The following is a 115343-nucleotide window of genomic DNA, read 5'->3' as shown; positions in this document are numbered from 1 at the left end:
CACGTACTGCACGATGCGCCTCGACCCGGACTCGCTGGCCGCGCTGATCGACCACATCTCCGACATCGCCGAACCGCTGCCGCGCACGCTGTGCTGGTCGGCCGCGTGGGAGATGACGCGTGAGGCCGAGCTGAAGGCCCGCGACTTCGTGAACCTGGTGCTCGGCGGTCTGGGCTCCGAGTCCGAGGTCGGTGTGGTGCAACGGCTTCTGCTGCAGGCGCAGACCTCGCTGTCCTCCTACGCGGACAGCTCGTGGCGTGCCGAGGGCTGGCGCCGGTTCGTGGCGAAGGCGCTGGAACTGGCGCAGGCGGCCGAGCCGGGCTCCGACCACCAGCTGGCGTTCGTGAACGCGCTGACCTCGTCGGTGCTCGACGACTCCACTGTGGACGTTCTGCGCGGCTGGTACGACGGCACCGCGGTACTGGAAGGCCTCGACGTCGACACGGACCTGCGCTGGCGGCTGCTGCAGGCGCTCGTCGCGCACGGCAAGGCCGACCTGCCGGAGATCAACGCCGAGGAGGAGCGCGACCCGACCTCCACCGGTCACCGCCGCGCCCAGTCCACGCGTGCGCTGCGTCCGACGGTCGCGGCCAAGGACGAGGCCTGGGACCGGGCGGTGAACGACGACGACCTGCCCAACGCGGTCAGCGAGGCGATCATCGCGGGCATCTCGCACCCCGGCCAGAAGGAACTGCTCGCACCGTACGTCGAGCGCTACTTCGCCGACGTCAAGGGCGTGTGGGACCGCCGCTCCTCCGAGCGCGCGCAGTCCATGGTGGTCGGCATGTTCCCGGCGTGGTCGATCGCGAAGTCCACTGTGGAGGCCGCCGACGCGTGGCTGGCCGACGAGCACCCGCCGGCACTGCGCCGCCTGGTGTCCGAGGGCCGCGCGGGCATCGTGCGGGCACTGGCCGCGCAGGAGTTCGACCGCTCCTGACGAGCTGAAGTGGAAGCCCCGCAACACGTTCGCGTGTCGCGGGGCTTTCGCATAACGTCCGGAAGCATGATCGGTGAACTGGTGGAGCGCTGGCACTGCGGCTGGATCGCGGCCGACGGGCTGACGTCCGAGTACCGCGACGGCTACCTGGTCGTGCACGTGGACCGGCCGCAGCGGCGGTTCGAGTGGATCGCGACGGACGACGCCGAGACCACCGCGATGGCCAGGATCGTGGCGGCCACGAGCGAACCGAACTGGCTGAGCGTCCCCACGCACGCGCCGCAGAGGGTCAGCGCGGAACTCGAAGCGGCCGGAATGGTCGTGGCACGGCCGGACGAGACGTTCATGAGGCGCGCGCTGGCGGGCCACCCGGCACCGGAACCACCCGCGGGCTACGCGGTGGAGGTGACCAGGAGCCCGGTGATCGGCGTGCGGGTGCTGGCGGACGGCGAGGTGGCGGCCAGCGGGTTGATGGCCGTCGTGGGCGAGGACGCCGTCGCCCACCGCATCGAGACCGCGGAAGCACACCGGCGGCGGGGCCTCGGCAGCGTCGTGATGGGCACGCTCGTCCGCGAGGCGATGAAGGACGGGGCGAGGACCGGGTTGCTGTTCTCGTCGACCGACGGCGTGCACCTCTACCGCAGGCTCGGCTGGGAGAGGATCTCCGACCTCGTGGTCGCGCGTAACGACGTCAGCCCGTAGAAACGCGAACGCCCCCGGTGCGACACCGGGGGCGTTCGGAGAAGCGGGAATCAGGAACGGGGCAAGTTGCCCGCCTGGTCGGTCAGCATGCGCAGGCCCGACACGAGGCCGCCCGCGAGGTCGCCCTCCTTGAAGGACGCCACCATGCTCATCACCGCGAGCTTGGCACCGCGGTCGGCGAGACGGCGGTGCGACTCCTCGCCCGTGACGATCTCAACGACGCGCTCACCCGGCGACACGGCCACGAGGACGTGGTGCGACGGACTCTCGGTAGAGCCGTGCAGCTCCTGCGCGCGCTCGCGGGCGTTCGAGCCGAGCTCGCCCAGGTACACGCTGAAGTCGAGGCCCGTGGTGCGGCTGGAGAGCGTCAGCGCCTCGTCCAACTGCGCGAGCTGGGCGGGCGTGAACGGCAGCTCCGGCGCCTGCGGCTCGTACATCTTCGCCGCGGACACCCGGCCGCTGTTCGTCACGACGGTACCGACGGGCAGCGTCGACGGGTCGACGGCCTCGATCGCCTTACCAGTTGCCACGTGCGCCTCCCTTGGCGGTCGAGTCCGAGGCACCGGACTCGGCGGCGCTGTGGTGCTCAGCGCTCAACCCGGCCGGGTTCGCGCTCCACCACACCGGGGCATAGCCCCACTCCTGGCCGGGCCTGTACCGGGGAATCCGGGTGGCCTTTGGCCTCACCGTCAGCAGCGTGATCACGCCGTAGATCGCCAGCGGGATCAGCGCGAAGACGAGAACGGTCTCCACGATGGTCACGGCGGGTACGGTAGCCGAACTCAGCCGCGCATGAGCGGCCGGGCCAGCAAGATCGCGGTCAATCCCACGATCGAGCCCGCCACGACGTAGACGGTGCCCAGCGACGTCGCGTCGGCCAGCGGACCGGCGAGGCCCGCGCCCAGCGGCGAGAGACCCCAGGCGAGCATTCGATAAGCGCTGGTCACGCGGCCCATCATCGGACCTGGCGTGAGCCGTTGCCGCCGGGTCGCGGACAACACGTTCCAGCCGGCGGACGCCACGCCGAACACCACGCACGCGAGCACCGCCACGACCAGCCACGGCGTGAGGCCGAACAACGCGAACCCGGCGCCGAGCAACGCCAGGAACCCGACCATGACCCGTCCGGCACCCCACCGCGCCGCGAGCGGAGGAGACAGCCGGGCGCCTAGCAGAGCACCGGCCGCCATGCACACGACGAGGAACGGAACCACCGGTTCGGCGAGGCCGAGTACCTGGATGGAGTAGAGCGCCAGCATGGCGTTGATCGCGGCCGCGCAGAAAGCTGTGATTGCAACGGCAACTACCAGTGACCGCAGGCCAGGAGTCCGCACGAGGAAACGGGCGCCCTCGGCCAGCTGTCCGCGAAGATCGCTCCCGGAGCGTTCGGGAGCGACGTCCGGCACGCGGGACGCGAGCACCCCGGCGACGACGAACGAGAGCGCGTCGAGGGCGAAACAGGCCGCCGGCGCCCACCAGAAGAGCACCGCGGCGGCCAGTGGGCCGACGAGGTCCATGCCGATCGTCTCGACCGTCACGAACCGGCCGTTGGCCGCCTCCAGCTCGTCCGGTCCCGCGAGCTCGACCAGCAGCACCTGCGACGCCGAGTCCGCGAACGTCTCCGCGGAGGTCAGCACGAAAGCCGTGGCGCACAAGACGACGACCGTCGCGTGTCCGGTGTGGACCGCCAGCGCGAGCAGTCCGGTCACCCCGGCGCGCAGCCAATGTGCCGCGACGACAACGGTTCTCGGTCTCCAACGGTCCACAAGGGCGCCCGCGGGCAGCGCGACGAGCAACCAGGGCAGGGTGAGTGCGACGGCCACGGCGGACACCGCGAGCGGGCTGCGGGTGCTGGCAGCGGTGAACAAAGGCAGCGCGACGACGCGCACGCCGTCGCCCACGAGCGACACCGCCCAGGCCCCGGTGAGCGCCCGAAAACCCCGTCCGTGCACGCCTTTTGCCGTATGACGCACATCACGTTCCACCAAATTGAACGCTACAGAGCGTGTCCATACCGGCCAGTAAGGGCAGCGTGTGCTCTCGTGCGGCGCAGCGGTTACACCCGGTCAGTCCTCACCCGGTCGGAGGCGAACGGGTGCCGGTTTGGGGTCTTGTTCCTGGAACACTCAGCTCTTAGCTTTTCACCTATACGGGTCTTGCGCACCCGCCCCGAACGAGCTGGAGGACACAAAATGTTCACGATGACCCGCCCCCAGGCCGTGACCTTCACTCTTCCGAGCTACAAGGACGATTCAGTGCGTATCACCGCCAGTGACTCCGTCCGGATCACGATGGACGACTCCGTTCGGATCACCGCGACTGATTCGGTGCGCATCACGGCCCGCGACTCCGTCCGCATCACCATGGCAGACTCGGTGCGCATCACGGCGAGCGATTCGGTCAGGATCACGTGTGCCGATTCCGTCCGGATCACGGCGCGTGAAGACTCCGTCCGGATCACCATGGACGACTCCGTGCGCATCACGGCCCACGATGACAGCGTCCGCATCACCGCCCAGCAGGACAGCGTCCGCATCACCATGGACGACTCGGTCCGGATCACGGCGCACGACGACAGCGTCCGCATCACGGCACGTCAGAACGACTTCTCCCTCGCGGCCTGACCCAGCTCGAACGGCGGATCAGGCCGCCGGTTCACCCAGGTACGGCAACCACTGCGGATCAGCCTCGGCCACCCCGGCGAGCAGCCGCCAGTGCGGGCCACGCGGCGCCGCGGGAACGACGCGCAGCCGCCAGCCCAGCTCGGACAGCAGTTTGTCCGCCTTGCGGTGGTTGCACTTCGCGCAGCAGGCGACGCAGTTGGTCCAGGTGTGAGGTCCGCCACGCGAGCGCGGCACGACGTGGTCGATCGTCTCGGCCCGCCCGCCGCAGTAGGCGCAGCGATAACGGTCGCGGTGCATGAGCCCGGCACGGGTCATCGGCACGCGACCGCGATAAGGCACGCGAACGTAGGAGCTCAGCCGGATCACGGACGGTACGAGCACCTCGGACTTCGACGAGTGCAGCACCAGCCCGGAGGCGTCTCCGTGCACGACTTCGGCTTTCCCGCACACCACGAGGACGACCGCGCGGCGCAGTGACAACGCCGTGAGCGGCTCGAACGTGGCGTTCAGCAGCAGGACCTTGCGTCTTCCCCAGGGGAAGACCGCCGGCATCGGACCGGTACCTCCCCCGTCTCGATCCCCAGCCGGCACTGCCCGCAGGTCGGGCTGATTTCGGCATGCGAGGACCGTCGGCGCCGTCTCGCCTGGTGGCGAGCCGCCGATAGGGGTCGGTTGTCGGTCTGGCACGCGACCACCTCCACCGGTTCAGCCCTAGGAGACCACACTTACCAGGAAAAAATCACGTGTGATAAGTGACGCGTCATGGATGTGTGATCGAACCTGGGGTGAACCAGCTCCCTATCGGAGATGGTTTTCAAGAACCCGCTACCCTTGCCAAGGTGACAGAGGCACCTTCCACTCCACTGCCTGCGACGATCACCTACCCGATCGCCGAGCGGCTAAACCTCGCCGAGCAGATCCACGGGCGCGAAGTCGCGGATCCGTACCGCTGGCTCGAGGACACGGCAGACCCCCGCACCGCGGAGTGGTCGCAGGCGCAGGACGTGCTCGCGCGTTCCTGGCTGGACGCGATGCCGGGCCGCCGACGCCTGGGCGAGCGCCTCAAGGAGCTGATGCGCACGGGTTCGGTGTCCACGCCGACCTGGCGCGCGGGCAGAGCGTTCTTCACCCGCCGCGGCCCCGAGCAGGACCACCCCGTCGTCATGGTGCGCGAGAGCGACGGCACCGAGCGCGTGCTTCTCGACGTGAGCACGCTCGACCCGTCCGGCCGGACCACGCTCGACAGCTGGTGCCCCAGCCTCGAAGGCACCCGCCTGGCCTACCAGGTGTCCATCGGCGGCAACGAGCACTCGCTGCTGCACGTCATCGACGTCGAGACGGGCCGGCTCATCGAGGGCCCGATCGACCGGTGCCGCTACTCCTCCATCGGCTGGCTGCCGGGCGGCGACGAGTTCTACTACGTGCGCCAGCTCGACCCGGACCTGCTTCCCGAGGACGAGAAGCTGTTCCACCGCCGCGTGTGGCGTCACCGCGTCGGCACGGACCCGGACACGGACCTCAACGTGCACGGCGACGGCCAGGCGCACACCTTCTACTACTCGCTGAACCTCTCGCACGACGGCCGCTGGCTGGTCGTGAGCGGCGCACCCAGCACGCTGAAGCACGACTCCGTGTGGATCGCGGACCTGCACGGCGACGGCGCGCTCGTGCCCGTGGTCCTGACCGAGGCCGGCGTGCAGTGCTCGGCGTCCGTCGCCCGCGACGGCAGGCTCTACCTGCACACCAATCACGGCGCGCCCCGGCAGCGGCTGTGCGTGGCCGACCCGGCGAACCCCACCGAGTGGACCGAGCTCATCGCCGAGGAACCGGACTCGGTCCTCGACGGGGTGCGCTGGCTGAACGGCGACCTGGTCGTCCTGCGCACCAGGCACGCGGTGTCCGAACTGCACCTGCACGACGCCGCGACCGGTGCGCACCAGCAGGAGATCCCGCTGCCCGGCACGGGTTCGCTGCACGGTATGTCCGTTGTGGACGCCCAGACGCCCCACGACCAGGACACGCTGTGGTTCGGGTGGACGGACTTCGTGACGCCGCAGTCGGTGTTCCGGTTCTCCAAGACCGCGGGTGAGACGGTGCTGCACGAGGCCGCGCCGGGTCGCGTCGAGCTGCCCACCGTGACGACGCAGCAGATCGCGTACACGTCCAAGGACGGCACGACGGTCCACATGTTCGTCGTCAGCGGCGAGCAGAAGCCCGACCTGCCCCGGCCCGCGCTGCTCACCGGCTACGGCGGCTTCGCGATCGGCCGCGGTCCCGGCTACAGCGCGACGACGCTCGCGTGGGTCGAGGCGGGCGGCGTGTGGGTGCACGTGTCGTTGCGCGGCGGCGACGAGGAAGGCGAGGACTGGCACGTCGCCGGCATGCGCGCCAACAAGCAGAACGTGTTCGACGACTTCCATGCCGCCGCGGAACGCCTGATCCGCGACGGGTGGACCACGCCGCAGCAGCTGTCGATCATGGGAGGCTCCAATGGCGGCCTGCTCGTGGGTGCCGCGCTGACCCAGCGCCCCGAGCTCTACGCCGCCGTGGTGTGCTCAGCGCCACTGCTCGACATGGTGCGCTACGAGAAGTTCCTGCTCGGACGGCTGTGGGCCGACGAGTACGGCAGCGCAGGCGTTGCCGAGGAACTGGGCTGGCTGCTCTCCTACTCGCCTTATCACCGGGTGGTAACGGACGTTGAGTACCCTTCGGTCTTGTTCACGGTGTTCGAGTCGGATTCTCGTGTGGACCCCAACCACGCCAGGAAGATGTGCGCGGCACTGCAGCACGCTTCGTCAAGTGATCCGACCAAGCACCCCGTGCTGATCCGCCGCGAGACCGAGGTCGGTCACGCGGGCCGGTCGGTCAGCCGGACGGTGGCTCTCGCCGTGGACCAGCTGACGTTCTTGGCCAATGCCACCGGCATGGAGTTGTAGGAGGGCACGACCAGGTGACCAGTCCCGTGGATGACGTCACGAACAAGGCCGCCGAGGCGGTCACCTTCGTGGACAAGTACGGCCCGATGATCCTCACGGGCACGATCAAGATCGTCGTGATCCTGATCGCCGCCTTCGTGATCAGGGCTCTGCTGCGCAAGGTCATCGACCGGATCACCACGCCCGGCAAGGAAGGCAGGAAGCCGGGGCTGCTCAAGCCGTTGCGCGAGCGGGCCCCCCAGGCGCTCGGAAACCTGATCTCCGAGCGCCGGGAGCAGCGTGCGAAGACCATCGGCTCGGTGCTCAAGTCCATCGTCACGATCATGATCTTCGGCATCGCCTTCCTCGAGATCCTGATCGTGGTGGGCATCAACATCACGCCGATCCTGACATCGGCGGGCATCCTGGGCGTCGCCATCGGTTTCGGCGCCCAGAACCTGGTGAAGGACTTCCTGGCCGGCATGTTCATGCTGCTGGAGGACCAGTACGGCGTCGGCGACGTCGTCGACCTGGGCCCGGCCACCGGCACCGTCGAGGCGGTCGCGTTGCGCACCACCACGATCCGGGACACCGGCGGCACGGTCTGGTACGTCCGCAACGGCGAGATCCTGCGCGTCGGCAACTCGTCGCAGGGCTTCGCGGTCGCCGTCGTCGACCTGCCGCTGAGCTACGGCGCGAACCTCGCCGAAGCCACCAGCGTGCTGGAGCGCAAGGTCGCCGAGGTGGCCGACAAGGACCCGCTGAAGGCGGACATCACGGCCAAGCCCGAGGTGCTCGGCGTCGAGAAGTTCACGTCGGACGGCATCACCCTGCGGGTCACCGCGAAGACGCGCCCCGGCCGTCAGTGGGCGGTCCAGCGCAACCTGCGCGCGCAACTGATGCCCGCCCTCGAGGAAGCCGGCTTCACCGCCAAGTGAGTTAGAACACCCATTCGAGACGATGATCATTCGGCGTCCTGCCAGTTCACCACCCTATGGCGGAGCCAACAGCCGGGGCGGCCTGCGGGCGGTGGCCCTCGTGAGTCAGGATGGGTACGTGGGAAACCCCGTGAGCTTCTTCGAACAGGTCGGTGGCGAGGAGACGTTCCACCGCATCGTCGCGCGCTTCTACCAAGAGGTGAAGGCCGACGAGATCCTCCTGCCCCTCTACCCCGAAGAGGACCTCGGACCTGCGGAGGAACGGCTGCGGCTGTTCCTCATGCAGTACTGGGGCGGACCCCACACCTACTCGGACAACCGGGGCCATCCGAGGCTGCGGATGCGTCACGTCCCGTTCAAGATCGGACCGATCGAGCGGGACGCGTGGCTGCGCTGCATGAGGATCGCCGTCGACGAGGCCGGCTTGGACGAGGCTCACCGCAAGCAGCTCTGGGACTACATGGAGATGGCGGCGAACAGCTTGGTGAACAGCCTGTCCTGACCGCCCATCACCCGTTCGGGTCCTTTAGCAGCGAGACGAATGGCAGGATGACCCCCCGTGCGCCGATCCTCCGACCTCACCCCCGAGATCGCCGAAGAGTCCGCCTGGTGGCGTGACGCCGTCTTCTACCAGGTCTACGTGCGTTCGTTCGCCGACTCCAACGGCGACGGCGTCGGCGACCTCGACGGCATCCGTTCCCGCCTCGGCTATCTGGAGCTGCTCGGGGTCGACGCCCTGTGGCTCACCCCGTTCTACCGCTCACCGATGGCCGACCACGGCTACGACGTGGCCGACCCGCGTGACGTCGACCCGCTGTTCGGCGACCTGGCCGCGTTCGACCGGCTGGTGGCGGACGCGCACGAGCACAACATCCGCGTGACGGTCGACCTGGTCCCGAACCACTCGAGCGACCTGCACGAGTGGTTCCAGGAGGCCCTGCAGGCCGGTCCGGGCAGCATGGAGCGCGCCCGCTACATCTTCCGCGAGGGCCGTGGCTTCGACGGCTCGCAGCCGCCGAACAACTGGGTCTCCGTCTTCGGCGGCCCCGCCTGGACCCGAGTGCCGGACGGCCAGTGGTACCTGCACCTGTTCGCGCCGGAACAGCCCGACCTCAACTGGGAGCACCCGGAGGTCCGTGCCGACCTGGAGCGCACGCTGCGGTTCTGGCTGGACCGCGGGGTCGACGGCTTCCGCATCGACGTGGCCCACGGCATGGCCAAGCCGGAAGGCCTGCCGGACATGGAGATCCGCACCCAGGTTCCCGGCGTGCTGTCCGACGACGTGCACGACCCGCGCTTCGACAACGACGGCGTGCACGAGATCCACCGCATGATCCGCAAGGTCATGGACGGCTACCCCGGCACCATGGCCGTGGGCGAGATCTGGGTGAAGGACGACGAGCGCTTCGCCGCCTACGTCCGTCCCGACGAGCTGCACCTGGGCTTCAACTTCCGGCTGGTCGAGGCCGGCTTCGACGCCGACGCCGTCCGCACGGCGATCGAGCACTCGCTGGGGGCGGTCGCCCTGACCGGCACGCCCGCGACGTGGACGTTGTCGAACCACGACGTCGTGCGCCACGTGACCCGCTACGGCGGCGGCGCGCCGGGCGAGCAGCGTGCCCGCGCGATGGCGCTGGTCGAACTGGCGCTGCCGGGCGTGATCTACCTCTACAACGGCGAAGAGCTCGGCCTGCCCAACGTGGAGCTGCCGGACTGGGCCCTGCAGGACCCGACCTGGGAGCGTTCCGGCCACACCGAGCGCGGCCGCGACGGCTGCCGCGTTCCGATCCCGTGGGAGGGCACCAGCCCGCCGTTCGGGTTCTCCACGGCCGTGAACACCTGGCTGCCGCAGCCGAACGAATGGGACCACCTCACGGCCGAGGCGCAGTTGGAGGACCCAGGCTCGATGCTCTCGCTCTACCGCGAGGCGTTGGAGCACCGGAAGTCCAACGCGGGCTTCGCCGGTGAGGAGCTCGAGTGGTACGGCGCTCCGGCCGGCTGCTTCGCGTTCCGGCGCAAGGGTGGCGGGCTGATCTGCGCTCTGAACACCTCGGGCGCGTCCGTGCCGCTGCCTCCCGGCCAGGTGCTGCTGTCGTCCGGTCCGATGGACGGCGACCAGCTGCCGCCGGACACGGCCGTCTGGCTCGTCTGAGTTCTTGCAACGCGAAACAGCGCCCTGGCCGTGGCCCAGGGCGCTGTTTCGCGTTCAAGAGCGTCAGATCAGCAGCGGCAGCATGGAGTGACGGCGCCGCACGACCGCGCCGTACCGGGCGTCGATCCGCAGCCACGAGTCGGTCGCGGTCACCCGCACGTCGCCGTCCTCGCCGAGGAAACCCATGCCCGACAACGCGAACAGGACCCGCAGCGCGATCTTGACGTCCAGGCCGGACCCGCTGACGGTCAGCACCGTCTGGTCCAGCAACGAGGCCGGCGGCGTGCCCTGCGGTCCGGTATTCTCCCGCGCCACCTCGACACCCTCGTCCGCGAGTTTGGCGATGACCTCGACCGGCAGCCGGTCGACCATCAGCCAGCCCTCGGCGGGCGGCAGGGCCGAGCGCCACATCAGGTCCTTGGCGGGGCCCGGATCGATGCGTTCGTCGCGCATCACCGCGAGGCCCGTCAGCAGCTCCGAGCCGGACACCGTGACGTCCGCCGGAGTCGCTTGTCCCGTAACGGTTCGCGTCGCGAGCGCGTCGAACGGCGTGGCCACCCACGCGTCGAGCAGTTCCTCATTGCGGTTGCGCAGCCGTACGACGGTCTGCGCGTCGAGGCGCACGGCCCGCGCGGCGAACGCCCCGAGGTCGTCTCTCTCGGCCGCGTCGGCCAACACCAGCTCAGGCACCATTTCCCCCTGCCCGCCACCCGGCGAGAAAGTCGCGCTCGGCCTCGGTCAGCCTGCGCGGTCGTGCTGTCGTCACGTTGTAGGGCGCCATCAGCGTCTCCGCCCTGACCACCACCGGGCTGTTCGCGTCACGGCTGCCGCGCACCACGTAGTCGAGCGTCAGCGACGCGGACTTCAACTCCCGCACCGACAACTCCACCACGACGCTTTCGCCGGTGAACACGATCGGCGCGAGGTACTCGACCACGAGCTTCGCCACGACCATGCCCTCGGCCAGTTCCTTGACCCCGTGGCGGGCGGCTTCGGTGAACAGCAGCTCGATGCGGGCTTCTTCCAGCAATGTCACCGTGTTCGCGTGGTTGACGTGGCCGAACGCATCCATGTCCGACCATCGAGGCCGCACACCAGTGACGAAGACACCCATGCAGGGACCCTACCGTTGACCGACCTGCACAGGACCTCCACACCGGCCGATTGAAAATCGATAAGCAGCTCTCGATACTCGATCTATGTCCCGCGTAGTGGTGGTCTGAGAACGGCCGGGGCGCCGCGGAGGGGATTCCGCGGCGCCCCGGTTCTCGCTCGGTACTACCTGACCATGCTCCGCACCTGACGGGCGGCGACGGACAGGGTCGCGAGGTCCAGCTGGTGGACCCGGTTGATCTCCTCCAGCGCGCCGCGCGCGCGAGCCAGGCGGGAAGCGTTGGCCTGCTCCCACTTGGAGATCTTCTCGGTCGGCGTGTCGCCCTCGTCGCTCGCCCTCAGCACGTCGACGGAGATGGCCCGCAGCGACGAGTAGAAGTCGTCGCGGAGAGCCAGCCGGGCCAGGGCGTGCCAGCGGTTGCCGCGCTCCAGGCTCGTCACCGAGTCCAGCATGTGGTCGATGTCGAGGTGGTCGGACAGCGCGAAGTACAGCTCGGCCGTCTCCCGGTGCGTGCGCTCCGGGCCCGCGCCGCCGGTCGGGCCGAACTCGCGTTCGGCCAGTTCGGCGATCTCGGTGACGTCGAGCAGGCCGTACATGTAGAGCAGCGCGGCCACCTTGCGGGCCAGCTCGGCCGGGACGCCCTGTTCGACGTACCGGTCCGCCTTGCCGGCGACGACGTCCAGTTCCTTGCCCTGCAACAGTTCGAAGGCGAAGGGGCTGAGCTCCTCGACCACGCCGCGGAAGCGGTTGATCGTCGAGCCGACCTGGAGCGGCTGGGGACGGTTGGAGAGCAGCCAGCGGGACGCGCGGTCCAGCAGGCGGCGGGTCTCCAGCACCATGCTGTCCTGGACGTCCGTCGGCACCACGGTGTCGAGCGCCTGGATCTCGCGCCAGATCCGCGGCAGGTCGAAGACCTGGGTGACGACGGCGTAGGAGCGGACCGCGTCCGTCACCGGCGCGCTCATCTCCTCGGCCAGGCGGAAGGCGTAGGACACGCCACCGCCGTCGACGACCTCGTTGACGACGACCGTCGTGATGATCTGCCGGGCCAGCGGGTGGTTCGGGATCTCGGCGCCGAAGCGTTCGCGCAGCAGGCTCGGGAAGTAGTCCGGGAGCTTGCGGGTGAACGTGTCGATCGTCGGGATGTCGCTCGCGAGCAGCTCTTCCTTCAGCGTGAGCTTGGTGAACGCGAGCAGCGTGGAGAGTTCCGGTGAGGTGAGGCCCGAACCCTGCTTCTCCAGCGCCTTGAACTCCGCCGCGCTCGGCAGTGCCTCCAGCTTGCGGTTGAGCGCGCCGCGCTGCTCCAGGTCCGCCGTGAGACGCGCGTGCACCGACAGCATCGGGGCGGCGTGCGCCCGGCTGACGCCGAGGACGTTGTTCTGCGAGTAGTTGTCCGCCAGCACGAGGTCGCTGACCTCGTCGGTCATCTCGGCGAGGACCTCGTTGCGCTGCAACTGGTCCAGCGATCCCTCCCGGACCAGGTGGTCCAGCAGGATCTTGATGTTGACCTCGTGGTCGGAGCAGTCGACGCCGGCCGAGTTGTCGAGCGCGTCCGTGTTGACCTTGCCGCCCTTGCGGGCGAACTCGATGCGGCCGCGCTGGGTCAGGCCCAGGTTGCCGCCCTCACCGACGACCTTGACGCGCAGCTCGTCGCCGTTGACGCGGATCGAGTCGTTCGCCTTGTCGCCGACATCCCCGTGCGACTCGGTCGACGCCTTGACGTACGTGCCGATGCCGCCGTTCCAGAGCAGGTCGACCGGCGCGAGGAGGATCGCCTTCTTGAGCTCCGGCGGCGAGAGCTTCACGACGCCCTCGTCGAGCCCGAGCGCGACGCGGGCCGGCTCGGAGATCGGGATCGACTTGGCGGTGAGCGGGAAGATGCCGCCGCCCTCGCTGATGAGCGAGCGGTCGTAGTCGTCCCACGACGAGCGCGGCACGTTGAACAGGCGCACGCGCTCGGCGAACGACGTGTCCGCGACCGGGTTCGGGTCGATGAAGATGTGCCGGTGGTCGAACGCGGCCACGAGCCGGATGTGCTCCGAGAGCATCATGCCGTTGCCGAACACGTCACCGGACATGTCGCCGATGCCGACGACCGTGAACTCCTCGGTCTGCGTGTCCACGCCGAGCTCGCGGAACGAGCGCTTCACGCTCTCCCACGCGCCCTTGGCCGTGATGCCCATGGCCTTGTGGTCGTAGCCGATCGAGCCGCCGGAGGCGAACGCGTCACCAAGCCAGAAACCGTAGCTCTGGCTGACGCCGTTCGCGATGTCGGAGAACGTCGCGGTGCCCTTGTCCGCGGCCACGACCAGGTACGTGTCGTCGGCGTCGTAGCGCACGACCTGCGACGCGGGCACGACCTCGTTGTTGATCAGATTGTCGGTGAGGTCGAGCAGGCCCGAGATGAACATCTTGTAGCAGGCGATGCCCTCGGACATGAAGTTCTCGCGGTCGATGCCGGGGTCGCCGGTGGGGGCGATCGGCTTCTTGACGACGAAGCCGCCCTTCGCGCCGACCGGCACGATCACCGCGTTCTTCACGGCCTGCGCCTTGACCAGGCCGAGCACCTCCGTGCGGAAGTCCTCGCGACGGTCGGACCAGCGCAGACCACCGCGCGCGACGCTGCCGAAGCGCAGGTGCACGCCCTCGACGCGTGGCGAGTACACGAAGATCTCGAACTTCGGGCGCGGCTGCGGCAGCTCCGGGATGGCCTGCGGGTCGAGCTTGACCGACAGGTACGGCCGCGCGGTGCCCTCCGCGTCGCGGAAGAAGTAGTTCGTCCGCAGCGTGGCGTTGATCAGCGTGAGCAGGTTGCGCAGGATCCGGTCCGCGTCGAGGCTCGTGACGTCGTCGATCAGCTTGCCGGTCTCGACGACCATCGTCTCGGTGCGGTCGGCGCGCGTGGCGTCGTCGAGCCGCGGGTCGAACCGGGCCTCGAACAACGCGACCAGCGCGATGGCCACGCTGGTGTGGCCGAGCACGGCGTCCTCGATGTAGTCCTGCGAGTACGGCGTGCCGGCCTGCCGCAGGTACTTCGCGTACGCGCGCAGCATCGCGGCCTGCTGCCAGGTGAGCCCGGCCTGCAGCACCAGCGAGTTGAACCTGTCGACCTCGGCCTCACCGCGCCAGACGGCGGCGAACGCGTCCTGGAAGCGCACCCGCACGTGGTCGAGGTCGGCCTCGGACAGCTGGGCGAGCGCGGCCTTGTCGATGCGCAGGCCGAAGTCGTAGATCCAGCACTGCACGCCGTCTTCGCGCGCGATCTCGTACGGCCGCTCGTCGACCACGATGACGCCCATGCGCTGCAACATCGGCAGCACGTCCGACAGGGTGATGCCCTCGCCGGTCACGAAGAGCTTGAAGCGCCGCTCCCCCGCCTCGGCGTTCTCGGGCACGTAGAAGACCATGTCGAGGTCGCCCTCGGCGAGCGCCTCGATGCGCCGGTAGTCCTCGAGCCCCGTGGCGGCGGAGAAGTCCTCCTTGTAGGCCTCGGGGAAGACCGTGGCGAACCGCTGGCCCTGCTCCGTGGCCGACTCGGCGCCGAGCTCGCCGTTGTCACCGACGACGGCCTCGACCATGCGGTCGTCCCAGCTGCGCACGGCCTCGGCGAGCTTGCCCTGGATCGCGTGGACGTCCGGCTCCAGCGTGCGAGCGGGATCCGTGTGCACCATGAAGTGCACGCGGGCCAGCGCGGACTCGCCGATGCGCGCGCTGTACTCGAGGTTCAGGCCGCCGAGCTCGGCGAGCAGCACCTCCTGCATCGCGAGGCGGCTCGTCGTCGTGTAGCGGTCGCGCGGCAGGTAGACCAGGCACGAGAAGAAGCGGCCGAACGGGTCGCGGCGCAGGAACAGCCGCAGCCGGCGGCGTTCCGCGAGCGCGATGACACCCGTCGTCACCTGGTAGAGCGTCTCGGCGTCCACCGAGAACAGCTCGGTGCGGGGGTAGTTCTGGATGACCTCGAGCATCCGCTGCCCGGAGTACGACTGCAGCGGGAAGCCCGCGCGGTGGATCACGTCGCGCACGCGGCGCTCGATCACCGGGATGTCGAGCACGTTCTCGTGCAGCGCGGTGGTGCTGAAGATGCCCAGGAAGCGGTGCTCGCCGGAGACGTTGCCCTCGGCGTCGAACGTCTTCACGCCCACGTAGTAGGGGTAGACGCTGCGGTGCACGCTGCTCTGCGCACTCGCCTGCGTCAGCACCAGCAGGTCCGGGCTGAGCGCCTGCGCGCCGTTGTCCGGCCCGGCGGTGAGGCTGCGCGCGGCGAGGCTGTCCTGGCGCAGCACGCCGAGACCGCTCGCGAGCACGGCCCGCAGCGCCGGTTCACCGTCCTCGCGCACCAGCTCGTACTGCCGGTAGCCCATGAACGTGAAGTGCCCGTCCGCGAGCCACCTGAGCAGCTTCGAGCCGTCCTCGGTGGCCTCGGACGAGTCCTTCTCCAGCTGCTCGGCCAGCTGCAGCGCCGTCGCGGCCATGCGATCGGTGTCCTCGACGACCTCACGGACGTCGGTCAGCACCGACAGCAGCCGCGTCTCGAGCTCGCGGGCACGATCGGGGTCGGTGATGAGGTCGACCTCGATGTTCATCCACGACTCGGCCAGCGCGTCGGCGGGCGGATCGGCCGGATCGGCGGTCGGCAGCACCTCGGTGCGCTCGCCGGTGACCGGATCACGCCGCACGACGACGATCGGGTGCACAACGCGCTGCACCTGCACGCCACCCCGCGTGAGCTCGGACGCGACCGAGTCGACGAGGTAGGGCATGTCGTCGGTGACGACCTGGACCACGGTGACGGGACACTGCCACCCGTCGGTCCCGCGGGTCGGGTTCAGGATGCGCACAGCGGCGCGTCCGGGAACACGGCTCTCGGCGAGCTGGTAGTTCGACCGCACCGCTCCGACCAGGTCCACCGGGTCGTCGTCGTTGACTTCCTCGGCGGGCACGTGCCGGTAGAAGAGGCGGATCAGATCAGCGAGTTCGGGGGCATTGGCGGCGGCCCGTTCGATCAGCTCGTCACGGACCTGCTCAGGACTGGCCGTTGGACTGCCATCACCCGCGGCGGTGGCCGCGGAGACGTCGTCGGTTCGGGTCGGGGCTCCAGTCGAGGTCATCTTCAGGCGACTCCACGCTATCCGGCACCTCTGTGTGCCGGGTCCGACCCCACCCTAGATGGGGTGGCGGCCGTCACCGGCAACGGGAGGGGCACTGACGGACCACTGAATCGTGGGCTGAATCGAGTCACGTCATCAGTGGCGACAAGGCTTTCCGCACAACGGACCCGACCGGGCACCGGCGAACTCCGCCGGCCCCGACACCCGGCCGGTCCACCGCTTTCATCCGATCATGGGCCCAGCGGCATCGTGACCACCGCCGAACCGCAGAACATCACCGACCGGCCCACCACCGGTCGCCGCGCAGCCGCTCCCCCGCCTCCTCGCCCGGCACCGGGCCAGCGGGGTTGGGCAAGGCTTGAGGTGTGGTGCTGGCCACCTCACGCCCCCGGCAGCGTCCAGCCTGCAGGCCCGTCCGCCCGGAAAGGGCGAATCGGACCGGTGGTCTCGCTGTCCGACGCCGCCGGCACCGCGGCGATCGGCCCGGTCTTCTCCTGCGCGGACTCCGGCTCCGGCTCCGCGAGGAAGTAGGACGCCTGGCTCGACGGCTGGTCGGGTGACTCCGCTGGGGGGTGCTGAGAACCGAAGGTCTGGCCGGAGCCGAACAGCGCATCCGACGAGGCTGGCGAGTGCTGAGCGCCGAAGGACGGACCCGGCCGAAACAACCCCTCCGAACCGGGTGGGGTTTCCGCCACCGAGTCCTGCTGGGCACCGAACCGCTGGCCGGAACCGAACTGCGAGTCCGCTGCCTCGGAATCCTGCTGGGCGCCGAAAGACAGGCCCGACCGAAACAATCCCTCCGAACTCGGCGGAGTGTCCCCCGCCGAATCCTGCTGGGCGCCGAACCGCCGACCCGAACCGGACAACTCGTCCGACGAAGCCGCAGCATCCGCTGCCGAGTCCTGCTGCGCACCGAACCGCCGACCCGCGCCGAACAGCGCGTCCGACGAAGACACAGCCTCCCCTGTCGAGTCCTGCTGGGAACCGAAGGAGCTGCCCAAACCGAACACCGCGTCCGGCGAGTCTTGCTGGGCGCCGACACGCTGGAAGTAGGCGTCCGAGTTGGGCGTGGCTTCCGTGGCCGGCTGCGAGGCGGCCTGGAGATCGGTGGCCGCGCCGAACGACTCCCCCGGCCGTAGCGCCGGGTCCGCGTCGGCGGGCTGCTCGGCTTCGGCGGGGCGGGCGGGCTGGTCTGCCGACGTGGTGTCCGGGCCGGGTGGTGTGGCCGACCAGTCCGAGGAGCTCAGATCCGTGACCTCGAGCAGTTCCTCGTCGGAGCGACGGCCCGTCTCGTAGGCGACCAGCGCTTCGGCCAGGAGGTCGGCGAGGCTCAGGTCGCTCGGCCTGCGGCGGCTGCTGGGGCGGCCCGACCGGTCGGGCGGCTCGTTCGCCGGAGTAATGCGCGTTGCTTCGCCTGCCGGGTCAGGCTCGCCGACCGCGCGGAAGCGCTTCTCGGTCGGCGCGTCGGAGTCAGGCGAAACCGGCTCGGCCGGTTGGCCGGCGGGGGACGCCGCATCGGTGCCGTAGCCCGGCTCGGTGCTGTGACCCGTCTGGGTGCCGAAGCCCGACTGAGTGCCGAAGGCCGGCTGGGAGCCGAAGGACTGGGTGCCGAAGGTGGTCTGCGTGCCGAAGGTGGTCTGGGCACCGGACGCCTGGTCCGGCTGCGACTGCACGCGCACCGGGGTCGTGGGGACGTCCGAGGGGTCGTCGTCCATGTCCGCCGAGCTCAGGAACGTCGCCGACAGCAGGTCCCGTTCCGGGGCCGGCGGGGTCTCGGCCGGGATCGGAACGGACGGGATCGGGTCCGGGATGGCCGGGAGCGGCTTGTGCTCCGGCTCCGGGTCCGGGGCTTCCGCTGGAGCGGGTGGGACGGGGATGGAGGCGCCGGGCTTCGGTTTCGGGGTGCCGAAGTCGAGGCCGCTGAAGTCCAGGTCCGGGAGCTTGCGCTCGTCCGGGTCGGCGGCGGCCGGGAAGCCTGCCGCCGGGGTCTGCAGCGGGTATGCCGGTTCGTCGACGTGCGGGCCGAAGTCCGGGGCCGCCGGCGGATGGGAGAACGCCGCGGCGAGGCCCGAGCGACCCGGGCTGTCCGGGTCGCCGTAGTAGCCGGGGCGCGCCGAGATGCCGGAGTCGTCGAAGTAGTTCTGCGACGGTTCCGCGGCGGGGCTGTCCTGGCGCAGGCCCGACGGGGGTTGCACGCGCCACGACGGGGTTTTGGCCTCGGGCTCGGCGTCTCGGGCGCGGCGGCGGCCGCCCGCTCGCAGGCCCTGGGCCTTGAGCATGTCCAGCACGCTCTCCGACTGGGATCCGGACGCCTCGTCGCGCGCGGCGGCCTGCGCACGAGCCGCTTCGTCGCGGGCAGCAGCCTCTTTGGCGGCCTTCTCGCGTTCGACGGCCTGGCGGGTGACCTCCTGGTGCGCCGCTTCCTGACGGGCGACGTCGCGGCGGACCGCTTCCTGGCGCGCTGCCTCGCGCCGGGCTTCCTCCTGGCGCACGGCTTCCTGGCGCGCGGCTTCCTGCCTGGCCAGTTCCTGACGCGCGGTCTCCTGGCGTGCGGCTTCCTGTCTGGCGGCTTCCTGACGCGCTGCCTCTTCGCGGGCCGCTTCCTGGCGGGCGGCCTCCTGGCGGGCCGCTTCCTGACGCGCAGTTTCCTGGCGGGCGGCTTCCTCGGCGGCCTGGGCTTCGCGTTCGGCCTGGGCGCGTTGTTCGGCGCGGGCGGCGCGTTCCGCCTCGATCTGGCGGCGGGCCTCGCGCTGCAGCTCCATGAGCTGCTGCTCGACCTTGCGCTTGCGTTCCTGCTCGATGCTGAGCGGCGGCTGTTCCTGCTGCGGCTCTGGCTCGGTAAGCGCTGGTGTGACGGGAATTTCGGCGATGGTGGTCGGCCGGTCGTCGTCGATCTCGCCGGCGGCCACGCGGGCGGCACGGCGGCGGCCGCTCACCATCGCGCCCGCGGACGCGATCAGGCCGGAGGCGGGGACGGTGCGGTCGGAGGAGGATGACGAAGAGGATGACGGCAGGGGTGCGGGTGGCGGTTCCACGGCTTCCGGGGTCTTGTCATCGGGCTCGCCGAACGGCTGGACCATGCGCCACCGGTCGGCGGCGTGTTGTCGGGCCGCGGACAAACCTTCCACGGTCATGTCTTCGGCAGCGCGCCGTACGCGCTTGACCTTCAGCCCGTCGCCCTTGCGGACCTGGACCGGGCGCCACTGCCGGAGTTGTTGCTTCAGAGCGGCGGACAGCACGCCGTCGGTGACCACCTGCACGCCCTCGGCGGGACGGAGCACGCTCGCCAGCTGCTGGTGCAGATCGGCGGGCTGGCGGTGGACGCCGGAGAACTCGGCGGCGAGCCGGGCGCGCACCGCGTAGACGGCGCGCGCACGGCGGCGTTCGGCGGCGTGCGCGGAGCGCAGGTTCGTGAGCGCGTCGGCCAGTTCACCGGACACCTCGTGCACGTGGGCCAGTGCGAGCAGGCTTTCGGCCAGCACCGTGTCGAGCTGGTGGCGTTCGGCACTCACCGCTGCCTCGCGCAGCATCTCCCTGGCCAGCGCGACCCTGCCGGCGGGCAGGTGCACGCGCGTGGCCAGCGCCAGGCGCAACCACCCCGCCGCGGACGCCGACGGCGCACGCACCGGGCGGTCGAGCAGCGGCGCGCCGACGTCGCTCGCGTCGAGCAGGCGGTTCGCGTCCATCAGCGAGAGCACCAGCTCCAGCGTGAGCCGGCCGGCGGCCTGGCCGCTGTCCGCGCACGGATCGGAGAACCTGCTCAGCAGGTCGAGGCCTTCACGTGCGGCACCGATGGCGGCGGCGAGATCGCCCCACCGCCGGTGCTGCGCGGCCTGCACCGCGCGGATCAGGCCGCGCAGCAGCAGCCGTGTGTCGCCGTCGAGTGTCGCGTCGGCGACGTAGAGCTGGTCCGCCTCGGCGAGAGCCCGCGTGGGCTCGTCGCCGCGGCCGACCGTGACGAGGCACTCGCTGGCCTGCACCAGCGCGGACGCCCGCAGTTCCGCGGGCACGTCCGGCGCTTCGAGCACCGGCGTGACCGCCGCGAACCCCGTCAGCGGGGCACCGACGGACCGCGCGCACGCCGCTAGTTCGACGCGCAGCAGCCAGGCGGTCTCGTACTCACCGGCGGCCTCCGCCGCCTTCAGGGCGTCGATCGCCCTGTCGGTGACGCGGACGCCGCGGCCCATGCGGTTGCCCGCGAAGACCACGAGCGACTCCGCACGCAGGCGGTCGGCTTCGTCGCGGCGGGTGGAGGCGAGCGCGACCGCACGCTCGCCGAGCACCAGAGCAAGCTCGGGTGCTCGCCAACGCAGCATCCAGGCGGGCACGACCAGCGTGCTCACCTCGACGTTCGCCTGCGTCTCGCCCCTCGCCGCCACGACGTCGCCGTTGCCCTCTCAGTCCCGTGTCAGCTTGCGGTACGTGACACGGTGCGGCCTTGCGGCGTCCGCACCCAGGCGCTCGAGCTTGTTCTTCTCGTAGCCCTCGAAGTTGCCCTCGAACCAGTACCACTTCGACGGGTCCTCGTCCGTGCCCTCCCACGCGAGGATGTGCGTGGCGACGCGGTCGAGGAACCACCGGTCGTGGGAGATGACCACGGCGCAGCCGGGGAACTGCTCGAGAGCGTTCTCCAGTGAGCCGAGGGTCTCGACGTCCAGGTCGTTGGTCGGCTCGTCCAGCAGGATCAGGTTGCCGCCGAGCTTGAGCGTGAGCGCGAGGTTGAGGCGGTTGCGCTCACCACCGGACAGCACGCCCGCGGGCTTCTGCTGGTCCGGGCCCTTGAAGCCGAACGCGCTGACGTACGCGCGAGACGGCATCTCGACGTTGCCGACGTGGATGTAGTCGAGTCCGCCGGACACGACCTCCCACACGTTCTTCTTCGGGTCGATGCCGCCGCGGTTCTGGTCGACGTAGGACAGCAGCACCGTCTCGCCGACCTTGACCACGCCCGCGTCCGGCTTCTCGAGACCGACGATCGTCTTGAACAGCGTCGTCTTGCCGACGCCGTTCGGACCGATGACGCCGACGATGCCGTTGCGCGGCAACGTGAACGACAGCCCGTCGATCAGGACCCGGTCGCCGAAGCCCTTCTTGAGCTTCTCGGTCTCGACCACGACGTTGCCCAGACGCGGGCCCGGCGGGATCTGGATCTCCTCGAAGTCGAGCTTGCGGGTCTTCTCCGCCTCGGCCGCCATCTCCTCGTAGCGGTCCAGACGCGCCTTCGACTTGGCCTGGCGGGCCTTCGCGCCGGAGCGCACCCACTCCAGCTCGTCCTTGAGGCGCTTCTGCAGCTTCTGGTCCTTCTTGCCCGAGATCGCGAGACGCTCGGCCTTCTTCTCCAGGTACGTGGAGTAGTTGCCCTCGTAGGGATGGGTCTTGCCGCGGTCGATCTCGAGGATCCACTCGGCCAGGTTGTCCAGGAAGTACCTGTCGTGGGTCACGGCGAGCACGGCGCCGGTGTACTGCGCGAGGTGCTGCTCCAGCCACAGGACGCTCTCCGCGTCCAAGTGGTTGGTGGGCTCGTCGAGCAGCAGCAGGTCGGGCTTGCTCAGCAGCAGCTTGCACAGCGCGACACGGCGGCGCTCACCACCGGAGAGCTTGGTGACGTCGGCGTCCGGCGGCGGGCAGCGCAGGGCGTCCATCGCCTGGTCGAGCTGCGAGTCGATGTCCCACGCGTTGGCGTGGTCGAGCTCCTCCTGGAGCTTGCCCATCTCCTCCATCAGCTCGTCGGAGTAGTCGGTCGCCATCAGCTCGGCGATCTCGTTGAAGCGGTCCAGCTTCACCTTGATCTCGCCCAGGCCCTCCTGGACGTTGCCGAGGACGGTCTTCTCCTCGTTGAGCGGCGGCTCCTGCTGCAGGATTCCCACCGTGTAGCCGGGGGCCAGGTAGGCCTCACCGTTGCCAGGTGTGTCCAGCCCCGCCATGATCTTGAGCACGCTCGACTTGCCGGCGCCGTTGGGACCGACCACACCGATTTTCGCGCCGGGGTAGAACATGATCGTGACGTCATCGAGGATGACCTTGTCACCGTGCGCCTTGCGCACCTTTTTCATGGTGTAGATGAACTCGGCCATGGCGGCGATCGTAGAGCGGTGCTCAGAGGCTCCTGACCTCGGTCGCCGACAAGCAGGCGCGCACGTCCGGATCGAGCGTCACGCGACTCGGTGACCAGCCCGTTCCGTTCGAACGTGAACGACTCTCGGCGATCGGCCCTCGGCGGCCCCGATCTACGAGCTTCCCTCCTTCGTGGATCTCGGTACGTGCATTCTTCTCCGGCGGCGACGCCGGTACGGGTGGGTTCCCGAACTCCGGAACCGGGTTGCCCCGAACGGCTCAGAACGGAACGGGTTCCTCGGCCAGATCGTCGGCGGCTCGCGGTTCAACGAGCGGGGCGGAGCCCAGTGACTGCACTCGGCTCAAGTCCAGCCCGACGTGCAACGCGTCCAGGCTGAACGCCTGCCGCTTCACGTCGTCCTTCTCGTAGTGACGGATCCGCAGCTTGCCCTGGACGATCACGGGGTCACCCTTGGACAGCGTCGTCTTCACGCTGTCGGCGAGCTTGCGCCAGCACGACACACCGAGCCACAACGACTCGCCGTCCTCCCAGTCGCCGTTCGCCGTGTTGTACCGGCGCTCGGTCGAGTTGATCCGGAAGAACGCGTTCGTCTTGCCGTCCTCGGCGTGCTTGTACGTGATGTCGCTGACGACAGTGCCAACAACGGTGATCACGGTGGAATTCCAGGACATCGGGCTTGCCTCCAGGTCGCGGGGTTCTGGTTCAGGTTGCTCCGGAGGCGGGTGGCCGGGGTGGGGCGGCAGCGGATCTGTGGACAACTCGCGGGTTGTGGACAGGTCGAGATCTTGAACGGCCTCGAAGCGCAGGATTGTCGGGGTTCCGTGCTAGTGCGGCGCTGGAGCGAGACGAGTGAGTGAGCGCCCACTCATTGACATGAGTGAGTACTCACTCATACAGTTGCGGACGTGTCAGAGGAACCACGCCGCCGCCGCGCCCCCGCGATGAGCCCGGAAGACCGCCGCGAAGCGATCGTCCAGGCCACACTGCCGCTCGTCGTGAAGGCCGGCGCAAACGTCACCACCAGCCAGATCGCCGCCGCCGCCGGCATCGCGGAAGGCACGGTGTTCCGCGTCTTCAAGGACAAGGCGGAGCTGCTCGACGCGTGCATCCAACGCGCGCTGCACTCCGACGAAGAGGTCGCACGGCTCGAAGCGATCCCGGCGGACGTGCCACTCGAAGAGCGGCTCACGGCGGGAGTGGCGACGTTCAGCGGCTACCTCGACCGCATGTGGGGTGTCATCGGCGCGCTGCGCGAGTCCGGCTACCAGCCGCGCGACGAGGACCACAAGAAGCACAAGGGACCGCCGATCGGCATGCAGCAGCTGTCCGACGCCGTCGCCGGCCTGTTCGGCGACGCGGAACTGCGCGTCAGCCCCGATCTCGCCGGGCGGATGCTGCTCGGCGCCGTCTTCACGAACCGGATGGGCTCCGGCTTCGGCCAGATCGCCGCCGAACCCGCCGCCATCGTGGAGCTGTTCCTGCACGGAGCACTCAAAACAGGGGGAACAGATGTCTGAGCTCATGATCGAAGCCCACGAGGTGAGCAAGAAATTCGGTGAGGTGAACGCGCTCGACGGCGTGAGCGTCACTGCGAAGAAGGGCTCCGTCCTCGGCCTCCTCGGCCACAACGGCGCCGGCAAGACCACGCTGGTCAACCTCCTCACCACGATGCTGCCCCCGTCCAGCGGCAGCGCGCGGGTCGCGGGGTTCGACGTCGTGAAGCAGAGCCACGAGGTCCGCAGCCGCATCGGCCTGACCGGCCAGTTCGCCGCCGTCGACGAGCAGCTCAGCGGCCACGACAACCTCGTCCTGATCGCCCGCCTGCTCGGCGCCGGCCGCAAGCAGGCCCACGCGCGTGCGGACGACCTGCTGGAGCAGTTCGACCTCACCGACGCCGCCAAGCGCAACGCCAAGACCTACTCCGGCGGCATGCGGCGCCGTCTCGACCTGGCCGCGTCGCTGGTCGGCAACCCCGACGTGCTGTTCCTGGACGAGCCGACCACCGGTCTCGACCCGGCCAGCCGCCTCGCGATGTGGGAGATCGTCGAGAAGCTCGTCGCGGACGGCACGACGGTGCTGCTCACGACCCAGTACCTGGACGAGGCCGACCGCCTGGCCGACTCGATCACCGTGCTGTCCCACGGGAAGGTCGTCGCGTCCGGCACCTCGGCCGAGTTGAAGGCCCAGGTCGGCCAGCGCACGGTCACCGTCACGCTCGACTCAGTGTCCGAAGTGGACACCGCGTTGAAGGCCATCACCTCCGTGGGGCTCCACCCCGTCGCGGAAGGCCTCACGCTCACGACCCCCGTCAGCGCGTCACGCGACCTTGCGACAGTCGTGCGCGCGTTGGACGACAACGGCTTGGAGGCGCACGAAATCGGCCTCAAGGAGCCAACGCTGGACGACGTCTACCTCACTCTCGCTGCGAACTAGGGGGAATCATGGCGACCTTGACCTGGCATGGCAGCAGCTACCCGACGCAAGTCCTCGTGCTGACTGGCCGTTCTCTGCGCGCACTGCTGCGCACGCCCGCTCTCGTCTTCTTCAGCATCCTGCAGCCGTTGATCATGCTGACGTTGTTCAGTCAGATCTTCAGCAGCATCACGTCCACGGCGAACTTCCCGCCGGGCATGACTTACATCAACTTCCTGTTACCCGCGATCCTCGTGAACACCGCGATGCAGTCCTCTCTCGCGTCCGGCATCGGGCTCGTGCAGGACATGTCGAACGGTGTGCTCGCGCGGTTCCGTTCGCTGCCCATCCGCCCGAGCACGGTTCTGTTGGCCCGCAACCTGTCCGATGCCGTCCGCACGGCGTTCCAACTGGTGCTGATGATCGCGTTCGGCGTCCTGGTGTTCGGGTTCCGCCCGGACGGCGGCATGCTCGGCACCCTCGCCGCGCTGGGCCTGGCGCTGGTCGTCGGCTGGGCGCTGAGCTGGGTGTTCATCGCGATCGCCGCGTGGGTGCGCAAGGCCGAGCTCATGCAGACCGTCGGCTTCCTGGCGATGTTCCCGCTGATGTTCGCGTCCAGCGCGTTCGTACCGGTCAGCGGACTGCCGGGCTGGCTGCAGGCGGTCGCGAAGGTCAACCCGCTGACGTACGCCGTCGACGCCGCCCGCAGCCTGGCGCTCGCCCACCCCGTCACGGGCGTGGCCGGCGCGCTGGTCACGAGCGGCGTGATCGCGGCGATCGGTGCGTTCTTCGCGGTCCGCGGCTTCCGCCGCCCGCTGTCCGTCTAGTCCTTACCGGCCATCTTCCGCAGCATCGCGTTGTAGGCCTCGAGGTCGGCGCCACCATCGGTGTCGGCCTTGCGGTCGTACCGCTTCGCGTCACGGCCGTCCTGCCGCGCCCACTGCGTGAGCAGGGCGACCATGACCACCAGCAACGGAATCTCGCCCGCCGCCCACGCGATGCCGCCACCGAGCCGCTGGTCCTCCAGCAGGTTCTGCACCCACGGCAACGCCAGGCCTCGGTAGAACTGCTCGCCGATGACGTTCGCGGAGCTCATCAGCACGACGCCGAAGAACGCGTGGAACGGGATCGACGCGAACAGCAGCCCCAACCGGCCGAGTGGCGGCAGCTTGTTCGGGGACGGGTCCACACCGATCACGGGCCAGTAGAAGACGTAGCCCGCGAGGATGAAGTGCGCGTTCATCGCGAGGTGCGCCCAGTGGAACGGCAGCGCGGCCTCGAAGAGCCCCGAGAAGTACAGGGCGTAGAAGGAGCCGACGAACAACGCCAGCGCCACCAAGGGGTTCGTCAGCAGGCGTGCGACCGGTGACTGCACGAACGCCAGCACCCACTCGCGCGGCCCCGGCACCTCCTTGCTGACCGGCAACGCGCGCAACGCCAGCGTGACCGGTCCACCCAGGACGAACAGGATCGGCGTCAGCATGGACAGCACCATGTGCGCTTCCATGTGCACGCTGAACATCGCCGGCGAGTACCGGCCCATGCCCGACGACGTCGCGAACAACAGCGAGAAACACCCGCACAGCCACGCGATCGTGCGGCCCACCGGCCACTTGTCACCGCGCTTGGCCAGCCTGCGCACGCCCAGGACGTAAATCAGGGCCATCGCCAGCGCCGCGGTGCCGAAGACCAGGTCGAAGCGCCAGTCGAACAGGATGGCCGCGAGCGTCGGCGGGCCGTCGAGGTCGTAGCCGATCGCGATCTCCGTACGGCTGGGCAGTTCGGTGCTGCCGCCGGGAGGAGGCGTGCGGGCCAGCGCCACGGCCAGGCCGATGGTGAACATCATCAGCAGGACTTCGAGGCCGGCGAGCTTGAGCAACGCGTGCGGCTTGCCGTCGACCACGCCCTTCACACCGCGTTCGCGCTGGAAGTAGCCGAACACGCCGAGCAGCAGCAGACACGCCAGCTTGCCGAGCGTCAGCCAGCCGTAGGTGGACGTCACGAGGTCGGCCGGTGTGATGCGCACCAGCGCGTTCACCACACCCGAGACGGCCATCACGATCCAGCAGACCAGCGCGATCTTCGAGAACCTCGTCGCGGCGAGAGGAAGGTGCGCGCCGCCACGCCTGCCGTGCGCGAGCAACGCGATCAAGCCGCCCACCCACAGCACTGCGGCGACGAGGTGGAACAACAGGCTGTTCGTCGCCATGTCGTGCGAGCCGCCGGACGACGAGTGTCCCGTGACCGCGACCGGAACCAACGCGAAGATGGCACCGAACAGCAGGACCGTCGTCCATCCCCACGACAGCACCAGACGGCAGCCCAGCGCGAGCAACGCCACGATGATCGCCGTCAGGAGCCATGCCTTCGACTGCTCCAGCAGCATCGCCGTCGCGACCATCTGACTGAAGCTGAACGAGCTCACCGGACGGTCGATCGCGGCCGCTGTGGTGAACGGCACTGACAGCAGGGCACCCACGAGCCATACGAGCGCGAACCACCCAGCGGTGCGCATCGCGGCGTAGCCGTCCGCTGCGAGAGTGCCGGACTTCTGCGGTGGCACGAGGAACGCCGCCAGCAACAACGAGCCGATGGTCACCACCGCACCCGTCTCGGTCAGCACTCGCACGATCTGCACCCCGACTGGAGGGTTGCTCTCGAACGAGCTCAGCGCGACGGCCGCGAGGGCCGCCACTGAGAAGCCGATGACGACGAGGGGCACCAAACCCGTTCTGGTGGAGCGTTCGATTGCCACGCCCTGGAGCCTACGACCCTCTGGTGTTGCGTCGTGTGAACAAGTCCGCCAAGGCCCTCGAGGAAGCGCTCAAACGGATGCCGCCTGCCTGGCCGCCCGCCGGGCCAGCAGGGTCGTCGGGATGATCAGTGCCGTGACGAGCGCCACGAACCCGAGCGAGACCACGAGAGAACTGACGTGCGCGAGCCCGCCCACGATCGGCGGCCCCGCGAGAAACCCGCTGTAGGCGATCGTCGTCACCAGCCCGAGTTCACGCTCGCCACCGCTGCCGTCGGCACGTTTGCCGATCTCGCTCGCGAGGTCCATGACCACGGGGAACGAGAACGCGAGCCCCAGCCCGGCCAGCCCGAACCCGACGTAGCCGGCCGCGGGGAACGGGACCACCACCGCGAGCGCCAGACCCGTCGCGGCCAGGCCTCCACCCACGGCGAGCAGGCGGTGCGAGCCCAAGCGGCGTTGGATCGGTTCGCCAAACCACCGTGCGAGCGCCATCGTGACGGAGAAGCCCGCATAGGCGTATGCGGCCGCCGCGTCGCCCATTCCGCGTTCACGCACCATGAACAACGCCGACCAGTCCGCCGCCGCCCCCTCCGCGATGGCACTGCACAGCGCGACGCTCGCCAACAGCCAGAGGACAGGGCTCTTGAGCACGTTCGCTCGTTCGGTGACTTCTTCCCTATGACGCTCCCCTACTCCTCCGGGGATCCTCTGCGCGATGAACGCGGTCACCAGTACGCCGACGACAGCCGCCAGGACGAAGTGCTTCATGGGCGTCCAGTGCGCCTGAGCGGCCGCGGCGCTGCCCAACGACCCGATGAGCCCGCCCACGCTGAAGCCCGCATGGAACTGCGGCATCAACGGCCGTTGCAAGGCGCGGACGACGACGACCGCAGCGACGTTCATCGACACGTCCATCGCCGCGACGCTCGCTCCCAGCGCGATGAGCGTCAGTCCGAACTGCAGCGGTGACTGCGATAGCGCGAGCACGGGCAGAAGCAGCGGACTGAGGAGGCTGCTCGCTATCAGGACCCCACGCGACCCGTGGACCGCGCAGATCCGTGCCGCCAACGGTGCCGTGAACGCCAGACCGACGCTCGCCCCGAGCAACGCCAGGCCGAGGCTGCCCACCTCCGCGCCGATCTGTTCGGCGAGCGCGGGCACGCGGGAGGCCCAGGTGCCGAAGACGGCGCCGTTCAAGAGGAAGACGACGAACGTGGCCAGGCGTGGGGACATGCGTGCCAGCATGACTGAAGCGCTTCAGCAGCGCCAGCGATGAGGGTGCGATCTCTCGCATACGATGCGTCCGTGGACTCCGACCGCCGACGCAGGCCGACGCTGGACACCGTCGCCGCAGCCGTCGGGGTCTCCAGGGCAACGGTGTCGAACGCGTACAACCGGCCTGATCAGCTGTCGTCGACACTGCGCGAACGCATCCTCGAAACAGCGCGTTCCCTCGGCTACGCGGGCCCAGACCCGGTAGCCCGCTCACTCGCGACCCGTTCGTCCGCCGCCGTGGGCTTCATGCTGCCGCAGGGCTTGTCCGGCGCGTTCTCGGACCCGGCGCTGTCGATCGTGCTCGACGGCCTGGCCCAGACCGTCGACGGCCACGACCACAGCCTCGTGCTGATGCCAGGCAACTCCACGGGCGGTCCGCGCCCATCGATCGTGTCGCGCGCACAGGCAGACGTGATGGTCGCCTACTCGCTACCCGACTCGGCCCCGGCCCTGGACGCCGTCGCCGCCCGCGGACTGCCGCTCGTGGTGATCGACCAGCCGGTGCTGCCGGACTCAGCGCGAGTAGAGGTGCAGGACTACACCGGCACGTGCGCGGCCGCGGCACACCTGCTCGCACTGGGACACCTGCGCTTCGGCATCCTGACCTTCGCACTGCGCCCGGACGGCCTATCCGGACCGGTCTCGCACGAGCGCCGTTCGGACGTGCCGTTCCGGGTGAGCCGAGACCGCCTGGGCGGCTACCTCGACACTTTGGAAAAAGGCGGGGTGAAACCGGACAATGTTCCGGTGTGGGAGGCGCGCGGCAGTGATCGCGAACTCGGACGTCTCGGCGCGCGGTGGCTACTCACCCGCACGCCGCGCCCGAGCGCTTTGCTGTGCACATCCGACCAACTGGCCTTCGGCGCCCTCCAAGCGGCCCGCGATCTGACGTTGACCGTCCCGGGAGACATTTCGGTCGTCGGCTTCGACGACGTCCCCGAAGCGGCCTACAGCGACCCGCCGTTGACTACGGTGCGTCAACCCCTGGCCGACAAGGGCCGCCGAGCCGGCGAACTGGCACTGAAATTACTGGCCGGCGGGAGACCGCCACGGCCAACGAGACTCGACGTTTCCCTCGTGGAGAGAGCCTCAACGGCCCCACGCACGTGATCCGCGTCACGTTTAGACTGTTTTCGTCACCCGTTTGGACGTAGGGCCGAAACAGTCGATCGACTCCGGACGATGTGTCCGGTGGGGGCACCGGTGGCCACGCTTCGTGGCCACTTTCGCACCCCTCCAGCCTCTGTAGCTCAGTGGAGAGAGCGAGGGACTTCTAATCCCGAGGTCGCAGGTTCGAATCCTGCCAGGGGCACCTCATCAAGTGGCCTCTGACCTGTGCGAACAGGTCAGAGGCCGTCTTCGTTTCCGATCACGGGCCCACTCTGTGGTGCCACGCGTGGAGCTGAATAATCGGGCGCGTGGACAAGACGCGGTTGGGCATTGGGCTGGTCGTCGGCGTGCTGGTGGCGCAGACGGCGGCAAGCCTGCTGTGGAACCCCGGCGCGACGCTGACCGGCATCGCGCTCGCCTTCAACGCCGTGGCCGCGGTGTCGACGTTCCTCTTCGTGCGGCGGGGCGGGCAGGCGGCCTGGGTGGTCGGCGGGTGGTGTGCCGGGTTCTTCGGGTGGCACGTGCTGGGGCTTGGTGAGCTGGCCGGCTGGTGGACGACCGGGCTGGACGCCGCGTTCCTCGTCGGGGGCGGGTATCAGGGCTCGGTCGTCTACCAGGCGGTGATGGCCACGGCTGCTGGGTTCGCCGTGCACCTGTTGTTGCCTCGTCAGCGCCAGGTTTCGGAGACGTAGGCGTCGAAGCTGGTGGCCGGGCGGTTCAGGACACGGGTGATGTCGTCGGTCGGGGTGGCCAGTTGGCCCCTGCGCATGCTTTCGAACATGCCGTTCAGTTCGGTGGCCACCTCTTCGGGGGCGCCTTGGGCCAGCAGGGCTTCGCGGTACTCGGCCGGGGTGAGCCTGACCAGTTCGATGGTGCGGCCGGCTGCGGCAGCGATCTTGGACACGGCGGTGGCGAAGGTGACTCCTTCCGGGCCGGTGAGGTCGTAGGTCTGGCCCTGGTGGTCGTCGGTGGTGAGGGCCAGGGCGGCTACCTCGGCGATGTCCCGGACGTCCACGAACGGTTCCGGGGTGTCGTCGACGGGCAGGGAGAGGCGGCCCGCGTCGATTTCGGGCTGCCAGACGTCCTCGGAGAAGTTCTGGTTGAAGTTGTTGGCTCGCAGGATGGTCCAGGCGGGGTCGCTCGACCTGACTGCCTTCTCGGCGGCGTGCATGCTTTGGAAGACGTCCGGTGGGGTCTGGTCGAGGCCGCGGCCTGAGAGCAGGACGAGGCGGCGGAGGCCTGAGGCTGCGGCCAGTTCCACGAACGGGGACGCGGCGGACGGGTCTTCCGGGGCGATCAGGTACGCGGCGGTGGCGCCGTGCAGGAACGGCTTCCAGGTCGACGGGTCGTTCCAGTCGAAGCCGGTCGCGCGGGAGGCCTTGCGGTAGGTGGCGCCGGTGGCTTCGAGGGTGCGGACGACGCGGCGGCCCGTCTTGCCGGTTGCGCCCAGGACGAGGATCTCTTCGGTCATGTGCTCAGCCAACCCGTGTGAGCGGGGAGAGGACATGGGTGAGAGTTCATCGATGATGTTCGATCGTGCGGGCCGTATCGTGGACGGCATGGAGCCGTTCGACGAACTGCTGCGCGGGGTGCGCGCGGATGGCGCTGGGGTGCGCCGGACCGAGATCGACGGAACGCGGGTGTTGCCGGGGCTCACGTTGTACGCGGTGGCGTCGGGTGAGATGACCGTGCGCGGGGAGACCGCCAGGGCCGGGGACATCCTGGTGGTGCAGGAGTCCGTTGCGGCGCAAGGGCGTGCGTCGGTGGTGAGCGGGACGTACGAGATCAAGGGCGCTGTGGCGCGGCGGCTCACCGCGGTGTTGCCGGACGCGCTGGTGGCTCAGGGCGAGGAGAGGTGCGCGGAGTTCTACGCCAACATCGGCATGGAAGGGCCGGGGGTGGTGGCGGATCGGTTGCTGGACTGGCTGATGGTGTGCGCGCTCAAGGAGTGGTTCGAGCGCGAGCACGGCGACGGGTGGCTGGGAGCCCGGGCCGACGCGGTGGTCGGGCCCGTCCTCGAGGCGATGCACGCGAATCCCGAACGGGCCTGGACGCTCGCCTTGCTGGCCAAGGAGGCCGGGGTGGCGCGGACGACGCTGGCGGGCAGGTTCGCGAAGCTGGTCGGGGTGCCGCCGCTGACGTACCTCACGGAGTGGCGGATGGCGCTGGCCGCGGATCTGCTGGCCGAGTCGTCGGCGACGGTGGCGTCGGTGGCGCGCAAGGTCGGGTACGCGGACGCGTTCGGGTTCAGCGCCGCGTTCAAGCGCGTGCACGGGTTCAGCCCGAGCGAGTGCCGCACCCGGTGCGCCGCGAGCGCGTGACGTCGAGGCAGCAGCGGACGAAGTCGACGGCTGCCTCACCGGGGTCCGGCAGCCACGCCACGGCCACCTCGCTGGGGCTCACGCCCCTCACGGGCACGTAGACGATGTCCGGCCGCGAGTAGAAGTGGGACGTGGACGCCGGAACCAGTGCGACGCCGTAGCCGCCGGCGATCGCGCCGAGGAACTCGTCGGGGTGTTCGGTCACGGCGCCGACGCGCACCTCGCAACCGTCCCTTTCGGACAGTGCAAGCCAGTGTTCGCGCCAGGTTCCCTTCAGGGCGGGGGCGACGACGACCGGGTCGTCCCACAGCTCGGGGAAGTCGATCGAGGAACGGCCGGCCAGCGGGTGCGTGGAAGACAGTGCCACACAACGGAATTCGCTGAACAACGTCTGCACGCCGAACGTCTCCTCGCCCGGGAAGGGTAATCGCAGCAACGCGACGGGCACCTCCGCACCGGCGAGGCCCGCGGACGGATCCGACCAGGGTGCCTGTTTCAGGTCGACGCGCCAGCCCGGCCGGAGCCTCCCGAACTCCCGGACGATGGCCGGCGTCGCGTCGTTCGCCGCGCTGGCCAGGAAACCGACGCGCAGCACGCGGGCGGCGCCCCTGGTCTCGCTCACCGCCACGTCCCAGCCGGCGAGCACCGGCGGGACGCGTGCGGCGAGGGCGTGGCCCGCCTCCGTCAGCCTCATCCCTGTGCTGGACCGCGTGAACAGCCGCACGCCCAGCTGCGACTCCAGGTGCTTGAGTTGTTTTGTCAGTGACGGTTGCGACACGAAGAGCCGGTGCGCGGCGCGCGTGAGGTTGCCCTCCTCGGCGATGGCGGCGAAATATCTCAGCAGCCTCGTGTCCACGTCCATGCCGTCAAGGCTATGGAGCCGGACATCAACCACGAGTGAGCCGACGACCGCGGACACACGGGAGCACCCTCGGCGAGGGTCGACGTTCCGGATCAGCCTGCCGGCATGAGGCCCAGCAGGTCGACGTTGATCATGCCAGCCGCCTGGGCTCCCTGCGCGGCGGCGACGATCACGATGGCCGCCGGGTCCGTGACGTTGCCCGCCGCGTAGACGCCGGGCACGCTCGTGCGGCCCTTCGCATCCGTGCGCACGAACCTGCCGACCGGCGTTTCCTCGGTCTCGGCGCCCAGCGCGAGCAGGAACTGGTCGCGCGGCTTCATCGGCGCGGAGTACACGAGCGCATCGGCCGGTACCCGCTTGCCGCCGGAGATCACGGCGACCAGCTTGTCGTCCTCGACCTCGATGCCGTCGACCGACGGCACGTGGGTGACGTCGTCCGACCACTGACGGACCAACGCGACCTTCATCTCCTCGCCGAACACCACGAGCTTCTGGTCGCGGACCTCGTAGCCGTGGCAGTACGGGCAGCCGAAGACGTCACGGCCCCAGCGTTCGCGCAGGTTGTCCGGCACCTCGTCGACCAGCCCGGTGGCGAACAGCAGGCGCTTGGCACGCACCGTGCGCTCGCTCAGGTCGACCGCGAACCCGTCGTCGAGCGCCGTGACACCGCGAACCTCGTCGTTGACGATCTCTCCGCCGTATCCCTCGACCTCGGCCCGTCCGTGCTTGAGCAGGTCCAACGGCGAGAGGCCGTCGCGAGAGAGGTAGTTGTGCATGTGCGCGGCCGGCGCGTTGCGCGGCTCGGCACCATCGACCACGAGCACGCTGCGGCGTGCCCTGGTCAGCATCAGAGCGGCGCTCAGTCCGGCCGCTCCCCCACCAATGATCACCACTTCGTAAGTCATGGTCCAAGAGTGCGGTCGACAGTCCAGTTTTGGCAAAGTAAGTTGCTGTTATGGCAACAACCGTGGGGCAACGGCTCGCCGCGTTGCGGGCCGAGCACGATCTGACGCTGGCGACGTTGTCCGAGATGACGGGCATCTCGAAGTCGACGCTGTCGCGCCTGGAGACCGACCAGCGCAAGCCGACGCTGGAGCTGCTGCTGCCGCTGTCGCGGACCTACCAGGTGTCGCTGGACGACCTGGTCGGCGCGCCCGAGGTGGGCGATCCGCGGGTCGCGATGAAGCCTCGCCAGCTCGATCACGGCCGCGTCGGCATCCCGCTGACCCGCTCGATCGGGCCGCTGCAGGCGTGGAAGATGATCATCACGGACCCCGATCTGCACGAACCGCGCGTGCACGAGGGCTACGAGTGGTTCTACGTGCTGAGCGGGCGGATCCGGATGCGGCTCGGCGACAAGGAGATCGTGCTGCGCGCGGGCGAGGTGGCCGAGTTCGACTGCCGGCAGCCGCACAGCTTCAGCAGCGCGGACGGCAGGCCCGCCGAGATCATCAGCCTCTTCGGCAAGCAGGGAGAACGCATCCACACCCGCGCGGCGCCGCCGAACAGGTCATAGTGGAGGCATGTGCCGAAACATCCGGGTGCTCCACAACTTCGAACCGCCCGCCACGTCCGACGAGGTGCAGGCCGCGGCGCTGCAGTACGTGCGGAAGGTCGGCGGGGCCACGAAACCGTCCGCGGTGAACCAGGCCGCGTTCGACAGGGCGGTCGCCGCCGTGGCGGCGGCGACGCAGGAACTGCTCGACGCGCTGGTGACCACGGCGCCGCCGAAGGACCGTGAGATCGAGGCGGCGAAGGCCAAGGCACGCGCGGCGGAGCGCTACGGCGGTTAGTTCCGGACGCGGGTGTCGAGGTACATGCAGATCAGCTTGGCCGCGATGCCCGCGGAGCCGACGACGAAGGCCTGGTCGGGACCGAGCGTGAGGGCGATGGCCCACAGCAGCAGCGCGATCAGCACGAGGATGATCGTCACCTGCATCGCGTGCGGCCAGTTGCCGGGGTGGACCAGCCACCTCTCCAGCTGCCGCGGCTGCGGAACCTCCACGTCACCCGCTCTATCGGGTGAACACTCCGCCTCGACCGCCATCGTGCTCCCTCGCCGTGATTCCTCCTGCCGAAATCCATTCTCCTGAGTTGATCTTCTACGGAGTGTTACTTCCGCTGGTCTTGCGGTAAGCGTTCGGCGAGCGTCGGCGAACGGCAGACGAACGGTCATCCGCATGATCGGTTGCCGGTCCGTCACCATCCGTTTACCGATTGCGATCTAGGTCGCAACCCTGCGTGTCACCCACTCAGGTGACCGTTGAACGCTACGTAACCGTTGCGCCGTTCGGAGCAGCACCGTTTCTGTCAGACCTCTCGGATAACGTCAGGTGAAGCTCGCGGTACGAGGGGAGAAAACGTTGCCGGACAACAACGTCAGCGTCACCGCACTGTCGTTCACCGAGTACGTCATGAGCGGTCAGCGTGGGCGCATCAACATCGTGTCGGAACAGCGGGGGATGTACCTGGCCTCCGATACGCGGGTGTGCGGGTTCTACAACCCGATCCGCGACGCCATGCGACGAGCGGTCAACTCGACCGAACCCGAGAACGAGCTCAAGAAGGCGATCATGAACGCCAACCGCACGGGGCAGCCGCGGGCGTTCGAGGAGATCGCCGACGGCTTCCTGCCCTGGCTGGCGTCGTTCAAGGCGACGGGGGTGCCGGTGGAGGGCGCCACCTACCGCGCCGGCGAGCTGGCCTTGAAGGTGCGGCCGCACCTGGGGCTGCGCAAGAAGGACGGCACGACGTACGCCGTGCTCGTGCACACCAAGGAGGTCCCGCTGACCAGGGAGGCGGCCAACGTCGGGCTGCGGATCCTGCAGCACACGGTCGCGGACACGTTGCCCGGCGCCATCCCGATGGTGCTCGACGCACGGCGCGGCAAGGCGTACCAGATGCCGGCGCGGACGAACCTCGGCAAGCTCGACGTGCTGATCGCCGCCGAGGCGATGGGGTACGTGACGCACTGGAAGCTGTCCGGCCTGTTCGAGTCCGTTCAGGTCGGGTAGGGCGACGAGACGACGCGGCCCGTCTGGGGGTCGGGCCGTGTCGTCAGCACCGTGCCCAGGAAATCAGCAGGTCTTGAGCAACGCGGCCAGCGCGTCGTGCTCCGGCTGGTCCACGGTCAGCTTGTAGCTGATCTTCACCGAGATCCAGTGCCGCGCGTACGTGCACCCGTACGCCGCGACCGGCGGCTTCCACTTCGCCGGGTCCTGATCACCCTTGGAGCGGTTGGACTTCGCGGTCACCGCGATCAGCTGGATGCCGCCGAGGTCGTTGGCGAACACCTTGCGTTCGTCGTCGGTCCACTTGTCGGCGCCCGACCGCCACGCTTCGGCGAGCGGCACGGTGTGGTCGATGTCGATCTCACCGGCCTCCTTGATCACCACGCCGTCGTAGACGCTGTTCCAGGTGCCCGAGGTCGCCTTGCAGTCCTTGTCCGCCTTCACGTCGGCGCCCTGGCGCTGCAGCACGATCTCCCTGGTGTCACAGGAGTTTCCCTGCGAGGCCCAGTGCGGGAAGCGGTCGCGGCTGTAGCCGGCCATCTTGCCCTCGGGCGCGATCTTCAGGGCGGCGAGGTCTGACGAACCGGTCGGCACGGGCGCGGGCGTGGTGGGCGGGTTCTCCTGGGACGACTGGAGATTCGTGAGGTACCAGCCGACCGCCACGAGCAGCACGAAGACCACCAGTGACGTCACCGCCGCGCGATTCATGCGCCCATGATCGACCATGCTGATCACGGACCGGTCACCCGGCCCGTGATCAGTGTGCCGGGGCTACGGACGCGAGGTCAGGTAGCCGCCCATGTGCTTGAAGTACTCGTGCGCCTTGAGCTCGGTGCCATCGGCGGTACGAACCTTCTTGACCAGCAACGCCTTGCTCCTGCCGCGACGGGCCTCGGCGCCGGCGACGATCGTCACACCGTCGCCCTCGCGGTAGAAGATCCGGCCGGGAGTACCGCCGTAGACCTCGGCCGAGACGTCCGCCTCGATGATCTCCAGGCGCTGGCCGCGGTGGAAGCAGAACGCGCTGGGGTACGGCGCGCACTGCGCGCGCACCAGGCGGTCCAGCTCCTCGGCGGTCCAGGTGAAGTCGATGCGCAGGTCCTCTTCGGCGCGCTTGTGGAAGAACGAGGCCTGCGAGCGGTCCTGCTTCTGGAAGTCCGTGCGGCCGGACGCGATCTCGGCGAGGCCGTCGACCGTGATCGGGCCGAAGAGCTCCAGCGTCTTCTCGAACAGCACGGCCGTGGTGTCGCGCGGGCCGACCGGGACCGAGCGCTGCAGCACGATGTCGCCGGCGTCGAGCGTGTCGTCCATCATGTGCGCCGTCACGCCGACTTCCTTCTCGTCGTTGAGAAGCGCCCAGATCAACGGCGAGAAGCCCGCGTACTTCGGCAGCAGCGAGTCGTGCACGTTCAGCGTGCCGTGCCTGGGCAGCGCGAAGACCTGCGGCGGGATCCACGTCCGCCAGTTGCAGGCGACGATCACGTCCGGCTCGGCGGCCTTGAGCGCGTCGAACAGCTCCTGGTCCTCCGGGCGTTCGCGGACGACGACCTCGACGCCGTTCTCGCGGGCCAGGTCCTCGACCGAATCGCTCCAGACCTTCTCGTACGCGCCCTCACCCTTGGGGTGGGTCACCACCAGGACGACCTCGTGCTCGGACGCCAAAAGTGCCTGCAGGGTGCGATGACCCCAGGTCTGGAACCCGAACATGACGACCCTCATGGGGGTGTCCTCCTTCACTTAGGTGCGATACGGTCAGGCTAACCTAACTGACGGCTTGCGCAGGTAGCTTAGGCTGCCCTAAGTTCGGTGCTCATGCATCCGATCTACGACATCGTCGGTATCGGGTTCGGTCCCTCGAACCTGGCGCTCGCCATCGCTCTGACTGAGCACAACGAGCAGGCCGAAACCCCTGTCACCGCGGTGTTCCTGGAACGCCAGCAGGCGTTCGGCTGGCATCGGGGCATGCTCCTTCCCGACGCCACCATGCAGGTGTCGTTCCTCAAGGACCTCGTCACCATGCGGAACCCGACCAGCCGCTTCTCGTTCCTCTGCTACCTGCGCGACCGCGGCCGGCTGATCGACTTCGTCAACCACAAGAACCTGTTCCCGCTGCGCGTCGAGTTCCACGACTACTTCGAGTGGGCCGCCGCCCAGGTCGACGACATGGTCACCTACGGCACCGAAGCCGTTGGCGTGGAAGCGATCCAGGACGACCTGTTCGAGGTGACAACGGCCACGGGTGACGTGTACCACGCCCGCAACCTCGTCTTCGCGACCGGACTGCGCCCGACCGTGCCCGAGGGCATCGCGCTGTCGGACCGCGTGTGGCACAACAGCGAGTTCCTGCACCGTGTCGGCACGCTGAAGGACCCGAAGCGCTGCGTCGTCGTCGGTGCCGGACAGAGCGCCGCGGAGACCGTGGCGTACCTGCACCGCGAGTTCCCCGGCGCCGAGGTGTGCTCGGTGTTCTCCCGCTACGGCTACTCCCCCGCGGACGACAGCTCGTTCGCGAACCGGATCTTCGACCCCGAGGCCGTCGACCACTACTTCGACGCCCCGGACGCCGTGAAGCAGCGGCTGATGGACTACCACCGCAACACCAACTACTCCGTGGTCGACGTCGACCTGATCGCGCAGCTCTACCGCACCGAGTACCAGGAGAAGGTGCTGGGCACCGAGCGCCTCAAGATGATGAAGATGACCCGGCTCGTCGCGGTCGAGGAGTCGGCGGACGGCGCGCGTGCGGTGATCCAGTCGCTCGTCACCGGTGAGCAGGAGTTCGTCGACACCGACCTCGTGCTCCTCGCGACCGGCTACGACGAGGCCGCGCCGGTGCTCGGCGCGCTTGACGAGACCTGCTCACGAGACGAGACGGGTCGTCTCGTCGTGGGCCGCGACTACCGCGTGCAGACGTCGCTCAAGGGCGGCATCTACCTGCAGGGCGGCACTGAGCACTCGCACGGCATCACGTCGTCGCTGCTGTCCAACGTCGCGGTGCGGTCGGGTGAGATCCTGACGTCCGTGCTGACGAACACTCCTGTGCCGGTCCTCGCGACCGCGTGAAACCGCGGGCCGACGGTGGCACCCTCATGACTCAGCGATCTTCTTGATGACGGCCAGCCGCTGGTCCCACTGGGAGGCGAGCGAGGCCATCCAGGAGGCGGTGGCGTCGAGCGCGCCCGACCGGACGGAGAAGTTGTTCTCCCGGCCGGCCCGCTCGGACGCCACCAGCTCCGCCTTCTCCAGCACGGCCAGGTGTTTCACGATCGCCTGCCGGCTCACCGGCAGTTCGGCGGCGAGCGCGGACGCCGACGCGGCCCCCTTCGCCGCGACCAGGTCGAGGATCCGCCGGCGCATCGGGTCGGCGAGCGCGGCCAAGACGTCATCGACCTGACTCACTCGCGCACCTCTTCTGCAACCCGACGGTTGCAGAACAGGCTACTGCAGGTGGAAGGTCGCGGCCAACGTCGTCAGGCGGTCGGTGATGTCGGTGTGGACGTTCGCGCGCCGGACCCAGTTCTGACTGCCCGACGCCGCGGACGGCGGGGTGCCCAGCGGCGTGACCGCGTCCGTGACGCCGTACTCCAGCCGGTACGCGAGCACCGCGATCGCCGACTCCAGCCAGAACGACGGGTCCGGCGTGGGGATCTCGCCCAGCCCGACCCGGAACCACACCGGCATGCGCGCGTACTGCGAGAGCGCCGCGGAGATGCGGCGCGCGGCCGCGTCCTTGATCTCACCGCGAGCCTTGTCCCCGGCCAGCACGGCCTCGGTGCGCCACTCCTCGCCCACGGCGTCCTCGTCGGCCTCCAGCCGCTGGGCGGCCCGCTGCGCACCGGCCTCGTTCGCGTTGATCAGCCACTCCATCTGCCGCACCTCGTGCGACAGCGCGTCCCGCTCGAACCGGGGCACCCGTCCACCGTCCAGTTTGGACCTGGCGTCGTCGCGGCGGGCCTTGAGCCCGTCGAACTCCAGCACCTCCTGCCTCAGGGCGACCCGAGCCGGATCAGCGAGGATCTCCTGCTCGGCGTCCCACCCCCTGCGCAGTGCCTCGACCAGCGGCTCGATCTCGCCGGTCACCGCGTCGAGGTCGGCCGGCGGCCCGTCCCCGGCACCGGACAACCGCCGCTCCAGCACCGTCAGCCGGGCCGTGACGCGCTCGAGTTCCGCCGTGACCTGACCGACGTGACTGATCAACGTGGCGACCTGCGGCTCGACCACGTCGAGCCGTTCCTTCTCCGTGGGCACGCGACCAGCGAACCGGACACTGTGGACCGGGAAAAGCGGGTACCCGACGAATGCACGCATTAGAGGCGTCATTCCGCCCGGCCGTGGCGCCCACCCTCACGCACCGTCACCGCACTGGGTGAACCCGGACAAAACGAGGTATTAATAGAAAATGGCGACCTCCGTTACTGAGACCGAGCGCAAGTACGAGGCACCATCGGACGCGAGTCTGCCGGACCTCACCGAGATCACCGGCGTGGCGACCGGCCCGGAGGAGTTCGACCTCGAAGCCACCTACTTCGACACCGACGACTACCGCCTGGCCCGCGCCGGCGTGACGCTGCGCAGGCGGGTGGGCGGCAACGACGAGGGCTGGCACCTCAAACTCCCGGCAGGTGAGGACTCCCGCCAGGAACTCCGCGTCCCTCTGGGCCGCGCCGTGAAGAAGCCCCCGAAGGACCTCTCCTCCCTGGTCCGCGCCCACACCAGGGGCGGCGACCTGAGCCCGGTGGCCGAGATCCGCACGAACCGCCGCCGCTGGCAGCTCAGCAACGGCAAAGGCGACCTGCTCGCCGAGGTGGTCGACGACGTGGTCACCGCCCAGACCATGGGCTCCTCCACCACGACCACCTCGTGGCGCGAGATCGAGGTGGAACTGGGCGAGAACGGCGACCGCGCCCTCCTCGACACCGTGGAACGCCACCTGGGCGACGCGGGCATCGTGCCGTCGTCCTCGAAGTCCAAGCTCTCCCAGGTGATCGGCGTGAAACGGGACTCCGGCCCCACGCTCGGCAAGAAGCCGACGGCAGGCGACGTGGTCCTCGCCTACCTCTACGAACAACGAGCCGCACTCCAGAACCAGGACCCCCGAGTCCGCCGCAACGAGGACGACGCCGTCCACCAGATGCGAGTGGCCACCCGCCGCATGCGCTCGGCCCTCCAGGCCTTCGGCAAGATCGTCGACCGCGAACAGACCCGAGCCCTGACCGACGAACTGAAGTGGCTGGCCACCGTTCTGGGCAGCTCGCGCGACCTGGAAGTACTCCGCATGCGCTTCGAGGAAGGTCTGCACGCCCTCCCGCCGGAACTGGTCCTCGGCGACGTGGCCGCCCGCATGACCCGCCACTTCGCCCCGCTGGAAGCCAAGGCGCACAAGGACTCCGTGGCCGCGCTGGACAGCGGGCGCTACTTCACCCTCCTCAACACCATCGACACGCTGCTGACCACGCCTCCACTCACGTCCTCGGCCTCAGGCAAGGCGAAGGACGTCCTCCCACGCCTGGTGGAAAAGGCCCGCCACCGCCTGGACGTCCGCGTCGAGGAGGCGCTGGCGACCAGCGACAGCGACGAACCCCTGCACGAGGCCCGCAAGGCGGCGAAACGGCTCCGCTACTCGGCCGAGGTCGCCGAGCCGGCTCTGGGCAAGCACGCCAAGGCGTTGCGCAAGCGGGCTAAGGACGTCCAGACCCTGCTGGGCGACCACCAGGACTCGGTGGTCGCCCGCCCGGTCCTGCTGGAACTGGGCAGGGGCGACGAGAACGGCTTCACGTTCGGCCTGCTTTACGGCAAAGAGGTGGAGCTGGCGCACAAAACGGAAGCAGCCCTGCCGGCCCTGTGGCACAAGCTGAGCAAGGAACACCTCTAGCCGGGTGGCGAAATTGGTCTGAACCTTGACACCGAAACCCCGCCCCTGAAACCGTGACGGAACGCCGCCAAGTCCCCCCGTGCCCTGTGGAGGATGGCGTGAAAGCAACACGACTGCAGGCCGCACTAGCGGCACTGGTGATCGCCGGATCAGGAGTGCTGGTGACCAACACGGCAGAAGCGGCAGCCCCGACCACCCTGCAAGAGCTGGTCCCCCAGCCGGTCCGGGTACAGCCCCGCCCGGACATCACCTACACGCTCACCCCGGCCGCCAGGATCCAGGTGGCCTCCCAGGACGCCCGCAAACCGGCCGAGCTGCTGGCGAGAATCCTCCGCCCGTCCACGGGCTACCCACTGCCGATCACGGACAGCGTCTCCGGCGAGGGCGTGGTCCTGACCGGCGGCGCAGACCTCAAGACCGGTCCAGAGGGCTACCAGCTGGACGTGACCCCGAAACAGGTGGTCATCCGCGCGAACTCCCCGGCCGGCCACTTCAACGGCATCGCGACCCTGCGCCAGCTCCTCCCGCCCAAGGCCGAGGCCAAAACGAGGCAACCAGGCCCGTGGACGGTTCCGGGCGCCAGCATCCTGGACCACCCCAGGTACCACCACCGGGGCGCGATGCTCGACGTCTCCCGCCACTTCTTCACCCCGGACCAGGTGAAGCGCTACCTCGACCAGATCGCCGCCTTCAAGATCAACTACTTCCACCTCCACCTGTCGGACGACCAGGGCTGGCGACTGGAGATCAAGAGCTGGCCCGAGCTGACCAGGATCGGTGGCAGCACGGAGGTGGGCGGCCGGACGGGCAAGCTCTTCTACACCCAGGACCAGTACCGGGACATCGTCGCCTTTGCGGCAAGCAGGGGCATCACGGTCATCCCCGAGTTCGACATGCCGGGCCACACCAACGCCGCCCAGGCGAGCTACGCCGAGCTGAACTGCGACGGCAGGAAACGCCCGCTCTACACCGGCATCGAGGTCGGATTCAGCTCCCTGTGCATCACCAAGGACATCACCTACAGGTTCGTCGAGGACGTGGTCCGGGAGGTCTCCGCGATCACGCCGGGCCCGTACTTCCACATCGGCGGCGACGAGGCCCTCAGTACCCCCGACGCGGACTACGTGACGTTCATGAGCCGGGTCCTGCCCATCGTGAAGAAGTACGGCAAGACCACCGTCGGCTGGCACGAGTTCATCAAGACCACCAAGGACACGGCGGTCGTGCCGCAGTTCTGGGGCACCAAGACGACCGACGCCAACGTGGCCGCGGCGGCCCAGCGCGGCAACAAGATCCTGATGTCGCCGGCGAACCGCATCTACCTCGACATGAAGTACGACAAGAACACCAAGCTCGGCCTGGACTGGGCGGGCCTCGTGGAGGTCAGGGACGCCTACAGCTGGAACCCCGGGGCGTACCTGGACGGCGTGACCGAGGCCAACGTACGCGGCGTCGAAGCTCCACTGTGGACGGAGACGATCCGGACCTCGGCCGACATCGAGTACATGGCGTTCCCGAGGCTTCCGGTCGCGGCCGAGCTCGGCTGGTCTCCGGCCGCCGTCCACAACTGGGACCGCTTCGCCCCGCGCCTGGGCGCGCAGGGACCACGCTGGAAGGTCCAGGGCGTCAACTTCTACGCGAGCACGCAGGTGCCGTGGAAGAAGTAACGGACTGCTACCCACGGTCGGAGTAGCTGACCAGCAGATGCTTCACGCGGCGGTACCCGGCGAGCACGGCGGTGTTCGCCGGGTACGGGGAGTAGTTGTTGACCCACACCCGTTCGGCGTGCAGGTCCTGGCCGACGTTGTGCGCGAGCGTGACGTCGCGGCACCAGATGCCGGCGCCGAGCTGGGCGACGGACTCGTTGGCGATCTTGAGGGCGTCGTCGCGGTCGTCGAACCTGGTCACCGACACGACGGGACCGAGCACGTCGTCGGCGAACACCCCCGAACGGTGGTCGCCCTCGAAGATCGTGGGCTGCACGAAGTGCCCGGAGGCCTCGCCGCCGGCCACCAGGCGGGCGCCCTCGGCCTTGCCACGCTCCACGTACGCAAGGACTCGATCGCGCTGCGCAAGGCTCACGACAGCGCCGACCATCGTGTCCGTGTCGAGCGGGTCGCCCGCACGCAACTCCTCCGTGCGGACTGTCGCGAGATGCAGGAACTCCTCGTAGACGGCGGTCTGGATCAACGCGCGCGACGGGGCCGTGGAGCTCTCGCCCTGGTTGGCCGCGAACATCGCGAAGCCCTCCAGCGCCCTGTCCAGGAAGCCGTCGCGCCGCGCCGTGACGTCGGAGAAGAAGATGTTCGGGCAGCGGCCGGCGACGACGGGGTGGTCGTCGGAGCCGGTGACGACGTTGACGACGCCGGGCGGCAGCAGGTCGGCGATCACGCCCAGCAGGACGTGGATCGACGCCGGGGTCTGCAGCGCGGGCTCCAGCACCACCGCGTTGCCGGCGGCCAGCGCGGGTGCGAGCACGCGGCAGGCGTTCATCAGCGGGAACGTCCAGGAGATGCGCTCGTGCACGACGCCGATCGGCTGGAACGAGCGGTAGTCGAAGGTGCTGCGGCCGAGTTGCTCGACCTCGCCCACCTCGGCGCGGACGACGGCGGCGTACTGGCGGAACAGCTCGGTCAGCATCGGCACGTCGGCGACCAGGGCCTCACGGACCGGCTTGCCGTTGTCCCACGTCTCGGCGACGGCGAGTTCGGTCGCGTGCTCCTCGATGCGGTCCGCGATCTCGCACAGCACGGTGGCGCGCTCTCGGGGCGTGGTGTTCCCCCACGCGCGGGCGGCGCCACTGGCCGCGTGCATCGCACGGGCGCGGTCGGCGTCGGTGCCACGGGCGACCTCGGTGAAGACGTCACCGGTCACCGGGGTGACGTTCTCGACGTACTCGCCGGTAACGGGCGACACGTAGTCGCCGCCGATGAAGTGGTCGTACCTCGCCCGGTACGCGACCACGCTGCCGGGCTGCCCCGGTGCCGCGTACTGCGTCATTCTCGACTCCCTGCCGGAGATGGCCCACTCGATGCCTGGGGTGGGGGAAGTGAGAAAGTAGGCAGCAGAACGTTGCATGCTCGTTGCAAGCCGTGGATGGATCAGTGAGCCACGAACCCGGGCAACACGCACTGTTGCTGAGTCGAGTCAGAGATGCCGTGCTGAGTGGTGCTCACACGGTTGATTTGCCACGCTCAGTGATTTCCGCGTCGTGGCAACGGTCACTCGCTGCCAACGTCGATCCCGACCTGCACACCGCGCCGACCGTCTTCGCCGCCGACGAGCTTTCCGACCTGCGCAAACGGCATCCGCTGTACCCGACGCTGCCGCTGCTGCGCGAGACGTTGCTGGGCTTCGCGGAAGAGGCGAAGCACATCATGATCGTCGCGGACGCCCAGGGCCACGTCCTGTGGTGCGAGGGCTCCAAGGACACCCGCGGCAGTGCCGAGGACGTCGGCCTGGCGGAGGGAACGCTCTGGTCGGAGGGTGCGGCGGGGACGAACGGGATGGGCACGGCGCTGGCGGTGAACTCCCCCGTCACGGTCCACTCGGCCGAGCACCTGGTGCGGACCTACCACCACTGGACCTGCGCGGCGAGCCCGATCCACGACCCCGACACGGGCACCACGATCGGGGTCGTCGACCTCAGCGGCCCGATCGAGACGGTCCATCCCTCGATGGTGGCGCTGGTCTCGGCGTCGTCCCGCCTCGCCGAGTCGGAGATGCTCGCCCGGATGCACGCGCAGGACGAGGAACTGCGGGCACGCAACATGCGCCACCTGATCGCGTTGCGCGGCGAGCCCGGCGCGTTGCTCAGCCCGACCGGCCGGGTCGTGGCCGTCGAGCCGTACGGACTGCTGCCCTCGCGCGTCGACGTCTCCACGGACCGCGTCGAGCTCCCGGACGGCCGCGAGGCGGTGCTGGAGCCCCTCGCCCACGGCTATCTGCTGCGCGTTCCCCGGCAACGGCACGTGCGGCGCAGCGTGCTGTCGCTGTCGTTCCTGCTGCCGGAGCCCAAGGTCGTACTGGACGGCCGCGAGGTGCCGATCTCGTTGCGGCACGCGGAGATCCTGGCTGCGCTGACGTTGCAGGGCAGGCTGACGGCCGACCAGCTCGCGTTGCGCCTCTACGGCGAGCGCGGCAACCCCACGACCGTGCGCGCCGAGCTGCACCGGCTGCGCGCCCAGCTGGGTCCGGACGTCCTCGCGACCAGGCCGTACCGGCTCACCGCCGACGTCGAGACCGACTTCCTGGCGGTGCGAGCCGCCCTCAGGGCCGCCGACGTGCCGCTGGCCGTGAGCCGGTACCGCGGCTCGCTGCTGCGCCGCTCCGAGGCACCCGTCGTGCTGGCCGAGCGGGACGACCTGGCGACCGGGGTGCGCAAGGCGGTCCTGCAGCGGGGTGACGCGAACGCGCTGTGGACGTTCACCCAGACCGACTCGGGCGAACACGACGTCGAGGCGCTGGAACAGCTGGTCAAGCTGTTGCCACCGGACGACGTCAGGCTCGCCATCGCTACCGCGCGCCTCCGGAGACTCAGTCAGGACGATTGACAAGACTCTCGCGAACTGAATATCTTCCTTGCTAAGAGACTTGGTGAGGGGGGTTGTCATGCGCGTACTCATCATCGGAGCGGGGACCGGTGGCCTGTGCCTGGCGCACGGGCTGAAGAACGCCGGCGTGGACGTCGCGCTGTTCGAACGCGACCGCACGCCGCGCAGCATGTTGATCGGTTACCGGGTCGGGATCAGCCCGGACGGCAGCAAGGCGCTGCACAGCTGCCTGCCGCCGGACGTGTTCGCCGAGTTCGTCCGCACCACCGCCCGGCCGCCGCGGCGGATCGTCATGCGGACGGAGAAGTACAAGCAGCTGCTGGTCGGCGACGTCGCGACGGACCGCGACGACAGCCGCAGCGAGAAGTCGGTCAGCCGGATCGCGATGCGCACGGCGTTGCTCGGCGGCCTGGACGACGTCGTCCGGTTCGACAGGACGTTCACGCACTTCACCCAGAACGACGACGGCACCGTCACCGCGTTCTTCGACGACGGCACGTCCGAGACCGGTGACGTGCTGGTGGGCGCGGACGGCGCGCAGTCCAGGGTGCGCAGGCAGTACCTGCCGGACGCCAGAGTGGTCGACACGGGCATCACGTCGATCGCGGGCAAGCTGCCGCTGACCGACGAGAACGCCAGGTTCCTGCCACCGCTGGCCGACGGCGGCATCACGTTGCTGTTCGGGCCGCACGGCGAGTTCGTGATCATCCACGTGATGCGCTTCGACGGCACGGGTGTCGAGGACGACTACATCATGTGGGGCTACGCGGCCTCGCACGACAGGTTCCCGGACATGAAGGACATGAGCCAGGCGGAGCTCAAGCAGGTCGTGCTGAACCTGACCCCGAAGTTCCACCCGCACCTGCGCAAGCTGTTCGCGCTGGCCACACCGGAGACCGTGTTCCAGATCAGGGTCCGCACGTCCGAACGGCCGCGGCCGTGGCAGCCGAGCAACGTCACGATGATCGGCGACTCGGTGCACCTCATGACGCCCGGCCGTGGCATCGGCGCGAACACGGCGCTGCGGGACGCGGAACTGTTGTGCCGCAAGCTCACCGAGGGCGGGAACGCCGTGCAGGCGATCGGCGAGTACGAGCAGGAGATGATCGAGTACGGGTTCCATGCCGTGGAGGCGTCGCGCGAGATGATGGACGGCAACAGCCTGATCCACAGGCCCGTGATCGGACGGGTCGCGGCGGCGTTCTCGCGGACGTTCCTGCGCGTGACCAACGCCGTGCCCGTGCTCAAGCGGAAGATGCTGGCCGAGGACGCGGCGGAGCGTGATCACGTAAGTTCTGACCATGAGGTTGTTCACGCCCGGTGAGGTCGTGGTGCGGCGTGAGGTGCTGCACGGCAAGGTCTGGTCGGAGATGCCGACGAGAGTGGTCGTCGACGAGCCGGGGCTGCTCGCGGTGTTCGTCGAGCCGGGCACCCGGCTGACCTACCCCGACCACCACCACCCGCACCCGTGGGACAAGCCCGAACGCGGCTTCTGGCGCGGTCACGGCAAGCTCATGCTGCACCGCCCGCAGGACGCCTACTCCGTCGACCTGTTCTGGAAGGGCGAGGGCAGGGTGTTCGGCAACTACTACCTGAACCTGCAGGCGCCCTACCGCCGCGTCGAGGACGGGTTCGAGACCCTCGACCACGCGCTGGACTACACGCTGGCGCCGGACGGCACCTGGGCGCAGCGCGACCTCGACGAGTTCGAGGAGCAGGTCGCCTCCGGCAAGTACTCCGCCGACGAGGCCGAAGCGATCAGGGCCGAGGGGCTCAAGATCGAGAAGATGCTGGCGTCCGGCGGGATCTGGTGGGACACGGCCTGGGCGGACTGGCACCCGTGAAGGTCCGGCCGCTCACGTTCGACGCGCTCGTCGCCGAGATCGTCCACCGGGTGTCCGATATCGAGGGCCGGGTGCGCGTCCTGATCGACGGCGCGCCCGCGGCCGAGCCGGGCAAGCTCGCGGACGCCGTCGTGGAACCGTTGCGCGCCTTGGGCCGCCCGGTGCAGCGGGTGTCCACTGAGGACTTCCTGCGACCGGCCTCGGTGCGGCTGGAGCACGGCCGCACCGACTCGTACTCGTACCGGCACGACTGGTTCGACTTCGGCGGCCTGCAGCGCGAGGTCCTCGACCCGGCGATGGACGGCAAGGTGCTGCCGTCGTTGTGGAACGCCGCCACGGACCGCGCCACCCGCGCCGAGTACGTCGACGTGCCGGAGAACGGGGTCGTGCTCGTCGACGGCACGCTGATGCTCGACCGGTGGCTGCCGGCCGAGCTCACCGTGCACCTGTGGCTCTCCCCCGGCGCTTTGAAACGCAGGACGGCCGAGGAGTGGACCCTGCCGGCGTTCGACGACTACGACCCGGTGGCCGATCTCTTCGTGCGCTACGACCACCCCGAACGGCCAGGTCTGGTCGAGTCGTGAACCGCTCCGCCCGCCGCGGACATACGTGGGGCAGAGAGGAGGGTCCGTGACCGACGAAGAACTCTGGGGGCAGGTCCGGGCCGGTGTGGGCGAGGCGTTCGGGCAGCTGTTCGAACGCCACGCCCAAGCCGTGTTCGCCTACTGCCTGCGCCGCACCGGTACGTGGGCGGTCGCCGAGGACCTGGTGTCCGTGGTGTTCATGGAGACCTGGCGCAAACGCACGTCCGTGACGGTCGAGGGGTCGCTGCTGCCGTGGCTTTACACCGTCGCCCTCGGCGTCACCCGCAACCACCAACGTGCCCGCACGCGGTACAAGGCCGCGCTGGGCAAGGTTCCGCCGCAGTACGCCGACGACGACCACGCCGATGACGTGGCACGGCGGGTGGACGCGGAGGCCAGGACTCGGGCGGTGATCGCCGAACTGGAGAAACTGCCCGCCGGGGATCGGGAGGTGCTGGAGATGTCCGCTTGGTCGGACCTGAGCCAGGCGCAGATCGCCCAGGTGCTCGGCATCCCGGTCGGCACGGTGAAGTCCCGACTCGCTCGCGCGCAACGCACCGTGCGTGGCGCACTGGTTGAGGAGGCACTGTGATCAAGCCCGACATCCCGCAGTTGGACCCCATGCGGCTCCAGGTCCGCAAGCACGCACTGCTGAACGAGATCAGGCCGAAGCCGTCCCGCCGGTGGTGGCGCTTCACGGTGCCCGCGACGGCTCTCGTGGCCGCCGTCGCCGTGACGCTGGTGTTGTGGACCCCGGCGAACCAGGACGCCTCCGCGTCGTGGACCGCGGAACCGCGGGCGCCCGGCGACCTGGCACCCGTGCTCGCGGACTGCGTGAAGACGCTCGACGACCACGACGCGCGAGGCGAGGGAGAGAGGCCGAACTGGCTGGCCCCCCGTGAGGTGTCGGTCGTCGACCAGCGCGGAGAGATGACGATGGTGCTGTTCACCGGTCCGCAGTCCGAGATGTTGTGCCTGCGGACGCCGAAGGGCGTCTCCATGGCCGGAAACGGGAACGCCGCGGGCCGCGAGCCGCTCGGCGACAGGCTGTTCGCCGACTTCGACCCGCAACTGGGCATTCAGGACGTGAACACCCGCAACAGCATGAACATCCTGACCGGACGGGTGAGCCCGAAGGTCGGCAAGGTGGTCATCGGCACCGAGGACGGGTTGGAGGTGACCGCGACCATCGGCAACGGCTGGGTCGTGGCGTGGTGGCCGAGCTCAGGCAAGCAGAAATACGTGAAGCTCTACGACGGAGCAGGCGGCGTTCTGCAGACTTCCCCGATTCCCGTCCGCGTTCGGTAGTCTGCGAGGCATGTGGCGGCCGGAGACCAGGCAGCGAGCGCTGTTGACGCTCGCGGTCTTCCTGCCTGCCCTCTACGCCTTCACGTTGTTCTCGTCGCCGATGGAGGTCGTCGCGGCCGTGACCGCGCTCGCCCTCACGTTGATCGTGGTCGTCGCGCTGGTGCCACTGTCGGTGGCGCCGGCGCGGTCGCTCTCGATCCGCGAACGAGCCCAGCGCACAGCACAACTGCGGCTGCGAAACCCTGACGCCGCAGGCAGGTCCCGTCCTCGAGCACCGGGATGCCGGACGTTCTGACACGTCCTGGCCCCTGACTCGATACGGAGAATTCCCCTTGTTCGCTGACCTGGGCGCTGCCCTGGCGAGCTTCGGCATGCCCGCGCTCGCCATCGTTCTGTTCACTGTCGTCGTGCGGCTCGCGCTGCACCCCTTCTACCGCGCGGCCGTGCGCGGGGAGAAGGCCAAGGCCAAGCTCGCACCCGAGATCCAGAAGCTGCAGAAGAAGTACGGCAAGGACCTGATGCGGTTCTCCGAGGAGTCGCAGAAGGTCTACAAGAAGAACGGTGTGTCGATGTTCGCGGGCATGCTGCCGATGCTCGCGACGATCCCGTTCTTCATGGTCATCTATCAGGTGGTGACGACGCCGAACCCGTTGCTGGACGGCACGTTGTTCGGCATCTCGCTCGGCACGCACTTCACGACCGGCTTCGCGTGGGTGTTCTTCGTGCTGTTCGGGCTGCTGGCCGTGGTCGCCTATGTGACCGTGAAGTGGCAGCAGTCGCGGATGACCACCACGCCCACGCCGGGGTTCATGACCGGGTTGATCAAGGTGCTGCCGTTCGGGACGATCCTGGTGGCCGCGTACCTGCCGCTGGCCGCCGGGCTGTACCTGCTCACCACGACGACGTGGACGATCGCGGAACGGGCGCTGCTCTACCGCATCCTGAGCTGAAGCTGGGCGACGAGCCGGACGAGCGGGTCGTCCAGATCGAGGCCGTCACCACTCTCTCTGGCACGCTTGAGCCGGTACCTCAAAGTGTTCGGGTGGACGTGCAGCCGGTCCGCCGCGGCGCGCACGTCACCCAGCGCGTCGAGGTAGGCCAGCAACGACTTCGCCAGTTCCGGGTCCAGTGCTTCGATCCTCGGGTCCCTGATGCGCGGATTGTCCTGGAGCAGAGCCAGGATCTCGCTCACCAGGACCTGGGAGCGGACGTCGGCGAGTGTCGCCACCTCGGCGTCGAGGTCGCGGGCCATCGCGTCCAGCACGCGTTCGGCCTCCTGGCGGGAGACCTGCGCGTCGTCCAGTGTGGACACCGTCGAGCCGACCGCCGCCTGGACCGCCGTGTGCAGGTGGCGGCGTGCGGTGGTGACGATCTCCCTGGTCAGGCTCAGGAGCTGGGCGTTCGGGGCGAGGTCCGGCAACAGCACGTAGGTGCGGCCGCCGGACTCGCTGACCAGCGCGCTGCGCCGGTATGCCGCCGCGTGCACGGAGATCAGGCCGGTCATCTCGGCGCGGCGGAGTTCGTGTTCGCTGCGGTCACCCTCGGCGCTGCGGACCGCGAACACCACTACGGCGGCGGGTTTCTTCGGGTCGGCGCCGATCTGGCCGGCGACGGTGGCGGCGTCCATGCGGCCGGTGAGCAGGGCGGCGAGGAGGTTCTCGCGGAACCTCGACGTCGGCTGGTTGCGCTGCTGGATCAGGTGCGGGGCCGTGACGCGGGCGGCGCCGAGCAGGGCTCGTTCGGCCTGCTCGGTCAGCGGCTGGTCGCCCTCCTGCACCCAGATCGCGCCGAGTGGCTGGCGGCCGGCGTGGATGCCGACGGCGATCCGCCTTCGGATGCCGAGTTCCGGGCGTTCGTCGATGCGGACGACCTCTTCGGACGACCTGAGCAGGTTGTAGACGCCCCACTCGCGCAGCATCTTCAGGTACGGCTCGGGACCCTGGCGTCCGAGGATCGACAGCCTGCGCAGCTCGTCGACCTCGTCGGACGAGCGGGAGTAGGCGAGCACGCGGCTCGCGGTGTCCTCGATGCTGACGATGCCGCCGGTCAGGGTGGCAATCGTTTGCGCGAGCGCGAACAGGTCGCCGAGGACCTCGCCGTCGTCGGTCGTGGTCGTGAGAACGCCCTTGGCGAGCGACTCCAGGTGGCCCCAGCGGACCTCCGGGCGGACTTCGAGCAACGCCACGCCCGCGTCCCTGGCCGCTTGGTCGAGCGCCTGCGACGACTCCTTGACCGCGACGGCCGCGGCCTTGGCCCGTCCAGCGGCCCTGATCAGCGGCAACGCGGCCCGGCCGCGGGCACCGATGAGCAGGGCGAGGTCTCCTGCCGCCACGTCCGGCGGGTCGTCCGGATCCATGATCACCACGTCGCGCACGTCCACCTCCAGGCCGTTGGGGGCGACCTGCAGTTCCACGAGCGGATCGCCCAGCGCGATAAGAATGTGGCGGAGGCTCGGCACTGTTCGATCGTACATCTGACCTGGTGAATCTTGGCGGTTCGCACAACCGAGGTCAGGTCGCCCGGACTTACGGTTTGCGTACCGACGCCGATTCAAAGAGGAGTCCGAGTGGACGCGGTCACCCAGGTTCCCGCCCCGGTCAACGAGCCGGTCCTGCAGTACGCCCCCGGCACCCCGGAGCGCGCTGAGCTGCAGGCCAAGCTGGTCGAGCTGCAGAAGGAGCCGCTCGATCTGACGCTGACCATCGGTGGCGAGCAGCGCATGGGTGGCGGTGAGCGTGTCGACGTCGTCCAGCCGCACAACCACCGCTCGGTCCTCGGCACCCTCGCCGGCGCGACCCAGCAGGACACCACCGACGCCCTGCGTGCGGCCCGTGAGGCTGCCCCGGCGTGGCGCGCGATGTCGTTCGACGACCGTGCGGCGATCATCCTGCGTGCCGCCGACCTGCTGGCCGGCCCGTGGCGTCAGACGCTGAACGCCGCGACGATGCTCGGCCAGTCGAAGACCGCGATCCAGGCGGAGATCGACGCGGCGTGCGAGCTGATCGACTTCTGGCGCTTCAACGTGCAGTTCGCCCGCACCCTGCTGGCCGAGCAGCCGATCTCCTCCCCCGGTGTGTGGAACCGCACGGACCACCGCCCGCTCGAAGGTTTCGTCTACGCGATCACGCCGTTCAACTTCACCGCGATCGCCGGCAACCTGCCGACCGCGCCCGCGCTGATGGGCAACGTGGTGCTGTGGAAGCCGTCGCCCACCCAGTCGTTCGCCGCGCACCTCACCATGCGGCTGCTGGAAGAGGCGGGCATGCCGCCCGGCGTCATCAACCTGCTGCCCGGTGACGGTCTCGCGGTGTCCGAGGTGGCGCTGAGCTCCCCCGACCTCGCGGGCATCCACTTCACCGGCTCCACCCCGACGTTCCAGAAGCTGTGGGCGCAGGTCGGTTCGAACATCGCGAACTACCGCTCGTATCCGCGCATCGTCGGCGAGACCGGCGGCAAGGACTTCATCCTGGCGCACCCGTCGGCCGACCCGGACGTGCTGCGCGTCGCCCTGATCCGCGGTGCTTTCGAGTACCAGGGCCAGAAGTGCTCCGCTGCGTCGCGTGCCTACGTGCCGCGCTCGGTGTGGAACAAGATCAAGGACCAGTTCCTGGCCGAGGTCGACGCGCTGACCTACGGCGACGTCACCGACTTCTCGAACTTCGGTGGCGCGGTGATCGACCGCCGTTCGTTCGACAAGCTGTCGGGCGTGCTGCAGGCCGCCCGCGCGGACTCCTCGCTGGAGATCGCCGCCGGTGGCACCGCGGACGACAGCGACGGTTTCTTCGTGCGGCCGACCGTGCTCGTCGGCTCCGACCCGACGAACTCCGTGTTCACCACCGAGTTCTTCGGCCCGGTGCTCGCGATCCACGTGTTCGAGGACGCGGACTACCTGACCGTGCTCAAGCAGATGGAGAGCGCGGCGCCCTACGGTCTGACCGGCTCGATCATCTCCCGTGACCGCGCCGCCGTGGCGCACGCGCAGGAAGAGCTGCGGTTCGCCGCCGGCAACTTCTACGTCAACGACAAGCCCACCGGTGCCGTCGTGGGCCAGCAGCCGTTCGGCGGCGGTCGCGCGTCCGGCACGAACGACAAGGCGGGGTCGGTCCACAACCTGCTCCGCTGGGTCAGCCCGCGCTCCATCAAGGAGACCTTCGCGGCGCCCACCAACCACCTCCACCCGCACCAGGGCTGATACCCAAGCCCTCCTGAAGTGAGGGGAACGTCGTTGAGCCACAAGCACATCGACGTTCCCCTCACCTCTCACACCCCGAGGACGTGAACCTATGTTGCGCTCCAGCCTTCTTCTGGCGTCCCGCAGCGCGGGTGCCCGCAAGCTCGTCGAGTCGACGCCGCTGACCCGGCCCGTCGTCGAGCGGTTCGTCGCCGGTGCCGACGTCTCCTCCGCGATCCGCGCGACCGCCGAGGTGCTCGGTGACGGTCGCCTGGTCACGCTCGACCACCTGGGTGAGGACACCTTCGAGGAGTCGCAGGCCAACGCGACCGTCGAGGCGTACCTGACGCTGCTGTCGAGGCTGGAGTCGCAGGGACTCACGCGGGGCGCCGAGGTGTCGGTCAAGCTGTCGGCCGTCGGCCAGTCGCTGGCGATCGACGGCGAGAAGATCGCACTGGAGAACGCGCGGCGCATCTGCACGGCTGCCGCCGTCGTCGGCACGACCGTGACGCTGGACATGGAGGACCACACCACCACGGACTCCACGCTGGGCATCCTGCGTGAGCTGCGGATCGACTTCCCGTGGGTCGGCGCGGTGTTGCAGGCCTACTTGAAGCGCACCGAGCAGGACTGCCGTGACCTGGCGTACGCCGGTTCGCGCGTGCGCCTGTGCAAGGGTGCGTACCAGGAGCCTGCTTCCGTTGCGTACCAGGACAAGCACGACGTCGACCTGTCGTACGTGCGGTGCCTGAAGATCCTCATGGAGGGCGAGGGCTACCCGATGGTGGCCTCGCACGACCCGCGCCTGATCGCGATCGCCGCCGACCTGGCGTCCGCGCGCTCGAAGGACACCTACGAGTTCCAGATGCTGTACGGCATCCGGCCCGAGGAGCAGCGCCGCATCGCCGCCGAGGGCAACCGCATGCGCGTGTACCTGCCGTACGGCGACGAGTGGTACGGCTACTTCATGCGCCGTCTCGCGGAGCGTCCGGCCAACGTGGCGTTCTTCGCCCGCTCGCTGCTCACCAAGAGCTGAGCTCCTCGACTGTTTCGAGGGCGAACTGCAACTTCACCGGCTCGCCTGCCCCGCGGAGGATCTCGACCGCGCGGCGGGTGAGCCGGAGTGCTTTCTCCGTCCCGTACCTCGTCTCGGCGCAGAGCCGGCCGTAGATCGTCAACGCGTCGGCGTAGTCGGCGTGCACGTCGAGCTCGAGGCCGGCCATGTGCCACAACACGACCGCGATGTGCGCGGTGTTGCGTGCCTCTTCTTTCCGTTCCGCGGCACGGAGTCTGCACACGTGGCGCTGCAGGGCCGAGAGGTAGACGGTGGGCGCCGTCCTCGGTCGCAGCGCCCGGCAGATCTCGACCGTGAACTCGGACATCCCCACCGCGCGGACGTGGTGGTCCGATTCGGACAGTGCGCGGGCCGTGTTCTGCAGCGGTGGCGCCAGTTTCGCGCCGAAGAACTCGATGAGCTGCGACGGCAGGCGGTGGCAGACGTCGAGGCACTCGTCGGCCGTGGTCATCGCCTCACCGTCCTGGCCGAGCAGGAGCTGCTGCTCGACCAGCGTCGCGAGGGCGATCACGAGGTCCGCCTGGTTCCGGACGAGGTCCTCGGCGACCAGTTCCCGGTACACCTCGACGGCCTCCTCAGCCGCGCCGACGTCACCCACGACCTTGGCGACGTTGAGCAGGGCGGCACCCAGGCCCTTGCGGTCGCCCGTCTCGCGCCAGAGCATGACCGCTTCCCGTGCGGTGAGCGCGGCGTCGATGTCGCCGGCCAGCTCCAGCAACGCCTGGCTGCGCCGCGTCAGCGCGTCGGCGAGTTCGGTGCGGAACGTCTCGGGGTGGGCGACGGCGAGACGGCGGAACAGGTCCACGGCCTCCTTCAACGTCTCGTTCGCCGCCTCGGCTCTGTCCAGGTCGACGAACATGGCGCCCGCCGTGACGAGGTTGCGGGCGAGCTCGGGTTCGAAGCGCGGGTCCTCCTGCGCGACCACCCTCCAGTTCGCGATGGAGAGCTGCATCGAGTCGGCCGCGTGCTGCCTGTTGCCCTCGACGTGGAAGCGGCGGGCCATCACGGCGGCGACCCTGGCGAAGTCGGCGCGGAAGAGCGCCGGGTGGTTCTGCGCGAGCTCCTGGAAGAGCAGGGTGGCGCGGCTGATCGCGGTCATCGCGTCCTCGTCGAGGCCGAGCGCCTGGTAGCGGTAGCTGATCTGCTCCAGGGCGGCCGCGAGGTGCGGAATGGTCTCCGGGTCGTCCTCCGCGATCTCGCGCCAGAGGTCGATCGCCTCCTCCGAGACGGCGAGCACCTCGTCGTTGCGCTGGGCGTTGATCAGCCTTAGTCCCAGGTCGCCCAGCGCGTCCGCGAGCAGCGGCCGGTTCTCCCGGTCCCGTGCCGCGAGCTCGCGGTAGCACCCGACCTCGGCCTGGGAGGCCTCGACGGACTCTTGACGCAGGCCGCACAACATCGTGCGGGCGCTCAGCATCCCGTACATCTCGGCGCGTTCGAGGAGGTCGTCGGCGCGCTCGAGCAGGCGGCGGGTGAGGATCGACGGGATCGCGTCGGTGGCGAACCGCTCGTCACGGAAGACCTGCCGGGCGATGGTCTCCACGGTGGCGGTGGACCCGATCTCCGCGGCGATGCGGAGGCTGTCGCGGGCCATGTCCCGCACGATCTTCGGGTTCCCCGTGACGAGCTCGTCGAGCCTGGGACTCAGCGCCGGCCACCTGTGCGCGGCGCGTGCCAGCAGGTCCGGGTCCGGGGTGTCCGGGGTGGCGACCGCCAGGTAGTCCTCGGCGATGCGGCCGGTCTTGCGTCCGCCGTCGCGCTTGAGGAGCTGGCGGACGAGCTGGGTGCGGTTCACGTCGCACGGATCACCGTGCACCGCGGTCAGCGCGGCCATGTGCAGGTCGAGGACGGTCTCCTGGGCGATGTTCGGCGGCGGCTCGTCCGGGGCCGTGACGTCGAGCTGCTTGGCGAAGTGCTGGCAGGCGAGCGTGAACGACTCCTCGCGGTCTTCGAGCGTCGCGGCGAGTTCGACGGCCATGACCTCGTGGTCGAAGTCCGCGATCCGCTGGCGGGTGGACGACCACCACCAGCCCGTGGTCCGCGCCGCCAGCAGCACCCGCGTGCGCGCCGGCCCGTGCCGCAGCGTGTCCTGCAGCAGCAGGAAGACGTCCTGCCAGCGGAGCCGGTCGGCGTCGTCGATCACCAGCAGCCTGCCGTGCGCGGCATCGTCCCAGCACTCCTCCTGGAACTGCTGGAGCAGCCTGGTCTTCCCCGCGCCCGCCTGGGCGTGCAGCAACAGGGACGCCTGTGGCGCGGGGCTGTCGCGCCAGAGCGTGAGGGTGTGCAGCTCGGATTCTCTGCCGTGAAAGGGGACCACCTGCTGGGTGGGATCCAGCAATGCGGCAACGCTGAGTGCTCGGTCCACCGTTTCATAGTCGGTCGCTGGTCAGCCCAGGGGTAGCAAGACCACACCATCGTGGCCTTTTCCCGTTTTTCCTTCACCCCAATGTCTACTGGCTTGGAGAAGGTCCAACAGCTACCTGGATGGCCCCGGTTTCACTCTGGACTGAAATTGTCAGACCTCCCCGGCACAATCCGGGATGTGCTGGTCGCCCTCGTCATCGACGCTGACGGCGCCGGCCGGTGGCAGAAGCTGCACGACGACGGGACTCCGGCGGGTCCCGCGATGACGGCTTCGTCGCCGGCCGCCGCCGTCGCGTCGCTGGAGCGCGCCCACAGACCGCGCTGGGTGTGGGCGGACACGTCCGAGGTCTACCCGGTGCTGCTCACCGCCGGGGTGCGCGTCGACCGGTGCTGGGACCTGCACCTGACCGAGGCGTTGCTGCTCGGCGCGGAGGGCCGCCACCGTGAGCCGAAGGAGCTCGCGGGGGCATTGGCGCGGGTGCTTGGGCTGCCCGCTCCGGCCGACGCCGGGCCGGCCAAGAAGGACGACGCGCTGACGTTGTTCGGGCCGGAGCCGGTGGTGCTGCCGGGCGACACCGACCCGCTCGTCGCGTTGTCACTGGTTTTCCGCGCACAGCAACGGAACCCGGCGCTGGGGCTGCTGATCGCGGCGGAGTCGGCCTCGGCGCTGGTGGCCGCGGAGATGACGCACCACGGGTTGCCGTGGCGGGAGGACGTGCACAACCGGCTGCTGGAGGAGGTCCTCGGGCCTCGACCGGCAGCCGGCCGGCGGCCGAAGTTGTTGCAGGACCTGGCAGACCAGATCCAGGAGGCGTTCGGCGGCCGGGAGATGAACCCGGACGCACCGGCCAGCATCGTCAAGGCGTTCGCGCGCGCCGGCATCGAGGTGCCGTCCGCGCGGCGGTGGGTGTTGAAGAAGGTCGACCACCCCGCGGTGAAACCGTTGCTGGACTACAAAGAGCGCGCCCGGCTATGGGTGGCACATGGCTGGTCGTGGCTCGACACGTGGGTCGAGGACGGGCGGTTCCGGCCGGACTACGTCGTGGGTGGCGTCGTCACCGGACGCTGGGCGTCGCGAGGCGGAGCCGCGTTGCAGATCCCGCGGCTGATGCGGCAGGCGGTGATCGCCGACGACGGCTGGTGCCTCGTCGCGGCGGACGCGTCGCAGCTCGAACCGCGGATTCTCGCTGCCCTGTCAGGGGATCCGCGGCTGACCGAGGTCTGCGGGGACGACGATCTCTATGCGGCACTGGCGGAGGACTCGTTCAAGGGCGAACGGCCGCGGGCGAAGATCGCGATGTTGTCGGCGATGTACGGCGGCACCTCTGGTGAAGCCGGGCCGCTGCTCGCCGTGCTGCGCAAGAGGTTCCCGGTCGCGGTCGGGTACGTGGAGGACGCCGCCAGGGCCGGCGAGCAGGGCCGGATGGTGCGCACGCGGCTGGGCCGCACGTCGCCGACGCCGTCCGCGGCCTGGCAGGAGCTGACCGGAGGCGCCGACGAGTCCGGGGAGTCGTCGAGCTCGTCGCGGCAGGCGGCACGCAACTGGGGGCGGTTCACCCGGAACTTCGTGGTGCAGGGCAGCGCGGCGGACTGGACGGCGGCGTTGCTGGGCGTGCTGCGCACCAGACTGCCCGCCGACGCGCACCTGGTGTTCTTCCAGCACGACGAGGTGCTGGTGCACTGCCCACGTGCCGACGCCGACGCCGTGGTCGAGGCGATCGCCGAGGCCGGGCGCGAGGCGACCCGGCTGCTGTTCGGCGAGACATCGGTGCGCTTCCCGATGAACGCGGTGCCGGTGACCTGCTACGCCGACGCGAAATAAGTCCGAACGAGACGGTTCGCCCCGGGCCGTTGGTCCGAACGGGCGATTGCTCTTACGCCGTGAGAGCGCTCTCATAAATGGACTGCACCCGTGACAAGGAGGTCACTCGCGCATGAGGCAACGCCGCCGCATCTTCGCGGCCACGACAGCTCTTATTGCCGCGGTACCCCTGGCGATCGTCGCCATGTCCGCCAACGCTGCTATCCCACCCCCTGCCCCGGGATGGACGCAGGTGTGGGGTGACGACTTCAACGGTTCGAACGGATCGCTGCCGTCGAGCGCCAACTGGATCATCGACACCGGCCACGGTTACCCCGGCGGACCTGCCAACTGGGGCACCGGCGAGATCCAGAACTACACGAACAGCACGAACAACCTCAAGCTCGACGGCAACGGCAACCTGCGCATCACCGCCCTGAAGGACGGCGGAGGCAACTGGACGTCGGCGCGCATCGAGACCCAGCGCTCGAACTTCAAGCCGGCGGCCGGCGGCAAGCTCGCCATCGAGGGCCGCATCCAGATGCCGAACGTCACGGGCCAGGCCGCCCTGGGCTACTGGCCCGCGTTCTGGACCCTCGGCGCGCCGTACCGCGGCAACTACTGGAACTGGCCGGGCATCGGCGAGTTCGACATCATGGAGAACGTCAACGGCATCAACTCCGTCTGGGGTGTGCTGCACTGCGACGTCGCTCCCGGCGGTGCCTGCGGCGAGTTCACCGGCATCGGCAACTCGCGGACGTGCCCCGGCGCGTCCTGCCAGTCCGCCTTCCACACCTACCGCTTCGAGTGGGACGACGCCGCGAAGACGTTCACGTGGTTCGTCGACGGCCAGGCCTACCACCAGGTGACGCAGGCCCGTGTCGGCGTCAACGTCTGGAACGCGATGACGTCACACGCGGGGCACTTCATCCTGCTCAACCTCGCGATGGGCGGCGCGTTCCCGAACGCGCTGAACAACAACCAGCCGACCCCTGTCGCGGCCACCCAGTCCGGGCACTCGATGGTCGTGGACTACGTGGCCGTCTACTCGGCTGGCGGCACCACCCCGACCACCACCACCACGACCACGACGTCGAACCCCGGCGGTGGGGGTTCCGCGTACAGCGAACTGCAGGCGGAGAACGCTTCCGAGCGGTCCGGCGGTTCGGTGGCGCCCGGTGATGGCGGTTCGGGCGTACACCAGATAGCGAACGGCGGCTTCCTGAAGTTCTCCGGCGTCAACTTCGGCACCGGACCCGCCCGGCAGTTCTACGCCCGCGTGGCCTCCGGAGCCGGAGGCGGCGTGAGCGGGCTGGTCGAGGTGCGGCTCGGGTCGCGCACGGCCGCGCCGGTCGGATCGTTCGCGGTAGGCAACACGGGTGGCTGGGACGCGTGGAGAACCATCCCCGCGAACATCTCGAACATCTCGGGCACGCACGACGTGTACGTGACGTTCACGAGCGGCCAGCCCGCGCCCTACGTGAGCGTGAACTGGGTGAAGTTCGGAACCTGACCCTGGGTTCGCTGCCCGCCGCGCTCGTCCGCTAGGATGGCATCCGCAAGACGCGGATGATTAGCTCAGCGGGAGAGCACTACCTTGACACGGTAGGGGTCACTGGTTCAATCCCAGTATCGTCCATCCGAGAACGGGCCCGGTCACTTGACCGGGCCCGTTCTTGCTGTCGCGAGGTACCGTCGGCCTGTGTATGCCGAACGTCCCGCTCCCGCGGGTCTGGCCTGCCTTTGGACGCGCACGGTGTCGTCGCCGACCGTGCAACGCGTGGTGCCGGACGGTTGCACGGACCTGATGTGGATGCCTGCGTCCGGCACGTTGTTCGTGGCCGGTCCGGACACTTCGGCTCAGCTCGCCACGGTCGCTCCCGGCACGTTGTACGGGGTGCGGCTGCCACCCGGAGCGTTCCCGTCGGTGTTCGGTGTGCCCGCGCACGCCGTCCGCGACCTGCGGGTGCCGCTGTCCGAGCTGGTTCCCTCGGCCCGCCTTGATTCCTTCTCCGACATGGTGTCGTTCTGCGCTTCGCGGGTCGTCGTCGATCCCGCCCTGGCCGCCACCGCGTCGTTGCTGCGGTCTGATGACGTCGGTGCGGTCGCGTGGGAGATCGGACTGAGCTCACGTCAGCTGCGGCGGCGGTGCCTGGACGCGTTCGGCTATCCGCCCAAGGTGCTGCAACGGGTGCTGCGGTTCGACACGGCGCTGCGGCTGGCATGGAACGGTGTGCCGTTCTCGGCCGTGGCATTCGAAGCGGGTTACGCGGACCAGGCGCACCTGGCGCGCGAAGTGCGTGCGCTGGCCGGCGTACCCCTGGGTCAGCTGATCCGGCCGTAACGGCGCAGCGTCAGCAGTGCGTCGACCGTGGCGATGGAACGCCACTCGAAGTCCACGATCGGCGTGAAGGCGGGGAAGTCGAAGTTCCAGCCGCCGTCCTCCTGCTGACCGTTCTGGAGCTCGTCGAGGTCCTTGCCGAACTCGTCATCGGTGAACCACGCGCGGGCGAGGCTGGTGGGCTTCTGCGCGTACATGTGCAGCTCCAGGCCTTCACCGTCGGCATACCCCTCGGTGCTCGGCTTGAGGTGCCTGAGCCTCTCGGCGGCCAGCTCGGCCCTGGCCCGATCCGGCACCTCGTCCAGGAACATCACCGCTGCCCGCAGCTCGTACGGGTGGGTGTTCTCCAGCTTCTCGATCTCCCGCCAGCAGTACTCCGTGGCCCTGTCGAGCCACGGGGCCGTTGCCCCGAGTGCGAGGAGGGCGGCGGCGATCTGGGCTGTCAGGAGGAGTCCGCCCTGGTCGTCGGCGGCGACCCACGGCGCCTTGGGGTGGTCCTTCGAGGTGGACATGCCGAACGGGACACTCCCGTCCGGGCAGGTGCCGCTCAGCCAGGCCAGGATCGATTCAGCGTGTTCGGGGGCATTGACCTCGCCGAACATCTGGAGTGCGCGCAGAGCGTGCAGCGGCTGGCTGGTGGGCCCACGGTGGTCAGGCTCAAGGCCGTGCCCATAACCACCGTCGTCGTTGCGGTAGGCCAGCACCGCCTGGACCACGTGTTCGGCGCTTCCGCCGTCGAAGGCGTGCTCGAACCAGCGTTGTTCCAGCGTGCGGGCGTTGTGCCAGAGGAAGGTCCTCGCTTGCTCGATCATGTCCTCGAACCTATGCCGGTCAGGGTGCGGGGTCTTGAACGAATCGGCCATGTGACCTGATCAGCTGATTCGATCCGCTCCAACGGGAACCGGTCCTATGCGAAAATCCTCTGACAGGGGTGTGGAGTTCTGAGGGGAGCTGGCCAGGATGCTGATGTTCGACGCACTCGTACCCGTGAAGGCCGCCGGAGCCGTCGGCAAGGGTGTCGGCGCAGCCGTGGGCGCCGCGGCAGGCGCAGGCGCTGGCGGAGTCGCGAAGTTCAGCGTCGACCCGGACCAGGCGCAGAAGATGATCGACGGCCTCAAAGAGGCCCTTCGGCAGCTGCTGAAGCTGCGGAATGACGGCGAGAGGCTCCAACTCGCCGGCGCCCCCGGCCCCGATCCCTACAGCGGCTACGCGACGCTCGCGATGCGCACGACCGCGGGTAGTGAGCCCGGCGGTTACCTGTGGGCGAACGAACAGGCCCAGAAGGCGCTGGAACAGACCATCAAGAACATCGAGAAGGCCCTCGCCGAGTACCGGGCCACCGACGAAGCGGCACAGACCGCGATGAAGGGCTGACACGATCTTGAAGCGCATGACTGCTCTGCTCACCGCCGTGCTCGCGTTCGGCGCACTGGCCGGGTGTACGGGAAACACCACCGGCGGCACCCCCACCACGCCCAGCGAGACCGGCGCTGGGAAGACGAGCAGCACGCCCACGTCCGCCGAGTCGCCGTCGGGCCTCAGCATCGCGAAGTACGTGAGTAAGCCGTGCGACATCCTCAAACCCGATCAGGTGGCGACGCTCGGATCCGTCAAAGCAGGCGTGGCAAGCACCAAGCAGCTCGGCCCGGTGTGCGTCTGGGACGGAACGGATCCGATCAAGAACTCGAGTTACGACATCAGCGTGACCGAAGGCAAAGACTTCGAAGCCATGAACGAGAACGCCAAAAAGAACGGGGTCTACGTCGAGAAGAAGATCGATGGCGTGCGAGTCATCTCCACCGATTCAACCGACGGAGCGATGTTCTGCCTGACCTCGGTCCAGGTCTCCAAGACCGACTCGGTCACTGTGCAGATCGCCAGCGCCACGGATGAGCGCGCAACCAAGAAGCCGTGCCCGGAGACCGAGCGGGTCGCGCAACTGATCATCACAAACCTGAAGGGGTAGCGAGATGGCTGGGGACGAGCCGAACATCACCGGTTTCGCCATTCTTCCCTTCGCGGGTGGTGAAACGATCTACAAGTGGTTCGAGAACGGCAGCGGTCCGAGCCAGAGCACCTCGATCACCTCGCAAGGCTGGCGTGATCTCTCGAGCGGCCACGGAGATGTCGCTCAGCTGATCGAGAAGGCCGTGCGCGATTCAGGTGCTGCCTGGGAGGGCTCAGCCGGCGACTCGGCGCGTGGCGGGACTTCACCGCTCGCGACGTGGGCCACGGTCACGGGCGATTCAGCTACTCAGGCGGGTACGACCGCCGACACCGTCGGCGACGCGTACGTCAACGCCAAGAACTCGATGTCGAAGCCGCCGACCGTGCCGGACAAGCCGTTCCTGAACGACTTTCGTCCGTGGGACACGGACTACGACAAGGCGCTGGAGCAGAACCAGCAGGTCAGCGAGCAGAACATCCGGGCGTTCAACCAGTACGCGGGCGCCGTCAACGCGAGCATGAGCAACCAGCCGACGTTCATCGCGCCGACCGCCACCGACGGGAGCGTCCAGGAGGGACCGCCCGACGGCAAGTACAAGATCGACGAGGTCGGCCCCAGCGGCAAGAACCCGCCGCCGATCGGCAGCAATCCCCCGCCCGGCACTGGCGACCGCAACGGTGGCCAGGACGGCACGGACCAGTCCGGCTGGAGGCCGCCGGGCACCGGCGGTGGAGACGACACCGGCAAGGCCGGCGTCGACGACGGCAGGTTCACTCCTCCGCCCACCGACATCGGCCGCCCGCGGCCCGACATCGGCGTCCCGACCGTGCCGCCGGACGGCGTGTACAACCCGAACGACCCGCGCAGGCCTGGCGGTCCGCTCGATCCGAACAACCCGCGCAGGCCCGGCGGTCCGCTCGACCCCAACAACCCGCGCAACCGTCCCGGCGGACTCAACGGTCCCGGTGGCGGCGGTGGTGGCGCCGGCGGCGGTCGTGGTGGCGGCGGGGGCGGTGGTGGTGGCCTCGGCGGCGCCGCGGCGGCCAAGGGCATGGGTGGACCTGGCGGTATGGGCGCCGGCTTCGGTGGCGCGGCCGGTGTCGCCGGTGACGGTCGTGGTGGAGCCGGTGGCTTCGGGCCGTCCGGTGCCGGCGCCGGCGCCGCGGGTGCTGCCGGTCGTGGTGGCGCTGCGGGCATGGGTGCCGGAGGTATGGGCGCCGGTGGCGGTCGTGGTGAAGGCGCGGAGGACGCGGAGCACAAGTCCGCTTCCTACTTGCAGGAGACCGAAGACATCTTCGGCGATGGAACGATGGTCGCTCCGCCGGTCATCGGCGGATAAGGGGGAAACGTGCTGCGGAGCAGGGTCGCCATCCCTGTCACGGCGCTCTACCAGGCGTGGCAGGCCGCGGGCCTGCCGACGATGCACCGTGCGCTGCTCGCTCAGGTCGACTTCGACGAGGAACTCCTCGAGTCGGGCGACGTGAGCGAGCTCGAACGGTTGCAGCGGTCGGCATGGGCGCAGCTCGAGCAGTACGGGCTCGCGCGCGGCGGCCAGATCCACCCGGATCTGACGAACGCGCTGCGGCTCGTGGTCGAGGCCGGCGTGGAGTACTGGGCGTTCTTCAGCCTGAAGGACGGCCCGCAGCAGAGCGTGCTGGTCGTGTCGAACGGCCAGGACGCGCTGCGGATCCTGCTCACGCCGGACCAGCAGTTCGTGCTCGAACCGGTGCGGGCGGAGGAGGCGCCGCAGGCGTTGGTCGGCGCACTGCCGCCCACGCCGGCGGGCAGGGGCAACCCGATCACGCTGTCCGAGGAGGCGCTGCGGCAGAAGCGGCAGCCGTCCTATGAGGACACCGGCTCGTTCATGCAGCAGAGCAGGCCGACGAGCACGCCGGACGACCAGCTCGTCGCGCAGCTCAACGAGATCATGAGCCAGCCGCGCACCGGCGGCGGTCAGGTCTTCTCGGCCAAGCGCGACCACCTGGGCCGCAAGCAGCGTTGCGTCAACCCGCTGACGTACATCGACACGCCCAGCGGGCGGTACCTCGCGGCCAAGAGCGACGGCTGGCTGCGGGTGCAGCCAGCCGACTTCGGCACGCTGACGCGGATGACCGCGACGATGCCGTAAAGACGGTCAGGAGAACCGCAGCGCGTCCGGCCCCAGGTCGGCCGGGCTGCGGTGACCCGACAGCCCGAGCGTCAGGTCGAAGTCCGCGAGCAGGCTGCGCAACACGTGCCGCACGCCGACCTGGCCACCGTGCGCCAGCCCGTACACGAAGGGCCGCCCGACCATCACGGCCTTCGCCCCCAGCGCCAGCGCCTTGACGATGTCGGCGCCCGTGCGGATGCCCGAGTCGAACAGCACGTCGACCTGCTCCCCCACCGCCTCGACGATGGACGGCAGCGCGTCCAGCGACCCGACGGCACCATCGACCTGACGCCCGCCGTGGTTCGAGACGACGACACCGTCCATTCCGTACTCGACGGCCTTGCGCGCGTCGTCGGCGTGCTGGATTCCTTTCAGGACGATCGGCCCGTCCCAGTGCTCGCGCAGGAACGCCAGCTGGTCCCACGACTTGTCGGTGCCGGTGAACAGCTGCACCCACCGCAGGATCGCCATCGGCAGGTCCTCCTCGGGCGACTTCTGCAGCCCGGCACGGAAAACCGGGTCGCTGAACGGAATCGCCGTGCCGACCGCCCGCAGGAACGGCAGGTAGGCCTGGTCCAGGTCGTGCGGCCGCCACGCCAACGTCCACGTGTCCAAGGTGACGACCAGCGCCGTGTAACCGGCCTTGCGCGCCCGGTCCAGCAACGACGCACACACGTCGAGGTCGTTCGGCCAGTAGAGCTGGTACCAGCGCGGGCCGTCGCCGGACGCTTCGGCGACCTCCTCGATGGTGTGCGAGGAGGCGGTCGACAACACCATCGGCACCCCGAGCTCGGCGGCGGCCCGCGCGGTCGCCAGCTCGCCGTCCGGGTGCAGGATCGACTGCACGCCAACGGGTGCGAGCATCACCGGCGCCGGCAGCTCCGTACCGAGGACCGAAACACCCAGATGCCGTTCGGTCGCGTTGGTCAGCATGCGCGGCACGATCCGCACCCGGTCGAACGCCTCACGGTTCGCCCGCACGGTGGCGCCCGAACCCGCGCCTCCCGCCACGTACCAGAACGGGCCCGGTCCCAGCCTGTCGCGCGCGGACTGCTCCAGCGCTTCCGGGTCGGTGGTGAACGGTGGCACGGCGCCGCCGAGCCCCTGCAGGTAGATCTCGTTCTGGTACGCGGCGAAGGAGGTCATGCCGCCTACTTTGCTACGAAGCGAGCTGCACTAGGAAGAACTCGTTGCCGAAAGGATCGCTGAACCAGGTGGCCCGATCACCCCACGGCATGGTCTCCGGTTCCCCCTTCACCGTCACCCCCTTCGCCACGAGACCGGCGACGTCGCCGTCGATGTCGTCCGTGATCAGCGAGATTCCGCAGCCCATCGCGAACGACACGTTGGGCGTGTCCGCCTGCGACAGCGCGAACGCCGTCTGGGCGCCGGGAGGAGCGACAGTCAGCCAGCGCATGCCCGCCTCGTTGCTGTCCTGCCGCTTCTCCCAGCCCAGCACGTCCACGTAGAAGCTCGCAGCCTCGTCGAGATCGCGGACGTTGATGGTGGTCGAGTGCACATGAGTGATCATGCGCAGAACGTTAGGCGCGCGCCCCCACCGGACGCTTCTTCAAAACCGCTCGCCTGGGCCAGCGCGACTCCAGCCAGATCGCGATCGGTGCGGCGGTGACCACTGTGGACGCCGTGCCGGCGATGAGACCGATCAGCAGTGCGATCGCGAAGTTGGCCAGGGAGCCGTCGCCGAGCACCAGCAACGCCGACAGGACGAAGAGCACGCCCAGGCCGGTGTTCACGGTGCGCGGCACGGTTTGGACGACCGCGTCCGAGACCACGTCCGGGTACGACGCCTTCAAGCGAGACCCACGTAGTTCGCGGAGACGGTCGAAGACGACGACCGAGTCGTTGACCGAGTAGCCGATCACGGTCAGCAGGGCCGCCAGGAACACGCCGTCGGCCGTCTTGCCCATCCACGCGAACACGCCGACGAGCACGAGGACGTCGCTGAGCAGCGCGGCGACCGTGGCGACGCCGAGACGCCAGTCGAAACGCACGGCCAGGTATCCCAGCTGGGCCGCTACGGCGATGGCGAGACCGATGATGGCGTTGCGGCGCAGTTCGGAGGACAGCGACGGGCCGATGAGCTCGTTGCTGGACTGGCTGGCGCCGCCGTCGACGGCCGAGGAGACGACCTCGCCCAGGCGGGCGGACGTGGCGTCGTCGATCGGGGCGGTGCGCAGGGAGACCTCGTTGCCCGACGACGAGACCACGACGTCGGCGAAGCCCGCGTCGGCCAGGGCGGTGCGCACTCGGCCGGGGTCCACGGTGCCGCCCGCGGTGAAGTCGAGCATGCGGCCGCCGGTGAACTCGACGCCCAGGTTCAGGCCCCGCGCGAAGAGACCTGCGATGGCCACGAGCACCACGGCACCGGCGCTGATCAACCACAGCGACGGGCGGCGGTACAGCACGACGGACAGGCGCCGGCGGACGAAACCGAGCGTGTGCAGACCGCTCAGCCGAGGCCGCTTGGTGACGAACCGGGTGCCGAGTGCCCACACCACAAGCACGCGCGAGAGCACCAGTGCGCTGAACATCGACGCCAGCACACCGATGGTCAGGGTGACGCCGAAGCCGCGGACCGGGCCGGTGGCCAGCCAGAACAACAGACCGGCTGCCAGCAGCGTCGTCACGTTCGAGTCGGCGATCGCGCTCAGGGCGCCACGGAAACCGTTCTCCGAGGCGCGCCGGAGATTGGGTTTCCTGGCGTACTCCTCGCGCGCCCGTTCGAAGATCAGGACGTTCGCGTCGACCGCCATGCCGATCGCCAGCACGAAGCCGGCCAGGCCCGGCAAGGTCAGCGTCGCCCCCACCGCCAGCAGCCCGGCGTACGCGACGCCCGCGTAACCGACCAGTGCCACCACGGCCAGGAATCCGGCCAGCCGGTAGGCGAACATCAGGAACAGCGAGGTCAGCGCGATGCCGATGATGGCGGCCTTGGCGCTGGCCTCGATGGCCTCGGCGCCCAGGGTCGCGCCGACGGTGCGCTGTTCGATCACCTCGACCGGCACCGGCAGCGCGCCGGAACGGATGACGAGGGCGAGCTCCTTGGCCTCCGCCTGGGAGAAACGGCCGGTGATCGTGGTCGAGCCGCCCGCCTGACCGGCGCCGCAGGGCGTGTCGAGGCTGACCTCGGGAGACGAGATCGTCTTGCCGTCCAGCACGAACGCGATCTGCCGGCCGGGGGTGCCGGACGGCTCGCAGGCCGCCTCGCCGGTCACCTTCTGCCACTTCGCCGGGGCGTCGCCCTGGAACTGGATGTTGACCACGAAACCCGCGCCCTGCGGGTTGCGCGTGGACTGCGCGTCGGAGATGCCCTCACCGGTCATGACGGTCTGGCCGCCCCGCTGCACCGTGAGCTGCGCGGTCTGGCCGAGGACCTTCACGGCCTCCTGCGGGTCCTGGACGCCGGGCAGTTCGACGACGATGCGGTTCTCGCCGGAGCGGGCGATCACGGGTTCGGCGACGCCCAAAGCGTCCACGCGGCGCCGCAACACCTCCATCGAACGGTCGGCGGCGTCGGCGTCGCCCTTGGCTTCCAGGACGATCTGGGTTCCGCCCCGGAGGTCGAGGCCGAGACGGGGATCCGTGGTGAGCAGCAGAAAAGCGGATGCGACGAGGACCCCGAGCGCTATGAGTGCACGCACGAGGAGCCCTCGTCGCGCGTTGTCGCGCGACATGGGTGGGAAGACCTTCCGGAGTAGGTTGCTGGAAAAGGGATTCAGCGACCGGAAGGCGGTGAACGAGCGGGCTGGGGCGTCCAGCGGAGACCCTCGGGCGTGCGGTGCACGCGCCGGGCGAAGGAGACGGCGAACCGCATCGGCATCGCGGGCTTCGCGACCGGCGGCACGTCGGAGGGCACCTGGGCCTGCGGGACCTGGGCGGCGTTGGGGTTGTGCGGCTTGGGCGCGGTGACCGGCAGGTTCGCGACGTCGTGGCCGTGCTGGACGACGGAACCGGACGTGACGGGCTCGGCGGGCGCGGCGACGATGAACAGCTGTCCGAGGAACAGCAGGAACGCGAGCGCGACCGCGTTGCGACGCATCACCGCTTCCTGCCTCCACCTACGTAGACGAGCGCTCCCCCCACGACAGCGCACAACCAGGAAAGCACAAGTGGCTGCATCGTCGTAGCCCCGAAGAACAAGGCGACGGTCCAGCCGAGCAGGACCAGGGCCGAAACGGCGAGCAGGGACACCGTCACGGCGAGCTTGCGCAGGCTGAAGAGCAGCGTGAACGGCCGCAGCCGCAGCGCCACGACCAGGCAGCACAGCACCAGCGCGCCGGTGAAGAAGCCCAGGTAGGGCGTCGGCCGGGGCATGCCGGCGATCAACCCGAGTAAACCGCCGCCGATGAGCAGCAACGAGAGCGTGCGCAGCGAACGCCACACCTGCACCTTGTTCAACTGCAGCGGTGCGGGCTTGGCCGAACGCCGCCGTCGCACGGTCGTGAGGTTCGCCTTGGAGTCCGCGTCGGACGGATCGAGCTTGATCGCCGAGCGGTACGCGTGCTCGGCGGTGCCCCAGTCGCGCAACCGCAGGGCCGCGTCGCCGAGCACCTGGAACGCCCGCGCCTCGGTCGGCGCGAGCTGGGAGGCGTGCAGGGCCGAGTCGAACGCCTCGACGGCGCCGTCCGGGGCATCGGCCAGTACCTCGGCGAGCACGACGTAGCAACGCCAGTCGCCGGGCTTGCGCCGCACGGACTCGCGTGCCGCGACCGCCGCCTCCTGGTGCCGGCCGAGGTCGCTCAGCGCCAGGGCCGCCAGTCGCTGGGGCCAGGCGGGCTCGCCGTCGAGGACCATCGCGCGCTTGGCCGAGTCGAGGGCCTGGTCCGCCTCACCGAGGTCGAGGTGGGCGGCGGCGAGCCGGCACCACGCCTCGGCGTGCCGAGGGTTCGCCGCCACGAGGGGCCGCAACAGGTCGATCGCCTGCCGCGGCAACCCCTCGGCGGTGAGGTCGGCGGCTCGTAAGAGCACCGCTGTCATCGGCTCGGACACGCCGCACAGTGTGACAAAGCGCCTCCGGCCCCCGAACGGGTGACCTCAGCGAGCCGTCCCGAACCAGCGGGCCAGCGCCCCCTCCAGGCCTGCCTGGTCCTCGCCGACCCACGCCACGTGCCCGTCCGGCCGCAGCAACACCGCGGGCGCGTCCACGTCCTCGGTGACGTCGATGACGTGGTCGACCCGGTCCGCCCAGCCGCCGGCCGACAACGTCCCGGCCTGGTCGAGCAGGATGCCGCGACCGGCGTGCATCTGGTCGTAGAGCCCGCCACGCTTGAGCGCGAGGTCGCCGATCCGCCGTCCCACCAGGTCGTTGTCCGAGCCGAGGTCGTACCGGACCGAGACCGCGATGATCTTCTCGATCAGGTACCGGTTGACCTCCTCGAACTGCACGAGCTCGGTGAGCAGCCGCCGCACCGCCTGCGGCCCTGGCTCGACCTTCATCAGCTCGATCTGCGCGCGGGTGTTGTTGAGCACCTCCTCGGCCACCGGGTGCCGTTCGGCCTCGTAGGTGTCCAGCAACCCCTCGGGCGCCCACCCCTGCACCGCCGCGGCGAGCTTCCAGCCCAGGTTGAACGCGTCCTGCACGCCGAGGTTGAGCCCCTGGCCGCCGGTCGGCGGGTGGACGTGCGCCGCGTCGCCCGCGAGGAACACGCGGCCGGACCGGTAGCGCTCGGCCTGCCTGGTGGCGTCACCGAAGCGGGACATCCAGCGCGGCGAGTGCACACCGAAGTCGGTCCCGGCGATCTTGACGAGCTGCTCCTTGAAGTCGTCCAACGACGGCATGACCGTCCGGTCCTCGTTCACACGCTCCGCGGGCACGATGACGCGGTACGTCGCGGTGCCGCCGATCGGGCCGATGCCGAAGCGCTTCTGCGTCTTGCGGACCTCCAGCATCAGCGGCAGCGCCTCCTCCCACGGGATGCCGATCTCCATCTCGCCCAGCAGCGTCTCCACCCGCGACGGCTCGCCGGGGAAGTCGATGCCGGCCAGCTTCCGCACGGTGCTGCGCCCGCCGTCGCACCCGACCAGGTACCGGGCCCGCAACGACGTGCTGTCCGCCAGGTCGACGGTCACGCCGTCGTCGTCCTGCGCGAAGGCGGTCACCGTGCTGCCGCGCCGGATCTCGGCGCCTGCCTCGACGGCGTGTCCGGTGAGCAGGCGTTCGATGTGCGGCTGCGGCAGGCCGAGGACGACCGGGTACTTCGTGTCGAGCCGTTCCGGCGCGGGCTTGTCGATGCCCGCGAAGAATCCGGCGAGCGGGTGCGTCGTGCCCGCCTCCAGGAACCGATCGGCGATGCCGCGCTGGTCCAGGACCTCGATGCTGCGAGCGTGCAGGCCGAGCGCCCGGACGACCTTCGTCGGTTCCAGGTCGCGTTCCAGCACGACCACGCCCACGCCGTGCAGCCGCAGTTCCCCAGCCAGCATCATGCCGGTCGGTCCACCGCCGGCGATGATGACGTCGATCATGGAGTCTTCCCCATTTCCCCAGGTAGATGACGTTGGCTGGGAAATGATGAAGCACACCCGGGGTCTTGTGGCAAGGCCCTGGGTGCGCTATATGTTGGAGTGGGAGGAGAGCAGCGCTCTCCTCTTCTTGCGTTTTCGCGTCGGCTGAGGTCAGGCGCCGGCGAGTTCCTTGACCACGCGGTGCGCGTCGGCCAGCGACTCCACAGCGAGTTCGCGGAACTGGTGCATCTGCGGCACCACGTCCGCCAGCGTCAGCTCGGCGTGCACGAACTCCAGGTTCTGGTCGAGACCGACCATCGACAACACCGCACGCAGGTACGGCTCCTGGAAGTCGAAGCTCTCGCGCGGCGTGCCCGGCTTGTACGAACCACCGCGTGCCGTCACCACGACAACGCGCTTGCCGCCCCACGCGAACGTGCCGTCCTCACGGGCGAAGTGCTCGGAAGTCGCGACCTGGTCGATCCAGGCCTTCAGCGTCGACGGGATCGAGAAGTTGTACATCGGCGCGCCGATGAGGATCACGTCGGCGGCGTCGACCTCGGCGATCAGGTCGGCGGAGATGCCCTGGTCAGTGCCGTCCTTGTGCGGGATCGGCGACGCGTGCAGGTCGCGGTGGACGTAGCCGCCGCCGGGGTTCGCGGCACGCCAGTTCTCGGCGAACGCACCCGAGATCTCGCGGGTGACGGACCCCTCGTACCGAATGCTCGTGTCGAGGTGAAGCAGATTGGTCATACTCGGAACATACGAGTGAAGAACTTCCGAGTCAAGATGTTCTTAGTCAAGAACATCTCCTTCCGGAGGTAGGATGGAACACATGGAGGAGCAGCCAGAACTCATCGAAGCCTGCTTGCAGAAGTGGGACATCAACTGGTTGCTGCACCGTGCCGCCCAGCGCGTCGGGGCCGCGTTCGCCGAGGAGATCACGAAGTTCGGGGTGTCGCTGCGCGGTCAGCTCGTGCTCCAGGCGCTCGCCACCGAGGAGGCCCAGCGCACCCAGCTCAAGCTCGGCGCGATGCTCGGCCTCGACAAGACCACGCTGACCAGCGAGCTCGACAAGCTGGAGCGGGCGGGCCTCGTCATGCGCGTGCCCGATCCGAACGACCGGCGCGTGCGCACGCCGATGATCACCGACAAGGGCCTCGAGTTGCAGAAGAAGGCGGGTGACGCGCTCGCCGAGGTCGAACGCGCCCTCCGCTCCCGCTTCACGCCCGAGGAGATGGCCGTCCTCCGCAAAGCCCTGCAGGACCTCTCGCTCGGCGAGGGCCCAGTGCACGGCTCCTGCATCTAGGCAAGATCTCCCAGGTCGGCTTTCCGCAACTGCTCCGCCGTGACGGTCGCCTGCGCGTCCACCAGCGCCTTCAACGCCGTGCCGTGATCCCAGACGTTGACGTTCATCGCCGCCCGCAGCCGTCCGTCGCGCAGCCAGAACGCGACGAACTCCCGCGACGCGACGTCGCCGCGCACGACCAGTTCGTCGTCCGGGCCGGCGAGGCCGCGGTACTCCATGCCCAGGTCGTACTGGTCGGTGAAGAAGTACGGCGACTTCAGGTACGGCTCGTCCAGCCCGATCAGCGACCCCGCCACGTGCGTGCCCTGGTCCTTCGCGTTCGCCCAGTGCTCGACGCGGACGCGGTGGCCGTAGCGCGGGTGGTCCTGCGCCGCGACGTCGCCGGCCGCGAAGACGTCGGGGGCGGACGTGCGCAACGTGGCGTCGACCGCGATGCCACCGTCGGTCAGTTCCAGACCGGCGGCTTCGGCCAGCTCAAGTCGTGGCGTCGCTCCCACCGCCAGGACCGTGACGTCCGGGATCAGTTCGGTGCCGTCGTCCAGCCGCACACCGGACGGCGAGAAGCTCGCGACACCGGTGCCCAGCTTGAACTCCACGCCGTGCTCCTCGTGCAGGCCGCGGAACATCGCGCCCATCTCGGCGCCCAGCACGCGCACCAGCGGTTCGGCCAGCGGGTCGACCACCGTGACGCGGCAGCCGTGGGCGCGGGCGGCGGACGCCACCTCGCAGCCGATCCAGCCCGCGCCGACGATCACGACGTGCCTGCCCTCGCGCAACGCCGGCTTCAGCGCCAGCGAATCGTCCAGCGTGCGCAGCACATGTCCTTGGGCGCCAGGCAGAACGCGCGGCCGCGAGCCGGTCGCGAGCAGGAGCCGGTCGTAGGGGCGCACTGCTCCATCCGAGTCGACGATCGTGTGGTCGCCGGGCCGCAGCTCCAGGACGGACACTCCGAGCTGGAGGTCGATCTCGTTGTCGGAGTAGAAGCCCGGCTCGTGCACCCACGCGGGTTCCGCGGCCTTGCCGAGCAGCACGTCCTTGGACAGCGCGGGAAGTTCGTACGGGCGATGGAGCTCGGTGCCGAACATGGTGATCCTGCCGCCGTAGCCGCGGTCTCGGAGCGCTCCCGCCGCGGAGGCACCGGCGAGGCCGGTACCGACGATCACAATGCGTTGCGGTTCCGCCATTTTCACCCCTCCAGGTGACCTGGTCTCGTACCGCATGCGACGCTATCCGCAGCTCGGCGCGGTCGCCGGACGGACAACGCCGAACTCCGTCATGACCGGCGGTGACGCGCGTCTCTCTGACGCGAGCGCCGGAACACCGGGCCGGCGCGCCGAGTGAGCTGGAGGAAGAAACCCGTGGGAGCAAAAGAGGAGTGGCAGGTGAGCTGCCGCGACATCGCTTCGCGCCGACGGGACATGACGGTGTTCGTCAGCCAGGGGCACATAGTGATCACCGTGCCGCCGGGGGAGGCCGCCGTGCTGACGCCACTGGAGGTGGGCCGTCTGCGGGCGGCGTTGCGCGACGCCGTCGTGAGCGCGTCCAACACCGACATGTGACCGCCGTCACAGCATTACCTACTCGTCAGTAGACAGCTGGCAGAGTGGGTCGCATGGTGACCCGCGTGCTGCTGACCCTGGTCAAAGCCGGCGTGATCCGGCCGTTGGGCCCGCGAGGGCTCGCCGGCACTGTGCGCGGGTATCTGCATTGGAACATCACCCTCGCGTGGGGCTACCAAACCGGCGCGGGACGGCACCCGGACCGCGCGGCGATCATCGACGACGATGGCGTGCTCACGTACGCGGAAGTGAACGAGCGCACGAGCAGGCTCGCGCATGCTTTCCACCCAGGGGAACGCGTCGGCCTGCTGTGCCGCAACGGCCGCGCCTTCATCGAGACGATGACCGCGTGCACGAAGATCGGCGCGGACGCCGTGCTGCTCAACACCGGCCTGAGCAAGGGACAACTGGCCCAGGTCGCCCAGGACCAGAAGATCGGCAGGATCGTCGCCGACCGCGAGTTCGCCGAGGTCCTGCCGGACCTGCCGACGTTCTTCACCGACGAGCTCGAGTCGCTGATCGCCAACGGGCCCACGAGGTCACTCCCCCGCAGGCCCCCGCGCGGCCGGCTGATCATCCTCACGTCCGGCACCACCGGCACGCCGAAGGGCGCCCGCAGGCCGGAGCCCGCGAGCCTCGCGCCCGCCGCCGCGCTGCTGTCCCGGATCCCGCTGCGGCACGGCGACGTCATCTCCATCACCTCCCCGCTCTTCCACGCCTGGGGCCTCGCCGCGTTCCAGCTCGGGCTCGTGCTCGGCGCCACCCTCGTGCTGCGCCGCAGGTTCGACCCGGCGCAGGCGCTGAAGGACGCCGACAGGTGCACCGCGATGTTCGTGGTTCCCGTGATGCTGCAACGCATGCTGGATGTGGAGCACCGGCCGAAGCTGCGGATCATCGCGTCCAGCGGCTCCGCCCTGCCACCGAAGGTCGCCGCCCGCACGCTGTCGGAGTTCGGCCCGGTGCTCTACAACCTCTACGGCTCAACGGAAGTGAGCTGGGCGAGCATCGCCACGCCCGAGGAGATGCTGCGCGAGCCGGGCACGGCCGGAAAACCGCCACTCGGCACCAGACTGGCCATTGTGGATGATCAGGGCGAACCCGTGACACCGGGCGAGACCGGACGGATCTTCGTCGGCAACGAGATGCTGTTCGACGGCTACACCAACGGCACCAGCAAGGAGTCGTTGAACGGCCTGATGTCGACCGGTGATCTCGGCTATCTCAAGGACGGCTTGCTGTTCGTGGCCGGCCGCGACGACGAGATGATCGTCTCAGGTGGCGAGAACGTGTACCCGCACGACGTCGAGGACCTCCTCTCGACGCTGGACGGCGTCACGGAGGTGGCGGTGCTCGGCGTGCCGGACGACGAGTGGGGCCAGCGCCTCGCCGCGTTCGTCGTCGGCGCCGAAACCCTGACGGCCGAACAGATACGTGAACATGTGAAGGCGAACCTGGCGCGGTACTCCGTTCCCCGGGATGTTTTCTTCGTCAACGAGTTGCCGCGCAACGCAGCCGGAAAAGTGTTGAAACGTCAGTTGCGCGAGCACCACTAGAGTCGGCCTCCGAATGAGGGGGCTCGACCATGACGGTTCCCGGCAGGACCGCGGATCCGCGATCCAACGCCGTGCACAACCTGCGCGAGGCACGGATAGCGCTGGACGAGGGCAGACCAGGCGAGGCCCTGGAGTACGCGGAGAAGGCCGTGGCCGCGTACTCGTGGCTGGACGACGCGGAGGGCGTGGCCGAAGGCGTCCTGGCGCAGTCGGTGGCGCTCGGCAAGCGGGGACTGTGGCCCAGCGCCCTCGACACGATCGACAAGGTGCAGGCGATCGCGGCGGCGAACCGCCACATCGGACTCCAGGCGCGGTGCAGTTTCTCCCGTGCCGTGGTGGAACTTCGGCTCGACTCGCGCGAGCGGAGCTTCAACTCCTTCGCCCGCGCGCTGGGCCTCGCGGAGCTCACCGGCGACAACGAGCTGATCGGCTCGGTGCTGTTCGAACAGGCGCGGGTGATGCGCATGCAGTACCACGAGCACTGCATGATCCGCACCCAGGAGAACCGCTGCAGCCTCGACGGGGAGCCCTGCGTGCGCAAGCTCCGCCGCGCGGAAGCGTTGTGCGCTCAGGTGCGCGACCGGTGGAAGACCCTCGGCGACCCGGTGCGGATGGCGATGGTCAACGTGCTGCTGACACACGTGCGCATCGATCTGGGTGAACTTGACCGCGCGCACCGCAGCTGGCAGCGCGCTGACCAGTTGCTTGCCGGAAGGAACCGCCCGGTGGCACGGGCGGAGGCGCTGATGGCACGTGCGCGGCTCAGCGGCGCGCGGGCGCGCTACCCCGAGCAGATCGCCCAGCTCTCCCAGGCCGCGGAACTGGCGATGAGCTGTCTGGCACGGGAAGTGGCGGTGCACGCGCACCAGCAGCTGAGCGAGGCGCACGAACGGACCGGGGATCTCGAACGGGCGCTGCGCCACGCGCGGATGCAGTTGGAGCAGTACCGCCTGTGGGAGCTGCAGGAGGGCCGCGATCTGCTGCGGATGCGCGAGCACGACCTGTCGTCACGGCTCGTGGAACAGTTGGCGCACAGGCGTTTCGAGCCCAAGCGGGAGAACGCGGTGGTGCGCGTGCCGAAGGCGGGCGAACTGCACGAGACCGGCACCGCGGAACACACGAACGCCCGGATCGCGCGCGCATTGCGAGCAGGACTCACCAAACGCGGCATCGAGGTGCTGCGGCTCGTGGCCGCCGGGGCGAGCACCGCGATGATCGCGGAGTCGCTCGGCCTGTCCCCCAAGACCGTGCAGAACCACCTCCAGCGCATCTACACGACCCTTGACGTCAACGGCCGCGCTGGAGCCATCGTCTGGTGGATGAACCTGACCGCCGGCCAGTAATGCATAGTCAAGCTATTGACAATTAGCCCGAGCGGACAGGGTGTCCATCGCCCGTTCGGCCGCTTGTCGCGGACGGGGAACTGCCGGTTCCCGGGTGTTCTACCCACACACACGCGGTTGAATTGGGTGATGTGATCGGTAACTGGTCTGTGTCATGCTCCGTTAACAACGTGTCCGGTTGCTGAGCGAGGGGCGGTCATGGGGAGGCAACGCCGCCGAGTGGTCGCGTCAGTGCTTTCGGAGCGCGATACGTGCCACGTCCCGCCACAGCAACGGGTCGACGCCCTCGGGGTTGATGTGTTCCAACAACGCGGCCAGCGCCGTACGCGCGTCGCCGGCGCCGTCCGGATCGACCTCGTCCGCCGCCCGCACGAGCAGCAGGTGGCACCGCAGCTGCTGTTCGGCGTCGAGCTGTCCGGTGGCGAGCGCGACCTCCGCCAGTTCCCGGGCCCGGTCGACCTCTCCTTCGCGCAACGCCAGCTCCGCGCGCAACGCATGGGCGTGCGCGAGCAGCCCGTCCGGCCGGCGCATCGCGGCGACCGTCGTCTCCACCTCGTCCAGCAACGCGACCACCTCGTCGAGGTTCGCGCCCGGCGTGCGCAACGCGATGGACGCCCCGGCCAGACGGACCCGGCAGCGGTACTCGGGATCGCCGTCGAAGTCGTCCAGCAGCGCGACGGCCTCGCGGATGCAGTGCGCGGCCTCCATCCGGTCCCCCAGGCGATCCGCGACCTTGGCGCGCACCCACCAGGTGGAGATCGCGAGCCGGTCGCGGCCGAGTTCGGGCAGCCGCACGGAAAGCTGGTCCACGATCTGTTCGGCATCGGCCAGGCGTCCGGCCACGGTGAGCTCCGCACACAGCGCGATCAGAGCGCGCGTGTGCACGCGACGCACCCGTTCGCCGTCACCGCTCGCCAGCTCGACGGCCTCGGTCGCGGCCCGCACGGATTCGGCCGTCCGGGCGAGGCGCCGCAACGAGGATGCGCGCAGGATCTCCACCAGCGCGTCCACCGCCGGACCGGGAGACCACGACTTGCGCAGCTTCGCCGCCGCCAGCAGCAGACCCTCGTGGTCACGCTGCCGCGCGAGCATCACCAGGCGCGTCCAGCGCACGCACCAGCCGAACATCTCCTCGTCCGTCCGCTTTCCCAGCGTTTCCAGCAGATCGACGGCCAGCACCAGGTCGCCGTCGTGGTAGGCCAGCAGCGCCTCGCACCACGCCAGCGCCTCGTCCTGCATGGCGGTGCGGTCCTCGTCGACCACCAGCTCGGACGGGTCGACGCCGAGCACCTCGGCGAGCCGGCGGACGACGGTGGGCGACGGAACGCGTTCACCGGACTCGAGCCGGGACACGTAGCTCATGGAGACACCGGGGCACGCGAGGTCCTTTTGCGACAAACCGCGTTGCAGCCGGACCGCCCGCAACCGCGCACCGAACCTCGTCAACGACTTCCTGCCCTCATCCACGGCCGCCACCTAACGAAGGAGCCCCTCAATGAAGTTGAACACTATCGCTCGAAGCATCGCGGCCGTGATCCTCAGTTTGGGAGCGCTGCTGGCGATGACCGGTGCGGCATCGGGTGACAATTCCGACGTCTTCACGCCGCCGTACTGCGCCCAGCCCTGACCGGTTCGCGTGAGCCGGGGTGGTCCTGCCTCCCTCGCAAGCAGGACAACCCCGGCCACCGACACACCATTTGACGCACCTGGCCACACCACCAGGTACGGGTGAGGCACCCTTGTGGGGTGACTCTGCAACTGCGCACGCCTCGTCACCAGGTGAGCCCGAAGTCCGTCCTGCTGTGGACGATGCAGGCCGCCCTCTTCTGGCTCGTGCTCTTCGTGCCCCAGCTGGTCGTGTTCCTGCTGGTGGACGAGCCGCCGACGTGGGAGCTCGTGCTCCTGATCGCCACGCTGGTCGTCGGGATCGTGCACACCGCGGTCGAACCGAGCTGGCGCTACCGCGTCCACCGCTGGGAGACCACGCCGGACGCCGTCTACACCCTCTCCGGCTGGCTGAGCCAGGAGTGGAGAGTCGCACCGGTGTCGCGGATCCAGACGATCGACACGAAACGCGGGCCGTTCCAGCAGATGCTCGGCCTGTCCACGGTCACGGTGACGACGGCGTCGGCCGCCGGTCCGGTGGAGATCGAGGGCCTGGAGCACGAGGTCGCGCAGAGGCTCGTGGTGGAACTGACCAACACCACCCAGGCCACCCCCGGTGATGCCACGTGAGCACTCCTTCGGAGGTGCCGGCCGGGCTTCCTGCCGCACCGGAGTTCGTCGAGCCGCTGCAGGAGTGGCACCGCCTGCACGTGCGGATGCTGGTCGTGCGGCCGCTCAACGAGGGCCTCGCGATGCTGGTACCGATCCTCATCCTGCTGTTCACCGGCAACGGCGAGAAGTGGCGGCTCATCGCCAGCGGCGCGACGGCGGCGGCGATCCTCGGGTTCAGCTATCTCATCTGGCGCACCACGAGGTACCGCATCACCGACGACCAGGTCGAGCTGCACACGGGACTGCTGACCCGCAAGCAGCTCGCGGTGCCGCGTGATCGCATCAGGACGGTCGACCTCACCTCCAAGCCGGGCCACCGGATCTTCGGGCTCTCGGCGGTGCGGATCGGCACGGGCCAGCAGGACGTTCCCGGCACGGACGGCCTGACGCTCGACGCGGTGACGAAGCAGGAGGCCGAACGGCTGCGGTTGTTGTTGCTGCAGAAGGGAGTCACGCCCAAGGCAGCTGCTGAGGGCGAGCACGCGGAGCCGGTTGCCGTGCCCGAGTCCGAGGTCATCTCGCAGCTCGACCTGAAGTGGCTGAAGTTCGCGCCGCTGTCGTTGTCCGGCCTCGTCGCGATCGGTGCCGTGTTCGGCGTGCTGTCCAACTACGCCGACGACCTGGGCCTGCACCCGGTGCAGGACCTGTGGGAGTGGCTGTTCGGGAACCCGAGTCTCGCGCTCTTCGCCGGGTTCCTGATCGTGCTGGCCGTGGTCGGGCTGGTGCTGTCGATCCCGCTCTACATCCTGCAGTTCTGGAACTACCGGCTGACCCGCGAGCCGGACGGAACCCTGCGCGTGCAACGGGGTCTGCTCACGACCCGCTCGGTCTCGGTGGAGGAGCAACGCCTGCGCGGCGTCGACATCCAGGAACCACTGCTGGTGCGCGCCGGCAAGGGCGCGAAGCTCGCCGCGGTGACCACGGGCCTGGGCTCGAAGGGCGAGAGCAACCTGCTGCTGCCGCCCGCGCCGTTGTCGGTGGCGCACCAGGTGTCACGGGACGTGCTGAAGGTCGGCAGCGACCCGACGACGCTCCGGCTCCGCAAGCATCCGTTCGCCGCGTTGCGCCGCAGCGTCTTCCGGCACGTGCTGCCGTGGGCCGTGATCGCGGCAGGCCTCGCGCTCTGGGCGCCGTCGTGGGCATGGCCCATCCCGGTGGCGATCATCCCGTTCGCCGCGCTGGTCGGCTGGGACAACTACCGGTCGCTCGGCAACGCCCTGGACGAGCGCTATCTGGTGACGCGCAACAATTCTCTCGTGCGCAGCACCGTCGCGTTGCAGCGCACCGGCATCATCGGCTGGCGCATCCAGCGGTCGTTCTTCCAGCGTCGCAGCGGTTTGATGACGATCGGCGCGACCACGGCGGCGGGTGCGGGCATCTACCACGTGACGGACGTCGGCGAGTCGCACGGGCTCGCGCTCGCCGACGAGGCCGTGCCGGACCTGCTGCGCCCGTTCCTGATCGACTCCACTGTGGACGGTCAAGCCGAGCGGAACGCCTGACGGTAGGCGGTCGGCGAGATGCCGACCGAGGCGGCCAGCTGCTGCCGCAGAGCCGCGCCGGTGCCGAAGCCGGCGTGGTTAGCGACCTGGTCGATCGGCAGGTCGGTGGACTCCAGCAGGTGCCGGGCGCGGTCGACGCGCTGCTGCGTCAGCCACTGCCCCGGCGACATGCCTGTCTCCGCGCGGAACCGGCGGGTGAACGTCCGCACGCTCATCCGCACCTGCGCGGCCATCGCGGCGAGGTCGAGCGGCTCTTGGAGCCGTTCCAACGCCCATTCGCGGGCCAACGCGGTCGAGGTGTCCGGGTAGTCCGGTACCGGCCGGTCGACGAACTGGGACTGCCCACCCTGCCGCCACGCCGGGACGACGCAGTAGCGGGCGACCCAGTTCGCCACCTCGCTGCCGTGGTCGGACCTGATGACGTGCAGGCACAGATCGATGCCCGCCGCGACCCCCGCGGACGTCAGCACGTCGCCGTCGTCGATGAACAGCACGTCCGGGTTGAGGCGCACCTTCGGGTAGAGCGCGCTGAACTGGTCGGTCGTCTTCCAGTGCGTGGTCGCGGGCCTGCCGTCGAGCAGCCCGGCGGCGGCGAGCACGAACGCGCCGGTGCAGATCGACATGATCCGCGGGGCGTTCGTCGTCGTGAGCGCCTCCAGGACCGCGGGTTCGAGCCGGCCCTCGCGCGCCGGTTGGTAGTGGGTGCCCGGCACGAGCACCGTGTCCGCGTCCTTGAGCACCTCCAGGCCGTGGTCGGGCGCGATGGTGAAGCCGCCGGTGGTCGGGATCGGGCGGCGGTCCGGCGAGCAGACGACGACCTCGTACCTGTCTTCCAGCCGCGCGAACATGTGCGTCGAGCTGCCGATGTCGAACGCGACGGACTTCTCGAGCGCGAGGACGGCGATCCGGTGCATGGCCTGATTCTTTCACATGTTGGCCATCGGGCCACTGGTCGCCGGGTCGCCCGTCGCCGAATCTTGTCGGCGTGAGACTGCATTGGGCCTGGGTTGTCGCAGGCGTGTCCTTCATCGCCCTGGTGGGCGCCGCGTCGTTCCGGGCCGCGCCGGGTGCGTTGATCGAGCCGTTGCGGGCGGAGTTCGGCTGGACGACCGGCACGATCTCGCTCGCCATCTCGATCAACCTGTTGCTGTTCGGGCTGACCGCGCCGTTCGCGGCCGCGCTGATGGACAGGTTCGGCGTGCGGATCGTGGTCACCAGCGCGTTGACGATGGTCGCGATCGGCAGCGGACTGACCGTGTTCATGACCGCGTCCTGGCAGCTGATCATGCTCTGGGGCGTCGTGGTCGGTGTCGGCACCGGTTCGATGGCGCTGGCGTTCGTGGCGACGATCACCGGACGCTGGTTCGTGCAGCACCGCGGCCTGGTCACGGGCGTGCTGACGGCGGGTGGCGCGGCCGGCCAGCTGGTGTTCCTGCCTACGGTGGCCTGGCTGTCCGAGTCCTACGGCTGGCGGTACGCGTCGCTGGTGATCTGCATCGCCGCGCTGGCCGTCGTGCCGCTGGCGGGGTTCTTCCTGCGCGAGTACCCGCGGGACGTCGGGCTGCTGCCGCTCGGCGCGACCGAGGACACTCCGCCGCCGCCGTCCGGTGGCGCGGCCAAGCGTGCTCTGGGTGCGTTGGCCACGGCGGCCAGGACGCGGCCGTTCTGGTTGCTGGCCGGTGGTTTCGCGATCTGCGGCGCGTCCACGAACGGTCTGGTGGGCACGCACTTCATCCCCGCCGCGCACGACCACGGCATGCCGACCACGACCGCCGCCGGGCTGCTGGCGCTGGTCGGCGTGTTCGACATCGTGGGCACCATCGCGTCCGGCTGGCTGACCGACCGCGTCGACTCACGGCTGCTGCTGGCGGGCTACTACGCGTTGCGCGGCCTCTCGCTGATGCTGCTGCCACAGCTGTTCGGCGAGTCGGCGCACCCGTCGATGCTGGTGTTCATCATCTTCTACGGCCTGGACTGGGTCGCGACGGTGCCGCCGACCGTGGCGTTGTGCCGTCAGTACTTCGGTATGTCCGGCCCTGTCGTGTTCGGCTGGGTGTTCGCGTCGCACCAGCTCGGCGCGGCCGTCGCGGCCTCGGCGGCCGGGCTCACCCGCGACCACCTGGGCAGTTACGACCTGGCCTGGTACGTTGCGGGTGCCCTGTGCATCGGCGCGGCCGTGCTGTCAGCGTCGCTTGCGCGAGGTCCCGAAGATGCCGCGCGTGATCTCGCGCGCCAGGGCGCTGCCCGCTGACCGCAGGAACGACTTCACGGCGCTGTTGCCCAGCACCTTCTCGACGAGCCCCGGGTCCTCCTTCTCCTGTCGCTGGACAGGGGCGTCCGGGGCTCGTTCTTCTTCCTGTGCCGGCGCGACCTTCGCCATCAGCTGCTCGTAGGCCGACTCGCGGTCCACGGTCTCCGAGTACTTGCCGTGCAGGTCCGACGCCTGGGCCGCCTGCTTGATCGCGTCGTTGCCGATGGTGTCCATCAACGAGCGCGGCGCCCGCAGGCGGGTCCACGCGACCGGCGTCGGCGCGCCCTTCTCGCTCAGCACGGTGATGATCGCCTCGCCGATGCCGAGCGACGTGAGGGCCTTCTCCAGGTCGTAGTGCGGCGTCGTCGGATACGTCTTCACGGTGCGTGCCAACGCCTTCTGGTCGTCGGGCGTGAACGCGCGCAGTGCGTGCTGAACGCGCGCGCCGAGCTGCGACAGCACGTCGTTCGGGACGTCGGTCGGCAGCTGCGTGCAGAAGAAGACGCCGATGCCCTTGGACCGGATGAGCTTCACGGTCTGCGTGATCTGGTCGAGGAACGCCTTGGAGGCGTTGGAGAACAGCAGATGCGCCTCGTCGAAGAAGAAGACGAGCTTGGGCTTCTCGACATCGCCCTCCTCGGGCAGCGTCTCGAACAGCTCGGCCAGCAGCCACATCAGGAACGTGGAGAACAGCGCGGGGTTGCCCTGCAGCTCGGCCAGTTCCAGCAGGCTCACGACGCCCTTGCCGTCGCGCTGCCGCATCAGGTCGGCCGGGTCGAGCTCCGGTTCGCCGAAGAACCTGTCGCCGCCCTGCGCCTCCAGGTTGACCAGCGCCCGCAGGATCACACCGGCCGTGGAGGTGGAGACACCGCCGATGCCCTTCAGGTCCTCCTTGCCCTCGTCGCCCGTGAGGTGCTGGATGACGCTGCGCAGGTCCTTGGTGTCGAGCAACGGCAGGCCGCGGCTGTCGGCCCAGTGGAAGATCAGCCCGAGCGTCGACTCCTGGGTGTCGTTCAGGCCCAGCACCTTCGACAGCAGGATCGGCCCGAAGCTCGTGATCGAGGCGCGCAGGGGAACGCCGACACCGCCCGTGCCGATCGACAGGAACTGCACGGGGTACGACTTCGCCTGCCAGTCGTCACCGGTGTCCGCGGCCCGGGCCCTGATCCTGTCGCCGTCCTCGCCCTGCCGCGCCAGACCGGACAGGTCGCCCTTCACGTCCGCCATCAGCACGGGGACGCCGTTGTCCGACAGCTGTTCGGCGAGCAACTGGATGGTCTTCGTCTTGCCGGTTCCCGTTGCGCCCGCGACAAGTCCGTGGCGGTTGACCATGGCCAGCGGGATGCGGACGTGGGCGGTCGGCTCGACGCTCCCGCCGACCAGCACGGCGCCGAGTTCGATGGCCGCGCTCTCCGACGCATATCCAGCAGCGATCTCAGCTTGAGCCGTCATGCACGAGGAGCGTAATCAGGTTGCCGCACGCCGCCACTCGAAGTTGAGGCTCCGCGCAGTAATGTTCCGGTCGTGATGGATCGTCTGGTGTGGATCGACTGCGAGATGACCGGACTCGACTTGGGCAAGGACGCTCTGATCGAGATCGCGGCACTGGTCACGGACGCCGAGCTCAACGTGCTCGGCGACGGCGTGGACATTGTGATCCACGCGGATGACGACGTGCTCGCCTCGATGCCGGAGGTCGTCATGCAGATGCACGCCAAGTCGGGCCTGACCGAGGAGGTGCGCGCGTCCGCGGTGTCCCTGGAAGAGGCCGAGGCCGCTGTGCTGGCCTACATCAAGGAGTGGGTCCCCGACCCGCGGACCGCTCCCCTGGCCGGCAACTCCATCGCCACGGACCGTGGCTTCATCGCCCGCGACATGCCGGCGCTGGACGCCCACCTGCACTACCGCATGGTCGACGTGTCGTCGATCAAGGAGCTGTGCCGGCGCTGGTACCCGCGCATCTACTACGCGCAGCCCGGCAAGGGCCTCGCGCACCGGGCGCTCGCGGACATCATCGAGTCCATCCGGGAGCTCGCGTACTACCGGCGGACGGCGTTCGTGCCGCAGCCCGGTCCGTCGACCGAGCAGGCCCAGGCCGTCGCCGCTGACCTGCTCAAGAACACCGACTGACCCCCGATTTCAATATCAGTAGCTCTCGTTGCTATGCTTCCTTCGCCGGTCAACGACCAGCAATGGTGGGTGTAGCTCAGTCGGTAGAGCACTGGGTTGTGATCCCAGGTGTCGCGGGTTCAAGTCCCGTCACTCACCCTTTGTCGAAAGGCCTCCGCACCAGCGGGGGCCTTTCTTCACGTTCCGGGAGTTTTCATGACCACGCTCGTCGCCAAGGACCTCGCCGCCGGCCACGGTGACCGCGTCCTCTTCTCCGGACTCGACCTCGTGGTCGCTCCGGGCGACGTCATCGGCCTCGTCGGCGTCAACGGCGCGGGCAAGTCGACGTTGCTGAAGACCCTGGCCGGGCTGATCCCCGCCGAGTCCGGCCGCGTGACGCTGAGCCCGCCCGCCGCCAACGTCGGGCACCTGTCGCAGGAACCCGAACGCCGCGAGGGCGAGACCGTCCGCGACTTCCTGGCCCGGCGCACAGGTGTCGCGGACGCCCAGGCCGCGCTGGACGTGGCCACCGAGGCGCTGACCGCCGGCAACGACGAGGGCTACTCGGACGCGCTCGACCAGTGGCTCGCGCTGGGTGGCGCCGACCTGGAGGAACGGTCGCTCGAAGTCATCGCCGACGTGGGTCTCTCCGTCGGCCTCGACGCGCTGATGACCTCGCTGTCCGGCGGCCAGGCGGCGCGAGCGGGCATGGCGTCGTTGCTGCTCAGCCGCTACGACATCTTCCTGCTCGACGAGCCGACCAACGACCTGGACCTCGACGGCCTGGAGCGGCTGGAGAAGTTCGTCATGGGCCTGCGCGCCGGCACGGTGGTGGTGTCGCACGACCGCGAGTTCCTGGCCCGCACGGTCACGAGCGTGCTGGAGCTCGACCTGCACCAGAACTCCGTGCGCCTGTACGGCGGCGGCTACGAGTCGTACCTCGAGGAGCGCGCACGGTCCCGTCAGCACGCCCGCGACGACTACGACGAGTTCGCGGACACCAAGGCCTCGCTGGAGGCCCGTGCGCGCATGCAGCGGTCGTGGATGGAGAAGGGCGTGAAGAACGCCCGGCGCAAGGCGGGCGACAACGACAAGAACGCCCGCAAGTTCCGTGCCGACGCCACCGAGAAGCAGGCCTCGAAGGCCCGGCAGACCGACCGCATGATCGAACGGCTGGACGTAGTCGAGGAGCCCCGCAAGGAGTGGGAGCTGCGGATGGAGATCGCCGCGGCCCCGCGTTCCGGTGCCGTGGTGGCATCGCTGCGGGCGGCCGTGGTCGAGCGCGGCGGCTTCCGGCTGGGCCCGGTGGACCTGCAGATCGACTGGGCGGACCGGGTCGCGATCACCGGGGCGAACGGCGCGGGCAAGTCGACGCTGCTGGCCGCACTGCTGGGCCGTGCCGAACTGACGTCCGGCTACGCGACGCTGGGCTCCGGCGTCGTGGTGGGCGAGGTGGACCAGGCACGCGGGCTGTTCCTGGGCGATCTGCCGCTGGTCGACGCGTTCGAGGAGGCCGTGCCGGAGATGAACCCGGCCGACGTGCGGACGTTGCTGGCGAAGTTCGGCCTGAAGGCGGCGCACGTGATCCGTCCGGCGGCGTCGCTGTCACCGGGTGAACGGACGCGGGCCGCGCTGGCGTTGCTGCAGGGCCGCGGGGTGAACCTGCTGGTGCTGGACGAGCCGACGAACCACCTCGACCTGGCCGCGATCGAGCAGCTGGAGTCGGCGCTGGAGAACTACCCCGGCACGTTGCTGCTGGTGACGCACGACCGGCGGATGCTGGAGGCGGTGCAGGTGAACCGTCACCTGACCGTGTCGGGCGGTCAGGTGACGGTCTCCTAGAGGTCTAGCGGTTGCCCTGGACCCACGTGGCCCACGGGACCTGCCAGTCGCCGAAGCCGTCCCACGACTCCAGCGGCGGGCCACCGGAGTTGGTGACGATGACGACGTCGCCCTGCTTGCTGTTGTCGAACACCCACTTGGCGTTCTCCGGCGACAGGTTCAGGCAGCCGTGGCTCACGTTGCGCTTGCCCTGGTCGCCGATGGACCACGGCGCGCCGTGGAAGAAGATGCCGCTGTTGGACATGCGGTACGCCCAGTCGACCGGGGTCTTGTAGCCGCCGTTCTCCAGCGCGAGGCCGTACGTGGTCGAGTCCATGATCATGTGGCTGTGCTTCTCCATCAGCACGTAAGTGCCGGTGGGGGTGGCGTCGGCCGGCTTGCCCATGGAGGTCGGCATGGTGCGCACGACCTGACCGTTGATCTTGGTGATCACCTGGTGCGTCTGACCGTCGGCCTCGTGGATGACCTCGTCGCCGACCGTCGTGGTGATCGTGCGGTCTTCCTGGCCGTAGATGCCGTCACCGATGTGCTTGCCGTAGACCTTGATGTTCATCGTGATCTTGGTGCCCGACTTCCAGAACTTCTCCGGACGCCAGTGCACCTCCTTCTTGTTGAACCAGTAGAAGGCGCCCTCGACCTTGGGCTCGGTGGTGATCTCGAGCATCTTCTCGGCCGCGACCTTGTCGGACACCGGCTCGTCGAAGAAGAAGGCGAGCGGCTGCCCGACGCCGATCGTGGTGCCGTCCTGCGGGTTCGTCGACACGTACGTGAGCGTGCGCGGCTTCACCGTGGTGAAGGACGACTCCTTGGTCTCCGCCTTGCCGTCCTCGCCGGTGGCCGTGGCGACCAGCTTGTACGTCTTGGAGTACCCGAGCGGCTCGGTGTTGGTCCACTGCGTCGACTCGGCGTTCATCTTGCCCTCGACGACCTTGCCGTCGGCGTTGGTCAGCTTGACGTCGGTCAGCTTCCCGTCCGCCGCGGTCGCGATGACGGGCAGACCGGGCGCCACGTCGGCCGCGCCGTTGTTCAACGCCAGCGTCAGCGTGACGGGCTTCGGCGGAGGCGGAGGAGCGCTCGACTCCGCGCCGGCACCGGTCACCGCGTCGCCGCCGCCCCCCGAACAGCCTGCGATCAGTATCACAGCGACTCCCGCCGCGACCACCCCAAGACCGCGCCTGCTCCACATCCCCATGGACGTACTTCCGATCTGCTTGTGTCCGCTCCCGAGATCGCCTGCACGAAGGTGTTTTGGCGTCCCCCGATCAGGGGACGACAGGGGGTGGCCCGAAGTTGCGCAAGTGGCCGGATCGTTACTTGGCCGATGCGCCTCCCGACCGGTGCTGACCAGCCGATTGGGAGCGCGCTGAGGCGCTGTGCTAACGTTCTTCACGTCGGAAACGAGCAAGCCTCCGGCACACAAACAAGCGCCGCTAGCTCAGTTGGTTAGAGCAGCTGACTCTTAATCAGCGGGTCCGGGGTTCGAGTCCCTGGCGGCGTACTCCAGAGAAGCAGGTCGAGATTCGTCTCGGCCTGCTTCTCTGCTTTTCCGTGTCGTCATTCTCCGTTTTCGGGGTCAGCAGTCCGAAGCCACCGGTTCGTTCGAGCCGGTGTTGACGAAACCGTCGCTGATCCACTTGCCGTCTTCGAGCCGGTTCCACAGGTCGGTGCGGCCCCAGACACCGTCGACGGCCTCACCGCGGCTGGTGCACGCGATGGACACGACCGCGCCGTCCGCGACCGTGCCCACGACCGAGTAGCTCAGGCCCGGGCCGGACCGCAGGTTCACCGTGCTGTTCGGACCCGCGTCGACCGTGCCGGTGGGCAGGGTCGTGCCGCCACCGCCGTAGTTCGTGATCCGGCCGCCGACGGACACGCGCGTGCTGCCGCGTTGCGCGTAGCCGCCGTACGCCTGCGAGCCTTCGTAGAACGTCCAGCCGCCGATCGTCATCCCGTTGACGCTCACGTGTGTGTTGCCGCGCAGCAACGAGAAGTGCACGTGCGCGCCACTGCTCGAACCGCCGCACGGCAGTTCGTTGCCGATGTTGCCGAGGTACGTGCCGGTGCGCACGGCGCTGCCGTCGGCGAGCGTCGTCAGGTTGTACATGTGGTAGTAGGTGGTGCTGTAACCGTTGTCGTGCACGACTTTCACCAACGCGCTGCGGCCTGCGATGCAGCTCTTGTAGACGCGGCCGGTGCCTGCGGACAGGACTCGGCCGTCGCCGCCGTTGAAGTCGATGGAACTGAACGGCCGGCTGTTGCCGCTGTTGCCGTGCGGACCGCCGCCCATCCACCAGGCCACGTTCACCGGCCACGGCAGGCCGAGGCCGGTGGGTGCGAGCGCCTGTACGCGGTTGTTCTGGTTGGCCGCGAACGTGCGCTTCTCGCCGTCGCTGAGCACGCCGGACGGCGCCTGGGCGGCGAGAGCGGCGAAGCCGGCGGTGCCGTCGAGCTCGACGCGCCACGCAGATCGTTCCTTGCGGGCCAGGAACAACGCCATGTGCGGTGCCCCGTGCTCCTGGCCGTGGGCCATCGGGATGGTGGTACTGCCGAACACCCACGCACCGGACGTGCGGGTCGGCTCGAACAGCGGTTCACGCAAGGTCTGCGTGTCCCACTGCCGCTTCAGCGCGTCGCCGTGCTGCTGGAGCATGGTGGCGCGGACGGTCGTGGCGAGGTCGGTCTCGGCGGCCGTCGCGGACGGCGCGGCCAGCACCGCCACACCGGTCGCGAGTGCGGAGAAAAGCGCGGCGAACCGGCGCGCGGACAACGGACGGGACATGTGCCCTCCAGGGGGAAATCGGCACAGTGCAGGGATTCGGCGGCTCTTGCAGGGGCCGCCGGGCCGATGACATACCGGTGGTCCGACGCGGTCAAGGTCACCTCCGGCGGACGTCCACAACTGTGGAACGCGCCTTCAATACTGTGAAGGGATACCCACCTTCGTCGGTCATTTCGGGCTTGGGCGGCCTTCTAAACTGTTTCTTCCACAGTGGAGGGGGTGGCCGGTGGCCGTTCCGCCCGACGTCGGCCATGAGGTCGAGGTGCTGTTGCACGCCGGTCCGTTCCACGCCGCGTTGCGCGCCGCCATCGAGCGCAGCGGCCTCACGCTGGAACGCCTGCGCGACCGCCTGGATCGCCGGGGCATCCACGTCAGCCTGTCCACGCTGAGCTACTGGCGGCTGGGCCGCAGCCGTCCCGAACGCGCCGACTCGCTGCGCGCGGTCCAGGCCATCGAGACCATCCTCGGCCTGCCGCGGCACTCGCTGGAAGCCCTGCTCGGGCCGCCGCGCCCGCGTGGCAGGTGGGTGACGGAGCAGCGCCAGCCCCGGCGTTATGGACGGATGCTGGAACCCGCGCAGTCGCTGGCGGAGATCGTGGAGGCGCTGGTCGGTCCGTCCGACAGCGACCTGCGCCTGTGGTCGCAGGACGACGCGGCCACAGTGGACCGGCACGGCGCGCTCCGCTCGGTCCACACCAGACAGGTGCTGCGCGCGGTCGCCGGTCACCCCGACCGCTACCTGGCCGTGTACTGCGCCGACGACGGCACGCCACCGGAGGCGCTGGGCGCGGAGGCCGTGCGCAACTGCCGGCTGGGACGCGTGCGCAGGCACCCCGGAGCTCCGGTGATCGCCGCGGAACTGCTGTTCGACCACACCTTGCGCGCGGGCCAGACCCACCTGCTGGAGTACCGCTTCACCATCGCGGAGACAGACGCGGTGGCCAACGACTACCGGCGAGCGTTCCGCTATCCCGTGGGCGCGTACGTGATGAGCGTGCAGTTCACCGAGCCCCGCCTCCCGGTCGGCTGCTACACCCTCGCGCAGGTCGGCGTGGACGCGGCGCTGGTGCGGGGAGACGAACTCGCGCTCTCGCCGGGCCGGGTGCTGCACATGGCGGCGAAGGACGTCCAGCCGGGCGTGCTCGGCATCGGCTGGGACTGGTCCTAGGGTGAGTCCTGCCGGATCGCCTCAAGCCCGGCCAGGACTGAGGGAGACACAGTGCCCGACCTGCACGCGCTCTACCGCGATCTGCACGAGCACCCCGAACTGTCGCTGCAGGAGTTCCGCACGGCCGGCGTGCTCGCGGATGCGTTGCGGCCGTTGGGCTACGACGTCACCACCGAGGTCGGCGGCACGGGTGTGGTGGGCGTGCTGCGCAACGGCGACGGCCCGGTCGTGATGCTCCGGGCGGACATCGACGCGCTGCCCGTGCAGGAGACGACGGGATTGCCTTACGCCTCAACGGCCCGTGCGACCAATTCGGACGGTGAGGACGTGCCGGTGGCGCATGCGTGCGGGCACGACATGCACGCCACGTGCCTGATCGGGGCGGCCGAACGCTTGTCGCAGACGCGCGAGGAGTGGTCGGGGACGCTGCTCGTGGTGTTCCAGCCGGCGGAAGAGCTGGGCCGTGGCGCGCGGAACATGGTCGAGGACGGCCTGTTCGACCGGTTCGGCAAGCCGGAGGTCGTGCTGGCGCAACACGTCAGCCCGTTGCCCGCCGGGATGATCGCGTACGGCAGCGGTCCGCTGATGGCGGCCTCCGACTCGGTCCGCGTCACGTTGTTCGGGCGCGGCGGCCACGGTTCGGCGCCGGAGACCGCGATCGATCCGGTGCTGATGGCCGCGCATACCGTCGTGCGCCTGCAGGGCATCGTCGCGCGCGAGGTCGCGCCGTCCGAACGTGCCGTCGTCACGGTCGGGCGGCTGCAGGCGGGCACGAAGGAGAACGTCATCCCGGAGACAGCCGAGATCGGCGTCAACATCCGGACGTTCAACGAGCACATCCGCGGCATCGTCCGGACCGCCGTCGAACGGATCGTGCGCGCCGAGGCCGCCGCGTCCGGGGCACCGCGCGAACCCGAGTTCGACTGGTACGACGGCACTCCGGTGCTCGTGTCCGACCCGGACGCGACCACGAGGACGATGGCCGCGTTCGCCGAGCACTTCGGCAAAAGCAACCTGATCCCCGGCGCGGTCGTCAACGCCAGCGAGGACGTCGGCGTGTTCGGCACGGCCGCAGGCGTGCCGACCGTGTTCTGGTTCCTCGGCGGCACCGATTTCAGCACCCGCGAACCCGGTCAGCCCGTCGCGATGAACCACTCCCCCGAGTACGCGCCGGACGTCGAGCCGACGCTGACCACCGGGGTCGACGCGCTGGTCGTGGCCGCGCGGACGTGGCTCGGCTAACGGGCGGCGATTCCGTCGTACATGACGCGCCGCAGCGCTTCGCTCTGCGCGGCCTGGGCTTCCGGCGTGCGCAGTGAGGAGATCGCGGTGCCGAGGATCATGCCGTTGATGGCCCTGGCGGTGTTGCCGACGTCGAGGTCGGAGCGCAGGTAGCCCAGCTCGACGCCGTGTGAGAGATAGGCGGACGTCAGCGCGGCGGCCAGGTCGAACAGGTCGAGGATCCGTTCGGCCATGGCCCGGTCGATGCCGGGGGCCTCGAACAGCAGCAGCCGCGGCACGCGCGGGTCCTCGCCGAAGATCCGGCCGAGCGCCTCGCCGATGCGTGCGGACTGCTCGCGGTACTCGGCGAGCGTCGACACCGCGTCCGGGGCGTTCTCCGCCGTGAGGGCCCCGGTGATGCGGCCGACCAGGTCGTCGACGACGTGGTCGACGATGTCCCGCTTGTTCTGGAAGTAGCGGTAGAACGTGCCGTGCCCGATGCCGAGCCGCGTGGCCACGTCGGCGATCCCGGTGGCGTGGTAGCCGCGTTCGGCGAAGCAGTCGAAGGCCGCGTCGATGATCTCCCGGCGCAGCTCCTGCTTCTTGCGCTCCGCACGGCTGACGGGTTCGGCACTGGACGTCATGGCTCAAGTCTATGACCAGCGGAGTCTTGCGATCACCCGCGAAACTGACATACGGTTCCGAAACTGACATTCGGTTCCGCTCAGCGCAGGAGGTCGGGAATGGCTCCGCAGTACGACGCGGTCGTGGTCGGTGCCGGATTCGGCGGCATGGGCGCGGCGATCGAACTCAAGCGGCTCGGGCTGCACGACCTGCTGATCCTGGAACGGGAGGACGACCTCGGCGGCACCTGGCACGTGAACCGCTATCCGGGGCTCGCCGTCGACATCCCGTCCTCGACGTACTCGTACTCGTTCGAGCCGAATCCGCACTGGTCACGGCTGTTCGCGCCGGGTGCCGAGCTCAAGCGGTACGCCGAGCACGTGGCGGTGAAGTACGGGCTGCGGCCGTTGATGCGCTTCGGCGTGACGGTGAACGGCGCTCGCTGGCGGGATGATCACTGGGAGGTCGTCGCCGGCGAGGAGACCTTCACCGCGCGGTACCTCGTGACCGCCACCGGGTTCCTGTCGATGCCGAAGACGCCGGACATCGCGGGCATCGAGTCGTTCCAGGGCGAGGTGGTCCACACCGCCGCCTGGGAGCCCTGTCACCTGGCCGGCAAGAGGGTGGCGGTCATCGGCACGGGCGCCACCGCCGTGCAGCTGATTCCCGAACTGGCCCGGCAGGCCTCCGCGCTGACCGTCTACCAGCGCACGCCGATCTGGGTCAGCCCGAAGCCGGACTACCCGATCCCCCCTGCCGTCAGGACGTTGTTCGCACGGCTGCCGTTCGCGCAGCGGGCCGTGCGATGGCTGGGCAGTGCGGTCCTCGAACTGATGATGATCTCGGGAGTGGTGCGGTACAAGCAGTTGCGGGTGGTGAACCGGCTGGCCGAGCGGTGGTGCCGCCTGCACCTGCGCCGGCAGGTCCGCGATCCGGAACTGCGGCGCAGGCTCACACCGGACTACTCGTTCGGCTGCAAGCGGCCCACCTTCTCCAACGACTACTTCCGCACGTTCACCCGGCCGCACGTGCGACTCGAGACGTCGGCGATCGAGCGGGTCGACGCGTCCGGAATCGTCACGGCGGAGGGCAGGGCCGAGGTCGACGTTCTCGTGCTGGCAACGGGGTTCGACCTGTGGGACACCAACTTCCCGGCGTTCGAGGTGATCGGCCGTGAGGGCAGGGACCTGGGCGCGTGGTGGCGGGAGAACCGGTTCCAGGCCTACGAGGGCGTGACGGTGCCGGGGTTCCCGAACTACCTGTCGCTCAACAGTCCGTACTCCTACAGCGGGTTGTCGTACTTCACGACGATCGAGTGCCAGATGACCCACATGCGGCGGCTGTTCACGGCGATGCGCTCACGTGGTTCGTCGGTCTTCGAGGTCACGCGGCGGGCCAACGACGAGTTCCTCGACCGGATGCGCGCCAAGGTCGTGCAGAACACGGTGTTCTCGCTCGGTCAATGCGCCACCGCGCGCAGCTACTACTTCAACCAGCACGGTGAAGCCACGTTGCTGCGGCCGACCTCGACGATGAGCGCACACCGTGCCGCGAACAGCTTTCCGTTGTCGGACTACGACTTCTCGCCGATCCGCGTCACTCGGACAGGCAGAGCAGGTGACCCTGCGGGTCGGCCAGGACGGTCCACTGCCCCTCGCCCGGCTGGAAATCCGGTTTCGTAGCACCGAGTTCCAGCAACTGCTTGACGGCGAGCGCGACGTCCTCGACGTGGAAGTCGAGGTGTGCCTGCTTGTCCGAACCGGGCCACGCGGGCGGCCGGTAGTCCGGCACGCGGACGAGCGCGAGCTGGACGCCATCCTCGCCGAGGTAGGCGGAATCGTCGTCGCCGGAGGTGACCTTCCACCCCGTGACCGCGCGGTAGAACTCGGCCAGCGGGCCGGGATCGGCGCAGTCGAGGACGATCGTGGTGAGCTGCGCGAGTGCGGGCATGTTCCGCTCCTTCTGGGTTGGTGCGCACCAGCCTGCGCCGCGACCGCCTCCCGGGTCTTGAACATCCTTGCGCCGAAAATTGTCAGACCCCGCCTCTAACCTGAGTGAGTGCTGTCCTTCAACGCTCTCGCGGCCCGTCCGGAGTTCACCGTGTCCTCGGTGGACTGCCGCGACGACCACCGCGGCTGGTCGGCCGAGCAGCCGCGCGCGGACATGCGGCTCGTCCTCGTGCGCGGTGGCAGGTTCCGCCGCCGCGTCCGTGGTGTGAGCACCGATTTGGACCGCACGATCGGTTATCTCGGGTTACCCGGCGAGGAAGAGCAGTTCTCCCACCCCGCCGGCGGCGACGCGTGCACGTCGATCAGCGTGCGATCCGACCTGTGGCGTTCCTTGGCAGGCGACACACCGAGGTTCGCCGGGTCGTCGCTGTACGTGGACGGCCGGCTCGACCTGGCCCACCGGCGGCTTCTCGCGGCCGCGCGTGACGACGGGACCGAGGAGCTGGTGGGCCTGGTGGCACAGGCCGTCCAGCAGGTCGTCACCACTGCGGCTCCGGACGGTGGCGGCGACGAGGCGTTGGTGGCCAAGGCTCGTGGCGTGATCGGCGACGACCACCCGGCCGCCTCGGGACTGATCCCGCTCGCCGGTCTCCTGGGCGTCTCGCCGTACCGGTTGAGTCGTGCCTTCACCCGCACGCTGGGGGTGTCGCTGACCCGCTACCGCAACGGCGTTCGCGTCTCCCGTGCGCTGGACCGTCTGGAGGAGGGCGAACCCAGCCTCGCCGCGCTCGCCGCCGACCTCGGGTTCGCCGACCAGGCACACCTGTGCCGCACGGTGCGCGACCACCTCGGCCACACGCCGACCGCGCTGCGCAGGCTCCTCGGGCCAGATCGAGTCGTTCGTGATCGACGACACGGCGGTGACCCTGAGCCGAAACTCTTAGTCTGAGCGCCTCGACGGCGAGAGGTGCCAAATGAAGAAGCAGGCGTACGCCATCGCCGCGATCACGGACTCGATCGCGGCGGCCGTGCGCGGCGCCAAGCCCGTGCGCCCCGTGACGAAGACCGCACTGATGCCCGCCCTGGCCGTGGCCAGCCCACCCCGCGACCCCGGCATGGCGGTAGGTCTCGCCGGCTCGTGGCTAGGCGACGTGGCGCTGCTCGGCGACTCGGACCGGGCGTTCCGCACGGGACTCTTCAGCTTCCTCGTCGCCCACGTCGGCTACACCGCGGCCCTCGCCCGCCGCTCCTCACCGGGCTCCCGCAAGGCGGTAATGCCCATCGTCGTGGCATCGGCCGCCGGAGCCGCCGTGTTCGCCCGCGCGGCAGGCCCGCTGGGCAAGCCGGTAGGCCTCTACGCCCTGACGCTCGGCACGATGGTCGCCGCCGCGTCGACGGCCCGCGGCGCCGGCGCGCGACGAGTTCTCGTTGGTGCGGCCCTGTTCGCGGTGTCGGACGCACTGCTCGGAGCGAGCCGCTTCGTACTCGGCGAACGCGCCGCACGAGTCGCCTCGGCAGGGGTCATGCCGACCTACGCGGCAGCCCAGTGGCTCCTCCACACGGGGTTCGAGAAGGCGAACGGGTGACCCGCGTGAAAACGCGTTGGAACCCCTGTGCTAACGTTCTTGACGTCGGAACGAGCAAGCCTCCGGCACACAAACAAGCGCCGCTAGCTCAGTTGGTTAGAGCAGCTGACTCTTAATCAGCGGGTCCGGGGTTCGAGTCCCTGGCGGCGTACTCCAGAGAAGCAGGTCGAGATTCGTCTCGACCTGCTTCTCTGCTTTTCCGTGCTAATCGTCATTCTCCGTTTCATCGCTGTGGATCATGGTTTGCGAGCCCGGGACGCGGATGATCTTCAATTGCCGAACGGTCCGGCATCACCCGGTATGAGGTGACCTTGCGCGGTACCAAACGGAACGTGCCGGTACTGACGACAGGACGAAGAGGCATCAGGCATCCGCATCCCGACCTCAGCATCCGACTCGGAATGTTGTCGGCGGCATCGGTCGATCTGCTGAGAACCACTTCCGGTGCGCAGCACGAAGAATCCTGCGCGGCGGCAGTCGCACAGGCGTGCGGCGGACTGCCTCTCGCAGCTCCACATCGCGGGCAGGTTGATCGCGAACCAGCCCCAGTGGGCGTGCGGCCCGTTGTTGAAACGCCTGCTGGCCCCCTCCACCGGCTCGACGCGCTGAGGATGGAGGGGCAGGTGGTGCGTGAATCGTTGCGCCGCCACCACGCCGTAATCGCGAACCGCTCGGACGACCTGGGCCGCCGCGCGGCGCGATTGTTCAACGCCATGAGCCACTTCGACGGCGACTCGATCGACGCCCGCTGGGCCGGGGCGGTACCGGTCGGGTCAGTACCGGATGCACGACCTGCTCAGGTTGTACGGAGCCGAGATCGACGCCGCGGAGGATCGGACACAAAGTAACTTCAGCGCGTCGCACGCTGGTAGACCAAGGCGGCGAGGCCTGCAAGCAGCCCGCCGAGGAACCAGTAAGGCTCGTAGCCGAAGTAGCTGAACTGTTCGGGCAACGACAGCGTGTGCCGAGTGCCCCGTGCCAGCACGATTCCCGCCGAGATGACGGTGGGCACCGAGTGGATCAGGCACAGCGCGGACATCGACCACGCGGCCGCGAGCAGCAGCCTGCGCGGGAAGCGGCCGCCCCACGGCCGTACGAGCGCGAGGCCGAGCAGTCCACCGCCCACACAGAGCGGCACCGCGACGATGTCGATGATCAGCAGAGCGGTGTTGTCCGGCACGGAGAACCCGTCGGGCAGACCGAACCCGCCGCCGAACGCCCAGTAGACATGGATGAGCGCGAAGGCGAAAGCCCACGCGGCCGCGGCGTAGCCGAACCAGGGGGCCCCGGCCCGGATGGCTGGTTCAGCCGGACTTCCCGACATCGCGATCCTCCTTCAGTAATCGTCCCGATCGTTGTGACGAGGCCGCGGGCCCGTTGTCTGACCAGGTGGAGATGACTGTCTTGCCTATCTGTCAAGGGAATGCGCGAGCGCTGCCCGCGCTCAGCAGGCCACCTCGACGGCGGCCATGAGGTGATCGTTGCGGATACGGATAAGCCGAGGCATGTACCGGTCGAGCGCTATGCGTTCGGCAATAGCGCCGAGCGGTCCAAGCGGTGCGGCGAAGTCGACGATGTCTCGCATGACGGTTCCGCCGTTCCCGTCTGGCTCGAAGTGGTGGACGTGGCGCCAGCGCTTGAACGGGCCTCGACCTGCTCGTCGACGAAGTGGCCAGGCGGATCATAGACGCTGATGACGGACGTCATCCGCCAGCGAAAGCCGAAGTGCCTGGCTTGCCAGGTGACGGTGTCGCCAAGCTTCATCCGGCCAGAGCAGACCCCACCGATCACCCGTTCGCCGGAGCCTGCCATCGAGACGGTGTGCGTCTCGATGGCAAGCGAGAGATCAAAGACGCGCCGCGGTGGTGCCGCGATGGCGGCGATGATTTCAAAGCGCGTCATACTTTCGACTCTACGGTCAAACAGAGTCCAGCAGCGTCGTCACATCTGCCAAAGCCGAGTTCGGCACGAAGTGTCTGCGGAGATCGGTCGCATGTGGACAGACCAGTGCTCAGCCATCCGCCTGCCGAGCACGGTAGAGATCATCCGCCTCCCCGACGACGATCGTGTCGAGCTTGTCTTGGCCGTGTTCGGCTGGGGCGATCTCCGCTCGCGTGCCACTAGCGATCAGAGAGATCGACTGCAGCATGCACGGCCCACCTCCGCCCAGTCGACCAGCAACACTGGACCGACCGCGACCTGCAACAGTTGGACCGAACAGCGAGCGTTCCCGGGCCTCGTCGAAGTCGACCCAGTACTGCCCAAGGCCCTCGCCATCTCAGCCGCACGACGGAAGGGTGGTGTCCGGCAGAGCCGGACACCACCTTGCGGTCAGGCCGTCTGGGAACCGAGAGGGCCTGGGTAGCGCTTGGCGAGCGATTTCAGTTGCTCGGCAAGTGATCCACCGGTTGTGCTGGCTCCTGTCTGTTGCCCGTCGGCCGGTACGTCGGGCCGTGGTGCGCCCGCGCAGGTAGAGGTCTTGGGCGGAAGGGTGCCGTGGATGAGGTAGTCGTCGATCTGCCGGGTGACGCAGTCGTTGCGGGCGTAGAGGCCGTGGCTGCCGTCATCGAGGACGGTGATCAGGTGGTTGCGGAGTTTGCGGGCCATCGCCCGTCCGCCCTCGTACTTCGTCGCTGGGTCGAACTCGGCCTGCACCACGAGGCCGGTCGGATAGCCGCTGCGCCTGAGGTTCACGGGTCGCTCGGGAGGAGTGAAGCTCCGGAAGGTGCACGCGGTGGGGGCGGCGGACATCGCTCCTTCGCCGAAGGGGTACTGCTCGCGGAAGGTCCGCATCTGCCGGAGGTACTCGTTGAGGTCGGCAGGCCAGTCCCGTTCACAGATCACCGCATCGAACACACCGTTTTCGGTGCGCGGCGCGTTGTCCGACATCAGGATCTTCATGGCGTTCGCGGTGTCCTGGGTGAGCGCGCCGCTCGTCAGCGCGTGTTGGAACTGGATGACGAGCCGGGCGAGGACGTCCCAGCGCGGCCTGTTCGGGGCTTCGTTGCCGACGATCGAGTCCAGCAGGTCACCGTCGACGTGAGTGATGTCCGGCGGGCCACCGACCCAGGGCACCGGAGTGCGCTCGAGCTGCTCACGCAGCTTCTCCACCGCCGCTCGCACCTCTTGCGCGGTCGTACCGAGTTGATAGGTCCCGTGGCGTTGCGCGACCCACGCCGTCCAGGCGTCGACGCTTTGCCTGATCGCGATCCCCTGTGTCCTGGCCGCCTCGTAGTAGGACCAGTCGGGGTGCATGGAGGAGTCCAGCACGCTGCGGTTGAGCTTGCCGGGGAACAGGCTTCCGTAGACGGCGCCGAGGTAGGTGCCGTAGGACAGGCCCAAATAATTGATCTTCCGCTCGCCCATCGCAGCGCGGACGAGGTCCATGTCCCGTGCGGTGTTCGCGGTGCTGATGTGCTGGCGCAGTTCACCACCGGCCTGCCGGCATCCCTCCTCCCGCTGCCGCGCTTCCTCGACGATCACGGCAAGTTGTGCGTCGGTGGGCCGGGTCGGCCTCGTGGGCTCCTGGTCCGAGACGGCGCAGTGCAACTCGTCCTTGCTGAACCTCGTTCCTCGGGGGTTGAACCCGATGATGTCGAAGCTCTCCGCCGCGGCGGACCTGCCTGCCAACATCTTGGGGAAGAACACACCACTGACGCCCGGACCGCCGGGATTGACCACCAGTGAGCCCTGCCGCTTCGCCGGGTCCTTGGCCTTGACCCTGGTCACCAGGATCTCAAGTGCGCGTCCGCCGGGGTCGCGGTAGTTCATGGGGACGAGGACTGTGCCGCAGTCCATCCCGGCCCACTGCTGTTTCCAGAAGTCGATGGGAACGCCGGGCGGCGCGGGCACGTCGCAGGGCGCCCACGTGATCTGCTGGCCGTAGAACCGGCTCAGCCCCGTGCTGGCCGGCTCACCCAACGCCGTCGCAGGTGCCATGCTGATCAGTGTCCCGCCGGCGACCGCGGCGCTGATCGCCCTGAGTGTTCGATATCGCTTCCACATTTTGACTCCCGTCACAAAACGGTCGTTTTGGAGACCAGCGAAAAGGTAACGACGCCGAAATACGCGCCAGATAAGGAGACCTCGATGGTCGAGGCAGATGACCGGAATCGACCTACACCGGCGTCGTGGGCAGCACTGTGTTGCGGTGCTGCCCACGGCGCCGGATCAGCCGGCTACCCGGTAGGCCCTGATCAGGGTGATCTCAGAGGTATTGCCGATGGCGTCGACGGTCCTCGCACGCAGTGATGCGAAGCCAGAACGGTCGTTCGTCACCATCGCGTTGGTCCCGGCCACAGGGACCTTCCGCCACGTCGCACCGTCGTCGAAGGAGGACTCGACCTCGATCTTCACCACGTGCGCGGTGCCTTTCTGCTGCTGCACCACGAGAGGCACTCGCAGCAGGCCGGTCCTGGCCGAGTCGCTTTCGGAGAGTTTCGGCTGGAAACGCACCACGGTCAACGGCAACTGCCTCGTTCCATCTACATAGGACGATCGGAACGTCCACGCGGCTTCGACCTTGGTGGTCAGCTCGGACACGTCGCGAGCAGCCGACGTCTCCAACCGGTACTCGCCGTCCTCGTCGGGCACGCTGAAGAGCCCGTTGGCCGGGTCCGGGCTCTCGCCGACCGTCTTTCCGTCGCGGGTGAGCACGGTCCTGGCGGAGGTGACGCGCGCGAAGCCGGTCGAACCGGCGATCCCGTCACCGAAGAGCGGAACGTTGATACCGATCTCCTTTCCCATCCGGACCAGTGCAGGCCCCCGCACCTCCTGATCCAGTCCCGGACCGTGGACCGCGGTGTTGAGACGTTGCCGGTAAGTGCGCCCCGCCTTCAGTGTTTTGGGTGCTGAGGCGGTGCTGATTTCGTTGTTCCCGTTCTCGTCCTGCTGGAAGAACCCGAACGACCAGCGCGGACCGTCAGCCAGCACGTGGTCGATCGCGGTGCCGCCGAGAGGTATCGGGGTGGCCACGGCTGTGCTTCGTCGGCCTTCCGGGCTGACCATGTCCGCGCTGAGCTGGTATTTGCGACCGGCGGGGCCGGGGGTGAAGACCGTCCGCATCTCAGCCAGTTCCTGTCGCTTCACCGCCCGGACGAACCCGGTGGGTGTCCTGCCCTTCTGGAACCACGCCAGCCGATATCCCACCGGCGTTGCCGGATTCTTGGCCCGGCCGGCGAAGTGGCTCTCGATGGATGAGCGGAACTCCGGGTCCGTCGGACCGGTGTGCCCGATGGAGACTCGGTCACCGAACCCGTCGGGAAAGCTGTGGATGTAAGGAAACCGCCAGTCACCGCGGGTGAAGGTGAAGCCGACCTCGCTGTGCCCCGGTGTCGCGCCGGGCTCCGGCGCCTTCACCGACACCGGCTTGGCCACGCGTGCGTCCAGCACGATCTCGAGCGGTCCAGCGACGATCAGCTTGGGATAGCTGAGCAGACTCTGCTTTCCTGCCGCCGGCTGGAAGGCCGAGGTCGCGAAGTACTCGCCCTTGGGCAGGCGTTGACGTGCTGTGCCGCTGTCGGCGCGTGGACGGTACGTGCGGCTCGGGTCGTTGTAGGGGGTGACCAGGGTGTCGTGTTTCGCCGTAGGCGCACCGGTGTCGTCGATGTGTTTGAAGGTGACCTCGTAGCTCTCGACCTCACGAGTGACGCTGATCGACGTGCGCATCGCGCCCGCGAGCACGGCGCCGATGTAGGTGCCATCGGGTGCCTCGACGGTCGTGTCCGCCGTGACTGTCGCCTTTGCTTCACTGCCGGCGGGTACGACCAGCTTGGCGGGGCTGACGGTGAACATGCCCGCCGGGGCGTTCCTCACGTCCACGGACATGTCGAGCGTGACGGGCTCCGGACCGCTGTTTCGGTAGGTGAGCTCGCGAACGATCTTGGGATCGTCCTGGTGCGGCCACTCCTGCACGCCGAGGTCGAGGGATGCCGGCTCGACCACGAGCCTTTGATCCAGCGCCCTGGCGACGTCGACGCGGCCGGCGCCCTGATCCCATGGGGTAGCTCCTGCGGTCGGCTTGGCCGAGGCCATCAACGTGGCCTTGAGCTGCGCCCGTTTCCACAATGGATGTTGCTGTTTGAGCAACGCGGCCGCACCGGCCACGTGGGGAGTGGCCATCGACGTACCGGTCATCGCCACGTGGTCCTCGCTGCCGAGCGAACCCGCGTGTTTCGACCTCGCGGCGACGATGTCGACGCCAGGGGCCGTGATGTCCGGCTTGATCGAGCCGTCACCGCTCGTGGGGCCGCGGCTGGAGAACGGGGCGATGCCGTCCGCACGGTCCACCGCCCCCACTGTCAGCGCCATCTCCGCCGAACCCGGTGAGTCGATCGTGCGCGGCTCATCACCTGAGTTGCCCGCGGCGACGACGAACAGCACCCCCTTCTCCTGGGACAACCGGTTGACGGTCTCCTCCATCGGGTCGATCCCCGGCTGGTCCTCGCCTCCGAGGCTCATGTTGACGATGTCCGCGCCTTGCTCGACTGCCCAGTGAACGCCCGCGAGGATGGCCGACTCGGGACAGCCGGCGTCCGAGCAGACCTTGCCGTCCAGCAGGTGCGCGTCCGGCGCGACTCCTTTGTACTTGGCTCCGTTGCCCGCGATCGTCGCGGCGACATGGGTGCCGTGGCCGACGGTGTCGTTGGTGTCCGGCGCCTCGGTGAAGTTCTTCTCCGCGATCTCCCTGCCGACGAGGTCCGGGTGCGACTGGTCCACGCCGGTGTCGAGCACGGCGACTTTCACGCCTTTGCCGGTCACCCCTGCCTGCCAGGCTGCCGGTGCCCCGATCTGGCCGGTGCTGTGATCGAGGGAAGGCTTGCGCACACCATCCAGCCAGACCCGCTCGACGGCACCGCTTTTGATGGTTTCCCAGTCGTTTCCGGTCTTCTTCGCTCGCACGGTGGCGAAGCCGAGCACGTTGCTCGTGGAACGCAGCACCGAGTTCGTCTGCTTGACGATCAGTGGCGTGGTGTCGCGTTTGGCGTCGTCGTAGCCGAATGCGGCGAGGGTGGTGACGTCGAACAGCCGCCTGTCCAGCTTTCCGTCGCGCAGCAACGGTGCCGCGTCCTGCGGCACGACGTAGGTGTGTCCGTTCTCCTTGTATGTGTGGACGGCAAACCGCTTGCGTCCCTCGGCCGGTACGAAACGGACCACGTCGTCCCCGTTGACCAGCACGCGATCACCTGTGATCAAGGTGATCGATCCCGGCGATCCTGGGCTCGGCCGCGGGGCAGGGCTTGCCTGAGCGGTGGGGGTCACCACCGCGACAAGCGCCACCGGCACGAGTGCCAGTGCAGTTCTCTTCACAAGAAACCTCCTGTCGAGGCAATCGATTGTCGACACGAAATCGACGGACATGAACTATGTGGACTTCCGCGCGGGAATCGCCGCCGCCGATGCGGACAGTCAGATCGGTGAAACATCCGGCGGCCCAGCGCGGTGCGGTCAGGCTGCCGCGAGGGCGACGGTCGGCGACAGCTTGGCCGCACGGCCGGCGGGGAACCATCCCGCCAACGTGCCGATGAGCACCGAGGCCCCGACGCCACCGGCGATCGCCTCCAGTGGAAGCGCGACCGGCCAGTCGTTGCTCATCGCGTAACCGGTGCTGACGGCCAGTCCGAGCAGGACCCCGAACACCCCGCCGAGTCCGGACAGCAGCACCGCCTCGGTGAGGAACTGCGCCCTGACCTGACCGCGTCCCGCCCCGAGCGAGCGCCGCAGACCGATCTCGGAACGCCGTTCCAGCACGGAGATCACCATCGTGTTCGCCACCCCGACCCCGCCGACGAGCAGGGCGACCGCGCCCAGTCCGAGGAACAGGGTGGTGAAGGTGGCCTTGGCCTGGATCTGCGCCGCCAGCGCGTCGGAGGGCCGCGTGACGCTGACCTCTTCCGGATTTTTCGGGTTCACCGTCGCAGGCAGCACGTCACGCACCTGGGCCACAGTGGACTCCAGCGATCGCTCGTACACAGTGGTCGGGTGACCGTCGAAGCCCAGGTAGGTCTTCGCTGCCTCCCAGCCGACCATGGCCGAGCGGTCCAGCTCTTCGGCCAGCGGCATCGGTTCCAGGATGCCGATCACGGTGAACCACTTGCCGCCCAGGAAGACCTGCTCGCCCGGCTGGGTGACCGCCAGCCGCTGGGCAGCCAGGTGGCCCATCACCACGGTCGGGTATTTGGACGTTGCCGCGTTGAGCCAGGCACCGGATCTGACCTTGCCTGCCAGGGTTTTCAGGAGCTCGAGCTCGACTGCCTCGACACTGAGTCCGCCGGTGTCCAGTGAGTCGGCTTTGTCGCTGCGCAGCACCGCCCTGCCCTTGACAGTGGCCACCGAGGCGGCCTCCTGCACCGACTTGATGCGACGCACCATGGCCGAGGCGTCCTCCGGTAGCTGCGCCGGTTTGCCCAACAGGGTCTGCCCAGGACCGACCTTCAGCAGGTTGGTGCCGAGCGACTCCAGCTTGGCCTGCAACTCGGCCTGGCTGGAGGCGGAGATGCCCAGCACGGCCACCATGGCCGCGACCCCGATAGCGATGCCCACGGCGGACAGGATCGCCCGCGCCGGTCGGCCGAACACCCCGGTGAGCCCGGCCCGCACCAGGTCCAGCCCGCTGATCCGGGCCGAGCGCGGCAGCTTCGGCAGACCGTCCGGAGGGGCGGATATCAGCTCGGTCATGCTGTCCACCGTCCACAGTGAACCCGAATGTGATCGTTCTGGACCGCGAGCGCCGCCAGGCTCGCCCGCCACACGTCGCCGGTCGACTCGGACATCATGCTTTCACCAGTCCGCTGTCGTGCCGGACCGCACCGTCGAGCAGTTCCACCCGACGGGGCAGGGAGCGTGCGATCTCCATGTCGTGCGTGATCACGGCGATCGTGGTGCCGTCTTCGTGCAACTCGTGCAGCAGCTCCAGCACCCCACGTCCGGAAGCCGAGTCCAGGGCCCCGGTCGGCTCATCGGCCAGCACGATGGCCGGTCGCCCGACCAGGGCCCTGGCGATGGCCACCCGCTGCCGCTCCCCACCGGAGAGCTCGGCAGGCTTGTGGCTCACCCGGTGCCCGAGCCCCACTCGTTCCAGCGCGCGCACAGCTCGCTGGTGCCGATCCTCCCTGTGCACACCGTGGTACAGCAGGCCGGTGGCCACGTTCTGTGCCGCGGACAGGTACGGGGTCAGGAAGAACTGCTGGAACACGAACCCGATCCAGTGCGCCCGCACTGCGGACATCTGCCTGTCCGACAGCGACCGGACATCGTGGCCCAGCAGCCGGACGGTGCCCGACGACGGGTGGTCCAGGGTGCCCATGAGCTGGAGCATGGTGGACTTTCCCGAGCCGGACGGGCCGACCACGGCGAGGAGTTCGCCGGAATCGATCCGCAGGCTGGCACCACGCAGGGCGTGCACGCCACCCGCATACTCCTTGGACACATCGGTGAGCTCGATAACCGGAGTCATAGCCCGGCCACCTTCACCGTGGCGCCCTCGTCGAGACCAGAGCCGCTCACCTCGACCTTGCCCTTGGCGAACATGCCAAGCTCGACCGCGACCAGCTTGCCGGTGCCGTCCGGCTGCACGATCTCCACCGCGTAGCCGCCCTCGGCGAGCGCGAGCAGTGCGCCGACCGGCACGGTGAGCACGTTCTCCTTGCGGCGGCTGATGAACAACACGTCCACCGGCGCGCCGTCCAGCTTGCCCGCAGCCGCCACGTCGTCCAGCTCGACCTCGACCTTGATCACGGCCCCGGCGTTCGCGTCCTTGTCGCTCTCGGGCTTGTCCGCAACGGTGCCGACCTTGGTGATCTTGCCGGTGGTGGTGGTCTTGCCTCCAGGCAGGCGCACTTCGACCTGGGCCCCCTCCTGGACCAGCGTCTGCCTGGCCACCGGTACCTCGACCGTGACCAGTCGTTTGGTGCCGGTGCCGGAGAGCACCTTGCCCTGAGCGGGCGAGCCCAGCGGGACATCCACTGACGACACTCTGAAGGTGTCCGGCTGGACCACGACCGAGGAGGGGTCGACCCAGCCGGTCTGCTCCACGCCGAGCTTCTTCTGCCACTTCTTCACCGCGGCCACGGTCCTGGTGTCGAACTTCTCGTCCACTGTGAACCCGGCATAGCCCAGCGCGTTCAGGTTCTGCTCCAGAATCAGGACGTCGGAGCCCTTCTCCATCCCTGACTCCAGCTTGCGCCAGAACGGCTTGTCCCCGAACAGAAGCGGCACCGGCTTGTCGTTGACCCGGTAGACCGCGTCGCCGCGGCCGAGTGGGTCACCGACCTTCGGAAGCCAGGTGATCACACCACCGCCACCGGCCGCCGTGACGTCATACTTTCCGGCGTAGCCGAGCTTGCCGTCGAGCTCCTCCTGCTCCACCAACGTGGAGCGGTCGATCGGCGCGGTCTTGCCTGCCGGTTGCTGGTTTCCCTTCTCTGTCTTGGCGCCACTGCCTTGGCCCAGCACCAACACTCCGGTCACCCCGACGGCAACCACGATGGAGGCGGTCAGGACCACGTACGGCCATCGTCGTTTGCGTGGGCGTTGATGGCTCTGCTCGTGCGGTTCGGTCATTTCCCCGGCGCTCCGAGCGTGGACTCACCCGCACCGCATTCCTTCAACGCCTTCTCGATCTTGGCCGGATCTCCGTCGATGATTCCGGCCGAGCCTCCCTCCGCGCCCTTGAAGTCGATGCCCTTCTCACGCAGACACTTCTCCAACTTGGCCCGCTTGTCCTTCTCCGCGGGGTCATCCGGGTTGTAGGAGCTCTTGGGCAGATACTTCCGGCACACGCCGGCAGCCTTCTCCGTCTTCTCCTGGTCAGCACCACCTTCCGGCTGTGCGGCGATCGCGCCGTTGTCGCTGGGGTCGGGCATGTCCACGCCGTTCTCACGCATGCATTTGGCGTACTTGAGCAGCGCCTCCTTGGGGTCCTTCGGCACGTCGTCGTTGCCGGCCTGCTGCTGGCCGGACTTGTTGTCTCCGCCAAGACTTGCGGGGCCATCGTTCTTGCCCTGCCCGCCGCACGCGGTGAGTGCCAATACGGTCAGAATCGCGCTGAAGCCGAGTCCTGCTCGGGTGAGAGTTCGCATGCCGAGAGGTCTACACATCAGGGTGTTTCCGGAGCCGTTCCAAGCGCGGAAACCTTTCCGAAACACCCGCGCGCATATGCTCCGCTCCATGCGAGTTCTGGTAGCGGAGGATGAGGTCGCACTCGCCGAACTGGTGGCCTCCGGGCTACGGGCAGAGGCGATGGCAGTGGACGTGGTGCACGACGGAATCTCCGCGCAGGAGCGGCTCTCCGTGAACGACTATGACGTGGTCGTGCTCGACCGCGACCTGCCCGGCAAGCACGGCGATGACGTGTGCGCTGCCCTGGCAGGCCAGGGCAGCCGGACCAAGGTGCTGATGCTCACCGCCGCCGGATCCCTGGAGGACAAAGTGGACGGTCTCCAGCTCGGTGCCGACGACTACCTCACCAAGCCGTTCGAGTACCCGGAACTGCTGGCCAGGGTGCACGCATTGGGGCGGCGCAGCCAGCCCGCGCTGCCGCCGGTGCTCAGCCGCAACGGCGTCCGCCTCGATATTGCCAACCGCCTGGTCAGCCGCGACGGGCGCCGGATCGAACTGTCCCCCAAGGAGTTCGCGGTGCTGTCGGTGCTGCTACGCGCCCAGGGCGCCGTGGTCAGCTCGGAACAACTGCTGGAGATGGCCTGGGACGAGAACGCCGAACCGTTCACCAACGCGGTACGGGTGGCGATGTCCAAGCTGCGGGCCAAGCTCGGCGAGCCGCCAGTGATCCAGACGGTGCCCGGTGCCGGCTACCGCCTCTGACCGCAAGCGGCCAGGCTTCACCGTCCGGCTCAAGCTGACCGCCCTGTACGGCGCGTTGTTCCTGGTCAGCGGTGCGGTGCTGCTCACCATGATCTACCTACTGGTGCAGAACCAGCTGGGGCAGCGTCTGGTGGCGAGCACGAATGCCGTCCTCATACCCGGCACGGCCGTGCCCCCTTCGCACGTGCCGCTGAGTGATACCGACGCGACCGCGGCCATCATCGCCGAGTCAGCGGAAGCCGTCACGCTGGAGACGCTCTTGGTCGTCTCCCTGTTGTCACTGGTCGGGGTGGCCGCGGTGTCAGTGGCCGCGGGATGGTGGCTCTCCGGCCGGGTGCTGCAGCCGCTGCACACCATCACCGCCACCGCGCAGCGGCTGTCCTCGACCAACCTGCACGAGCGGCTGGCGCTCAAGGGACCGCAGGACGAGTTGACCGAACTGGCCGAGACCTTCGACCAGATGCTCGACCGGCTGCAATCGGCCTTCGACAGCCAGCGCCGGTTCGTGGCCAACGCCTCCCACGAGCTGCGTACCCCGCTGGCGTTCCAGCGGGCCGCGATACAGATCGGCCTGGCCGGCAACCCCAGCCCCGAGAAAGCGGCCGAGATCCGGGAACAGCTCCTCACCGCCAACCGCCGGATCGAACGGCTCATCGACGGGCTACTGGTGCTTGCCCGCAGCGACCGCGGCCTGGACAAACGTACGAAGGTCGAGCTGCACACCGTGACCGCGGACGTGGTCGCGCATTATCACGCCGAGGCGCAGCATCGCCGGGTGACGGTGCAGGTCAGCCTGGCTCACACTGAGGTACTGGGCGAGAAGGTGCTGCTCACTCAACTGGTGACAAACCTGGTCAGTAACGCGATCCGGCACAACCTGCCCGAGGGCGGCACGGTCTGGATACGCACCGACCCGACCCACGGGCTCTCGGTGGCCAACACCGGCACACTGGTGGCACATGAACAGGTGCCGCAGCTGTTCGAGCCGTTCCGCCGCGGCGAAGGCCGCACCGACAAAGGCGAAGGCGCAGGGCTCGGTCTATCCATTGTGGACTCGATCACTCGGGCGCATGACGGCTCGGTACACGCCGTGCCGCGGCCAGGTGGGGGCCTCAGCGTGCGTGTCGAGCTGCCCGACTGCTGACAACAGGCCTACGTCCGGCCACAATCTCATACCTGCCGTTTCAGCTCCGGCAGGAACGATCCCCCACGACCAGAGAAGCAGGTCGAGATTCGTCTCGGCCTGCTTCTCTGCATTTCGGTAGTCATCTTCATTCCGTAGTCCCAGGGGTGAGAGACATAGCCTCGGCACACAGCCGTTCGTGCAGCTCCCTATATGTCTTCTGGATTGTCACCTGCGGGCCGATCACTTCGGTGCGGCGTAGCTGATCCGGAACCGGCGTTGCTCATCCTCGCGGGTGGGGCGCCGCTTGAGGAAACTCAATGCCGGAGCCGATGGCCGATCCGCTGATCTCTGCGAGTTCCGCGTGCTGTTCACGAGGACTCTGGCCAGACCTGTAGTCGCCACGCTTCCGTTTGGGTGTCGTCCTCGTCGAGTGACTCTCCGAGTCGAACGGCACGTACGACGTAGGAGCCAGGATGCGGCAAGGCCACGGTGACGTCACTCGGCGCGCCGGTAACGCTCGCCAGCATCACGCGGCCTGAGTCGGAAACGAAGGAACCTTCGAACTGCGGGAGGCCGAGCGCTGCCTCTGCCGGCTGCGCAGACCAGAGTTCGAGTTCGACGTGTGCTCTGATCGAGCGGCCCGAAGTGTGGAAGACGGCACCGCCATGCCCGCTGTAGCCGACCCAATCGGCTTGGCGCGGCGCCTCGAGATTGGTTACCCGTGCGTCACTGAAGTGATCGAACAGCAGAAACTGTGAGAACTCGACCAGCAAGCGTGCCTGCGCTGTCGTGATGATGCTCGCATTCATCTCGAACCACCTCTCGCTGATCAGCCGTGGTGCGGCCCCGGCAACAGCCGCCAGCCGCACCACGACACGCTATCAGTCGCGAATCAGCACATAAAAAGGGTCTTCCTCGCCGATGTGGTCGTCGGCATAGAACTGACCGAGAAGGTTGCCCGCATTCTGGTTGTGGGTTGAGAGCAGCGGCCGGACGGCATAGCTCCGATCGCTGTTGTCATTGATCGTGAACTGTACACCCTGATAGGTCGTCCGGAAGGGGTACTCGTCGCAGTCGTTCTTCGCTGTCGGGTCGTTGGGGTCGTTGCGATCGGTGTAGTTCGTCCAGAACCTCTTGCATGCCTCGATCGCAGCTTTTCCGTTGTTCTCGCGCCCGACCTCGTCATAGTACAAACGATTGAGCGGATGGGCCGTGCCGTACTTTCCGGGGATCCAGGCGTTAGGCTTGTCCAGGAACCCAGGCTTCGTCTTGGACACGTCAGTGATGGCGTCGCGAATCAGCTGCGCCGATTCCGTCACACGTTGGTCCGAAACCGAAAGCTGGAAAATTCCTGCCTGCTCATGGAAGATGCAGTCACTGCCTCTCAGGTAGCTGGGGCCCGACAGGAGTACGCCCCTGGTCGCATCGCTGATGCAGATCCGGAAGGCGCCAGAACGAGGTCACCCCAGGGCTGTCGGGCATATAGAAAATATGGCGCGATCTCGTAGATCTGACGCTGCTCGATCCCGTTTGGCGAGGGATCCTCCGGTATGACATCGCCGTTCGTCGGGAACTGAACAGTCTCAGTGCGCTCGGGAACACGTTGCCAGTCCGCAGGCGCTCCGACCTCGACGAGGACCGGGAGGGTGGTCGAGTCGCTGGCAGGCATGGGAATCTCACTTTCGATCAGGCTGGTAGGTGGTGGCGTAGCCAGGCGGACTCGGTTACTGCAGCGCGCGGCTGCTGATCGCCTCCGTGATGGCGTACGCGGTCTCGACGAAGGACTCCGCCTGCTGCTCCGACAGATTCCGGGCGGACGTCTCCTCCAAGGCCTGCCACAGGGTCGCGATGGGCTCGCGCATCGCCCGGCCCTTGTCGGTGAGGTGGACCACCACGACGCGCCGGTCATGTGCGGCAGGCTCGCGGATGACCAGACCGGCGTCCTGCATGCGGCGTAGCGCCTTGGAGATGGTGGAGTGGTCCACGCCGAGGCATTCGAGCAGCTCGGACTGGGACTGGCCGTTCCGGTCGAAAAGGTGCATCAGCAGCAGTTCCTGCCCAGGATGCAGGTCCATCTCGCGCAGCAGGGTGGCGGCGTAGGCGCGGTGGGCGCGGGCGAGTTGGAAGATCGCGTAGCTCATCGGCCCTGCGCCGGCCGTCGTGGGGATGGAGGTGGGCATGGTTCGGTCTTTCAGCTCGCGTGGACGGGGTTGTGGCCACCAAAGCGTGGCTGGCCACATAACTAGCGTACAGCAATTCTGTGGCTAGCCAAGTATTCACCCGCGGACACGACGGACACGTGGTCGACTGCTACCGCGAACAGCGCTGCCACAGCCGGTCCGAGTTTGTGGAGCTGACGGCGGGGAATCCCTTCAAAGGCGTCCAGGTGACTCCGGAGGTACAGCCGTCGTGATGACCGGCCGCGGGGATCCGTCCCCGGCGCGCTGGTCGTCAGTGCGGTATTGGGCTGGCGCTTTCTCGTCGTGGTGGCCTACGCCCGGACCGGACGAACCCGGCCTGGACACCGAAGCCGACAAGCCGAGAACCGGAGCACGTAGATGACCTCGACCCAAGACGCGTCACCCACTACAGCCGAACGTCCTCGGGGCAGCGACTTCGCCCGTCTGACCAAGGAACTCAAGGCAGCCGGCCTGCTGGACCGCCGCCGCGGCTACTACGCGCTGCGCATGGCGATCAACGGCGTGGTGCTCGGAGCGATCGCCGTGACGTTCGTTCTGCTGGGCGACTCCTGGTGGCAGATGCTCCTCGCCGTGGCCATGGCCGTGGCGTCGACGCAGCTCGCGTTCATCGGGCACGACGCGGGACACCGGCAGATCTTCCGCAGACGCCGCAACAACGACTTGGTCGGGCACCTGCACGGCAGCCTCACCGGCATCAGCTACCAGTGGTGGGTGGCCAAGCACAACCGTCACCACGCCAACCCCAACCACGAGGGCCAGGACCCGGACATCGAGATCCACGCCCTCGCCTTCAGCCGCGCGCAGGCACACGGCAAACGCGGCGTGTACGGCTGGATCACCAAGCACCAGGCGTTCCTCTTCTTCCCGTTGCTGCTGGCCGAGGCCGCCGTGCTGCGGCTCTCCGGCCTGGTCGCCCTGTGCCGTAAGGAACTGCGCAACCCGTGGCGTGAGGCCGCGCTCCAGATCGTGCCGCTGGCCGCCTATCTGGTAGCTGTGTTCCTGGTGCTCTCACCGCTGAAGGCCGTCGTGTTCATCGCCGTGCACCAGGGTCTGATGGGCGTCTACCTGGGTTGTTCGTTCGCACCGAACCACAAGGGAATGCCGATCATCGCCGAGGGACAGCGCCTCGACCACCTTCACAAGCAGGTGCTGACCTCCCGCAACGTCACCGGGGGCCGCTGGGTCGACGCCCTGCTCGGCGGGCTGAACCACCAGATCGAGCACCACCTCTACCCGCACATGCCCCGCCCCAACCTGCGGCACGCACAGCCCGTCGTCGAGAACTTCTGCGCCCGGCGAGGCATCCCGTACAGCAAGACCACCATGGTCCGCTCCTACGCCCAGGTGCTGCGCCACCTGCACGACGCGGGAGCACCTCTGCGCGGCACGGCCCGGTGACCCGGCCGTCCACTGAAGTCCAGCACCATCGCCTTGGCGAAGACGGCGCGGCACTTCTCCGGCATGGACAAGGTCCACATCGGACTCGGTGTTCCATCGGACGGCAACCTGCGGGCACGGGCCAGCCGCCGGGCCCTGAGAAGTTCAGGGCCCGGCGGCGATCGTCAGGTTCGCTACTTGCCGAGTCGCTGTGCGAGCAGTTCCTTGCCCTGCTCGGCGCCCTTGCGGCTTTCACCCTGCGCGCGGCGGAAGAACTCCGCCAGGTCCGAGTCGCCCGCGCGCTCCGCGTCCTGGACGTAGGTCTCCAGCCGCAGCGCGTTGCTCAGGCAGGCTTCCACGAACCAGATGATGTTGTAGTCCTTGTCCTGCGTACCCGTCACCGTCTGGGCGTCGGCGTTGATCGACACGGTTCCTCCTCGTCCGGCATCGCGTTCTCCTCCACTCGACTACCCCACCGGCCGAGGAAGACACATCGCCGGAAAGCGAAGGGCGGGACCGGCAGATGCCGGCCCCGCCCTTGTGATCACCTGGTGGTCACGCCTTCATGGAGTGCTTCCCGTGGGTCCAGGACGTGGCGTGGCCGCCATCGCCCGCGGGACCGGAGTGGCCACCGACCGTCTTGCTGTGGTTGGACGCGTCGCCGGTCGGACCAGTGGCGCCGGTGTCACCGGAGTCGCCCGAGGTGACCTCGGTCCAGGACTTGGTGCCGTGGTTCTTCCAGTCGTGCTTCCAGCCGTGGTAGTTGTCGCCGCCGCGGTGGCCGGACCACTTCTGGTGCTTGTTCTCGGTCTTCACCACTGCCTTGTTGCCGCCGGTGTCGCCCGAGTTCCCGGAGTTGCCCGAGTTGCCGGTCGTGGCCTTGTTCGAGCTGGTGGCGTCGCCGCCGTCGCCCGAGTTGCCGCCGTCACCCGCGGTCGCATCGGCGTTCTTCGCACGACCCGCCGC

General features: G+C 68.8%; 107 protein-coding genes, 5 tRNA genes and 1 pseudogene (1 of these 113 running past the window's edge). 59 read left to right on the top strand and 54 right to left on the bottom strand.

All coding sequences use genetic code 11. The features are described 5' to 3' along the window. Both pepN and BLR21_RS27980 read left to right on the top strand, forming a co-directional pair. Positions 1–937 carry the 3' portion of an aminopeptidase N gene (gene pepN, locus BLR21_RS27985; protein ID WP_090010270.1) on the top strand. Its footprint begins 1625 nt before the window's first position, so 937 of the gene's 2562 nt are visible here — the last part of the coding sequence; its start codon lies off the left edge, out of view; it ends in the stop codon at positions 935–937. A gap of 66 nt (positions 938–1003) precedes the next feature. Then, positions 1004–1639 carry a GNAT family N-acetyltransferase gene (locus BLR21_RS27980; protein ID WP_218130976.1) on the top strand — a complete coding sequence of 212 codons (636 nt, stop codon included), beginning with the start codon at positions 1004–1006 and terminating at the stop codon, positions 1637–1639. Positions 1640–1689: 50 nt separating this feature from the next. On the opposite strand, the gene BLR21_RS27975 is transcribed toward BLR21_RS27980, so the two are convergent. Genes BLR21_RS27975 through BLR21_RS27965 form a run of 3 tightly spaced genes read right to left on the bottom strand, consistent with a single transcriptional unit; the run spans position 1690 to position 3624 of the window. Continuing rightward, positions 1690–2169 (bottom strand): DUF5130 family protein, encoded by a 480-nt coding sequence (locus tag BLR21_RS27975; protein WP_090010267.1) that lies wholly within the window; start codon positions 2167–2169, stop codon positions 1690–1692. Then, positions 2156–2401, bottom strand: coding sequence for an aa3-type cytochrome oxidase subunit CtaJ (ctaJ, locus tag BLR21_RS27970; RefSeq protein ID WP_090010263.1), 246 nt, complete (start codon positions 2399–2401; stop codon positions 2156–2158). The genes BLR21_RS27975 and ctaJ overlap by 14 nt, the downstream gene beginning before the upstream one ends. A 20-nt stretch (positions 2402–2421) precedes the next feature. Continuing rightward, positions 2422–3624 (bottom strand): MFS transporter, encoded by a 1203-nt coding sequence (locus BLR21_RS27965; protein WP_176929822.1) that lies wholly within the window; start codon positions 3622–3624, stop codon positions 2422–2424. Between the two features lie 270 nt (positions 3625–3894). Between BLR21_RS27965 and BLR21_RS42765 the strand changes: the two genes are divergently transcribed. Beyond that, positions 3895–4263, top strand: coding sequence for a DUF2345 domain-containing protein (locus BLR21_RS42765; RefSeq protein ID WP_176929821.1), 369 nt, complete (start codon positions 3895–3897; stop codon positions 4261–4263). Positions 4264–4281: 18 nt separating this feature from the next. On the opposite strand, the gene BLR21_RS27955 is transcribed toward BLR21_RS42765, so the two are convergent. Beyond that, positions 4282–4863, bottom strand: a complete 582-nt coding sequence (locus BLR21_RS27955; RefSeq protein ID WP_420843918.1) for an HNH endonuclease — start codon at positions 4861–4863, stop codon at positions 4282–4284. Positions 4864–5102: 239 nt separating this feature from the next. Between BLR21_RS27955 and BLR21_RS27950 the strand changes: the two genes are divergently transcribed. The 4 genes from BLR21_RS27950 (at position 5103) to BLR21_RS27935 (ending at position 10268) form a co-directional block, all read left to right on the top strand. Next, positions 5103–7199 carry a prolyl oligopeptidase family serine peptidase gene (locus BLR21_RS27950; protein ID WP_090010253.1) on the top strand — a complete coding sequence of 699 codons (2097 nt, stop codon included), beginning with the start codon at positions 5103–5105 and terminating at the stop codon, positions 7197–7199. Between the two features lie 86 nt (positions 7200–7285). Beyond that, positions 7286–8116, top strand: a complete 831-nt coding sequence (locus BLR21_RS27945) for a mechanosensitive ion channel family protein (protein ID WP_051770738.1) — start codon at positions 7286–7288, stop codon at positions 8114–8116. A gap of 118 nt (positions 8117–8234) precedes the next feature. After that, positions 8235–8618 (top strand): globin, encoded by a 384-nt coding sequence (locus tag BLR21_RS27940; protein ID WP_256334983.1) that lies wholly within the window; start codon positions 8235–8237, stop codon positions 8616–8618. A gap of 57 nt (positions 8619–8675) precedes the next feature. Then, positions 8676–10268, top strand: a complete 1593-nt coding sequence (locus BLR21_RS27935) for a glycoside hydrolase family 13 protein (RefSeq protein ID WP_084402204.1) — start codon at positions 8676–8678, stop codon at positions 10266–10268. Positions 10269–10331: 63 nt separating this feature from the next. Here BLR21_RS27935 and BLR21_RS27930 read toward each other — a convergent pair whose 3' ends face one another. The 6 genes from BLR21_RS27930 to ssb form a co-directional block, all read right to left on the bottom strand. Further along, complete coding sequence (locus tag BLR21_RS27930; RefSeq protein WP_090010576.1) at positions 10332–10958, bottom strand: DUF8010 domain-containing protein; 627 nt, start codon at positions 10956–10958, stop codon at positions 10332–10334. Next, positions 10951–11382: an acyl-CoA thioesterase gene (locus BLR21_RS27925; RefSeq protein ID WP_090010247.1), complete on the bottom strand. Its 432-nt coding sequence runs from the start codon at positions 11380–11382 to the stop codon at positions 10951–10953. The genes BLR21_RS27930 and BLR21_RS27925 overlap by 8 nt, the downstream gene beginning before the upstream one ends. Before the next feature lie 164 nt (positions 11383–11546). Beyond that, a complete protein-coding gene (locus BLR21_RS27920; protein ID WP_090010244.1) occupies positions 11547–16490 on the bottom strand; it encodes an NAD-glutamate dehydrogenase in 4944 nt (1647 codons plus the stop codon). Between the two features lie 380 nt (positions 16491–16870). Beyond that, entirely contained in the window at positions 16871–20869 is a 3999-nt protein-coding gene (locus tag BLR21_RS27915; protein WP_090010241.1) for a cell envelope integrity TolA family protein, read from the bottom strand. A gap of 18 nt (positions 20870–20887) precedes the next feature. Then, positions 20888–22564 carry an energy-dependent translational throttle protein EttA gene (gene ettA / locus BLR21_RS27910; protein WP_030479326.1) on the bottom strand — a complete coding sequence of 559 codons (1677 nt, stop codon included), beginning with the start codon at positions 22562–22564 and terminating at the stop codon, positions 20888–20890. 259 nt (positions 22565–22823) lie between these two features. Continuing rightward, on the bottom strand, positions 22824–23219 hold the full coding sequence (gene ssb / locus BLR21_RS27905) for a single-stranded DNA-binding protein (RefSeq protein WP_176929820.1): 396 nt from the start codon (positions 23217–23219) through the stop codon (positions 22824–22826). 252 nt (positions 23220–23471) lie between these two features. On the opposite strand from ssb, the gene BLR21_RS27900 reads away from it, so the two are divergent. From BLR21_RS27900 to BLR21_RS27890, 3 genes are read left to right on the top strand one after another with little or no spacing between them, the layout of a single operon-like run. Next, positions 23472–24083: a TetR/AcrR family transcriptional regulator gene (locus BLR21_RS27900; protein ID WP_090010235.1), complete on the top strand. Its 612-nt coding sequence runs from the start codon at positions 23472–23474 to the stop codon at positions 24081–24083. Further along, positions 24076–24999 (top strand): ATP-binding cassette domain-containing protein, encoded by a 924-nt coding sequence (locus tag BLR21_RS27895; RefSeq protein WP_090010232.1) that lies wholly within the window; start codon positions 24076–24078, stop codon positions 24997–24999. Before BLR21_RS27900 ends, BLR21_RS27895 begins: the two co-directional genes overlap by 8 nt. Positions 25000–25007: 8 nt before the next feature. Continuing rightward, positions 25008–25805 (top strand): ABC transporter permease, encoded by a 798-nt coding sequence (locus BLR21_RS27890; protein ID WP_090010229.1) that lies wholly within the window; start codon positions 25008–25010, stop codon positions 25803–25805. Here BLR21_RS27890 and BLR21_RS27885 read toward each other — a convergent pair. Together BLR21_RS27885 and BLR21_RS27880 are read right to left on the bottom strand one after the other, a co-directional pair. Then, the gene (locus BLR21_RS27885) at positions 25802–27733 is read right to left on the bottom strand and encodes a bifunctional copper resistance protein CopD/cytochrome c oxidase assembly protein (RefSeq protein ID WP_256334982.1); all 1932 of its coding nucleotides are present in this window, start codon (positions 27731–27733) and stop codon (positions 25802–25804) included. The two genes, BLR21_RS27890 and BLR21_RS27885, sit on opposite strands and share 4 nt — an antisense overlap. Before the next feature lie 69 nt (positions 27734–27802). Continuing rightward, complete coding sequence (locus BLR21_RS27880; RefSeq protein WP_090010573.1) at positions 27803–28966, bottom strand: MFS transporter; 1164 nt, start codon at positions 28964–28966, stop codon at positions 27803–27805. A 72-nt stretch (positions 28967–29038) separates the two neighbouring features. On the opposite strand from BLR21_RS27880, the gene BLR21_RS27875 reads away from it, so the two are divergent. The 3 genes from BLR21_RS27875 (at position 29039) to BLR21_RS27865 (ending at position 30810) form a co-directional block, all read left to right on the top strand. Then, the gene (locus BLR21_RS27875; protein ID WP_090010223.1) at positions 29039–30118 is read left to right on the top strand and encodes a LacI family DNA-binding transcriptional regulator; all 1080 of its coding nucleotides are present in this window, start codon (positions 29039–29041) and stop codon (positions 30116–30118) included. 129 nt (positions 30119–30247) lie between these two features. Then, a tRNA-Arg gene (locus BLR21_RS27870) sits at positions 30248–30320 on the top strand. 106 nt (positions 30321–30426) lie between these two features. After that, complete coding sequence (locus BLR21_RS27865; RefSeq protein WP_090010220.1) at positions 30427–30810, top strand: hypothetical protein; 384 nt, start codon at positions 30427–30429, stop codon at positions 30808–30810. Here BLR21_RS27865 and BLR21_RS27860 read toward each other — a convergent pair. After that, positions 30786–31589 (bottom strand): NmrA family NAD(P)-binding protein, encoded by an 804-nt coding sequence (locus tag BLR21_RS27860; protein WP_090010571.1) that lies wholly within the window; start codon positions 31587–31589, stop codon positions 30786–30788. The genes BLR21_RS27865 and BLR21_RS27860 overlap by 25 nt on opposite strands. Before the next feature lie 34 nt (positions 31590–31623). On the opposite strand from BLR21_RS27860, the gene BLR21_RS27855 reads away from it, so the two are divergent. After that, a complete protein-coding gene (locus BLR21_RS27855; protein WP_218130975.1) occupies positions 31624–32439 on the top strand; it encodes an AraC family transcriptional regulator in 816 nt (271 codons plus the stop codon). Here BLR21_RS27855 and BLR21_RS27850 read toward each other — a convergent pair. Then, the gene (locus BLR21_RS27850; RefSeq protein WP_090010217.1) at positions 32396–33301 is read right to left on the bottom strand and encodes a LysR family transcriptional regulator; all 906 of its coding nucleotides are present in this window, start codon (positions 33299–33301) and stop codon (positions 32396–32398) included. The two genes, BLR21_RS27855 and BLR21_RS27850, sit on opposite strands and share 44 nt — an antisense overlap. A gap of 92 nt (positions 33302–33393) precedes the next feature. After that, positions 33394–34206: an NAD(P)/FAD-dependent oxidoreductase gene (locus BLR21_RS27845; RefSeq protein ID WP_090010214.1), complete on the bottom strand. Its 813-nt coding sequence runs from the start codon at positions 34204–34206 to the stop codon at positions 33394–33396. A 50-nt stretch (positions 34207–34256) separates the two neighbouring features. On the opposite strand from BLR21_RS27845, the gene BLR21_RS27840 reads away from it, so the two are divergent. Beyond that, positions 34257–34817: a helix-turn-helix domain-containing protein gene (locus tag BLR21_RS27840; protein WP_090010211.1), complete on the top strand. Its 561-nt coding sequence runs from the start codon at positions 34257–34259 to the stop codon at positions 34815–34817. Positions 34818–34824: 7 nt separating this feature from the next. After that, positions 34825–35094 carry a DUF2277 domain-containing protein gene (locus tag BLR21_RS27835; protein ID WP_090010208.1) on the top strand — a complete coding sequence of 90 codons (270 nt, stop codon included), beginning with the start codon at positions 34825–34827 and terminating at the stop codon, positions 35092–35094. Here the strand turns inward: BLR21_RS27835 and BLR21_RS27830 are convergent. Then, positions 35091–35306, bottom strand: a complete 216-nt coding sequence (locus tag BLR21_RS27830) for a hypothetical protein (protein ID WP_090010205.1) — start codon at positions 35304–35306, stop codon at positions 35091–35093. The two genes, BLR21_RS27835 and BLR21_RS27830, sit on opposite strands and share 4 nt — an antisense overlap. A gap of 358 nt (positions 35307–35664) precedes the next feature. Between BLR21_RS27830 and BLR21_RS27825 the strand changes: the two genes are divergently transcribed. Continuing rightward, positions 35665–36315, top strand: a complete 651-nt coding sequence (locus tag BLR21_RS27825; protein WP_256334981.1) for a hypothetical protein — start codon at positions 35665–35667, stop codon at positions 36313–36315. A 63-nt stretch (positions 36316–36378) separates the two neighbouring features. Here BLR21_RS27825 and BLR21_RS27820 read toward each other — a convergent pair whose 3' ends face one another. Both BLR21_RS27820 and BLR21_RS27815 read right to left on the bottom strand, forming a co-directional pair. Then, positions 36379–37020: an HNH endonuclease family protein gene (locus tag BLR21_RS27820; protein ID WP_090010202.1), complete on the bottom strand. Its 642-nt coding sequence runs from the start codon at positions 37018–37020 to the stop codon at positions 36379–36381. A gap of 63 nt (positions 37021–37083) precedes the next feature. Further along, positions 37084–38031 carry a methionyl-tRNA formyltransferase gene (locus BLR21_RS27815; RefSeq protein ID WP_090010201.1) on the bottom strand — a complete coding sequence of 316 codons (948 nt, stop codon included), beginning with the start codon at positions 38029–38031 and terminating at the stop codon, positions 37084–37086. A 93-nt stretch (positions 38032–38124) separates the two neighbouring features. Here BLR21_RS27815 and BLR21_RS27810 point away from each other — a divergent pair, with 93 nt between their 5' ends. Continuing rightward, positions 38125–39375, top strand: a complete 1251-nt coding sequence (locus tag BLR21_RS27810) for a lysine N(6)-hydroxylase/L-ornithine N(5)-oxygenase family protein (protein ID WP_090010198.1) — start codon at positions 38125–38127, stop codon at positions 39373–39375. A 24-nt stretch (positions 39376–39399) separates the two neighbouring features. Here the strand turns inward: BLR21_RS27810 and BLR21_RS27805 are convergent, their stop codons facing one another. Both BLR21_RS27805 and BLR21_RS27800 read right to left on the bottom strand, forming a co-directional pair. Next, positions 39400–39711, bottom strand: coding sequence for an ArsR/SmtB family transcription factor (locus tag BLR21_RS27805; protein WP_030481199.1), 312 nt, complete (start codon positions 39709–39711; stop codon positions 39400–39402). Positions 39712–39750: 39 nt separating this feature from the next. Continuing rightward, on the bottom strand, positions 39751–40560 hold the full coding sequence (locus tag BLR21_RS27800) for a hypothetical protein (protein WP_090010195.1): 810 nt from the start codon (positions 40558–40560) through the stop codon (positions 39751–39753). A 151-nt stretch (positions 40561–40711) separates the two neighbouring features. On the opposite strand from BLR21_RS27800, the gene BLR21_RS27795 reads away from it, so the two are divergent. After that, positions 40712–42184, top strand: coding sequence for a CYTH and CHAD domain-containing protein (locus BLR21_RS27795; RefSeq protein WP_090010192.1), 1473 nt, complete (start codon positions 40712–40714; stop codon positions 42182–42184). Between the two features lie 98 nt (positions 42185–42282). After that, complete coding sequence (locus BLR21_RS27790; RefSeq protein ID WP_256334980.1) at positions 42283–43851, top strand: beta-N-acetylhexosaminidase; 1569 nt, start codon at positions 42283–42285, stop codon at positions 43849–43851. A 7-nt stretch (positions 43852–43858) separates the two neighbouring features. On the opposite strand, the gene BLR21_RS27785 is transcribed toward BLR21_RS27790, so the two are convergent. Further along, entirely contained in the window at positions 43859–45184 is a 1326-nt protein-coding gene (locus tag BLR21_RS27785; RefSeq protein ID WP_090010185.1) for an aldehyde dehydrogenase family protein, read from the bottom strand. A gap of 197 nt (positions 45185–45381) precedes the next feature. Here BLR21_RS27785 and BLR21_RS27780 point away from each other — a divergent pair, with 197 nt between their 5' ends. From BLR21_RS27780 to BLR21_RS27745, 8 genes are read left to right on the top strand one after another with little or no spacing between them, the layout of a single operon-like run. Continuing rightward, positions 45382–46737 carry a GAF domain-containing protein gene (locus BLR21_RS27780; RefSeq protein ID WP_256334979.1) on the top strand — a complete coding sequence of 452 codons (1356 nt, stop codon included), beginning with the start codon at positions 45382–45384 and terminating at the stop codon, positions 46735–46737. A 58-nt stretch (positions 46738–46795) separates the two neighbouring features. Next, positions 46796–48061 carry an FAD-dependent oxidoreductase gene (locus tag BLR21_RS27775; protein WP_090010181.1) on the top strand — a complete coding sequence of 422 codons (1266 nt, stop codon included), beginning with the start codon at positions 46796–46798 and terminating at the stop codon, positions 48059–48061. Continuing rightward, on the top strand, positions 48039–48581 hold the full coding sequence (locus BLR21_RS27770; protein WP_090010179.1) for a ribonuclease FAU-1 family protein: 543 nt from the start codon (positions 48039–48041) through the stop codon (positions 48579–48581). Before BLR21_RS27775 ends, BLR21_RS27770 begins: the two co-directional genes overlap by 23 nt. Next, a complete protein-coding gene (locus tag BLR21_RS27765) occupies positions 48578–49165 on the top strand; it encodes a nucleoside/nucleotide kinase family protein (protein ID WP_090010561.1) in 588 nt (195 codons plus the stop codon). Before BLR21_RS27770 ends, BLR21_RS27765 begins: the two co-directional genes overlap by 4 nt. Positions 49166–49211: 46 nt before the next feature. Then, on the top strand, positions 49212–49757 hold the full coding sequence (locus tag BLR21_RS27760; protein ID WP_176929818.1) for an RNA polymerase sigma factor: 546 nt from the start codon (positions 49212–49214) through the stop codon (positions 49755–49757). Continuing rightward, positions 49754–50473, top strand: a complete 720-nt coding sequence (locus BLR21_RS27755) for a hypothetical protein (RefSeq protein ID WP_090010173.1) — start codon at positions 49754–49756, stop codon at positions 50471–50473. Before BLR21_RS27760 ends, BLR21_RS27755 begins: the two co-directional genes overlap by 4 nt. A gap of 10 nt (positions 50474–50483) precedes the next feature. Next, positions 50484–50768 carry a DUF6412 domain-containing protein gene (locus BLR21_RS27750; RefSeq protein ID WP_090010168.1) on the top strand — a complete coding sequence of 95 codons (285 nt, stop codon included), beginning with the start codon at positions 50484–50486 and terminating at the stop codon, positions 50766–50768. A gap of 37 nt (positions 50769–50805) precedes the next feature. Continuing rightward, positions 50806–51423: a YidC/Oxa1 family membrane protein insertase gene (locus BLR21_RS27745; RefSeq protein WP_090010166.1), complete on the top strand. Its 618-nt coding sequence runs from the start codon at positions 50806–50808 to the stop codon at positions 51421–51423. On the opposite strand, the gene BLR21_RS27740 is transcribed toward BLR21_RS27745, so the two are convergent. Then, complete coding sequence (locus BLR21_RS27740; protein WP_256334977.1) at positions 51405–52931, bottom strand: PucR family transcriptional regulator; 1527 nt, start codon at positions 52929–52931, stop codon at positions 51405–51407. The genes BLR21_RS27745 and BLR21_RS27740 overlap by 19 nt on opposite strands. Before the next feature lie 108 nt (positions 52932–53039). Between BLR21_RS27740 and pruA the strand changes: the two genes are divergently transcribed. Next, positions 53040–54665 (top strand): L-glutamate gamma-semialdehyde dehydrogenase, encoded by a 1626-nt coding sequence (pruA, locus tag BLR21_RS27735; RefSeq protein ID WP_090010160.1) that lies wholly within the window; start codon positions 53040–53042, stop codon positions 54663–54665. 91 nt (positions 54666–54756) lie between these two features. Continuing rightward, positions 54757–55680 carry a proline dehydrogenase family protein gene (locus tag BLR21_RS27730; RefSeq protein WP_090010158.1) on the top strand — a complete coding sequence of 308 codons (924 nt, stop codon included), beginning with the start codon at positions 54757–54759 and terminating at the stop codon, positions 55678–55680. On the opposite strand, the gene BLR21_RS27725 is transcribed toward BLR21_RS27730, so the two are convergent. After that, a complete protein-coding gene (locus tag BLR21_RS27725; RefSeq protein WP_143027894.1) occupies positions 55667–58081 on the bottom strand; it encodes a tetratricopeptide repeat protein in 2415 nt (804 codons plus the stop codon). The genes BLR21_RS27730 and BLR21_RS27725 overlap by 14 nt on opposite strands. Before the next feature lie 177 nt (positions 58082–58258). On the opposite strand from BLR21_RS27725, the gene BLR21_RS27720 reads away from it, so the two are divergent. The 4 genes from BLR21_RS27720 (at position 58259) to BLR21_RS27705 (ending at position 62225) form a co-directional block, all read left to right on the top strand. Then, a complete protein-coding gene (locus BLR21_RS27720) occupies positions 58259–59902 on the top strand; it encodes a bifunctional 3'-5' exonuclease/DNA polymerase (RefSeq protein WP_256334976.1) in 1644 nt (547 codons plus the stop codon). Between the two features lie 112 nt (positions 59903–60014). Continuing rightward, positions 60015–61394, top strand: coding sequence for a carbohydrate-binding protein (locus tag BLR21_RS27715; protein ID WP_090010149.1), 1380 nt, complete (start codon positions 60015–60017; stop codon positions 61392–61394). Between the two features lie 54 nt (positions 61395–61448). Continuing rightward, a tRNA-Val gene (locus BLR21_RS27710) sits at positions 61449–61520 on the top strand. A gap of 63 nt (positions 61521–61583) precedes the next feature. Continuing rightward, a complete protein-coding gene (locus BLR21_RS27705) occupies positions 61584–62225 on the top strand; it encodes a DUF6597 domain-containing transcriptional factor (protein ID WP_218130974.1) in 642 nt (213 codons plus the stop codon). On the opposite strand, the gene BLR21_RS27700 is transcribed toward BLR21_RS27705, so the two are convergent. Beyond that, on the bottom strand, positions 62207–63034 hold the full coding sequence (locus BLR21_RS27700) for a hypothetical protein (RefSeq protein WP_090010558.1): 828 nt from the start codon (positions 63032–63034) through the stop codon (positions 62207–62209). The two genes, BLR21_RS27705 and BLR21_RS27700, sit on opposite strands and share 19 nt — an antisense overlap. A gap of 148 nt (positions 63035–63182) precedes the next feature. On the opposite strand from BLR21_RS27700, the gene BLR21_RS27695 reads away from it, so the two are divergent. The 4 genes from BLR21_RS27695 to BLR21_RS27680 are packed head-to-tail and all read left to right on the top strand — an operon-like array spanning position 63183 to position 66298. Next, positions 63183–63596, top strand: a complete 414-nt coding sequence (locus BLR21_RS27695; RefSeq protein WP_090010146.1) for a hypothetical protein — start codon at positions 63183–63185, stop codon at positions 63594–63596. 16 nt (positions 63597–63612) lie between these two features. Further along, positions 63613–64188 (top strand): DUF3558 domain-containing protein, encoded by a 576-nt coding sequence (locus tag BLR21_RS27690; RefSeq protein ID WP_090010143.1) that lies wholly within the window; start codon positions 63613–63615, stop codon positions 64186–64188. A 4-nt stretch (positions 64189–64192) separates the two neighbouring features. Further along, positions 64193–65509, top strand: coding sequence for a PPE domain-containing protein (locus BLR21_RS27685; protein ID WP_090010140.1), 1317 nt, complete (start codon positions 64193–64195; stop codon positions 65507–65509). A 9-nt stretch (positions 65510–65518) separates the two neighbouring features. Further along, entirely contained in the window at positions 65519–66298 is a 780-nt protein-coding gene (locus tag BLR21_RS27680; protein ID WP_090010137.1) for an ESX secretion-associated protein EspG, read from the top strand. A 6-nt stretch (positions 66299–66304) separates the two neighbouring features. On the opposite strand, the gene BLR21_RS27675 is transcribed toward BLR21_RS27680, so the two are convergent. The 7 genes from BLR21_RS27675 to BLR21_RS27645 all read right to left on the bottom strand — a co-directional run bounded on the left by BLR21_RS27675 (position 66305) and on the right by BLR21_RS27645 (position 73534). After that, on the bottom strand, positions 66305–67465 hold the full coding sequence (locus tag BLR21_RS27675; RefSeq protein ID WP_090010134.1) for a lactate 2-monooxygenase: 1161 nt from the start codon (positions 67463–67465) through the stop codon (positions 66305–66307). A gap of 13 nt (positions 67466–67478) precedes the next feature. Continuing rightward, the gene (locus BLR21_RS27670; protein ID WP_090010131.1) at positions 67479–67850 is read right to left on the bottom strand and encodes a VOC family protein; all 372 of its coding nucleotides are present in this window, start codon (positions 67848–67850) and stop codon (positions 67479–67481) included. A gap of 10 nt (positions 67851–67860) precedes the next feature. Continuing rightward, complete coding sequence (gene secD / locus BLR21_RS27665) at positions 67861–69981, bottom strand: protein translocase subunit SecD (RefSeq protein ID WP_338061073.1); 2121 nt, start codon at positions 69979–69981, stop codon at positions 67861–67863. Between the two features lie 74 nt (positions 69982–70055). Continuing rightward, a complete protein-coding gene (locus BLR21_RS27660; RefSeq protein WP_143027892.1) occupies positions 70056–70379 on the bottom strand; it encodes a hypothetical protein in 324 nt (107 codons plus the stop codon). Beyond that, positions 70379–71329 carry a tetratricopeptide repeat protein gene (locus BLR21_RS27655; protein WP_090010123.1) on the bottom strand — a complete coding sequence of 317 codons (951 nt, stop codon included), beginning with the start codon at positions 71327–71329 and terminating at the stop codon, positions 70379–70381. The genes BLR21_RS27660 and BLR21_RS27655 overlap by 1 nt, the downstream gene beginning before the upstream one ends. 45 nt (positions 71330–71374) lie before the next feature. Further along, positions 71375–72802: a rifampin monooxygenase gene (gene rox, locus BLR21_RS27650; RefSeq protein ID WP_090010120.1), complete on the bottom strand. Its 1428-nt coding sequence runs from the start codon at positions 72800–72802 to the stop codon at positions 71375–71377. A 150-nt stretch (positions 72803–72952) separates the two neighbouring features. After that, the gene (locus BLR21_RS27645; RefSeq protein ID WP_030481170.1) at positions 72953–73534 is read right to left on the bottom strand and encodes an FMN-dependent NADH-azoreductase; all 582 of its coding nucleotides are present in this window, start codon (positions 73532–73534) and stop codon (positions 72953–72955) included. Positions 73535–73616: 82 nt separating this feature from the next. Between BLR21_RS27645 and BLR21_RS27640 the strand changes: the two genes are divergently transcribed. Next, positions 73617–74090: a MarR family winged helix-turn-helix transcriptional regulator gene (locus BLR21_RS27640; RefSeq protein WP_176929817.1), complete on the top strand. Its 474-nt coding sequence runs from the start codon at positions 73617–73619 to the stop codon at positions 74088–74090. Here the strand turns inward: BLR21_RS27640 and BLR21_RS27635 are convergent. Beyond that, positions 74087–75274 carry an NAD(P)/FAD-dependent oxidoreductase gene (locus BLR21_RS27635; RefSeq protein ID WP_090010115.1) on the bottom strand — a complete coding sequence of 396 codons (1188 nt, stop codon included), beginning with the start codon at positions 75272–75274 and terminating at the stop codon, positions 74087–74089. The genes BLR21_RS27640 and BLR21_RS27635 overlap by 4 nt on opposite strands. Before the next feature lie 174 nt (positions 75275–75448). Between BLR21_RS27635 and BLR21_RS27630 the strand changes: the two genes are divergently transcribed. The 3 genes from BLR21_RS27630 to BLR21_RS43250 are packed head-to-tail and all read left to right on the top strand — an operon-like array spanning position 75449 to position 78545. Further along, positions 75449–75649, top strand: coding sequence for a hypothetical protein (locus BLR21_RS27630; protein ID WP_090010112.1), 201 nt, complete (start codon positions 75449–75451; stop codon positions 75647–75649). Positions 75650–75702: 53 nt separating this feature from the next. Further along, a complete protein-coding gene (locus BLR21_RS27625) occupies positions 75703–77202 on the top strand; it encodes an AMP-binding protein (protein ID WP_176929816.1) in 1500 nt (499 codons plus the stop codon). A gap of 29 nt (positions 77203–77231) precedes the next feature. Further along, on the top strand, positions 77232–78545 hold the full coding sequence (locus BLR21_RS43250) for a response regulator transcription factor (RefSeq protein ID WP_218130973.1): 1314 nt from the start codon (positions 77232–77234) through the stop codon (positions 78543–78545). Positions 78546–78773: 228 nt separating this feature from the next. On the opposite strand, the gene BLR21_RS27615 is transcribed toward BLR21_RS43250, so the two are convergent. Beyond that, on the bottom strand, positions 78774–80012 hold the full coding sequence (locus tag BLR21_RS27615) for a helix-turn-helix domain-containing protein (RefSeq protein WP_176929815.1): 1239 nt from the start codon (positions 80010–80012) through the stop codon (positions 78774–78776). A 28-nt stretch (positions 80013–80040) separates the two neighbouring features. Here BLR21_RS27615 and BLR21_RS44020 point away from each other — a divergent pair, with 28 nt between their 5' ends. The 3 genes from BLR21_RS44020 (at position 80041) to BLR21_RS27605 (ending at position 82324) form a co-directional block, all read left to right on the top strand. Continuing rightward, a complete protein-coding gene (locus BLR21_RS44020; protein WP_256334975.1) occupies positions 80041–80172 on the top strand; it encodes a hypothetical protein in 132 nt (43 codons plus the stop codon). Between the two features lie 125 nt (positions 80173–80297). Beyond that, complete coding sequence (locus BLR21_RS27610) at positions 80298–80780, top strand: PH domain-containing protein (RefSeq protein WP_476737559.1); 483 nt, start codon at positions 80298–80300, stop codon at positions 80778–80780. Continuing rightward, positions 80777–82324: a PH domain-containing protein gene (locus BLR21_RS27605; RefSeq protein ID WP_256334974.1), complete on the top strand. Its 1548-nt coding sequence runs from the start codon at positions 80777–80779 to the stop codon at positions 82322–82324. The genes BLR21_RS27610 and BLR21_RS27605 overlap by 4 nt, the downstream gene beginning before the upstream one ends. Here BLR21_RS27605 and BLR21_RS27600 read toward each other — a convergent pair. Continuing rightward, the gene (locus BLR21_RS27600; protein ID WP_090010107.1) at positions 82303–83238 is read right to left on the bottom strand and encodes a GlxA family transcriptional regulator; all 936 of its coding nucleotides are present in this window, start codon (positions 83236–83238) and stop codon (positions 82303–82305) included. The two genes, BLR21_RS27605 and BLR21_RS27600, sit on opposite strands and share 22 nt — an antisense overlap. A 77-nt stretch (positions 83239–83315) precedes the next feature. Here BLR21_RS27600 and BLR21_RS27595 point away from each other — a divergent pair, with 77 nt between their 5' ends. Beyond that, on the top strand, positions 83316–84575 hold the full coding sequence (locus BLR21_RS27595; RefSeq protein ID WP_090010541.1) for an MFS transporter: 1260 nt from the start codon (positions 83316–83318) through the stop codon (positions 84573–84575). On the opposite strand, the gene BLR21_RS27590 is transcribed toward BLR21_RS27595, so the two are convergent. After that, positions 84507–86027: a helicase HerA-like domain-containing protein gene (locus BLR21_RS27590; RefSeq protein WP_090010104.1), complete on the bottom strand. Its 1521-nt coding sequence runs from the start codon at positions 86025–86027 to the stop codon at positions 84507–84509. The two genes, BLR21_RS27595 and BLR21_RS27590, sit on opposite strands and share 69 nt — an antisense overlap. A gap of 72 nt (positions 86028–86099) precedes the next feature. On the opposite strand from BLR21_RS27590, the gene orn reads away from it, so the two are divergent. The 3 genes from orn to BLR21_RS27575 all read left to right on the top strand — a co-directional run bounded on the left by orn (position 86100) and on the right by BLR21_RS27575 (position 88526). Then, positions 86100–86705: an oligoribonuclease gene (gene orn / locus BLR21_RS27585; protein ID WP_030481159.1), complete on the top strand. Its 606-nt coding sequence runs from the start codon at positions 86100–86102 to the stop codon at positions 86703–86705. Positions 86706–86770: 65 nt separating this feature from the next. Next, positions 86771–86843 (top strand) — tRNA-His (locus BLR21_RS27580). 57 nt (positions 86844–86900) lie between these two features. After that, the gene (locus BLR21_RS27575) at positions 86901–88526 is read left to right on the top strand and encodes an ABC-F family ATP-binding cassette domain-containing protein (protein ID WP_090010102.1); all 1626 of its coding nucleotides are present in this window, start codon (positions 86901–86903) and stop codon (positions 88524–88526) included. 4 nt (positions 88527–88530) lie between these two features. Here BLR21_RS27575 and BLR21_RS27570 read toward each other — a convergent pair whose 3' ends face one another. Then, entirely contained in the window at positions 88531–89667 is a 1137-nt protein-coding gene (locus BLR21_RS27570; RefSeq protein ID WP_338061072.1) for a L,D-transpeptidase, read from the bottom strand. 283 nt (positions 89668–89950) lie between these two features. Between BLR21_RS27570 and BLR21_RS27565 the strand changes: the two genes are divergently transcribed. Continuing rightward, positions 89951–90024: transfer RNA gene (locus BLR21_RS27565), tRNA-Lys, on the top strand. 75 nt (positions 90025–90099) lie between these two features. Here BLR21_RS27565 and BLR21_RS27560 read toward each other — a convergent pair. Beyond that, on the bottom strand, positions 90100–91305 hold the full coding sequence (locus BLR21_RS27560) for a M23 family metallopeptidase (protein WP_090010096.1): 1206 nt from the start codon (positions 91303–91305) through the stop codon (positions 90100–90102). Between the two features lie 226 nt (positions 91306–91531). Here BLR21_RS27560 and BLR21_RS27555 point away from each other — a divergent pair, with 226 nt between their 5' ends. Next, positions 91532–92473 (top strand): hypothetical protein, encoded by a 942-nt coding sequence (locus BLR21_RS27555; RefSeq protein ID WP_218130972.1) that lies wholly within the window; start codon positions 91532–91534, stop codon positions 92471–92473. A gap of 51 nt (positions 92474–92524) precedes the next feature. Next, the gene (locus BLR21_RS27550; RefSeq protein ID WP_256334972.1) at positions 92525–93715 is read left to right on the top strand and encodes an amidohydrolase; all 1191 of its coding nucleotides are present in this window, start codon (positions 92525–92527) and stop codon (positions 93713–93715) included. On the opposite strand, the gene BLR21_RS27545 is transcribed toward BLR21_RS27550, so the two are convergent. Continuing rightward, on the bottom strand, positions 93712–94338 hold the full coding sequence (locus BLR21_RS27545) for a TetR/AcrR family transcriptional regulator (RefSeq protein ID WP_090010087.1): 627 nt from the start codon (positions 94336–94338) through the stop codon (positions 93712–93714). The two genes, BLR21_RS27550 and BLR21_RS27545, sit on opposite strands and share 4 nt — an antisense overlap. A 99-nt stretch (positions 94339–94437) precedes the next feature. Between BLR21_RS27545 and BLR21_RS27540 the strand changes: the two genes are divergently transcribed. Further along, the gene (locus tag BLR21_RS27540) at positions 94438–96000 is read left to right on the top strand and encodes a flavin-containing monooxygenase (protein WP_090010084.1); all 1563 of its coding nucleotides are present in this window, start codon (positions 94438–94440) and stop codon (positions 95998–96000) included. On the opposite strand, the gene BLR21_RS27535 is transcribed toward BLR21_RS27540, so the two are convergent. After that, complete coding sequence (locus BLR21_RS27535) at positions 95915–96268, bottom strand: VOC family protein (RefSeq protein WP_090010082.1); 354 nt, start codon at positions 96266–96268, stop codon at positions 95915–95917. The genes BLR21_RS27540 and BLR21_RS27535 overlap by 86 nt on opposite strands. Before the next feature lie 108 nt (positions 96269–96376). On the opposite strand from BLR21_RS27535, the gene BLR21_RS27530 reads away from it, so the two are divergent. The 3 genes from BLR21_RS27530 to BLR21_RS27520 all read left to right on the top strand — a co-directional run bounded on the left by BLR21_RS27530 (position 96377) and on the right by BLR21_RS27520 (position 98004). After that, positions 96377–97216 (top strand): helix-turn-helix domain-containing protein, encoded by an 840-nt coding sequence (locus BLR21_RS27530; protein ID WP_090010080.1) that lies wholly within the window; start codon positions 96377–96379, stop codon positions 97214–97216. 25 nt (positions 97217–97241) lie between these two features. After that, positions 97242–97853 (top strand): lysoplasmalogenase, encoded by a 612-nt coding sequence (locus BLR21_RS27525; protein ID WP_256334971.1) that lies wholly within the window; start codon positions 97242–97244, stop codon positions 97851–97853. 77 nt (positions 97854–97930) lie between these two features. Further along, positions 97931–98004: transfer RNA gene (locus BLR21_RS27520), tRNA-Lys, on the top strand. A gap of 118 nt (positions 98005–98122) precedes the next feature. Here BLR21_RS27520 and BLR21_RS41845 read toward each other — a convergent pair. From BLR21_RS41845 to BLR21_RS27480, 10 genes are all read right to left on the bottom strand, one after another. Beyond that, on the bottom strand, positions 98123–98575 hold the full coding sequence (locus BLR21_RS41845) for a hypothetical protein (RefSeq protein ID WP_143027891.1): 453 nt from the start codon (positions 98573–98575) through the stop codon (positions 98123–98125). 128 nt (positions 98576–98703) lie between these two features. After that, entirely contained in the window at positions 98704–99177 is a 474-nt protein-coding gene (locus BLR21_RS27515) for a DUF3995 domain-containing protein (protein ID WP_090010076.1), read from the bottom strand. A gap of 197 nt (positions 99178–99374) precedes the next feature. Continuing rightward, entirely contained in the window at positions 99375–99755 is a 381-nt protein-coding gene (locus BLR21_RS27510; RefSeq protein ID WP_218130971.1) for an SRPBCC family protein, read from the bottom strand. 109 nt (positions 99756–99864) lie between these two features. Continuing rightward, a complete protein-coding gene (locus BLR21_RS42760; protein ID WP_176929814.1) occupies positions 99865–100002 on the bottom strand; it encodes a hypothetical protein in 138 nt (45 codons plus the stop codon). A 182-nt stretch (positions 100003–100184) separates the two neighbouring features. Next, entirely contained in the window at positions 100185–101792 is a 1608-nt protein-coding gene (locus tag BLR21_RS27505) for an alpha/beta hydrolase (RefSeq protein ID WP_176929813.1), read from the bottom strand. A 231-nt stretch (positions 101793–102023) separates the two neighbouring features. Next, positions 102024–105029, bottom strand: a complete 3006-nt coding sequence (locus BLR21_RS27500) for a S8 family serine peptidase (protein WP_176929812.1) — start codon at positions 105027–105029, stop codon at positions 102024–102026. 270 nt (positions 105030–105299) lie between these two features. Beyond that, positions 105300–106529: an ABC transporter permease gene (locus BLR21_RS27495; protein WP_090010535.1), complete on the bottom strand. Its 1230-nt coding sequence runs from the start codon at positions 106527–106529 to the stop codon at positions 105300–105302. 94 nt (positions 106530–106623) lie between these two features. After that, complete coding sequence (locus BLR21_RS27490) at positions 106624–107307, bottom strand: ABC transporter ATP-binding protein (protein WP_090010067.1); 684 nt, start codon at positions 107305–107307, stop codon at positions 106624–106626. Continuing rightward, positions 107304–108413, bottom strand: coding sequence for a peptidoglycan-binding protein (locus tag BLR21_RS27485; protein ID WP_090010065.1), 1110 nt, complete (start codon positions 108411–108413; stop codon positions 107304–107306). Before BLR21_RS27485 ends, BLR21_RS27490 begins: the two co-directional genes overlap by 4 nt. Continuing rightward, entirely contained in the window at positions 108410–108931 is a 522-nt protein-coding gene (locus BLR21_RS27480) for a hypothetical protein (RefSeq protein ID WP_143027890.1), read from the bottom strand. Before BLR21_RS27480 ends, BLR21_RS27485 begins: the two co-directional genes overlap by 4 nt. Positions 108932–109019: 88 nt before the next feature. Here BLR21_RS27480 and BLR21_RS27475 point away from each other — a divergent pair, with 88 nt between their 5' ends. Together BLR21_RS27475 and BLR21_RS27470 are read left to right on the top strand one after the other, a co-directional pair. Further along, positions 109020–109673 (top strand): response regulator transcription factor, encoded by a 654-nt coding sequence (locus BLR21_RS27475; protein ID WP_090010531.1) that lies wholly within the window; start codon positions 109020–109022, stop codon positions 109671–109673. Then, positions 109654–110817: a sensor histidine kinase gene (locus tag BLR21_RS27470; protein WP_256334970.1), complete on the top strand. Its 1164-nt coding sequence runs from the start codon at positions 109654–109656 to the stop codon at positions 110815–110817. The genes BLR21_RS27475 and BLR21_RS27470 overlap by 20 nt, the downstream gene beginning before the upstream one ends. 350 nt (positions 110818–111167) lie before the next feature. Here BLR21_RS27470 and BLR21_RS27465 read toward each other — a convergent pair whose 3' ends face one another. The 3 genes from BLR21_RS27465 to BLR21_RS27455 form a co-directional block, all read right to left on the bottom strand. Further along, the gene (locus BLR21_RS27465) at positions 111168–111668 is read right to left on the bottom strand and encodes a hypothetical protein (RefSeq protein ID WP_143027889.1); all 501 of its coding nucleotides are present in this window, start codon (positions 111666–111668) and stop codon (positions 111168–111170) included. Between the two features lie 12 nt (positions 111669–111680). Then, complete coding sequence (locus BLR21_RS27460; protein ID WP_176929811.1) at positions 111681–112118, bottom strand: NucA/NucB deoxyribonuclease domain-containing protein; 438 nt, start codon at positions 112116–112118, stop codon at positions 111681–111683. 405 nt (positions 112119–112523) lie between these two features. Then, complete coding sequence (locus BLR21_RS27455; protein ID WP_090010052.1) at positions 112524–112979, bottom strand: MarR family winged helix-turn-helix transcriptional regulator; 456 nt, start codon at positions 112977–112979, stop codon at positions 112524–112526. A gap of 378 nt (positions 112980–113357) precedes the next feature. Between BLR21_RS27455 and BLR21_RS27450 the strand changes: the two genes are divergently transcribed. Beyond that, positions 113358–114398 (top strand): fatty acid desaturase family protein, encoded by a 1041-nt coding sequence (locus tag BLR21_RS27450; protein ID WP_090010049.1) that lies wholly within the window; start codon positions 113358–113360, stop codon positions 114396–114398. A 173-nt stretch (positions 114399–114571) separates the two neighbouring features. Here BLR21_RS27450 and BLR21_RS27445 read toward each other — a convergent pair whose 3' ends face one another. Further along, positions 114572–114805: a hypothetical protein gene (locus BLR21_RS27445; RefSeq protein WP_090010046.1), complete on the bottom strand. Its 234-nt coding sequence runs from the start codon at positions 114803–114805 to the stop codon at positions 114572–114574. A gap of 127 nt (positions 114806–114932) precedes the next feature. After that, positions 114933–115343, bottom strand: a pseudogene (locus BLR21_RS42755) (hypothetical protein); the annotation flags it as partial.

This window comes from Lentzea albidocapillata subsp. violacea, assembly GCF_900100275.1.
Taxonomy (GTDB): Bacteria; Actinomycetota; Actinomycetes; order Mycobacteriales; family Pseudonocardiaceae; genus Lentzea; species Lentzea violacea.
This window is presented reverse-complemented; position numbering and strand designations above follow the sequence as displayed.

Bases quoted from the DNA above. Each gene is read 5' to 3' on its own strand.
- BLR21_RS27770 (WP_090010179.1), top strand. From the start codon at position 48,039: ATGAGGTTGTTCACGCCCGGTGAGGTCGTGGTGCGGCGTGAGGTGCTG.
- BLR21_RS27820 (WP_090010202.1), bottom strand. From the start codon at position 37,020: ATGAATCGCGCGGCGGTGACGTCACTGGTGGTCTTCGTGCTGCTCGTG.
- BLR21_RS27660 (WP_143027892.1), bottom strand. From the start codon at position 70,379: ATGCGTCGCAACGCGGTCGCGCTCGCGTTCCTGCTGTTCCTCGGACAG.
- BLR21_RS27485 (WP_090010065.1), bottom strand. From the start codon at position 108,413: ATGACCGAACCGCACGAGCAGAGCCATCAACGCCCACGCAAACGACGA.
- BLR21_RS27475 (WP_090010531.1), top strand. From the start codon at position 109,020: ATGCGAGTTCTGGTAGCGGAGGATGAGGTCGCACTCGCCGAACTGGTG.
- BLR21_RS27575 (WP_090010102.1), top strand. From the start codon at position 86,901: ATGACCACGCTCGTCGCCAAGGACCTCGCCGCCGGCCACGGTGACCGC.
- ettA (WP_030479326.1), bottom strand. From the start codon at position 22,564: ATGGCCGAGTTCATCTACACCATGAAAAAGGTGCGCAAGGCGCACGGT.
- BLR21_RS27895 (WP_090010232.1), top strand. From the start codon at position 24,076: ATGTCTGAGCTCATGATCGAAGCCCACGAGGTGAGCAAGAAATTCGGT.
- BLR21_RS44020 (WP_256334975.1), top strand. From the start codon at position 80,041: ATGAAGTTGAACACTATCGCTCGAAGCATCGCGGCCGTGATCCTCAGT.
- BLR21_RS27890 (WP_090010229.1), top strand. From the start codon at position 25,008: ATGGCGACCTTGACCTGGCATGGCAGCAGCTACCCGACGCAAGTCCTC.
- BLR21_RS27600 (WP_090010107.1), bottom strand. From the start codon at position 83,238: ATGCACCGGATCGCCGTCCTCGCGCTCGAGAAGTCCGTCGCGTTCGAC.
- BLR21_RS27850 (WP_090010217.1), bottom strand. From the start codon at position 33,301: ATGGACGTGGACACGAGGCTGCTGAGATATTTCGCCGCCATCGCCGAG.
- BLR21_RS27545 (WP_090010087.1), bottom strand. From the start codon at position 94,338: ATGACGTCCAGTGCCGAACCCGTCAGCCGTGCGGAGCGCAAGAAGCAG.
- BLR21_RS27980 (WP_218130976.1), top strand. From the start codon at position 1,004: ATGATCGGTGAACTGGTGGAGCGCTGGCACTGCGGCTGGATCGCGGCC.
- BLR21_RS27515 (WP_090010076.1), bottom strand. From the start codon at position 99,177: ATGTCGGGAAGTCCGGCTGAACCAGCCATCCGGGCCGGGGCCCCCTGG.
- BLR21_RS27450 (WP_090010049.1), top strand. From the start codon at position 113,358: ATGACCTCGACCCAAGACGCGTCACCCACTACAGCCGAACGTCCTCGG.
- BLR21_RS27480 (WP_143027890.1), bottom strand. From the start codon at position 108,931: ATGCGAACTCTCACCCGAGCAGGACTCGGCTTCAGCGCGATTCTGACC.
- BLR21_RS27920 (WP_090010244.1), bottom strand. From the start codon at position 16,490: ATGACCTCGACTGGAGCCCCGACCCGAACCGACGACGTCTCCGCGGCC.
- BLR21_RS27690 (WP_090010143.1), top strand. From the start codon at position 63,613: ATGACTGCTCTGCTCACCGCCGTGCTCGCGTTCGGCGCACTGGCCGGG.
- BLR21_RS27810 (WP_090010198.1), top strand. From the start codon at position 38,125: ATGCATCCGATCTACGACATCGTCGGTATCGGGTTCGGTCCCTCGAAC.
- BLR21_RS27925 (WP_090010247.1), bottom strand. From the start codon at position 11,382: ATGGGTGTCTTCGTCACTGGTGTGCGGCCTCGATGGTCGGACATGGAT.
- BLR21_RS27675 (WP_090010134.1), bottom strand. From the start codon at position 67,465: ATGACCTCCTTCGCCGCGTACCAGAACGAGATCTACCTGCAGGGGCTC.
- BLR21_RS27880 (WP_090010573.1), bottom strand. From the start codon at position 28,966: ATGTCCCCACGCCTGGCCACGTTCGTCGTCTTCCTCTTGAACGGCGCC.
- BLR21_RS27640 (WP_176929817.1), top strand. From the start codon at position 73,617: ATGGAGGAGCAGCCAGAACTCATCGAAGCCTGCTTGCAGAAGTGGGAC.
- BLR21_RS27855 (WP_218130975.1), top strand. From the start codon at position 31,624: ATGGGTGAGAGTTCATCGATGATGTTCGATCGTGCGGGCCGTATCGTG.
- BLR21_RS27560 (WP_090010096.1), bottom strand. From the start codon at position 91,305: ATGTCCCGTCCGTTGTCCGCGCGCCGGTTCGCCGCGCTTTTCTCCGCA.
- BLR21_RS27625 (WP_176929816.1), top strand. From the start codon at position 75,703: ATGGTGACCCGCGTGCTGCTGACCCTGGTCAAAGCCGGCGTGATCCGG.
- BLR21_RS27685 (WP_090010140.1), top strand. From the start codon at position 64,193: ATGGCTGGGGACGAGCCGAACATCACCGGTTTCGCCATTCTTCCCTTC.
- BLR21_RS27785 (WP_090010185.1), bottom strand. From the start codon at position 45,184: ATGACGCAGTACGCGGCACCGGGGCAGCCCGGCAGCGTGGTCGCGTAC.
- BLR21_RS27845 (WP_090010214.1), bottom strand. From the start codon at position 34,206: ATGACTTACGAAGTGGTGATCATTGGTGGGGGAGCGGCCGGACTGAGC.
- BLR21_RS27635 (WP_090010115.1), bottom strand. From the start codon at position 75,274: ATGGCGGAACCGCAACGCATTGTGATCGTCGGTACCGGCCTCGCCGGT.
- BLR21_RS27700 (WP_090010558.1), bottom strand. From the start codon at position 63,034: ATGATCGAGCAAGCGAGGACCTTCCTCTGGCACAACGCCCGCACGCTG.
- BLR21_RS27535 (WP_090010082.1), bottom strand. From the start codon at position 96,268: ATGCCCGCACTCGCGCAGCTCACCACGATCGTCCTCGACTGCGCCGAT.
- BLR21_RS27525 (WP_256334971.1), top strand. From the start codon at position 97,242: ATGAAGAAGCAGGCGTACGCCATCGCCGCGATCACGGACTCGATCGCG.
- BLR21_RS27495 (WP_090010535.1), bottom strand. From the start codon at position 106,529: ATGACCGAGCTGATATCCGCCCCTCCGGACGGTCTGCCGAAGCTGCCG.
- BLR21_RS27835 (WP_090010208.1), top strand. From the start codon at position 34,825: ATGTGCCGAAACATCCGGGTGCTCCACAACTTCGAACCGCCCGCCACG.
- rox (WP_090010120.1), bottom strand. From the start codon at position 72,802: ATGATCGACGTCATCATCGCCGGCGGTGGACCGACCGGCATGATGCTG.
- BLR21_RS27645 (WP_030481170.1), bottom strand. From the start codon at position 73,534: ATGACCAATCTGCTTCACCTCGACACGAGCATTCGGTACGAGGGGTCC.
- BLR21_RS42760 (WP_176929814.1), bottom strand. From the start codon at position 100,002: ATGCTGCAGTCGATCTCTCTGATCGCTAGTGGCACGCGAGCGGAGATC.
- BLR21_RS27750 (WP_090010168.1), top strand. From the start codon at position 50,484: ATGTGGCGGCCGGAGACCAGGCAGCGAGCGCTGTTGACGCTCGCGGTC.
- BLR21_RS27815 (WP_090010201.1), bottom strand. From the start codon at position 38,031: ATGAGGGTCGTCATGTTCGGGTTCCAGACCTGGGGTCATCGCACCCTG.
- BLR21_RS27840 (WP_090010211.1), top strand. From the start codon at position 34,257: ATGGCAACAACCGTGGGGCAACGGCTCGCCGCGTTGCGGGCCGAGCAC.
- BLR21_RS27455 (WP_090010052.1), bottom strand. From the start codon at position 112,979: ATGCCCACCTCCATCCCCACGACGGCCGGCGCAGGGCCGATGAGCTAC.
- BLR21_RS27945 (WP_051770738.1), top strand. From the start codon at position 7,286: ATGATCCTCACGGGCACGATCAAGATCGTCGTGATCCTGATCGCCGCC.
- BLR21_RS27775 (WP_090010181.1), top strand. From the start codon at position 46,796: ATGCGCGTACTCATCATCGGAGCGGGGACCGGTGGCCTGTGCCTGGCG.
- BLR21_RS27490 (WP_090010067.1), bottom strand. From the start codon at position 107,307: ATGACTCCGGTTATCGAGCTCACCGATGTGTCCAAGGAGTATGCGGGT.
- BLR21_RS27715 (WP_090010149.1), top strand. From the start codon at position 60,015: ATGAGGCAACGCCGCCGCATCTTCGCGGCCACGACAGCTCTTATTGCC.
- BLR21_RS27860 (WP_090010571.1), bottom strand. From the start codon at position 31,589: ATGACCGAAGAGATCCTCGTCCTGGGCGCAACCGGCAAGACGGGCCGC.
- BLR21_RS27505 (WP_176929813.1), bottom strand. From the start codon at position 101,792: ATGGCACCTGCGACGGCGTTGGGTGAGCCGGCCAGCACGGGGCTGAGC.
- BLR21_RS27730 (WP_090010158.1), top strand. From the start codon at position 54,757: ATGTTGCGCTCCAGCCTTCTTCTGGCGTCCCGCAGCGCGGGTGCCCGC.
- BLR21_RS43250 (WP_218130973.1), top strand. From the start codon at position 77,232: ATGACGGTTCCCGGCAGGACCGCGGATCCGCGATCCAACGCCGTGCAC.
- BLR21_RS27590 (WP_090010104.1), bottom strand. From the start codon at position 86,027: ATGACGGCTCAAGCTGAGATCGCTGCTGGATATGCGTCGGAGAGCGCG.
- BLR21_RS27695 (WP_090010146.1), top strand. From the start codon at position 63,183: ATGCTGATGTTCGACGCACTCGTACCCGTGAAGGCCGCCGGAGCCGTC.
- BLR21_RS27510 (WP_218130971.1), bottom strand. From the start codon at position 99,755: ATGACGCGCTTTGAAATCATCGCCGCCATCGCGGCACCACCGCGGCGC.
- BLR21_RS27670 (WP_090010131.1), bottom strand. From the start codon at position 67,850: ATGATCACTCATGTGCACTCGACCACCATCAACGTCCGCGATCTCGAC.
- BLR21_RS27540 (WP_090010084.1), top strand. From the start codon at position 94,438: ATGGCTCCGCAGTACGACGCGGTCGTGGTCGGTGCCGGATTCGGCGGC.
- BLR21_RS27795 (WP_090010192.1), top strand. From the start codon at position 40,712: ATGGCGACCTCCGTTACTGAGACCGAGCGCAAGTACGAGGCACCATCG.